This window comes from Cupriavidus sp. UBA2010 (assembly GCF_002335265.1).
GTDB lineage: Bacteria > Pseudomonadota > Gammaproteobacteria > Burkholderiales > Burkholderiaceae > Cupriavidus > Cupriavidus metallidurans.
The window spans coordinates 57,672-139,693 of the sequence record NZ_DDCI01000030.1 but is presented as its reverse complement, the minus strand read 5'-3'; the positions used below and the strand labels follow the sequence as shown (position 1 = coordinate 139,693).

Annotated in this window: 72 protein-coding genes, 1 pseudogene and 1 riboswitch (1 of these 74 only partly in view); of the genes and pseudogenes, 36 read left to right on the top strand and 37 right to left on the bottom strand. The window is 63.2% G+C overall.

Annotated elements, in window-relative coordinates; all coding sequences use genetic code 11:
• Positions 1-382 precede the first annotated feature (382 nt).
• From czcE to czcN, 9 genes are all read right to left on the bottom strand, one after another.
• Positions 383-784, bottom strand: coding sequence for a copper-binding periplasmic protein CzcE (czcE, locus tag B2246_RS22395; protein ID WP_011514820.1), 402 nt, complete (start codon positions 782-784; stop codon positions 383-385).
• Positions 785-892: 108 nt separating this feature from the next.
• Positions 893-2,323: a sensor histidine kinase CzcS gene (gene czcS, locus B2246_RS22390; RefSeq protein WP_011229349.1), complete on the bottom strand. Its 1,431-nt coding sequence runs from the start codon at positions 2,321-2,323 to the stop codon at positions 893-895.
• A gap of 4 nt (positions 2,324-2,327) precedes the next feature.
• Positions 2,328-3,005 (bottom strand): heavy metal homeostasis two-component system response regulator CzcR, encoded by a 678-nt coding sequence (czcR, locus tag B2246_RS22385; RefSeq protein ID WP_008646724.1) that lies wholly within the window; start codon positions 3,003-3,005, stop codon positions 2,328-2,330.
• 1 nt (position 3,006) lies between these two features.
• Positions 3,007-3,957: a cation diffusion facilitator family transporter gene (locus B2246_RS22380; RefSeq protein ID WP_004635344.1), complete on the bottom strand. Its 951-nt coding sequence runs from the start codon at positions 3,955-3,957 to the stop codon at positions 3,007-3,009.
• Between the two features lie 50 nt (positions 3,958-4,007).
• A complete protein-coding gene (gene czcA, locus B2246_RS22375; protein WP_004635342.1) occupies positions 4,008-7,199 on the bottom strand; it encodes a heavy metal efflux RND transporter CzcA in 3,192 nt (1,063 codons plus the stop codon).
• A gap of 16 nt (positions 7,200-7,215) precedes the next feature.
• The gene (gene czcB, locus B2246_RS22370) at positions 7,216-8,778 is read right to left on the bottom strand and encodes a heavy metal efflux RND transporter CzcB (protein WP_004635340.1); all 1,563 of its coding nucleotides are present in this window, start codon (positions 8,776-8,778) and stop codon (positions 7,216-7,218) included.
• A 17-nt stretch (positions 8,779-8,795) separates the two neighbouring features.
• The gene (gene czcC, locus B2246_RS22365; RefSeq protein ID WP_024570390.1) at positions 8,796-10,052 is read right to left on the bottom strand and encodes a heavy metal efflux RND transporter CzcC; all 1,257 of its coding nucleotides are present in this window, start codon (positions 10,050-10,052) and stop codon (positions 8,796-8,798) included.
• A 75-nt stretch (positions 10,053-10,127) separates the two neighbouring features.
• The gene (czcI, locus tag B2246_RS22360; RefSeq protein ID WP_011229345.1) at positions 10,128-10,475 is read right to left on the bottom strand and encodes a CDF family cobalt-zinc-cadmium transporter CzcI; all 348 of its coding nucleotides are present in this window, start codon (positions 10,473-10,475) and stop codon (positions 10,128-10,130) included.
• A gap of 314 nt (positions 10,476-10,789) precedes the next feature.
• The gene (gene czcN, locus B2246_RS22355; protein ID WP_020206397.1) at positions 10,790-11,440 is read right to left on the bottom strand and encodes a heavy metal efflux RND transporter CzcN; all 651 of its coding nucleotides are present in this window, start codon (positions 11,438-11,440) and stop codon (positions 10,790-10,792) included.
• A gap of 249 nt (positions 11,441-11,689) precedes the next feature.
• Here czcN and B2246_RS22350 point away from each other — a divergent pair, with 249 nt between their 5' ends.
• The gene (locus B2246_RS22350) at positions 11,690-12,148 is read left to right on the top strand and encodes an MgtC/SapB family protein (protein ID WP_004635330.1); all 459 of its coding nucleotides are present in this window, start codon (positions 11,690-11,692) and stop codon (positions 12,146-12,148) included.
• 603 nt (positions 12,149-12,751) lie between these two features.
• Here B2246_RS22350 and B2246_RS22345 read toward each other — a convergent pair.
• Positions 12,752-12,928 carry a hypothetical protein gene (locus B2246_RS22345; RefSeq protein WP_004635326.1) on the bottom strand — a complete coding sequence of 59 codons (177 nt, stop codon included), beginning with the start codon at positions 12,926-12,928 and terminating at the stop codon, positions 12,752-12,754.
• Positions 12,929-13,526: 598 nt separating this feature from the next.
• Here B2246_RS22345 and B2246_RS22340 point away from each other — a divergent pair.
• Together B2246_RS22340 and B2246_RS22335 are read left to right on the top strand one after the other, a co-directional pair.
• Positions 13,527-14,465, top strand: a complete 939-nt coding sequence (locus tag B2246_RS22340) for a DNA-binding protein (protein WP_004635320.1) — start codon at positions 13,527-13,529, stop codon at positions 14,463-14,465.
• Positions 14,462-15,232: a site-specific integrase gene (locus B2246_RS22335; RefSeq protein ID WP_020206395.1), complete on the top strand. Its 771-nt coding sequence runs from the start codon at positions 14,462-14,464 to the stop codon at positions 15,230-15,232. The genes B2246_RS22340 and B2246_RS22335 overlap by 4 nt, the downstream gene beginning before the upstream one ends.
• On the opposite strand, the gene B2246_RS22330 is transcribed toward B2246_RS22335, so the two are convergent.
• From B2246_RS22330 to B2246_RS22320, 3 genes are all read right to left on the bottom strand, one after another.
• The gene (locus B2246_RS22330; protein ID WP_223277442.1) at positions 15,223-15,666 is read right to left on the bottom strand and encodes a calcium-binding protein; all 444 of its coding nucleotides are present in this window, start codon (positions 15,664-15,666) and stop codon (positions 15,223-15,225) included. The two genes, B2246_RS22335 and B2246_RS22330, sit on opposite strands and share 10 nt — an antisense overlap.
• Positions 15,667-15,801: 135 nt before the next feature.
• A complete protein-coding gene (locus B2246_RS22325) occupies positions 15,802-19,128 on the bottom strand; it encodes a DEAD/DEAH box helicase (protein ID WP_008646539.1) in 3,327 nt (1,108 codons plus the stop codon).
• Between the two features lie 39 nt (positions 19,129-19,167).
• Positions 19,168-20,343 carry a tyrosine-type recombinase/integrase gene (locus B2246_RS22320; protein WP_008646544.1) on the bottom strand — a complete coding sequence of 392 codons (1,176 nt, stop codon included), beginning with the start codon at positions 20,341-20,343 and terminating at the stop codon, positions 19,168-19,170.
• Positions 20,344-20,518: 175 nt separating this feature from the next.
• Here B2246_RS22320 and B2246_RS22315 point away from each other — a divergent pair.
• The 5 genes and pseudogenes from B2246_RS22315 to B2246_RS22295 all read left to right on the top strand — a co-directional run.
• Positions 20,519-20,848: pseudogene (locus tag B2246_RS22315) on the top strand (DNA-binding protein); the annotation flags it as partial.
• Between the two features lie 47 nt (positions 20,849-20,895).
• Entirely contained in the window at positions 20,896-23,637 is a 2,742-nt protein-coding gene (locus B2246_RS22310; protein ID WP_286881082.1) for a hypothetical protein, read from the top strand.
• A 29-nt stretch (positions 23,638-23,666) separates the two neighbouring features.
• Positions 23,667-28,349 carry a hypothetical protein gene (locus B2246_RS22305; RefSeq protein WP_286881081.1) on the top strand — a complete coding sequence of 1,561 codons (4,683 nt, stop codon included), beginning with the start codon at positions 23,667-23,669 and terminating at the stop codon, positions 28,347-28,349.
• 65 nt (positions 28,350-28,414) lie between these two features.
• Positions 28,415-29,467, top strand: coding sequence for a patatin-like phospholipase family protein (locus tag B2246_RS22300; RefSeq protein ID WP_008649035.1), 1,053 nt, complete (start codon positions 28,415-28,417; stop codon positions 29,465-29,467).
• 3 nt (positions 29,468-29,470) lie between these two features.
• Positions 29,471-30,928, top strand: coding sequence for a GntP family permease (locus B2246_RS22295; RefSeq protein ID WP_008649041.1), 1,458 nt, complete (start codon positions 29,471-29,473; stop codon positions 30,926-30,928).
• 35 nt (positions 30,929-30,963) lie between these two features.
• On the opposite strand, the gene B2246_RS22290 is transcribed toward B2246_RS22295, so the two are convergent.
• The 3 genes from B2246_RS22290 to B2246_RS22280 all read right to left on the bottom strand — a co-directional run bounded on the left by B2246_RS22290 (position 30,964) and on the right by B2246_RS22280 (position 32,746).
• The gene (locus B2246_RS22290; protein WP_008649043.1) at positions 30,964-31,542 is read right to left on the bottom strand and encodes a septation protein IspZ; all 579 of its coding nucleotides are present in this window, start codon (positions 31,540-31,542) and stop codon (positions 30,964-30,966) included.
• Between the two features lie 181 nt (positions 31,543-31,723).
• Positions 31,724-32,170 (bottom strand): hypothetical protein, encoded by a 447-nt coding sequence (locus tag B2246_RS22285; RefSeq protein WP_035883655.1) that lies wholly within the window; start codon positions 32,168-32,170, stop codon positions 31,724-31,726.
• Between the two features lie 60 nt (positions 32,171-32,230).
• Positions 32,231-32,746: a cupin domain-containing protein gene (locus B2246_RS22280; protein WP_008649048.1), complete on the bottom strand. Its 516-nt coding sequence runs from the start codon at positions 32,744-32,746 to the stop codon at positions 32,231-32,233.
• A gap of 267 nt (positions 32,747-33,013) precedes the next feature.
• Here B2246_RS22280 and B2246_RS22275 point away from each other — a divergent pair, with 267 nt between their 5' ends.
• From B2246_RS22275 to B2246_RS22260, 4 genes are all read left to right on the top strand, one after another.
• Entirely contained in the window at positions 33,014-33,922 is a 909-nt protein-coding gene (locus B2246_RS22275; RefSeq protein WP_008649050.1) for a DMT family transporter, read from the top strand.
• The gene (locus B2246_RS22270) at positions 33,906-34,673 is read left to right on the top strand and encodes a helix-turn-helix domain-containing protein (protein WP_008649052.1); all 768 of its coding nucleotides are present in this window, start codon (positions 33,906-33,908) and stop codon (positions 34,671-34,673) included. The genes B2246_RS22275 and B2246_RS22270 overlap by 17 nt, the downstream gene beginning before the upstream one ends.
• Before the next feature lie 81 nt (positions 34,674-34,754).
• On the top strand, positions 34,755-35,855 hold the full coding sequence (locus B2246_RS22265) for an alpha/beta fold hydrolase (protein WP_008649053.1): 1,101 nt from the start codon (positions 34,755-34,757) through the stop codon (positions 35,853-35,855).
• Positions 35,856-36,179: 324 nt separating this feature from the next.
• Positions 36,180-36,605, top strand: coding sequence for a hypothetical protein (locus tag B2246_RS22260; protein WP_008649054.1), 426 nt, complete (start codon positions 36,180-36,182; stop codon positions 36,603-36,605).
• Positions 36,606-36,665: 60 nt separating this feature from the next.
• Here B2246_RS22260 and B2246_RS22255 read toward each other — a convergent pair whose 3' ends face one another.
• The 4 genes from B2246_RS22255 to cls form a co-directional block, all read right to left on the bottom strand.
• Positions 36,666-36,851, bottom strand: coding sequence for a hypothetical protein (locus B2246_RS22255; protein ID WP_286881079.1), 186 nt, complete (start codon positions 36,849-36,851; stop codon positions 36,666-36,668).
• Between the two features lie 35 nt (positions 36,852-36,886).
• Complete coding sequence (locus B2246_RS22250; protein ID WP_080709810.1) at positions 36,887-37,399, bottom strand: hypothetical protein; 513 nt, start codon at positions 37,397-37,399, stop codon at positions 36,887-36,889.
• A 230-nt stretch (positions 37,400-37,629) separates the two neighbouring features.
• A complete protein-coding gene (locus B2246_RS22245) occupies positions 37,630-38,295 on the bottom strand; it encodes a TetR/AcrR family transcriptional regulator (protein ID WP_035883658.1) in 666 nt (221 codons plus the stop codon).
• 109 nt (positions 38,296-38,404) lie between these two features.
• A complete protein-coding gene (gene cls, locus B2246_RS22240) occupies positions 38,405-39,838 on the bottom strand; it encodes a cardiolipin synthase (RefSeq protein WP_035883659.1) in 1,434 nt (477 codons plus the stop codon).
• 323 nt (positions 39,839-40,161) lie between these two features.
• Between cls and B2246_RS22235 the strand changes: the two genes are divergently transcribed.
• Positions 40,162-40,947, top strand: a complete 786-nt coding sequence (locus B2246_RS22235) for a response regulator transcription factor (protein WP_008649059.1) — start codon at positions 40,162-40,164, stop codon at positions 40,945-40,947.
• A gap of 20 nt (positions 40,948-40,967) precedes the next feature.
• Here the strand turns inward: B2246_RS22235 and B2246_RS22230 are convergent, their stop codons facing one another.
• The gene (locus B2246_RS22230) at positions 40,968-42,800 is read right to left on the bottom strand and encodes a phosphodiesterase (RefSeq protein ID WP_051705465.1); all 1,833 of its coding nucleotides are present in this window, start codon (positions 42,798-42,800) and stop codon (positions 40,968-40,970) included.
• Between the two features lie 298 nt (positions 42,801-43,098).
• On the opposite strand from B2246_RS22230, the gene B2246_RS22225 reads away from it, so the two are divergent.
• From B2246_RS22225 to B2246_RS22215, 3 genes are all read left to right on the top strand, one after another.
• The gene (locus B2246_RS22225; RefSeq protein ID WP_286881078.1) at positions 43,099-44,703 is read left to right on the top strand and encodes a methyl-accepting chemotaxis protein; all 1,605 of its coding nucleotides are present in this window, start codon (positions 43,099-43,101) and stop codon (positions 44,701-44,703) included.
• Positions 44,704-44,893: 190 nt separating this feature from the next.
• The gene (locus B2246_RS22220; RefSeq protein WP_008651314.1) at positions 44,894-45,094 is read left to right on the top strand and encodes a hypothetical protein; all 201 of its coding nucleotides are present in this window, start codon (positions 44,894-44,896) and stop codon (positions 45,092-45,094) included.
• A gap of 334 nt (positions 45,095-45,428) precedes the next feature.
• Positions 45,429-46,079, top strand: coding sequence for an HAD domain-containing protein (locus B2246_RS22215; RefSeq protein WP_008651313.1), 651 nt, complete (start codon positions 45,429-45,431; stop codon positions 46,077-46,079).
• A gap of 138 nt (positions 46,080-46,217) precedes the next feature.
• On the opposite strand, the gene B2246_RS22210 is transcribed toward B2246_RS22215, so the two are convergent.
• On the bottom strand, positions 46,218-46,763 hold the full coding sequence (locus B2246_RS22210) for a carboxymuconolactone decarboxylase family protein (protein ID WP_035883663.1): 546 nt from the start codon (positions 46,761-46,763) through the stop codon (positions 46,218-46,220).
• Between the two features lie 140 nt (positions 46,764-46,903).
• On the opposite strand from B2246_RS22210, the gene B2246_RS22205 reads away from it, so the two are divergent.
• From B2246_RS22205 to B2246_RS22195, 3 genes are all read left to right on the top strand, one after another.
• The gene (locus B2246_RS22205; RefSeq protein ID WP_286881075.1) at positions 46,904-47,773 is read left to right on the top strand and encodes an AraC family transcriptional regulator; all 870 of its coding nucleotides are present in this window, start codon (positions 46,904-46,906) and stop codon (positions 47,771-47,773) included.
• Positions 47,774-48,046: 273 nt separating this feature from the next.
• Positions 48,047-48,871 carry an IclR family transcriptional regulator gene (locus tag B2246_RS22200; RefSeq protein ID WP_011519168.1) on the top strand — a complete coding sequence of 275 codons (825 nt, stop codon included), beginning with the start codon at positions 48,047-48,049 and terminating at the stop codon, positions 48,869-48,871.
• 97 nt (positions 48,872-48,968) lie between these two features.
• On the top strand, positions 48,969-49,337 hold the full coding sequence (locus B2246_RS22195) for a 5-carboxymethyl-2-hydroxymuconate Delta-isomerase (RefSeq protein WP_286881073.1): 369 nt from the start codon (positions 48,969-48,971) through the stop codon (positions 49,335-49,337).
• Positions 49,338-49,403: 66 nt separating this feature from the next.
• Here B2246_RS22195 and garD read toward each other — a convergent pair whose 3' ends face one another.
• Both garD and B2246_RS22185 read right to left on the bottom strand, forming a co-directional pair.
• Complete coding sequence (gene garD / locus B2246_RS22190) at positions 49,404-50,996, bottom strand: galactarate dehydratase (protein WP_286881071.1); 1,593 nt, start codon at positions 50,994-50,996, stop codon at positions 49,404-49,406.
• A gap of 16 nt (positions 50,997-51,012) precedes the next feature.
• A complete protein-coding gene (locus B2246_RS22185; protein ID WP_008651304.1) occupies positions 51,013-52,374 on the bottom strand; it encodes an MFS transporter in 1,362 nt (453 codons plus the stop codon).
• Between the two features lie 419 nt (positions 52,375-52,793).
• On the opposite strand from B2246_RS22185, the gene kdgD reads away from it, so the two are divergent.
• Entirely contained in the window at positions 52,794-53,708 is a 915-nt protein-coding gene (kdgD, locus tag B2246_RS22180) for a 5-dehydro-4-deoxyglucarate dehydratase (protein WP_008651303.1), read from the top strand.
• Positions 53,709-53,846: 138 nt separating this feature from the next.
• On the opposite strand, the gene B2246_RS22175 is transcribed toward kdgD, so the two are convergent.
• A complete protein-coding gene (locus B2246_RS22175) occupies positions 53,847-55,427 on the bottom strand; it encodes an isocitrate lyase (protein WP_011519171.1) in 1,581 nt (526 codons plus the stop codon).
• 367 nt (positions 55,428-55,794) lie between these two features.
• Here B2246_RS22175 and B2246_RS22170 point away from each other — a divergent pair, with 367 nt between their 5' ends.
• Entirely contained in the window at positions 55,795-55,917 is a 123-nt protein-coding gene (locus tag B2246_RS22170; RefSeq protein ID WP_017515412.1) for a hypothetical protein, read from the top strand.
• Positions 55,918-55,994: 77 nt separating this feature from the next.
• The gene (locus tag B2246_RS22165) at positions 55,995-56,420 is read left to right on the top strand and encodes a cupin domain-containing protein (RefSeq protein ID WP_186425178.1); all 426 of its coding nucleotides are present in this window, start codon (positions 55,995-55,997) and stop codon (positions 56,418-56,420) included.
• Between the two features lie 49 nt (positions 56,421-56,469).
• Here the strand turns inward: B2246_RS22165 and B2246_RS22160 are convergent, their stop codons facing one another.
• Entirely contained in the window at positions 56,470-57,162 is a 693-nt protein-coding gene (locus B2246_RS22160) for an NnrU family protein (RefSeq protein WP_186425177.1), read from the bottom strand.
• A gap of 87 nt (positions 57,163-57,249) precedes the next feature.
• On the opposite strand from B2246_RS22160, the gene B2246_RS22155 reads away from it, so the two are divergent.
• A complete protein-coding gene (locus B2246_RS22155) occupies positions 57,250-57,756 on the top strand; it encodes a GNAT family N-acetyltransferase (RefSeq protein WP_008651292.1) in 507 nt (168 codons plus the stop codon).
• 239 nt (positions 57,757-57,995) lie between these two features.
• Positions 57,996-58,988 (top strand): isopenicillin N synthase family dioxygenase, encoded by a 993-nt coding sequence (locus tag B2246_RS22150; protein ID WP_008651291.1) that lies wholly within the window; start codon positions 57,996-57,998, stop codon positions 58,986-58,988.
• A gap of 124 nt (positions 58,989-59,112) precedes the next feature.
• On the opposite strand, the gene B2246_RS22145 is transcribed toward B2246_RS22150, so the two are convergent.
• Both B2246_RS22145 and B2246_RS22140 read right to left on the bottom strand, forming a co-directional pair.
• Positions 59,113-59,586 (bottom strand): HU family DNA-binding protein, encoded by a 474-nt coding sequence (locus B2246_RS22145; RefSeq protein ID WP_008651289.1) that lies wholly within the window; start codon positions 59,584-59,586, stop codon positions 59,113-59,115.
• A gap of 256 nt (positions 59,587-59,842) precedes the next feature.
• Positions 59,843-60,340: a DUF962 domain-containing protein gene (locus B2246_RS22140; protein ID WP_008651287.1), complete on the bottom strand. Its 498-nt coding sequence runs from the start codon at positions 60,338-60,340 to the stop codon at positions 59,843-59,845.
• A gap of 143 nt (positions 60,341-60,483) precedes the next feature.
• Here B2246_RS22140 and B2246_RS22135 point away from each other — a divergent pair, with 143 nt between their 5' ends.
• The 3 genes from B2246_RS22135 (at position 60,484) to B2246_RS22125 (ending at position 64,138) form a co-directional block, all read left to right on the top strand.
• Positions 60,484-61,362 carry an arylamine N-acetyltransferase family protein gene (locus B2246_RS22135; protein ID WP_286881070.1) on the top strand — a complete coding sequence of 293 codons (879 nt, stop codon included), beginning with the start codon at positions 60,484-60,486 and terminating at the stop codon, positions 61,360-61,362.
• 189 nt (positions 61,363-61,551) lie between these two features.
• Positions 61,552-62,316 carry an SDR family oxidoreductase gene (locus tag B2246_RS22130; protein WP_008651283.1) on the top strand — a complete coding sequence of 255 codons (765 nt, stop codon included), beginning with the start codon at positions 61,552-61,554 and terminating at the stop codon, positions 62,314-62,316.
• Positions 62,317-62,341: 25 nt separating this feature from the next.
• The gene (locus tag B2246_RS22125) at positions 62,342-64,138 is read left to right on the top strand and encodes a class I adenylate-forming enzyme family protein (protein WP_286881069.1); all 1,797 of its coding nucleotides are present in this window, start codon (positions 62,342-62,344) and stop codon (positions 64,136-64,138) included.
• A 66-nt stretch (positions 64,139-64,204) separates the two neighbouring features.
• Here B2246_RS22125 and B2246_RS22120 read toward each other — a convergent pair whose 3' ends face one another.
• The 3 genes from B2246_RS22120 to B2246_RS22110 form a co-directional block, all read right to left on the bottom strand.
• Positions 64,205-64,681 carry a CreA family protein gene (locus B2246_RS22120; RefSeq protein ID WP_035883672.1) on the bottom strand — a complete coding sequence of 159 codons (477 nt, stop codon included), beginning with the start codon at positions 64,679-64,681 and terminating at the stop codon, positions 64,205-64,207.
• A gap of 7 nt (positions 64,682-64,688) precedes the next feature.
• Entirely contained in the window at positions 64,689-65,174 is a 486-nt protein-coding gene (locus B2246_RS22115) for an acyl-CoA thioesterase (RefSeq protein ID WP_008651273.1), read from the bottom strand.
• A 154-nt stretch (positions 65,175-65,328) separates the two neighbouring features.
• Positions 65,329-65,610 carry an HU family DNA-binding protein gene (locus tag B2246_RS22110; protein ID WP_008651272.1) on the bottom strand — a complete coding sequence of 94 codons (282 nt, stop codon included), beginning with the start codon at positions 65,608-65,610 and terminating at the stop codon, positions 65,329-65,331.
• A 551-nt stretch (positions 65,611-66,161) separates the two neighbouring features.
• On the opposite strand from B2246_RS22110, the gene B2246_RS22105 reads away from it, so the two are divergent.
• Complete coding sequence (locus B2246_RS22105) at positions 66,162-67,364, top strand: ammonium transporter (protein WP_008651266.1); 1,203 nt, start codon at positions 66,162-66,164, stop codon at positions 67,362-67,364.
• 241 nt (positions 67,365-67,605) lie between these two features.
• Positions 67,606-68,472, top strand: a complete 867-nt coding sequence (locus B2246_RS22100; protein WP_008651264.1) for a mechanosensitive ion channel family protein — start codon at positions 67,606-67,608, stop codon at positions 68,470-68,472.
• 30 nt (positions 68,473-68,502) lie between these two features.
• Here the strand turns inward: B2246_RS22100 and B2246_RS22095 are convergent, their stop codons facing one another.
• Positions 68,503-69,729 carry a Bcr/CflA family multidrug efflux MFS transporter gene (locus B2246_RS22095; RefSeq protein ID WP_008651261.1) on the bottom strand — a complete coding sequence of 409 codons (1,227 nt, stop codon included), beginning with the start codon at positions 69,727-69,729 and terminating at the stop codon, positions 68,503-68,505.
• Between the two features lie 260 nt (positions 69,730-69,989).
• Here B2246_RS22095 and B2246_RS22090 point away from each other — a divergent pair, with 260 nt between their 5' ends.
• Positions 69,990-70,568: a hypothetical protein gene (locus B2246_RS22090; RefSeq protein ID WP_008651259.1), complete on the top strand. Its 579-nt coding sequence runs from the start codon at positions 69,990-69,992 to the stop codon at positions 70,566-70,568.
• Between the two features lie 249 nt (positions 70,569-70,817).
• Here the strand turns inward: B2246_RS22090 and mdoH are convergent, their stop codons facing one another.
• Both mdoH and B2246_RS22080 read right to left on the bottom strand, forming a co-directional pair.
• Positions 70,818-73,424 carry a glucans biosynthesis glucosyltransferase MdoH gene (gene mdoH, locus B2246_RS22085; protein ID WP_008651250.1) on the bottom strand — a complete coding sequence of 869 codons (2,607 nt, stop codon included), beginning with the start codon at positions 73,422-73,424 and terminating at the stop codon, positions 70,818-70,820.
• The gene (locus tag B2246_RS22080; protein ID WP_040011278.1) at positions 73,397-74,983 is read right to left on the bottom strand and encodes a glucan biosynthesis protein G; all 1,587 of its coding nucleotides are present in this window, start codon (positions 74,981-74,983) and stop codon (positions 73,397-73,399) included. The genes mdoH and B2246_RS22080 overlap by 28 nt, the downstream gene beginning before the upstream one ends.
• Positions 74,984-75,432: 449 nt before the next feature.
• Between B2246_RS22080 and B2246_RS22075 the strand changes: the two genes are divergently transcribed.
• Entirely contained in the window at positions 75,433-75,834 is a 402-nt protein-coding gene (locus tag B2246_RS22075) for an RT0821/Lpp0805 family surface protein (protein ID WP_008651248.1), read from the top strand.
• Between the two features lie 83 nt (positions 75,835-75,917).
• Here B2246_RS22075 and B2246_RS22070 read toward each other — a convergent pair whose 3' ends face one another.
• From B2246_RS22070 to B2246_RS22060, 3 genes are all read right to left on the bottom strand, one after another.
• Positions 75,918-76,508, bottom strand: a complete 591-nt coding sequence (locus tag B2246_RS22070; protein ID WP_286881064.1) for a surface-adhesin E family protein — start codon at positions 76,506-76,508, stop codon at positions 75,918-75,920.
• A 123-nt stretch (positions 76,509-76,631) separates the two neighbouring features.
• A complete protein-coding gene (gene ribB, locus B2246_RS22065) occupies positions 76,632-77,318 on the bottom strand; it encodes a 3,4-dihydroxy-2-butanone-4-phosphate synthase (RefSeq protein WP_008651243.1) in 687 nt (228 codons plus the stop codon).
• Between the two features lie 124 nt (positions 77,319-77,442).
• Positions 77,443-77,604: riboswitch (FMN riboswitch) on the bottom strand.
• 66 nt (positions 77,605-77,670) lie between these two features.
• Positions 77,671-78,561, bottom strand: a complete 891-nt coding sequence (locus B2246_RS22060) for a helix-turn-helix domain-containing protein (RefSeq protein WP_286881063.1) — start codon at positions 78,559-78,561, stop codon at positions 77,671-77,673.
• A 310-nt stretch (positions 78,562-78,871) separates the two neighbouring features.
• On the opposite strand from B2246_RS22060, the gene B2246_RS22055 reads away from it, so the two are divergent.
• The 5 genes from B2246_RS22055 to B2246_RS22035 all read left to right on the top strand — a co-directional run.
• Entirely contained in the window at positions 78,872-79,090 is a 219-nt protein-coding gene (locus tag B2246_RS22055) for a YdcH family protein (protein ID WP_008651241.1), read from the top strand.
• A 1-nt stretch (position 79,091) separates the two neighbouring features.
• Positions 79,092-80,243 (top strand): polyphosphate kinase 2, encoded by a 1,152-nt coding sequence (gene ppk2, locus B2246_RS22050; protein ID WP_008651240.1) that lies wholly within the window; start codon positions 79,092-79,094, stop codon positions 80,241-80,243.
• 176 nt (positions 80,244-80,419) lie between these two features.
• On the top strand, positions 80,420-80,704 hold the full coding sequence (locus tag B2246_RS22045; protein ID WP_286881061.1) for a type II toxin-antitoxin system RelE/ParE family toxin: 285 nt from the start codon (positions 80,420-80,422) through the stop codon (positions 80,702-80,704).
• A 9-nt stretch (positions 80,705-80,713) separates the two neighbouring features.
• Positions 80,714-81,061, top strand: coding sequence for a HigA family addiction module antitoxin (locus B2246_RS22040; RefSeq protein WP_008651238.1), 348 nt, complete (start codon positions 80,714-80,716; stop codon positions 81,059-81,061).
• A 114-nt stretch (positions 81,062-81,175) separates the two neighbouring features.
• Positions 81,176-82,022 carry the 5' portion of a hemolysin family protein gene (locus B2246_RS22035; RefSeq protein ID WP_286881060.1) on the top strand. The gene runs 467 nt beyond the window's last position, so the window shows 847 of its 1,314 coding nt (coding positions 1-847); the start codon lies at positions 81,176-81,178; its stop codon lies beyond the right edge, outside the window.

The window sequence follows — 82,022 nt, the reverse complement described above, 5'->3', positions numbered from 1 at the left end:
CGTGGAACAGGGGCAAGGTCATTTACCGACGGCTCGCGTATTGGGCCGCGTGATGTGTTCACCGATGGCGCACGCGGAATTTGACGCAAGCCGTCCCTGAAACTCAGACCGACCTCTGTGGGGGAGCCAGGCACCCGTCAGTTGCTTGGCTCTTGGTGCTCTTTCGCTTTATCCCGATGGCGAAAGCTTCCGAAGCTTGCCCTCCCCGGAGGGCAAGCTTTTTTTCCCTCCATCGGCGTCAATCCGGTGCCGTTCATGATGCGGTGGCGCGTGCTACAACTTCCCATCGCCTCGTGTATTGCTAAGCGGCAGAACCGACGCCAATGACGATGAAAAAGGCCCCGCATTGTGCGGGGCCTGTAGTTCACCGGTTCAGCAACGTTCAGCCACCTGTGAAGAGGTCGCTTCTATCAATATAGACGCGCACGCCAGCGCTACCCGGCAGATCCGGCATCAACAAGCCAAGGTCCACACTCGTATCCCTGACCATCTGGGCGAAGGTCCATGCGACGATCTTCTCGCCGGCCCGAAACGCCACCGTCTCGCCAGAGTCCACGTTGACATACCGCATCCCTGGCTTCACGTCGATAATGCGACTGGCCTGAGATTGGCCGGCTGGATCGCCATACAAGGTCGCGTGACGCTTCGCCATCGCCTGCGCCGTCGCCGTCGACGCAGGCACGCCCGGTTTCAACCCGGTCATTTCCAAAGCATACGAAGCCGACATCCCACCCAACAGCAACGCCGCAAACAGCAAGGCGTGTTTCTTCGTTTTCATAGTCATCTCCTTTCTAGAGACTTCGTTGATCTATGAAAACGAGTGTATAAATTGTACGCATGCTGCAGCCTTGCCCGGCGATTACAAATAGGCAATCGGGCTCATTGCACCACTCTACCCAACGACTGGTCGGTCCTGACTCGGCCTACCCACCGAAACCCGCGCTGAGGCTTCAGCACCGTTGAGCGGGAAGCGCAATGTAAAGCGTGTCTTCCCATCCAAGCCGCTCACGGCTGACGCGTCGCCGCCATGGAGCTCCATGATCGACAGGACGATGGCCAGGCCCAGCCCCGTGGACTGTGACGAGTTGGATCTCGCCCTATCCCCACGGAAGAACCGATCAAAGATGAGGGAAAGTTCCCGCTCCGGGATTGGGTCTCCAACGTTCGTGATGTCGATGCAACAATGTGCCGCTTCGCGGCGCACCACCAGATCTATCATCGAATTCGGCCACGCATGACGGACCGCATTTGACAGAACATTGTTGATCGCACGCTGGAACAGAATGGCATCAGCGACCAGGGTGGCATCCCCGCTTACCCTGATTACGACGCTTCGCTCCTCTGCAAGCACCGAAAAGTAGGCGGACAACTTGCGAAGTTCTGCATTCAACTGGAGTTCCGTCAACTCGAGCGCCACATTGGCACTGTCAGCTCGCGCGAGGAACAACATCGCATCGATCATCCTCGCAAGTCGCTGGTATTCGACCAGGCTTTCCTCCACCAAGGCGACATACTCGGGCCCGGTGCGGTCTCGTGACAAGGCGACCTCGGCATGTCCAATGAGGTTGTTAAGCGGCGTGCGCAAATCATGGGCAAGATCGGCGGAGAACCGCGACAGCTTCTGATAACCATCCTCGAGGCGTTGCAGCATCGCATTGAACGCAGAGGCGATATCACGCACTTCGGTGGGCTTGGGTGGCATGTCCACCCGGTAGCTCAGCCGTTCCACACTGATCCGGTTGATCTGCTTGATAAGTACGTGCGCCGGCTCCAGCTCACGGCGCGTAATGGCCGCCCCCACCAGGGCCGTCAATATCACACCGACGGTGGTACCAAGCACGAGCGTCGTCCGGAATCGCGCAGTCACCTGCTTCCTGTCCTCGCCAGACTTCGCCACGAACACCGTCGCCCGCGTACCGTCTCGCCCCAACACCGCATCGGCGGACTGGAACATGAGCGATGACTTTCCCGTGACCGCCGCTTGGTCAGTGCCTTCCAGCAATGCATCGTTGCCCGTGCGAAACAAAAGCCGGCCATCCAGCGCCGTGACGCGAACGATGAGGTCCGAGTAACCTCGCACCAGATCATCGAAGCGATGCTGCGCCGCCGGGACGCCCTGCACCCCGTCCACCTCGCGCAAGAAATGCTCGACCTGTTCGAGTTTTCCCTTTACAACCTCATCGTCTCTGGCCTCGAGTTGCGCGGCGAGCGAGTAGTAAGCAAAGGCGCCCATGCTGGCCAGCGCGATAGACAGTACCAATGCAAAGAAGAGCCCAAGCCGCCTCGTCAGTGACAGCGGGGTTATCGAAGTCCCGGGCCTCATTCCGTCACCGGCCGCGCTCTGGGTCGAGGACATAGCCCATTCCCCGTACGGTATGGATCAGCTTTTGATCGAAGGGATCATCCACCTTGGATCTCAGGCGCCGGATCGCGACGTCAACGACATTGGTATCCGTGTCGAAGTTGACGTCCCAGACCTGGGACGCGATCGTGGTTCGCGACAGCACCTCCCCTCTCCGGCGCATGAGCAGGTGCAACAGCGAGAACTCCTGATTCGTCAATTCAATGCGGGTAGTTCCCCGGAATACCCGCCTTCCAAGCACGTCGATGTCCAGATCGGCAATGCGCAATCGCTCGGACTCCTTCGAGGTGCTTTGGCGCAAGCAACGCCGGATACGGGCAAGGAGCTCGGCAAAGGCGAAGGGCTTGACCAGGTAATCGTCTGCCCCCAACTCGAAGCCTCTGACACGATCCGCCACATCATCCAGCGCCGTCAGAAACAGTACGGGTGTCTCGGACTTGGATCGAATGGACTTGATGACCGTCCACCCGTCCATACCTGGCAGCATGACGTCCAGGATGATGACGTCGTAGTCGGTCTCTTCCGCCATGTGGAGCCCATCGCCACCATTGTTCGCGATGTCGACCACGAAACCCGACTCCGACAATCCCTTCTGCAAATACTCCGCAGTACGCGGTTCGTCTTCTACAACAAGTACCCGCACCTTAGTTTCCTCCTGCAGCAAGCGACTTCGATCCGACCAGTGCTGGCGATGCATTGAAATGCTGAGCTGCATCCGCTTGTTCGCATGGTGCCAGTTCGAACTGAATGGTCACGTGCGTGATATCGAATTTGTCAGCCAGCATCTGCTTCAATTCCGGTAGCACTTCCATTTCCGGGTTGACGGCCGTGTCATTCACGACATGAACCGTCAAGCTCGCCTTGCCGCTGGTAAGTGCCCAGATGTGGAGGTCATGGAAGCTTTTTACCCCGGGCGTCGCCAGAATTTGCTTCTCAACCTCTGCCAGATCCACGTCATCGGGTACGCCTTCGAGCAGCACATTCAGGCTCGACTTCAGCAGGATCCACGTGCGAGGCAGTACCCAGAGGCCGATCAGCACCGCAATGGCGGAGTCGACCCACGCCCAGCCCGTGAAGCGGATGATGATCGCACCGGCGATGACGCCAACCGACCCGAGCAGATCGCTCCAGACTTCCAGATAAGCACCCTTCACGTTCAGGCTGCTGCTTTGCCCGGAGGACAGCATGCGCATGCTGATGAGATTGATGATCAGGCCCAGCACAGCCACGACGAACATGCCGGTTGACTCAATCTGAGGTGGCGATTTCAGCCGCAGGTAGGCTTCGTACAGGATGTAGATAGCCACACCGAACAGCAGCAATGCGTTAAAGGCCGCGGCAAGAATCTCAAAACGGTAGTAGCCAAATGTCCGCTTCTTGTCCGCGGGTCGCTTGGCGATCGCAATAGCAGCCAGTGCGATGGCCAGTGCGACGGTGTCCGTGAGCATGTGCGCGGCGTCGGAGATCAACGCCAGGCTCTTCGTCATGACACCACCGACCACTTCGGCAATCAGGAACGTACCGGTCAGCGCAAGGGCGATCTTGAGCGATCGCTCGTTGCCACCGGGATGGTCGTGTGAGTGACCTGCGCCCATAGAAACTCCTATAAAAATTGGGCGGTACGATGACCGCCCAAGGATTTACGTCATGCAGGCTGGCGGCCTTGATCCGGTTGATGCGTCTGAGTGACTGGCTCGCGAGTATCTTCCGCGTCCTCATCCTTGCGGTGAGCAAGTCGATAGAGCACCGGCAACACCAGTAGGGTCAGCGCCGTGGACGACAAGATGCCACCGATTACCACCGTTGCGAGGGGACGTTGCACCTCAGCGCCCGTACCGGTGGCGATGGCCATCGGCACGAAACCCAGGGATGCCACCAGGGCCGTCATCAGCACCGGACGCAGTCGCGTCAGGGCGCCAACTCGGACCGCGCTGTCGAGGGAATGCCCTTCTTCGCGCAGCGATCGGATAAACGACAGCATCACCAGACCATTGAGCACCGCCACCCCGCACAGCGCGATGAAGCCCACCGCTGCAGTAATGGACATCGGAATGCCGCGTATCCACAGGGCAAGAATCCCGCCAGTCAGCGCAAAGGGAATGCCCGTGAAGACTAGCAAGCCATCCTTGATGTTGTTGAACATCGCAAACAACAGTACGAAGACCAGCAACAGCGCCACCGGCACTACCACCTGCAGGCGGGTGGTGGCGGACTGCAGTTGCTCAAAGGTGCCACCCCATGTCATCCAGTAGCCAGCCGGGATCTTGACCTGGCTTTGGATAGCCGCTTCCGCCTCGGGCACGAATGAACCAATATCACGTCCACGAACGTTGGCACTGATCACGATGCGGCGCTTGCCGTTCTCGCGCGAGATCTGGTTCGGGCCGGGCGCCATTTCCAGCGTCGCCACCTCGCTCAATGGGATAAACGTCGTTCTCGCGTCCACTCCTTTTGGCAACGGAATCGGCAATCGGCGCAGAGCCTCGACCTCGCCGCGCACAGCTTCGGGCAGGCGGACCACGATATCGAAACGACGATCGCCCTGGAAGAAGGTTCCGGAATCACGGCCTCCGACGCCCGTTGCCACCGCGTCTTGCACGTCGCTCATGTTAAGCCCGTATCGCGCCGCCTTCTCCCGATCGATCTTGACCGTCAGCATCGGCAAGCCGGTGGTCTGTTCTACCTTCACCTCCTGCGCGCCGGGGATGCCCTGCAGCACGGCCGATACCTTCTTCGCCGTCTCGCTGAGCACGTTGTTGTCATCGCCGAAGATCTTGACTGCGACGTCCGAGCGGACCCCGGAGATCAGCTCGTTGAACCGCAGCTGGATCGGTTGGGAGAACTCGTAGTTGTTCCCGGGGATCTTGCCGGCTTCCTCCTGGATGGCGGACAGCAGTTCGGCATGTGTTTTCTTCGGCTCTGGCCAATCCTTCTCAGGCTTGAGCATGATGTAGCCATCCGAAATATTCGGCGGCATCGGATCGGATGCAATCTCCGCCGTACCTGTCCGCGCAAACACGCGCTCGATTTCGGGGAATTTTGCCTTGAGGGTCGTCTCGATCGTCTTCTGCATCTCCACGGACTGCGACAGGCTCGTGCCAGGAATGCGCAGCGCCTGGATGGCAATGTCGCCTTCGTTCAGATTGGGGATGAACTCGCTGCCCAGGCGGGCCGCAATGGCCACGCACAGAACAATTGACACCGCGGCAAACGTCAATACAACGGCCGTGTTCGCGAGCGACTTTTCCAGCAGCGGCTCGTAGCGACGCTTCGCCCAGAGCATGAGACGATTTTCTTTCTCGGCCACCCGTTCGCCGATGAACAAGGCGACCGCAGCCGGAACGAACGTCACGGACAGAATCATCGCGCCCAGCAGCGCCAGGACGACCGTGAACGCCATCGGGTGGAACATCTTGCCTTCCACCCCCGTCAGCGCAAAGATCGGCAGGTAGACGATCATAATGATGAGCTGACCGAAGATCAGTGGGCGACGCGCCTCCTTCGCTGCGGCAAACACCTCATGGAACCGCTCGGAGCGCGTCAATGGCCGGCCATGGTGTTCCTGCGCATGCGCCAGTCGCCTCACACAGTTTTCGACAATCACCACCGCGCCATCGATGATGATGCCGAAGTCGAGCGCGCCCAAGCTCATCAGGTTCGCACTGATCTTGTAGTTCACCATCCCCGTGAAGGTGAACAACATCGCCAGCGGAATGATCGTCGCGGTAATCAGCGCCGCGCGGATGTTACCCAGGAAAAGGAACAGAATTACGATGACGAGCACCGCGCCTTCAAGAAGGTTCTTCTTGACGGTCGCAATGGCCTTGTCGACCAGACGTGTCCGGTCGTATACCGTTACGATCTTCACACCTTCCGGCATCGTACGGTTAATGGAAGCGACCTTTTCATCGACCGCTTTTGACACAGCCCGGCTGTTTTCGCCGATGAGCATGAATACCGTGCCCAGCACAACTTCCTTGCCATTCTCGGTTGCCGCACCGGTACGCAGTTCCTTGCCAATCTCCACATCCCCGATGTCGCGAATGCGGATCGGCTGCCCCTGCGCTGTACCGACAATAATGTTGCGGATGTCGTCTTCGGACGCAACCTGACCCGGCGCACGAACCAGATACTGCTCGCCCCTACGCTCGATGTAGCCCGCACCCACGTTGTCGTTGTTCTTGTTCAGCGCATTGACGACGTCGGTCAGCGTCAGCCCGTACGACGCTAGCCGTTCAAGACTCGGCGCGACCAGGTACTGCTTGTTGAAACCACCGATAGTATTGATCTCGGTGACACCGGGCACGTTACGCAGTTGCGGCCGTACCACCCAATCCTGGATTTCGCGCAAATCTGTCGGCGTATAGGCAGTCCCGTCAGCTTTGCGAGCACCCTCTTCGGCTTCAACGGTCCATAGATAGATCTCCCCGAGGCCGGTCGAAATAGGCCCCATCGCCGGCACAACGCCTTCAGGCAGATTGTCCTTGGCTTCCTGGATGCGCTGGTTGACGAGTTGGCGCGCGAAATAGACGTCCGTGCCATCCTTGAAGATGACCGTCACCTGCGACAAGCCATAGCGGGACAGGGAACGCGTCTGTTCGAGTCCCGGCAGGCCGGCCATCACGACCTCGATCGGATACGTAACACGCTGTTCGGTTTCGAGCGGTGAATAGCCTGGTGCCGAGGTATTGACCTGAACCTGAACGTTGGTAATGTCAGGGACCGCGTCGATCGGTAGTCGGTTGTAGCTGAAAATCCCTAACCCGGCCATTCCAAACACGGCGAGCAGGACCAGCCATCGCTGCTGGATGGCGAAACTAATGATACGTTCAAACATTGCTGTTTCCCCCGTATCAATGGCCGTGTTCGGCGCTGGATTTGCCAAGTTCGGCCTTCAGAACAAAACTGTTGGCGGCGGCGTAACGTGCGCCCGGCTTCAGGCCCTCGACAATCTCGATGACCTTGCCGTTTGTCCGGCCGACCTTCACCGGCTGCGGCACGAATCCACCTTGAACCGCGACAAAGACTACGCTCTCGCCATTGACGTCCTGGACGGCCTCGGTCTTCACCGCAACGGGCACCTCGACATCAGCACCGAATACGTCGACCGTGACGAAGAGACCCGGTCGCCAAGCCATCTGTGGATTGGTCAATGTTACGCGGGCCTTCGCCGTCCGCGTCTGCTCGCCCAGCAGCGAACCCACGTATGAAACGGTGCCATCTGCCTTCACATCGGACGATGCCGAATTGATCGACGCCTTTTCGCCGATGCGCACCCGCTCGACATCCTTGGCAGACACCACGAACTCGGCCCAGACGGACGACAGATCCGACAGCGTGAACACGTTGGCGTTGTCCGCCACCGCTTCCCCAAGCGAGATATGCTTTTCAACGATCATGCCGTCGAACGGTGCGCGCAGCTCGTAGCGATTGAGTGCCGTCGAGCTGTTGCTGGCGCCAATGGCGGTCAGCTTCTGCTGCGCGTTCTGGACACTGATCTGCGCTTCCTGCAGCGCGTTGCGGGCGCTCAGATAATCTTGCTCCGCAGAGATCTTCTGTTCCCAGAGCTTCTTCTCGCGGTCATAAGTGACACGCGCCAGATCCAGACGTTTCTGTGCTGCGAGCAGTTCGCTGCGCTGGTCAGAAAGTCCGGTGCTCGCGATGACCGCGAGAACCTGTCCCTTCTTAACCTGTTGCCCAATATTGGCCGGAACGCTCTCTACGACGCCAGCCAGTCGCGGCACCACGTGGGCTGTCTTGTCTTCGTTGAAACGGATTTCGCCGGGGAACTGGACGCCAGCCTGGACCTTTGCCGAGCCCGCGGTTTGAACCACTACCCCTGTCTTGGCCAGCTGGTCCGCTGTCAACTCAATCTTGCCTTCCTCTTTCGAGAGCCGCACGGCGAGTGGCGAAGACGAACCGGGCAAGGTCACATTTGCGGTCACGTCAAAGACATGGGGCTCGGCAACTGGCTGTTGGCTTTCCAGCGCGTCGCCAGACACCACGAACTTGAGCGCTTGAGACTCGCCCGTAGCCCGCACGAGCTGGCCTGTCGCTGCCACGCCATTTGCCACCGCCTTCCCAGACTTGCTAACCCAGAGCCGAATACGGGCCTCGCCCTTGGATTCGGCCGTGCCAATTTCGACGTCATAGCCATCACGCGAAAAGAGCGCGCCACCATTGGGGCCCTTCTTGACCTCGTGATGCTCGCCGTCGCCGTGTGACTTGTCATCCTTGTGGTCGGCTTCCGCCGCCTGCTTGCCATGGTGCTCGGTGTCGCCATGCCCCTTGGATTCCGAGTGCCCACCCTGCTCTTCCGGCGCAGAGCGCCCGCTCAGCAGAACGCCACCAGTCGCGACGCCGCCCACCAGTACGATGGCCGCAATGGCAGCCTTTTGTTTGTTCGAAATAGCCATGTTTTATGAATCCCGTCTTAACGTCCCAGAATGCGATCGATCGTGGTCGCCGCCTGATAGGTTTGTCCAAGCACGCCGAGATAGCGGATGCGTGCCTGGAACAGCGTGCGCTGGGCATCCAGGACGTCCAGATAATTGAACTTGCCGGCCTCGAAGCCAATGGTCGCCGCGTTGAAGGCTTGCTCGGCGCCTGGCAAGACGGTCTGCTTCAGCGTTTGTGCCGAGGCGCGCGATACCGACAGCTGGTTCGATGCCATCAGGAGATTTCGGGTCAGGCTGATGCGATTGGCCAGATATTCATCCTGGGCCTTGTCCGCCTGGCGAATGGCCGAATACAAGTTGCCCTGATTCCGGTCAAAAATCGGCAACGGGATCGCCACACCGATCACCGCCATGTTGCGGTTGGCTTCTGTATCTCGCTTGGCACCCAGACTGACTGTCAGATCCGGATACTGGCGGCTGCGCTCAACGCCCACCAATGCCTGGCGGCGGTCAAGTTCAGCGCGGCTTGCGGCCACCAGCGGTGAGTTTTCCAGCTCCTTCTGAAGGAGTTCAGGCGCCGGCCTGGATGGCAGCGCGTCCAGATTGCCCTGTGCTTCGGCAAACTGCGGCGATGCATTGCCCCACAACGCCGTCAACGCCTGACGGGCGGACTGCAGGCTCGCCGTTGCTTCGGCCAATTCAAGTTCGGCGTTGGCCTGTTCGACACGTGCCTTAGTTTCGTCAACCGGGGAGATCTTGCCGGCCGCGACGCGGCGTGAAGCGGCTTGCGCGCCCCTCGCAGCGATATCCGCGGAGCCAGTTGCCAGCTTGACGCGTTCCTGTGCGATCAAGACGGAAAAAAAGCTCTCGATTACCTGCGCCCGAATGTCACCGCGAACGCCAGCCAGCGTTGCCTGCGCCAGTTCGCGCGTCCTTTCCGCGGCATTGATACGAGCCGAGCGCTTGCCGCCCAGTTCGATGGGGATATTCATCTGGGCGGTGGATGTACGGGTGGATTTCCGCGTGTCCTCGACCAGCGTCTGGAGTTCCGGGTTCGGAATAACCCGGGCCTGCATGATCCCACCTTCTGTGGAATCGAGTTCCTTGGCGGCGGCGGACAGGTTGAAATTGCTTCCTGCCGCCAGCGACAACGCGGCCTCGAGGGTCAACGGTCCCGCCGCTTCCCTTGGGAAGACGGGCACCATGGACGTGCCGGTGTCAGATTGCGCTACGGCAAAGTTTGGGCTGAGAAATGCTACCGCCAGCCCGAGCGGCAGAAATAGTCTTCGCATCGAATTGCACCAAGGTATGTGACCAGGAGAATTCGGCGAGAGACGAAAGGAGAAAAAGAGTCGTCGTCTCGCCGATCAAGCGAGACGCTGCCACTGAGGACGGTCGGGAGCCCTGGCATTCAGAGACGAGAACTCGGACGAATGTTGAGTATCGGTCACTTCTACCCGATTCGCTATCAACACGTCCTGCGTCTGTCCATAGACGAACGGGAGGGAGACCAGATGGCATACCCCGCAGTCTGTATCCACGAATGGCTTTTTCTCGGCATCCGTTTTACCTTCCGGCTGCTGATGACGATGCTCGTGGTGCCCAAGGTGCCAAGTGGCCGTGGCTTTCTCGTGCTGACAATAGCGTGCCGCTGCCGCCCAGGAAAACTGGAACGGCAAAATGAGCAGCACGAAGATCAGAACGAAACGTCGCATTCCTTGGGAGACTGTGCGGGGGGCTTGGGGTTGAAGTACTAACGGCTGGGCCGTCGCCGAAGTTTACATGAATCCTCGATCACCAGCATTAAGAGCAGATTACGATTATCGCTTTCGCCTGCTCGTTTTGGGGTGCCGCTTTCGCCCCTCATCAGTCTTACGCTTGGGGGCGGGCCCATGCTTCCACCGCAAATAGACAGCGAACCCCACATACAGGACGATCAGGCCGACCAGCATCACGAGCATGCTCTCGACAACAGAATCGGAGACGTGAGCGTAGTGCATGGCTGTACGTGTATGCGGAGTTGCCCGCATCAGGCAAGCGTCACGACCGCCCGGAGGACGCCGGCGTCATGGAACAAATCAAACGACTCCACGACCACCGACAGGCCGAGAAACCAGACCGAGTCCGCAATATTGCGTTGAAAGGAAGACACATGGACCGTCCATGTCGACTCCCCCCTATACAGCGACAGACGGGGAAAGAACGCTGGTGTACGGCGTGCGTATTCGGCGAATTCCGGGAAGGCGGAAGCCAGAAAGCGGTCTTCCGTCCGGATGACAGCCGGGTACATCAGCGCAAATGCGAGCGCCAGGACTGCGGTAACCGCCAGCGACTCGGTCATCGCCCCTAGTCCGATAATGCCTAGCAAGTTGCAGACATAGAGCGGATGGCGACACAGTGAATATGGACCCGAGGTCACCAAGGTATTGTTCTTGCGCCCGGAAATGTACAACGCGCACCAGAGCCGCCCGACCGTGGCCAGGCTCACCCCCAACATCCCCAGCGTCAGCAGCAGCGGCGACACCCAGGTACCGTCCCAGCGAGAATGGCCAAAGACCAGACTTGCCAGGACAAACGTTACGACAACACGCCAAACGCCGATGCGGTGGCGTGTCAGGAAATTGTCCAGCGCCCTCGAGAGACCAGCGGGTTGGGACGGGGAGATTGAAGAATCGGTCATGCGGTTCGGGGGCTGGAGGAGAATGTCGCGCACTTCGAGTGGACACACTGGCGCGAAAACGAGCACTAATGGCCGGCATTCTAAGGTTGCCCTTCCGTTGTCAGGCTTTATTGCCGAAATGTAATACGTTGTTAATCTTGCCCCCCGGCCAGCGAATCCGGTTGTGTCATAGCTCGGCAATCTGACAGTCATCTTCTGCGACATAGACTGTCTTGGCCATTTTCAGGACACACCCAGAGACGCTCCGCAATGAACGACATCATCCGCACATTGAGCTCGGAATTCTCCGATCTCGCTAATGCTGCCGAGGCAGTACGTGCCGTCGTTCGAATGACCGTCTCTATCGTTTTGGGGGGCTTGCTGGGGTACGAGCGGGAGAGCTCGGGAAAATCCGCAGGCGTGCGCACTCACATGCTCGTCGCGCTGGGGGCATGCGTTTTTGTCGTGGTTCCCCTCCAGGCGGGCGTGCAGCTTGCCGACATGAGCCGCGTGCTTCAGGGTCTCACGTCAGGCATCGGATTCCTTTGTGCAGGGGCGATCCTGAAGCCGGACAATGAGACACACGTCAGGGGGCTCACAACTGCCGCGAGCATCTGGATTGCTGCCGCGATCGGCGTGGCCGCCGGCATGGGCCATGCGGTGACGGCCATCGTCGCGACTGCCTTCGCACTCATCGTGCTCAGAATCCTTCAAATGTCGAAGAAGTAAGACTCCCACTGCTCCCAAGCCACGTGCAGCGCGAATGCGCCAACTTCAGGTTCGGCCAGCATTTCCCAAACGTATGAGCGCGCTTAACAATACGCAAACTCCATCGCATGAGAATTTACCTGGATTACAACCTGTTTGCGTACCTTCACGAGGGCACGAACCCGGCTCTGCAAGCCAAAGTGAGCGCACTGTCCGATCGACATGAGTTTCCTTGCAGCCCGGCGCACATGGAAGAAATTGCCTCGGCGCTCGCAAGACCTTCGGATACTCCCCCGCTCGATCGGTTAGCGGCCGCTTTCTGCAAAATAGACGATGTTTCTCGAATTAGCCGGAACGTGCAATTGTCTCCGACGACGTTAGGCCCGATGGTTACGAAAGAAGGAACAGCCTCTCGAGTGCTTTCTTCGGGTCATGCGGCACTATCGCAAAGAGCCGGTTGTCGAGAAGAACGACTGGTATACGCGGGACTCCGTAAAGAAGGGGTCACTTCAGAAAACGGAAAATATTGCACGCTAAGGCATGGAAGAGGACCACTGCTGTCCCCAGGGGCATTGGCCAGCCGATGGCAAGCAGGTAGAAACCAAAGTCGGGGGACTCCCGTTCTCAGAGATCGGCTAGCAGCAGGTAGGCGCGGTCGAGTTGCCGATGAGCTTCCTGCCGGCGATCCATCGCTTCTAGGGCGAGCAGGAGGTCCTCGGCCAGCTCGAAATCGCTTTCCTGGCATGCCCTTTCGAACACCGCAAAGACCTCTTCATACAACGTGCGCCCCGGAACGCCCATTTGACTAACCTCCGGCGGAAAATCCGATGCTCTCTGCCGACTTGGTCCTGCCACGCCGCAGGGGCTTCTGTCCCCCATGGTTAATATGGACGTTCCCACGGCAGGGAAGGTCAAGCATTTTTCCGGCCGCGGGCCGACCTATGGTTCGCAAGCCGCCGCGCGAGACGGTTAGTGCTCGCCCCCTACAGTTCGTCCAGCGACTAGTTACCCGCACCCGGGCGCAGCCGCACCACCAGCATCGCCGCCCACTGGATATGCGGCCAGGCCAGCGAATAGACGAATGTCTGGATCAGGGGTCCCCTTGATTTCGCCGCAATTTACCGGGGTAGCCACCCGTAGCAGCCATGCGGGTTCCAGGGTGATGCCCACCCTAAAACCCTAGTCAAATCAGTCACTTGCTGACTGGTCCTTTTCCCCTTGGTTTTGGAACGTTGACCGCCCCCGCCGCGCGGCCAAGCGCGCCCTGTGGCTGGAAGCCATTGTTTCCGCAAGATAACTAGATTTATCCGTCTTTGGTTTTCCCAAGCAACACATAAATGGCTTTTCTAACGTTAGGTATGTGCGTAAGATAGGCTGAAATGCGCCTCCGGAAACTGCCATGCCCCGCCTCGCCGCCACCCCCGACCAGATCCGCGCCACCGTGCTGGCCATGCTCACCGAGGCCGGCGACGCGGCGCCGCCCACGGCCGCACGCTTTCGCCGCGTGGTGTCGGTGCGCAAGCTGCGTGACCGCCTGGGCGGCGGTGACCCTGCAACGCTGTCGCGTACGCTCAACGCGATCGAGGCCGAGGTGGTGCGCTCGGGCCTGGCCGACCTCGCCCTGCCCGAGATTCCGGTCGAGATCGCCGAAGCGATGCGCGCGCTGTGGCAGGCCGCGGTCGCGGTGCAGCTCGACGACGTGGTGCGCCTGAAGCGCGAGGCGCAAGCCACAGCCGACACCGCCGAGGCCGCCCGCGCCGAGGCCGAACTGCGGGTCGAGCTGCTGCGGGCCGAACTGAGCGAGGTGCGCGGCCAGCTCGCCGCGCGCGACACCGCGCTGGCCGTAGCGTGCGCCGCCCAGGCGGCGGCGTGCGCGCGCGCCGATGAGCAAGCCGCACGCCGGGGCGAGCTCGAGGCGGCGCTGGCGACCGCCCAGGAGCGCGCCACGGCGGGCGAGCGCACCCACACCGAGGCGATCGCCACCACCCAGGCGCGCTACGAGGCGCTGTCGAAGCAGCTCCTGCAGGAAACCGCGCACCAGCGCGACGCGGTGCGGGCCGAGCGCGCGCAACTGGCCTCCCAACTCAAATTCGCCGAGCGGCGCATCGCCGCGCTGGAAGACGAGCGCGCACGACTCGACGCCGACCTGGCCAGCGAGCGGGCCGCGCGCCAGACCGCCGCGGGCGAGGCGAGCGCACTCAAGGCCGTCACCGCCAGCCAGCGCGCCCAGCTCGACGAGCTGCTGCGTGCGACCCTGGCCGCGGCGCCACCAGCGGCCAAGACGCGCGTGCCCAGATCGACGGGCAAGGCGGCCGCCAAGCGGACCGCCCAGTCATGAAGCCGGCCGACTGGATCGATACGGGCGCGGTGCCGCCGCGCCCACTGCCGGCCACCGTCGCGGCGGCCCTCGCCTACCTGGCGGAGGCACTCGGGCACCCGGTCTACGCGCACTGGACGCTGGCGCGCGTCAAGCGCCGCTATGGCTCGCTGGCCGACGCCAAGGCCGCGCAGCCGACCGTGCTCAAGCTGCTGCTGGCGCACGATGGGGCAGTCGAATACTGGGAGCGCGGGCGCCTGCGCACGGTGACGGCGGATCTGGCGCCCCGCCCGGAGACGGTCCTCGCGCGGCTGCTGCACACGCACCGGCGCCGCATCCGGTCCACCGCCGCCTTAGCGAGCGAAGCAACGGTGCCGACCGCCGCGGAAGCGAGGGGAGCTGTCGCGGCGAACCCGTGGCTGGCCGCTTACGGCCCTGCTGACCACGCGTGGCTCACGCGCGCCGGCCGCTTCGCCCAGCCGCACGCGGCGGCCAACACGCTCGGCGCCGCCGACGATGCACAGGCGCTGGCGCTCTTCCTGCGCGACCGAACCGGGCGCTCGCCCCACACGTTGCGCGCCTATGGCGCCGAACTGCGCCGCCTGATGCGCTGGTGCGGCGCGCACGAGCTTGGGCCGCTCTCGGACCTCACGCGCCAGCGGTTGCTCGGCTACCGGCACGCGCTGCAGCACGGGGAGACCGGCAGGGAGGACGCCGCGCCGCCCTTGTCAGAAGCGACCCGCACGCGCGCGCTGGCGGTGGTGGCAAGCCTCTACGGCTACTGGTAGGCTATTTCTGCCCATCCCCCGAAAAGTGCAAATCTTCCGCCAGCCCCTGACCAGGCAAGGGCTGGCAGGGTGCGACTTGACCTGATAACGGCCCGAGCGCCCTGTAAGTTGCGCTCGGGGATTATGCCGGGGGATGTCAGATCGTGCGGGGGGCAGAAGCTGCAACCTTGGTCGTGCCAGTAGTGCCAGTCAGAGACGGCAAGGTGCGTGCTCTGGTCGGCGCGGACGGGAACAAGCTGGGCAAGGGGCACGACGAGTTCACGCTGGTTGTAAAGTGCGTGCACGAAGATGGCAACGCGGCACAACTGATCATGCGCGAGTCTGAAGACGGAGACTCTGTCACCTGAGCGCAGCGGGGAGGCCACCATCGCCTGACGTACCCGCGCTTCGAATGGAAAGCTCAGACTGTCCTCGAGATGGCAGTACCACGCCATCGCGCATTCTTCTTCGGTGTACGCGGTCGACCACGATCTCCATCGAGATGCGCTGTTCGTGTTGGTTGTCGCCCGTTTTTGCCATTGGGGTTCGTGCTGGTCAGACCTCGACTATGCGTCGCGGCAAGGCCATTTTTATGTTCCCGTCCTGGTGCGGGATCGGGGCTTCGCCGCCGGTGCCACAACAGGTGGTGCGGCCGGGATCGGCTCAAAGAGCGCCTCGATGTCGTCGGCGGAGAACTTGACGGCGCCGGCGCCATCTTCCGACAGGATCGCGTTGGCAAGCGCCGCCTTCTGCTCCTGCATCGCGACGATTTTCTCCTCAACACTGCCGGCGGTGATCAGCTTGTAAACAAACACAGGCTTGTCCTGCCCGAGACGGTGAGCGCGGTCGGTCGCCTGATTTTCTACGGCGGGATTCCACCAGGGATCGTAGTGAATGACGGTGTCGGCCGCCGTCAGGTTCAGGCCAACGCCACCGGCCTTCAGGCTGATCAGGAAAAGCGGCACCTCACCTTGCTTGAAGCGCTTGACTGGTGTGACGCGATCGGTGGCATCCCCGGTCAGCATGACGTATGGAATCCCAGCTTTTTCCAGCGCCGCCGCAATGAGGTCGAGCATGCTGGTGAACTGCGAGAACAGCAGGATGCGACGGCCTTCCTCGATTAGTTCGGGCAGCATGTCGAGTAGCAGATCAAGCTTGGCCGATTCCTTGATCCGGGCCGCCTGGCTGATTTTGACGAGCCGCGGATCGCAGCAGACCTGGCGCAGCTTGAGCAACGCCTCCAGCACGATGATGTGGCTGCGCGCGAGGCCTTTTGCTGCGACGGCCGCACGGACCTTTTCCTGCATGGCCGCGCGCACCGTCTCGTACAGGTCACGCTGCGCGCCTTCGAGCTCGACCGTGCGCACTATCATCGTCTTCGGGGGCAACTCGGCGGCGACCTCATCCTTGCGCCGACGCAGCATGAACGGTCGGATGCGTCGCGCGAGCAGTTCACGTCGAACAGCATCGCCGCCTTTCTCGATGGGCGTGCGCCAGCGGCGGGTGAAGTCCTGACGGGTACCGAGGAAGCCAGGCAGCAGGAAGTCAAACTGGGCCCACAGTTCGCCGAGATGGTTCTCGAGCGGCGTGCCTGTCAGGCAAAGGCGGTGTCTTGCACGCAGTTCGCGGATGGTTGCGGCGGATTTGGTGGCGGCATTCTTGACGTACTGCGCCTCGTCTAGGATCAGCAGGTGAAAGTCGTGCTTGGCAAGAACTTCCTCGTCACGCCACAGCAAGGCGTAGGTGGTCAGGATGAGATCGTGCTTGCCGATCTGGTCAAAGCGCTCGTGGCGTTGGGGCCCGTGCAGATCCAGGACGCGCAGCTTCGGCGTGAAGCGCTGCGCTTCCTCGCACCAGTTGTGCATGAGGGTCGTTGGCACGACGATCAGCGCAGGCCGGTCCAGCCTGCCACGTTCCTTTTCGGTGAGGATGTGCGCAAGTGCCTGGATGGTCTTGCCGAGGCCCATATCGTCGGCGAGCACGCCGGACAGCCCGTGTTCGCGCAGGAACTGCATCCAGGCAAGACCCTGACGCTGGTAGGTACGGAGTTCGGCCTTCAGGCCACGCGGTACCGGCACGTCTGTCACCCCAGGACCCGCCATCAAGCGCTGCGCGAGCTGCCGGATCGATGCGTCGCCGTCAAACTGCCAGCGCCCGGTCTGATCCAGCGCATGGAGCCGGGCCGCATCCCACTCGGAAATGCGCATGCCGGTGCCGAGCGAGTCGAACAGGTCGATCAGCACGCGCACGACTGGTTTAAGCCGGTCGGCACGCAGGCGAAGCCGCTCGTTGCGGTCGGTTTTCATGTCGATCGCTTCGTCGTCCGCGATGGTATCGAGCCTGCCCGACAGCCAGCGCTCATCGCGACGAAAGAGGTCTGCTAGCAGCGGCTCCAGGCGCACCGTGCGACCATTGACTGTGATGCCCATCTCGACGTCAAACCAGCCGTCGCCGGTCTGACGCAGGCTGCCGTCAATCGCTTCGATTTCGATCACGTTGTGCCGAAACTCGTCGCTCATGACGACGCGCCAGCCGCTTGCCTGTAGTGCGGGTAGCACCAGCTTCATGAGATCCGGCCAGTCGTCGACATCTTCGGGGCCGAGGATGCCATCTGGAAACGGTTTGTAACCATATGCACGGTTGGCCGGAATTTTTCTGAAGCCCGCCTTTTGCAACTCGGTCTGACGTTTCCGCTCGAGATTGGCGTCTCTTTTGATCTGGATGACCTCGCTGCCAGCAGTGCGAACGAGGGTGGTGCTGCTATTTGCAGGGATGCTGTGACCTGCGTAATCAAAACTGACCGTCGCAAAATCCAGTGGCGACACTGACCAGGTCGGCAAGGTGTCGAGAGTCAGTACGGGCGTCGCTACGGTGTCGATCACCTGCACGGACGACGCGTCGGGCGCGGGCGGCATGGGTAGGTCGGGGGCGACTTCACGCAACACATTGCCAACGAGCGCCGCCTCGTCCAGCGTGATGGCCGGCATCGACAGGAAATCCGTGACCTGTTCCGCCGGCCACGGCATGGCGAGTATGCCAGCTTCGCCAGAATGCGCGTCCACATACCAGCAGGGCTGGGTGGTCGTCAGCAACAGGGTGGCGGGTGGCTCGGCCTGCAAGACTGGCCGCACGCGCGTGTCGGGTTGCGCTTGCCAGGTCATCTTTGCGCCGCGCTCTGATCCGCAGTGCACCGGGCAGTGTGATCCGGGGTAGTGGGCGCCTGCGGGAACAAAGGAAGTAAATGCACGCCCGGTGGCGATGAGCTTTTCCAGGATGGCGGCGCCGGTTGCGCCCTGCAGAGCAAAACCACCGGTATAGGCGGCATGCGAGCGGCCCAGCCACAATCCGCGCAGGATCGACAGATCCTCCTCGGAAACAAATTTCGGCGGTTCGACCAGCGCTTTCTCGACGTTCTGCCACCGATCGTCGACCGAGCGAATCGTACCGTCGGCCCCCACGCGGGCCTTGTAGAGGGAAATCTCGCAGCCGCGATACGATTGCCCGATCACATAGGCCAGGGCATGCGTGGCCTTGGCTGGTTTTTTCTTGGCAGCGGGATTGGCTGCCGTGCGTCGAGCGCGAAAATTTTCCAGCCAGGTCACCAGTTCCGCGCGCACGCCGGCGGCCGATGGCTTCGGCTGGTGCGCAAGGCCGGCGATCAACAGCGCTGCCACGTGCTTGCAGTCAACGCCGACCGGACACGTGCATTCTCCCTCCACCCACATGTCTTCGTCGATGTCGTGGAAATACGCACGCACGTCATACGGGCGCGTACGGGTGCCTTGCACCAGTCCCGCCAAGGTATCCTCGTCGATCCAGCGCAACTCCGAGACAGCGCTCGCATAGGAGCGAGCCTTGGACACCGTGTAGGAGTCCAGCCATTCCGCAATTTGGCGGGGATCGTAGGAGACAGACATCGGTTGAGGGATTCAGAGGTTGACAACGCGGGGAGCATTCTACGCGGGGAGGCTCCCGGCCGGTACGGCAGCGGCTTCCGGTTCTGACCCCGCCTGAGTGGTCTGGGCATGCCGGCGGTCATCTTCGGCGTGCAAGTAGATCCCGGTCGTCTCGATCGAGGCGTGGCGAAGGTTCTTCTGGATAAAGCGGATATCAGTGCCGGCGTCGGCCTGATGCGAAGCCGCCGAGTGCCGCAGCCAGTGCGTCGAGGCCCGGCGCAGTGTGGCCGCGCCGATCGGATCGGTTGGCTCGAGGGTGTCGGCGGCCCGGCGGAACACTTCCTTGGCAATCAGGTAGATGGCCGTCGGCGTCAGGTGCCGCTTGGCGTCGCCGGCGATGCTCATGACGGCCGGCGTGCTTTCGGCCGGCAAGGGCATGGGTGCCAGATCATGGAATGCGCGGTAGCGTGCGAAGTCGGCCATGAGGGTGTCGGAGACTGGTACCTCGCCCTCGGCGCCACCCTTGCCGATGACGTGCAGCCACCAGCGGCCGCGACGCTGGAAGAAGTCCGCCGCCTGTGCGTTGGCGGCTTCGCTTGCCCGCAATGCGGTGTGGTACAGCAGCCGGATCAGCCATCGGCTGCGTTCGTAGTGCTGGCGCTCGCGCGCGGAGGCCTGCGGCCAGGTCTCCATCGATTCCAGCACAACCTGCCAAAGCGCGTGATCGAGGTAACGTTCAATGCGGCGGGTCCGTGCCGGCATTGCCGAGGACGAGCGCCGCAGTGCAAGCGGATTGCCGGCAAGGTATCCGGCGGCCACCAGGTAATTGAGCAGCCCGCAAAGGATACCGAGGGCCTGGCGCCGGCTGCGCTCGGAAAGCGGCCCGTCGAACAGCCGCCGCGTGCCCCCGCGCCGTGGCAGGACGGGATCGACCCAGTTTGCGGACGGTGCGGCAAGAAATTGCTCGTAAATCAGGAAATCTTCGCGCGTAAGGCTCGACAGCGGCTTGCCCAGCGTGCGCGTCGCCCAGACGAGCAGCCGCACCACTTCCTTGCGGTAGCTGCGCAGCGTGTGCGGCGAGCTGGCGTACTCGGCAAGCCACAGGCGGACGGCCTCAAGGTCGGTATCGGCCGTGATCTGTCGGTTAGCGCCGCGCGCGCGATTCGTGCCGTCGTGGCCGTCCAGTGCGGCCGGCAGCATGAGGGGGACAACAGGCTCGGTGGCGGGCAGGTTCATGGACTGACGCGATTTTTCGGCAGGGTCTCGCATCGTACACCTGGGATGCTTACGATTATCGGTCTTATCGTAAATTTCTAGAAGACATCGTTATATATATAATGTGATACCATCATATACATGAAGATTTTAGTTCAAAACCCAGCTCCCGGAGCACTTTTCAGGTTTAGTTCCAATGAGCCGCATCAGCAATACCCGCTTTCGCACCCGTGAAGCCGCCGCGCGGCTCGTTGCTGCCGGCCGACGCCCACATGAACTCACCGTCGACCTGATCTACGCGGAAATCCGCCAGGGCAGCCGGACGACGATCAACGACGAACTCAAGCTCTGGAAGGATGAGCAGGCGCGCGTCGACGCCTTGAGCGCCGCACTCCCGCCCGCCGTTGCCAATGCGATGCTGTCCCTCTGGGCGCTCGCCATCGAGCACGGTGAGCAGGTCTTCGCACAGCGGGGCGAAGAGCTGGAGTCCGAAGCGGCGGCCGCCACCGCGCGGTGCTGGTCGAAATCACCGAGCGAAAATTCCAGCATGGCGGCGTGCCCGGCAATGCGGCGGTGCTTCGCAAGCGCACGTTCATCATCGTGCGCGAACGCGAGCGGGCCTTCACGGAGACCGATCTGCGCGGTACCGATGGCCGCACGCAACTGCATCTACAGATGCCCCTGACCAGCGTGCGCATCCTGAGCCTGGTGACGCCGGACCTGAGCCCGGTAACGCCGACGACGGCCCCGATCTGGCCCCTGGTCGGCGGCGTGCCGTTTCCATTCCGCTGCGAAGGCACGGATCTCGACGGGCGTGCTATCCGCTTCGACCTGCCGATGGTGTTCATGTATGAATCCATCGCCATGGACCCGAGCACTGCGAACGGCACGTTCGCCAAAGCGCAGACGCTTTGGGATCAGGGGCTGCCACCCGGCGAGGTCCCCGGCACGGGACGTGGCGCGACGATGGCGCCGCAATCCATGACGCTGGCCCGCAGCGCGCAGCCTGGTGACACGATGCTGGAGGTGCGCGAGCTACGCTTCGGCGCGGAAGCTGGCACCGGCAATCCAACGCTGAAGGCGTACGGCCAGACCCAGCAGCGTCCCGCCTTCTATCCGAAGGTGGTTCGGGCCACGCTGCGCATTCCGGCATTGGCGCAGCTTACCGGCAGCGGCGACGCCAACGTCGTGGAATGGAACAACACCTACCTGGCCAGCGAGTTCGGCGCGGATAACAAGGGGCAGGTGTTCGTCAACATCGTGCCAAACGATCCGAAGAACAAGGCCCGGCTCGATTTCTCCGCACAGGGGGATCGCGCCGGCGGCTTCGTCCAGCCGAACCTCAATCCGAGCGCGGTGTCTCGCCTGACGGGGCCGGTCACCGGCACTGTGGCCGATTTCGTGGGCGGACGCATGACCGGCCCGGATGCCTTCCCCAGCGCCGGGCTGCCCAACCTTCCGTTGCTGTTCGGATGCATTCCACTTGGCGCGGTCATCGAGACAGTGACTTCGTTGGTGGACACGCCTGAGCAGGTGCCGCGCTTTGTCTCGGAGTGCGGCAGCCAGGCCGAACTATTCCTGAACGGTCTGGCGCAGCTTTATGCCGCCTTGACTGGGCTGGCCGGGCAGACTGGCAGCGCCGCCACGGGCGGGGTGAGCGCCATCGGCTCGACGGTGGCAGACCTGAAACAGCAGGCCACCACCTACGCACCGGGGCTCGTTGCCGACGCGCAGGCGCGACTGGACGCCCTGCAAGCCGCGCTGACCGCACTCAGCAACGCTATCGCGCCACTGGTCAACACGTCGATCGACGCCGCACCTGCCCTGCCCAATCTCGCCACGGCGATCACGGCCGTGCAGAACGCCTCGGATCAATTGCGCGCCACCGCGGGTGCGACGGTCGGCGGTGTCTCGCTACCCTCTGGCCTGCGTCAGTCGCTGGTTCAGGCCGCCAACGTCGCCTCGGCGCTTGCCGGCGACCTCGGCACGGTGGCCGCGCTGGTGGCCGAAGGCAAGGCGCTGTTCGCCGCGCTCGATGCGATCCTCGGCGACTCGAAGGCGTTCCAGGCCCTCCTGAGCGATTCTGATGCGCTTTTTGCCCACCTAAAGGCCGTGCAGAACGCGCTGGCGCCCCTGCGGAATACCCTCGCCAACTTCCGGCTGCTCGAAGGCGCGGCGCGCCAGACGCTGTTGAACGTACTCGACGCGATGACGCAGGCGCTCGCAGTGAGCGATGATGTGCTCCGCACGCTTTTGCAGGTGCTGTTCGGCGATGAACTGACCATCCGCTTCAACTGGAACCCGCGCATCGTCAGTTGGCCGGCCTCCGGCCCGATCTTTCACCCCAACGACCCCGCCGGCTTTTCGGTAGCCGTGGAGGCCAAGGTCAAGAAATCAGGCGGCGGGCAGCCGAAGCTGACGGTCGTCAGTTCGCTCAAGCATTTCGACCTGATCCTGATAGGCGCCGCCGGCTTCCTGGAACTGAATTTCGAGAAGATCGAATTCCGCGTCGGCACCGCCGACAAGATGAACGTCGACGTGCTGCTCAATGACATCAAGTTCATCGGCCCACTCTCGTTTGTGGAGACGCTGCGCGACCTGATACCGCTCGATGGCTTCTCCGACCCGCCCTACCTCGACATTTCCACCAAGGGGATCGATGCGGGCTTCAACGTGGCCCTGCCGTCGATCTCGGTGGGCATGTTCAATCTCAGCAACCTTGCGCTGGGCGCCGGGTTCACGGTGCCGTTCATTGGTCAGCCGCTGGCGGTGCGGTTCAACTTCTGCACGCGCGAGCAGCCGTTCAATCTGTCGGTCTGCATGTTCGGCGGCGGCGGGTTCTTCGGCATCACGCTTGATCCGGGCGGCATCCAATTGCTGGAAGCCTCATTCGAGTTTGGCGCCAGCATCTCGGTCAACCTCGGCGTGGCATCTGGTGGTGTCCATGTCATGGCCGGCATCTATTTTCGCATGGAGCAGGACAACTGCGCCCTGACCGGCTATTTCCGCCTTGGCGGCAGCGTCAGCGTGCTGGGGTTGATCACGGCGTCGATCGAACTGTACCTTGCGCTGGCGTACGAATCGCAAAGCGGCAAGTGCGTGGGGCGCGCGCAGTTGACGATCGAAGTCGAGGTATTCCTGTTCTCCACCAGCGTCACGATCAGTTGCGAGCGAAAGTTCGCCGGCGCGAACGGTGACCCGACCTTCCGCGAACTCATGGGGCTGCAGCCGGCCCTGCCGCTGACGGACGAACTGGCGCTGATACACGACGACACCGAGTACGCCTGGCGGCAGTACGCCGAGGCATTTGCCTGACCGGACGTTGGTCAAACAGGGGGCTGCGCATGGCCACGCAAACGATTCTCTGGACGGTCCTGCCCGCCGGGCGTGTGACCGAAGGGGCCTTGAAGGGGCGCCTCAAGGTGTCGGTCGTCGCTTCGCCGCGACTGACACCCGAACGCGCGAACGAGCGAGAACTCCGGGCCTTTCCTGAATGGCTGCTCTGGCCAAGGACCGTGGCCGAGGCAAAGTTCGGGCTACGCATCGGCAACACGTTGCTGCCACTCGAACCACTTGGGCCGCTTGCCGGTCAGGCACAGCCCGACGTCGATCTCTGGAGCCAGCTTTTCGCGCCGGAGACGCCGGTTGATGGCTTCGTCTTCAAGGACATGAGCCGGGTCAACCTGCGCTCCTACGCCGTGCGCAACGTGCTCGGTCTGGCGCGCAAGTACTACGCGCAACTGGCCGTGGGCGCCACCAGCCGGCACCCGACGTTGTTGCCCTGGTCATCGGCCAATCCGGCACTACGCGCCATGCTGATCGACATGGGGGCACCGCGCGAGGTGGGCGCGGAGCGCCAGGGTGGCTTCGCACGCTTCTTCAACGATGGCGATGGCGGCATCGAGCAGGTGCTGCGCAATAGCGTATTCGGCCCGAAGTCGAAATACTCGGGCACCGCGGCCGGCATCGGTGTCGACAGGGGCGGCAACCCGGTCAACGGGGCAAGTTTCCCGGTGCGCGTGCTGCCGCCGGACTGGCAGCCCCCCAACGGCACGCCCGATACCGAGTTGATGGCCAACTGGGCCAGCGCCGCCGAATACACGCTGTACCAGGCCGACCGCTTCTATCGCCGAGAACCCCTCTCGGCGGATGCGCTTGCCATGCGCCGGCCGAGCGGCAAGGACATTCCCCCGCCGCCCGAGAGCCAGACGCTCGACTTCCACAAGCGTCTGGCGTCCTACAGCGACTACCCAGCCCTGCTGCGCAGACTTGGTGTGCTGCTCGACTTCGTCCTGCCCGCCGAAAACCCGATCGATCAGCAGGTCCGCCAGCAAGGCAACGCGCAAGGGACGATGCAACTCGATCTGCGCTGGGCCAATGATCACGATCCCGGCGTGGATGGCTGCCCGGCCACCGCGTGGCAGGCCGATTCGCAACGCTTCACGGCCCGCCCGCGCACCAACGATCACCACATGGGAATGCTGCGGCTGGGCGGCGCCAATGATCGCTGGGACCAGTCGAAGCGCATACCGTTCGACGTCTATCAGGTAGACCCGGACGGCACCGCGCTGAAGACCGTGGATTTCGTGCTGTCGGCGCAGCGGCTGATCGACAAGAGCCGCAAGAGCGGCACCGATGGCGCGGTGACCTACACCACCGGGGACGACCAGCCCGTTGCCGCGTTGCGTGCCGGGGGGATCGGTGTCTCCCGCCATGGGCGCGCCGCCGCGCTGGCCTTCGGGGCCGCCAGCAGCGCCGCCAAGGATGGCGCCGTCCGCAGCGGCGCGGCGGCTTCAGCCGGCATTGCCTTGTTCACGGAAGATGTGCTGCGCGGGTATAGGGTCGACGTGCAGCCGATCATCGGAGGCAAGCCGGGCCGCTGGCAATCGCTGTGTCGGCGGCAAGGCGCGTACCAGATTGCCGCGACGGGCGCGAAGCTCTCGCTGCCTGCCGATGACGAGGGCTATGTCAAGGGCGCATCGACGACGAGTACCGCCAACCCCGCCAGCGGCGCCGACCCAGACGATCACTATCTGCACGAATCGTTGTTCCGCTGGGCTGGATGGAGCCTGGTAGTGCCGCGTCCAGGCCGGACGCTGCGCGCGCAGGATGGCGATTCGGGCGTGCAGGCCGAAGTGCCGACCGATGTGACCGATGCCGTCGCCGCTGCCGATGGGAACGGCATCCTGACCAGCTTCGTGGCCGCGAAAGGCAGTCTGCCCCGGCTGCGCTTCGGCTTTGCCTATCGGTTGCGCGCGCGGCTGGTCGATCTCGCCGGTAACAGCCTCGATGTCGACGATCCCTCGCTCGGTGATGGAGAAAACGAACTGGAGGTCACGCAGCCAGTCACGTACTGGCGCTTCGAGCCGGTGGACCCGCCGGTGCTGGTGCAGCGCGCACGTGCCAGCGAGGGGGAGTCGCTGGAACGCATGGTCATTCGCAGCAACTACGACGCCGATCCGGCCACCTTTTTGACGACCGGCGCGTTTGCCGATGCGATCAAGCTGCCCGCTTCCGCCGATTTCGCCTACACGCCCGCGAACGAGCGGCATGTGGTGCCACCCAAGGCGTCGCAAACGCTGTGCGAGACCCACGGTCTGTTCGATCCGATGTTCGGGTCCGCATCGGGTATCCGTGACGCGTACGCGCTGGCCGCGCGCGAATCGGGCACGCTCTACGATGCTGGCCCGGGCACTGACGTGGCGTTGATCACCCCCACGGCGCTGGCGAACGTTGCCACCACCGTCGCAGTGCCGCCAGCCCTGCCGTCGCTGGATAACCCGACTGGCGACCGGCTCGCGGCTGGCCAGTACGTGATCCATCGCGAGGCACGGGTGCCAACGCCGTGGCTGCCCGATGTCGCCGCCGGGGGCATCGCGCTACGCGCCGCGCCCGGCAGCCGGCTGCCGGGCGTGACCGGGCCGATGTCACTAGGCGCGGGCGCCGAGATCGTCGCCATTCCGGGTAACGAACTCGTCCTGATGGTGGCGTTCGACCAGCGCTGGCCCGATACGCGCGGGCTGCGCATCGTGCTGGCCGAGCGCGTCGGGCTGCTCGCCGATCCGCCCTGTCAGGTCACGTATCCCGACGACGGCACGCCGCGCTGGGACGCCGACGCCCGCACGCTGACGTTCTTTCTGCCCAAGGGCCAGATCGCCAGGCTGACCTATGCCAGCTTTGTCCATCCCGACCTGATCGGCACGTTCGGCCTGCCAGACTGGGTGGACACCGCCGCCGAAAAGGCACTGCTACAGCAGATGGCGCTGACCGGCGCGGCATGGATGCTCACGCCGTACCGGCCGCTGGTACTGGTTCACGCGACGCAGCAACCGGTCTGCACGCCGGAGTTCCTGACCGAACTGGGCAAAGCACGCAGCCCGGGCGATCGCTTTGCCAAACTTGGCGCGCGTGTGCGGGTGCATGGGCCGAGCACGGGCAAGCTGGAGTTGCAGGCGACATGGACCGAATGGATCGATGACCCCGCCGACGCAGCAGGCCCCCGGATCGCGCAATGCGAGGGCACACTGGCAGAGATCGCCCTACCGGAGAATGCACCCAACCTCGACAGCCTGGGCCCGCTTGTCGATGCGATGATCGCCGATCCGACACGACCCCGCGCGCGCGGCGACCAGCACGAATTCGGCGATACGAAATGCCGTCTGGTGTCGTACTGCCTGCGGGCTACGACGCGCTTCCGCGAGTACCTGCCGGCGGCCCTCTATTCGGACCCGAACGCCATCACCCGTACCGGGCAATTCGCGCAGGGGCCACGCATGGTGCGTGGCGCCGACGACGATCCAGGCGCACCGATGCTGCGGGCTGCCGATGGCACCGGCGCCTATACCGTCATACCCGCCAGCGCTCCGCCAGACGCGCCGCGCGTGCGCTACTGCGTGCCGACGTTCCGCTGGAGCGGCACGCCCACCAACACGGACTTCGACACCACCCGGCTCGGCAACGGCGTGCGCGTATGGCTGGATCGCCCGTGGTTCACGTCCGGCGAAGGCGAACTGCTCGGCGTCGTATTGCCGGCCAGCGGGGATTTCGCCAGCATCCCGCTGCCGCTCGAGGGGCTCGTGACCCAGTGGGGTGCCGATCCGCTCTGGGATTCGGTACTGCCGAAAATGTCGATCCACGACACTGACTTCCCGGCGCGGGTGACATCGGCATTGGCCCCACTGCAGGAAGCGGGCAATCCCAAGGTCATGGTGGTCGGGCATCGGGTTCACTGGCACGCCGAACGCAGTTGCTGGTACTGCGATATCGAGCTGGACCCGGGGTTGACCTATATGCCCTTCGTGCGGCTGGCGCTGGTCCGCTACCAGCCAAATGCGATCGACGAGGCGCTGGTGTCGAAAGTCGTACTCTGCGACTTCGCTCAGGTCCTGCCGCGCCGACGCGCCACCTTCGCCCGCACCGGGGCGCAGGTCAACGTCAGCCTGCGCGGTACCGTGCCGGCCCACGGGCCGATGAAGTGGTCGGCCGATGGCGAATATCTCGACATCTCGTTTATCCCGCCATTCGGTACCGAGGGCGAGACCGGACGCAACAAGGTGGAAGTCGTGCTGCAGACGCGGGACCCTGCCATCGACAGCGATCTGGCCTGGCAGGATGTTCGCGTGCTGGCGGACAGCCTGCTGGACCCGAAGGCCCCGCTGAATATCGGCACCGTGGGCCAGCATCTGGTGGGACAGGCCCCGCAGCGCATCGTCCCCGAAGTGCTTGGACTTGGCCGCATCGCGCCCCCCGCTGCCGTCACCGGGGCTATTGGGGCTATTGGGACTATTGGCGCCATTGGAGCAATCGACGTGACCCGGCCATCGCTGGGCGACCTGCTCGATCCGGTGATCTGGTCCGGCACGGTGACGCTGCCCGATGTCGCCGGCAAGCCCGCGCGGCTGGCCATCCGGGAGTTCGAGCGGTATTACACCGACCGCACCGTGCCAGAAGTCCGGGCGGGCAAATCGTTGCGGCGCCGGGTGGTGGAGGAACGTCTGGTCTACACGACATTCTTTCCGCTTGCCTAAGTTGCAGCGCAACACAAATAATAGAGCGGCTTGTACCTCACGTGATTCACCCAACGGAGAGACACATGGCCGACGATGGCAAGACCGCCGCACCGCCGCCAGGGCGGGAGCCGCTGCTGATCGACCTGGCGCTACAGGGCGGCGGCGCGCACGGCGCCTTCACCTGGGGCGTGCTCGATCGGCTGCTCGAAGAGCCGTGGCTGGAGATCGACGGCATTTCCGGCACCTCGGCCGGCGCCATGAACGCCGCGGTGCTCGTGCATGGCCACGCGCTTGGCGGTGCCGAAGGCGCCCGGCAGGCGCTGTCGGACTTCTGGCAGCGCGTCTCCGAGACGGCGCGTTTCAGCCCGTTCCGCCGCAGCCCGCTGGACGTGATCCTGGGCCGCTGGACCCTCGACGATTCCCCGCTGTTCGTCGCCGCCGATCTGGCGGCTCGGATCTGGTCGCCCTATGACCTGAACCGCGCCGGCAGCAATCCACTGGCCGATATCCTGCAGGCCAGCATCGACTTCGAACTGCTGGCGCGCGCGCCCATCCACCTGTTCGTCACCGCCACCAATGTGGAAACCGGCCGCGGCCGCGTGTTCAAGAACGCGGAGGTCACCTCCGAGGTGCTGCTGGCCTCGGCGTGCCTGCCCACGGTATTCCAGGCCGTGGAAATCGACGGCGTGCCGTACTGGGATGGCGGCTACGCCGGCAATCCGACGATCACGCCGCTGGTGCGGGAATGCTGCTCGCACGACACGATCCTTGTGCAGATCAACCCCGTGGCCCGCCCCGGCGCGCCACGCAGCGCCCGGGACATCGTGAACCGCCTCAACGAAATCTCGTTCAACGCCGCGCTGCTCAAGGAGTTGCGGATGATGGCGGTGCTGCAGCGCGTGGCCGATCCTGGTGACGCGGAAGGGGCTCAATGGGCCAATATGCGCATCCACCGCATTGCCAGCGACAAGATCGCGGAGTACGGCACGGCATCGAAGATGAATGCGGAGTGGTCGTTCCTGTGCCTGCTGCGCGACGAAGGGCGTGAAGCGGCTGCGCAATTCCTGGCCGAGCACGGCGATGCGCTCGGCCAGCGTTCTTCGTTCAATCTCGACGAACTACTCGAGGAGATCTGAACCATGGGTCTCCTTGGCATCGTTATCGCCCTGGGGGCGATGATCTGGCTCGCGTTTCGCGGCTGGAGCATCCTGATCATCGCGCCGGCGGCGGCCCTGCTGGCCGCGGCCACGGCGGGCGAACCGCTGCTGGCTCACTGGACCCAGACCTTCATGGGCACGGCGGCGGGGTTCGTCGCCCAGTTCTTCCCGTTGTTCCTGCTCGGCGCCCTGTTCGGCAAGCTGATGGACGACAGCGGCTCCGTCACGGCCATTGCCGAATGGATGACGCGCGTGCTCGGCCCCCAGCGAGCGATGCTGGCCGTGGTGCTCGCGGGCGCGCTGCTGACCTACGGCGGCGTGAGCCTGTTCGTGGCGTTCTTTGTGCTGGCGCCGATGGCGCACGCGCTGTTTCGCGCGGCAGACATCCCGCCACGCCTGATGCCCGCCGCCATCGTACTGGGTACGTCGACGTTCACGATGTCGGCGCTGCCGGGCACGCCGGCGATCCAGAACGCGATTCCCATGCCGTTCTTCAGCACCACGCCGTTCGCCGCGCCCGGCCTCGGTATCGTGGCCAGCGCGATCATGCTGACGTTCGGGCTGTGGTGGCTGTCGCAGCGCGAGAAAGCTGCGCGCCGCAGGGGCGAGGGTTACGCCATTGCCGAGGAGGAGGCTTCGCCCGATGAGGTGGCGGAGCGCCCGCTGATCCGCGAGCTTGCCAGTACCGCACGCGAATTCGACCCGGCCGAGGCGCTGCAAGGCAGTCGCAGCGACGAGCCGCCAGCAGCCTTTATCGCGCTGCTGCCGCTGGCCGTGGTGATCGCGGTGAACCTGCTGATGAGCTTTGTGGTGCTGCCACGGGTGGATGCCGACTACCTCGGCCTGCCCGAATGGGGCGCGACCACGTTGCAGGCAGTCAGCGGCGTGTGGTCCGTTATCGTCGCACTGACCGCCGCCATCCTCTGCCTGATCGCACTGAATTTCCGGCGCCTGCCGGAGTTGCGCGACAGCATGGGCGCTGGCGCCCATGCCGCTGCCCTGCCGGTGCTCAGCGTGGCCAGTCTGGTGGGATTCGGTGCGGTGGTAGCCAGCCTGCCCGGGTTCGGCGTCGTGCGGGACTGGGTGTTGTCGATCGAGGGGGGCCCGCTCGTGTCGCTGGCCGTGGCAACGAACGTGTTGTCGGCGCTGACCGGCTCAGCCTCTGGTGGCCTGACCATCGCGCTCGATGCGCTCGGCGGCACCTACCTGACACGTGCGTTCGACCTGGGCATCGATCCCGCCATCCTGCATCGCGTGGCGGTGATGAGCGCCGGCACACTCGACACGCTGCCGCACAACGGCGCCGTGGTCACGCTACTGGCCGTATGCGGGGCCACGCATCGGGAAAGCTACGGCGGCATCGTGATGGTGGGGATCGTTGGCCCGATGCTGGCGCTGGCGGCCGTGATCGCGCTGGGGAGCTGGGTTGGTTCGTTCTGAAGCGGGATGAAACGAAGCCTGATGCACCGAGGGGGTCAGGTGGCCCCCTCCCCGCCGACCTGGGGCTGCACGATTCCCATCCGGCGCGCGGCCAGTTTCATCTGCGTGAACTGGATCCCGAACAGCGCCAGCTTCGATGCCAGCGGAAACACGCCGATAAAGAGCGGCCACGATGCCGTGAACGCCACTGCCACCACCAGGTTCAGCACGCCGGTGAGCAGCATCAGAGCGGCCCACAGGTAGCCATAACGGGTCAGCAGATCGCCCATGCGCTCCCGCGCGACCGGTGGCACGTAGCGGTGCATCCAGCCACCGCGCAGCATGACCACGCCGACCAGCGCATACAGCACGCTGGGCTTGCCCATCACGAAGCGGGGGTCGTTCGTCAGTAACGTGGCGGCGGCCGATACCAGCACGCTGATCAGGCTGATCCATTGCAGCGCGGCAATGGGCTCGCCCCGAAACCTCGCCCAAAGCACCACGCCGACCGCCACCGCAGTACCCGCCGCAGTGGCCACCAGCGTGTTGACGTTCATGGCGAACAGAACGGCAAAGACAATCACACCAAGGGAGTCAAGCACAACCGGGCGTAGCGCAGAGAGGAATACCTTCATGCAGAGCCTTTCCGAATTTTCAGGGGGCGGCGGCGCGCATCCGATACGTCGCCGGACTGGAAACTAATCACCGCATAGTTCGCGAAAGTGTCGGAGACAAGCTCGGGCGAGTCAAGGAAAAGATGGCCGGGATCAGGGTTGGTCCGGATGTCGCCGCGCGCTTGCGGTGGCGTCCTCGGCACTAACAGCCAAGCTGACCACGCTGATTCACGATGGCCTGACGGTTGGTCTTGAGTTGCGCCATGTTGTCCCAGGCGTTGCCCTGACGCATGGCGAGGTCGTTCTGGCGGAGCTGATTGAACAGCATGGTGCAATTGGACCGGCGGTTGTTCTCAGCGGCGATCGCCATCTGCTGTTCACGGGCGCTGACCTGCTGCAACTGCCTGGCTTCAGCGTCGTGGCGCCGGAGATAGGCTTCCTCCTGCTGCCGGGTGACCGCCGTCTTGCCGATGATCGAGAGCGTGCCGCCCGGCTCGCCGGCATTGCGGTAGCCGCTCGGGCACGTCACGCCATCGTCGAGATAGAGAACTTTGTGGTCTGGGCCATCGCACCGGGTCGCCGCGAAGGCGGTCATCGCATTCGTGGCGCAAAGCAGGACAGCCAGCATGACAGCGTTCCGTGCATCCATGGTGAGTTGGCCTCGTTGATCGGACGGACAGGACAGGTAAGGCAAGCGACGGGCCGTTGCTTATGCCTTGCCCAGCCGGGTAATCAACGCGGCGTGACGTGGATGGGATGACGCCAGCCGCTCCAGTTCGTCGCGGGCCGCCAGTTCGAACTCGCTGAATTCGAATCCCGGCGCCACCGTGCACCCGGCCAGGGCATAGCCGGCCGCGCCCGGCACGCGTTCCGCGGCAAACCAGCAGCCGGCCGGCACTACCGCCTGGAAGACTGTCCCAGGCTGGAACAGCGGATTACCCAACCGGTGCGTGGTGAACGCGCCGTCGGGCGCCAGCACGTGGACATTGAGCACGTCGCCCGCGTAAAAGTGCCAGGCCTCGTCGGACTGGATGCGATGCCACGCCGAAAAGGCGCCATCGCACAGCAGGTAGTAGATGGCCGTGGATGCCGAACGCTCGGCACCATCGGCCACGCGTGTGACGCGCGCGGCGTCCCGGTAGGTCTCGCGGTAGTAGCCGCCTTCTGGATGCGGGACCAGAGACAGTTCATCGATCAGGCGTTGCTGCGGTGAGCGCGTAGGCATGGCTTGTTTCCGGAGCTGCAGAGGCTGCGGGGGCTGATGTGTGGATCGGATGACTGACACGCCACCTTACCCGAAAGCCAGACATGACAAAATGTCGGCCGATGGTGGCATGGCGCCGGCATTGCAGGATTCGCCAAGACGACCCGGCACGTGGCGGGTTAGGCTCCCGGACAATACGGACCATTCCGCGGACCATTCCGCCGACCATTCTCCGGCCCAGGAAAAGCCATCCCGAGGCTCCTCCAAGGCCCTACCCGATTCGAACCAATGTCGCGCCCCTTCCCCGCCTGGCTCCCGGCCATGGCTTTCGTCCTGATCTGGTCCACCGGCTTCATCGTCGGCAAGGCCGTTGTTCCGGTTGCCGACGCCAACCTGTTCCTGCTGGCCCGCTTCACTCTGGCCGCGCTGATGTTTGCGGTGGCGGCGATGGCCAGCGGCGTCACGTGGCCTGCGCTCAAGCAGGTGCCACGCCATCTGCTGGCCGGCGCGCTGATGCAGGGCATCTACCTGTGCGCGGGCTACGGCGCGGTGGCGCATGGCCTGTCCCCTTCGATCATGGCGCTACTTGGCGCCTTGCAGCCGCTTCTGACCGCCCTGCTTGCGATCCCGCTGCTGAAGGAGCAACCTTCGTCCCGTACCTGGCGCGGACTTGGGCTCGGCGCGTTGGGCGTCGGGCTGGTCGTGCTTCCGGCCATGCAGGCCGGCACGCCGCAGACCGTGTCGCCATGGATCATACTGACGGGCGTGCTCGCCATTCTCTCCATCACGATGGGAACCCTCCTCCAGAAAACCTCGATCGCCCGCGCGGATATCCGCGCCAGCTCGGCCTGGCAGAATGCCGGCGCCATGCTCGTGGCTGGGGTGCTGGTCTGCGCCACGGGCGGGGTTGGCGCATTGCGCTGGGAAACCGGCCTGACGCTGTGGGCGTCGCTGGCCTGGGCTGCGTTCGTGCTGTCAGGGATCGGCACCTGGCTGCTGCTCAGCCTGGTGCGCCGAGGACAGGCCGCCAACGCGGCGGCGCTGATGTTCCTGGCGCCACCGCTTGCCGCCGTGCAGGCCGCGCTGTTGTTCGGCGACCGGCTCGCCCCGCTCCAGTGGCTCGGCATGGCCGTGGCCGGTATTGGCGTGTGGCTCTGCCAGACGCAGGGCAACCCCCGACATGCCCAAGCTCGTTGAACACGCCTCGCCGCTGGTCGAGCCGCGCCGTTATTCGCCGCGACCCTTTGGTCATGCGCATGACTACCATCAGTTGCTGTTCGGCGTGGATGGGGCCATCGAACTCGAAATTGACGGCCATGCCTATCGCGTCGATGGCCAGCACGGGCTGGTGGTGCCTGCGGGCGCTCACCATGTCTGCGCGGGCCTGACCGAAAACCTCCAGCTCGTGGCGGACTTTCCCGCCAATTCCGTCGCTCTGCCCGCGCGGCTAATGGAGAACCCGCGTGCCTTCGCCATGGATGCCAGCTTCGCTGCCCGCGTCCGCGCGTTGGCGACGCATCGCCCGTCTGGCGACCTGCCACTCCAGCACGCCTGGCATTGCGCAACGGCGCTCGCGGGCAATCTGGCATCGGCGCTGGGTCTCGATGCGGCCCGCAACGATGCCACGCATTTCCCGGCAATGGCCATCGATGCATGGCTACGCGCCAATCTCGCGTCGCCGTTGCGGGTGGACCAGCTTGCCGCGCGCATGGGCTGGGGCGCGCGTCGGTTTCACACGCTGTTTTGCGAGGCGTTTGGCGATACCCCGCACGGCTACCAGACACGCCTGCGGCTGGACCAGGCCGTGCAATGGTTGATGACTGGCACGATGTCGCTCGCCGATATCGCCTATGGCGTTGGCTATCCCGATCAGACCACCTTCACACGCGCGTTCGCCCGTCGGTTCGGCAAGCCGCCCGGCGCGTGGCGGGCCGCTGCCCTGGCCTGATCTGCAGATTTCCCCCGCCGCGCGTATGATGCGCGCGTGTTCGAGCCAGCGAACCAGCAAACCAGAACGGGGGAGACAACCATGATGACAATGATCACGACGGTCGGGCTCAAGCGCCTCGCCGTTGCCACGCTATTCGCCTCCGGGCTAGTCCATGCGCAATCACCGGTGCCGGTGATGCAACCCACTGAAGGCGATTTCGAAGCGCGCGACTTCCACTTCCAGAGCGGCCAAACGCTGCCGACCGTCAAGCTTCACTACGCGACGCTGGGCACGCCCACGCGCGGCGCCGACGGCAAGGTCAACAACGCCGTGCTTCTGCTCCACGGCACCACTGGCACAGGCCGCGCGTACCTGACGCCGCTGATGCAGAAGGAACTGTTCGCGGCGGGCCAGCCGCTCGACGCCTCGCGCTACTACATCATCATGCCCGACGGCATCGGCCGTGGCGGATCGAGCAAGCCCAGCGACGCGCTGCGCGCGAACTTTCCGCGCTATGGCTACAACGACGTCGTGGAGGGTCATTACCGTCTGCTGACCGAGGGACTCAAGGTCGATCATCTGCGGCTGGTACTGGGCACGTCGATGGGCGGCATGCAGACGTGGGTCTGGGGTGAACGGCATCCGGGCATGATGGATGCGCTCATGCCAATCGCCAGCCAGCCCGTGGCGATGTCAGGCCGCAACTGGTTGTGGCGCCGGATGTTGATCGACGCGATCCGCAACGACCCCGACTGGAACGGTGGCAACTACACGCGGCAGCCCACCCACTGGACCCGCACCACGCCGGTGTTCGCCCTGATGACGCAAAGCGCAGCCACGTTGCAGAAGGCCGCCCCTACGCGCGACCAGGTCAACCAGTACGTCGACAAGACCGTGGCGGACAGCCGCGGCATGGACGCCAATGACTACCTGTACTGGTTTGAATCGTCATGGGACTACAACCCCGAGCCGGATCTGGGCATGATCCGCGCGCCGCTTTACGCGGTGAACTTCGCCGACGACATGATCAACGCAGTGGACCTCGGCGTCATGCAACGCACCGTGCCGAAGGTTCGACAAGGCAAGTACGTGGAGTTGCCCGAGAGCGAGAACACATATGGGCATCAAACGTTGCAACACCCCGAGGTATGGAAGCCGTATCTCGTTGAACTGCTGAAGTCGCTACCCGCGCAAAAGTAGCCACAAGAAAGTAGCCACAAAAGTAGCGCCACGTTCGCCCGCCCCGCCCGTGCGGCCGAGTGCCGCACTGCAATGCGCGAGGCGTGGCGAGCGCCTGCGCAGCAAGCCCGGCACGCTTTGTCGCGGGGCCGCAATACGGGTATTTCGCTAGGCTTCAACGCTAGATCGCGCCTGCCCCGCTGCCTATACTGACTTCGCACCGTACACAGCATCACGCTGTGTGCGCGTGTGCCCGATAACACTAGCGGGCAGGCACTGGCGGCCCCGGGAGGATGCCACGGATGATCATGTCCATTCGGCCTGCCATTGAAGAGGAAAGTGAAGATGGACATGCCCAGCGAACAGTTCCTTGCGATCCAGGAAACCCGCCGCTTGGGGCTCCGGGCATTGCGCGCGGCGCTGCTCCAGGTTCACAAGGAAGTCATCGGTTATGACCGTGGCCAGTACGAGCGGCTGCACGGTCCGATTCCAGCCGGCCAGTTCGTGCAACTCGTGACCGAGGAATCCTTCTTCCGCTGGCTCGATCCACTATCGAGACTGATCATCGAGATCGACGAAGAACTCGATGGTGAAGAACATCACGACGAAACCTGCCGGGCCGTGGCTGCCGCCGCGCAGAAGCTGTTCAGCGAGCGTGGCGACGTGGACTTCCGCAAGCGCTATCAGGAGGCGCTGCAGGATGAAGCCGCGGTCACGGTCGCGCACGGCCGACTGATGTCCGTCATCGGGCAATTGCGCCAGTTGCCCTAAAGTGCGCCAGTTACCCTGGTTGCCTGGCCACTTTCGCTAACGCTCACAGACGCCTTCCAATCATCCTTTTCCGCCCGGCCCCTTGTGGGCCGGTTCGTGCGGCACAGGATGCACCGCGATCGGACCACTGGCCGGAAATGTCTCGCGCAAGGCCTCGTCGAGTTCCTGCTCGACCTTCTGGTCATGCGACTCGCGTGCCTTTCTTGAAGCGGGTGTGAGAGATTTGGTGGAATCCAGTTTGCTCATATCGTCGGCTCCTTGAAAAGTGCTGGTGATGCCTGTCAGCGATGTCCGCCTCCGCGGCCACCACCGCTCCGTCCGCCCCGACCACCGCCACCCCATCCTGGCATTCCACCTGCGCCCTGGTAGCCGGGGTACGCGCGATACCCAGGATAGCCCGGCGACCCTCGATAGCCGTAGTAGCCACCGCGATACCCATACCAGCCGTGCCCGTAGTATCCACGGTACCCACGCCCATACCATCCGTAGCGGTAATAAGAGGTGTGACAGCAGCCATACCAGAAGCTGCCGAAGAACACGCCACCAGTGTACGCCGGCCAGTAAGCGGGCCAGTACGGATAGCCGCCACCATACGCGTACGGGTAACCGTACCAATAGGGATACGCGTAGTCATACTCGTAGCCCGGGTACCCACCGTAGACAGAACCAAGGTCGCCCAGCGGATAGTTGGGGTCATAACCGTACGGACTGTCATAGCCGGGATACGTTGCGCAGCCGCCCAGCATCGTTGCCGCGGTCACTGCCGCCAGGACCCACCCGTGGGCGCCCCTCATCACAGCCTCCTGTCGATATCCGGTCGGAATTGACTTCCGACAGTCACTTAGACAGTAGCCGCATCGAGAAGTCCAAAATTCGGAGTATTCCGATTCTCATATGAGAATCGTCTCCTTACACTGCCTCTCGCCCGTGCAATACGGGCGACCCACCCGGTTTCAGGGTCGACCCTCCCCCTGAAACACAGGCTTCACGATGCCACGCGGTCCCCGTCCCGTGGCATCTTTTTTTACAGACCCTTCTCCACCAGGTCGAGCAGTCGTTGCCCGATCACTCCCGCCAGCTCCCTTGCCCGACCGCGCAGCGGCCCGTCGATGAGCATGATCGACAGACCATGCACGGCCGACCACGCAAGGTACTCCGCACCCGGACGTCGTTCGGCCGGAAGCAGGCCTGCCTCTACCCAGCGATCCAGCGCCGCGCCGAGCAGTTCGAATGGGTTCAGTCCGCTATTACCGGCTTTTGCCGGATCGGAATCTTCCTCCACATCGTCGGGAACCGAGAATGCGGTGCGAAACAGCCCGGTTTCAGCCAAGGCAAAGCGCAGGTAGCCCGTGCCTACCGCCCGCAGGCTGGCCCGCGCGCGCTCGGCAGGCGCGGCATCGGGAGGAATCGTCGCCAACTCCGCTTCCATTGCTATCGCCAGGCTGGAAAGCGCGTGCGCGCGCACTGCCTGCAAAAGATCCTGTCTGTTCGCAAAGTGCCGGTATGCCGCATTCGGCACGACGCCCGCTCGGCGTGTCGCCTCGCGCAGGACAATGGCATCGGGCCCGCCCTGCCGTGCCAGATCGATGCCTGCTTCGAGCAGGGCGCGGCGCAGGTCACCATGGCGATATGTGGTGCGCGTGGGCGGTGTCGGCGGTGCGGGCGGTGTGGGCGCGGCGGTTCGATTCATGCTAGCTCCCATGCGGACAGCGTCCAGGGCAACGAATAACAATAGTAGACAGTGTACACAACCACTTCCAGCACCGCTGGCCCGCGCTGTTCGCGTATTTCCCGCGTCACTAAAGGATGGGAGCGAAGAGCTTGGCCACGTGCATCGCCACACGCAGGATGGCGGGCGCGCCAAGGAAGTCCTCGCGGTCGATCTGACGGGCCTCCGCGAAATCGGCTTCCAGCATCTCCGCCACGCTGGCCGCGAACTCCGGGTGAGCCGTCATGACCATCATCTCGAAGTTGAGCCGGAACGAACGATTGTCCAAATTCGCGGTGCCGACGGCCGCCGCGTCGTCGTCGATCAGGATGACCTTCTGGTGCAGGAAGCCCGGCTGGTACCGGAACACCTTCACGCCGGCGCAGACGGCCTGGTGGGCATAGATAGTCGACGCTCCATAGACCACGTAATGGTCCGGCCGGGCCGGTATCAGGATGCGCACGTCCACACCACGCAGCACTGCCAGTCGCAGCATCGCGGATACGGCTTCGTCGGGCACGAAGTATGGCGACGTAATCCAGATGCGCTTGCGCGCGGCCTGGATCGCCTCGACGAAGAACAGCGAGCACGTCTCCTGCGCATCCGCCGGCCCCGATGGCACGATCTGGCACACCATGTCGCCGAAGCGCCTCGGCGGCGGCAGCAACAGGTAGGGCACCTCGTGCGCGGCCCAGTACCAGTCCTCGGCGAACGTCATCTGCAGCTCGAGCACTACGGCGCCGCGAATCTCGATATGGGTATCCCGCCAGGGCGCGAGTGGTGGCCTGCGACCGAGGTATTCGTTGCCGACGTTGTGGCCTCCGACGAAGGCGCGCTCGCCATCGACGATCACCAGCTTGCGGTGATTGCGGAAGTTGAGCTGGAAGCGATTGACAAAGCCGGGATGCGTGGCGAATGAGCGCACGTTGACGCCGGCTTCCTCCAATGCACGCAGGTAGGCCCGGCCAAGCGCGTGACAGCCGATGCTGTCGTAAAGGAAATAGACCCTGACTCCTGCCTTGGCACGCTCGCACAGGCGGCGTTGCAGTTCGAGTCCAAGTTCATCGTCGTGAACGATGAAGAACTGGACCACCACGACCTGTGTGGCGGCATCGATCGCGGCGAAGATCGCCTGGAAGGTTGCCTCGCCGTTGACCAGCAGCCGCACGTCGTTATTGCCCAGGCATGGCATGCCAGTCAGGCGCGGCAATGCGCGCATGCATTCCTGATCGGGATTCATCACCAGGCAGGCGCTGAGCGAATCCAGTTCCTGGGTGCTCATGTTCTGGCGGATCTCGCGCAGCCGGTGATTGTTGAAGCGCCGCGCATTGACGTATCCCGCGAAGCGGCTTCGTCCGAAGATCAGATAGGGGATCAGCGAGAAGTACGGCATCATGACCAGCGACCCAGCCCAGGCGATGGCCCCGGGCGCAGTGCGTACGGTCATGACGGCGTGCAGCGCCGCGATCACGCCCAGCACGTGAAGAGACACGACGATCGCTGCAATCACACTAGGGGTCAACATAGGCAGCCAGGGCCGGACGGGATGGACGCTATTCTGGCACAGCACATCACTTCAAACATCCCCGAGCCACGCCCCCGAATCCATGCTGCCTAATTTTTAGGCAGACCGATGCGCTCCCATGACCCGGCGCGACTGGCGCAGACGCCGACGCAGTTATCCACACAATCTGTGGATAAGCGACGCCACGCACGCGTCGCCGGGCGGATGTCCGATTTCGTTTCATTCCTACGTCAACGCCATCCATTTAAGGAAACACCGATTGTTCGCCCCACAAACGCTGGATACGCTGCAACGCGTTTACTTCGCTTTCCAGAGAATGTCGCATGAATGCCCGAACGAACATCGCGCTGCTGGCAAACAGCTCGTCGCCCCTGCATCCGCTGCAGGAACTCCTTGCCGTCGCCGGCTACCAATGCAACGTCTTTCACGCCGGGCGTGACCTGATTCAAGGGCTCGGCCATGACAGCTACGAGATGCTCCTGATTGACCGTGAACTGGCCGACATCTCCGCCATCGACGTGATTCGCACCGTCCGGGCCGTGCGCAACCGCGACGTACCAATCGTGATCTTTGCCAGCGAAAACAACGACGACGACCTCGTCGAGGCCCTCGATGCCGGCGCGGACGACTACGTGCTCCGCCCTCTGGCTGCGCGTGTGCTGCTGGCCCGCATCGCCGCATTGCGCCGGCGCATGAGCGGCACGCGCTTGCGCGGAGCCATACCGTTGCGCGCCGGGCCATACGAGCTGAGCAACCCCGGTCGCTACGCCACGCTCAATGGCGACCGGATTCCGATGACGCCCAAGGAGTTCGACCTGGCCATGCTGATGTTCGCCAACGCGGGCCGCATCCTGGCCAGCCGCCGCATCGAACATACGATCTGGGGCCATGACTTGCCGCCCTACTCCCGCGCGCTGGCCGGGCTGGTATCGCGAATGCGCCGTACCCTGAACCTGTGCCCGGAGACCGGCGTCACGGTCAGCGTCGTCTATGCCCAGGGGTATCGGCTGGACATCCTCGATCAAGCGGCGCGCCACGAATTGTCCGCTGCGGCTCGCGTGGCCTCCGCGTCATCGACCCCAGCGCGGATGCTCAAATCGCTTGCGTAGATCCGTCTGAAAATCCAGATCTAGATATCGAGCACGCCGCGCGCAGCCAGTTCGGCGATATCGATCCGCGCAACGCCTGATGGCGCGCGCTTGGCGCTGCGCTTGGCCACCGCCGAGGCCGCACCGATATGCTGGCTGCAGAGCCGCAGCGTCGCCATTGCTTCCGCACTGACACTGACCACGCCAGCGGCCATCGTTACCGGCACGAAGAACGCCGGATTGCCGAACCGGTCCTCGCCGTGAATACCGCCAGCAGCGCGATCCATCGACGAGTACAACATCAGTGCTGCATCGTTGAAGCGTGCAATGGCATCCCGGATACGCACCTCCCAATCGTCCCCCTGATACAACACCAGGAAGTCGTCGCCGCCGACATGCCCGAGGAAGTCGCGCGCGGGATCGCATGCCTGCGCCAGAATCGCGGCCGCGCCCTTCAGCATTTCGTCGCCCTTCCAGTAGCCGTAACGATCGTTGAATGGCTTGAACTGGTTGAGGTCGACATAGCACGCATGAAATGCGCTGCCGGCTGCAATGAGTCGGTCGACATGCTGGTTCAGCAGGATGTTTCCGGGCAGGAACGTTAGCGGATTCGCGTAACGTGCCGCCTCCATGCGTACCTCGGTGGTGGCGCGTAGCAGATCGGCCACGGTGCCAAGACCCACGTATCTGCCTTGATCAGTGATCACGAAACCATCGGCCAGCACATGGGATTGCTCGCCCGCGAAAAGCTCGGCCATATCCTCCAGGCTGGTGCGGCGGTCAAAGCAAACTGGCGCCGGATTGGCCAGCGTGATGCAGGCCTTCCTGCCATAGAGTTCCCGATGAAATGGCGTGGCGTAGCGGTCAATCAGGATTTGCCGGTTCATCATCGCCACCGGCCGCATTGCCTCGTCCACCACTGCCATCGCGTGCAGATCAGGCTGGCTGTGAAACCGCGCCAGGACGTCGTTATTGGAGGTGGTGGGATGGATCGTCGGCGCGGGGCGCAGGAGTTGCCCGGCGGTCATGCCCGACCATCCCGTGCGCAAGGCTTGGGGAAACACCGCGATCTGCCGCGAGGCCAGCACAGCCCGCACCTCCGGCGACGCCTGCGGTTCAGGCAGCGCCACTGGCCTCCCCAAAAAGTAGCCCTGGCCCGCGGAAACACCAAGATCCCGCACCATGGCCAATTCCTCGACCCGCTCGATGCCTTCTGCGATCACGTGACCACCGAATGCCCCCATCATGCGCAGCATCCCGCGCAGTATCTCCAGCCGGCGCGAGCACGTATCTATCCCGCGCACGAGCGACTTGTCCAGCTTGATGAACTGCGGCGACAGATCGGCCAGCATGTCGAGATTGGCATGGCCCGAGCCAAAATCATCCAGAGCGTAATGCACGCCTAGCTCGCCGAGCAGCGCCATGGCCTGGCCAAAGGTCTGGGCATTGCCGATGGCAGTCTGCTCCGTGATCTCGATAACGACCCGGGAAGGTGCGATCGCCGCCGCACCGCCGACAATGCCATCGGCCCCCAGCAACGCGGCCATGGTGTGTCCACGCCCGACCAGAAGATGGCGCAGCGTCAATGGACTGAAGTTCAGGAACAGCTTGCCCGGCAGGTTCAGCGACGACCACGCATCGAGCGCGGTACGGGCCGCCGCCACTTCAAGCTCCACGGTCGTCCCATTTGCCTGCGCGAGTCGGAACAAGGCGTCAGGCATCTCGTGCAACGACGCGGCCGGGCCGCGAATCAACGCCTCATGACCCAGAATGTCCCCATTGCCCAGCGACACGATTGGCTGGAATACCGCCTGCAACGAAGGCAGGCACACAGCCTCTCGGGCCGTGGCCAACGAGGAGGCGACGGTCAGCATGACATGCGGATAAGGGTTGAATGACAGGTTATCGACCGCGCAGCGTGATGCCACGGGGCGGCTTCCGGCGCGGACGATAAATGGAGCGCCCGCCATTTCATGATAACAATGTGTCACCTGTATGACGACGTCACCCATTCAGGGGTGTCACGTTATCGTCACATTCATGCACGACGATCGCGCTGCACTGCAGCACGACCCACGCCCCGCACTCCCCAGGGAATGACCGCGAGGCCGGCGTGCCGCAGCGCATCGGGTCATGGAGTGACGGGGTCGCGGCCCCGAAGGAGTGTTTCTCGTGTTGCAAGCCATCAAGCTGGGTCTGCCTGGACTGGGAGCCAAATCCCTGTGGCAAGGACTGGCGCGCCTGCCGCTGGTCATGCGGCTGTCTGCGGCATTCGTGCTGATCTACGCGTTCGGCGCGGCCGTCGGACTCACCGGCATCATCAATCTGATTCAGCTGAAACAGGATACGGACACGCTCTACCAGCGCGACATGCGCGGCGCTATCTCCGCCGAGCGTGCTCAGGCGGCGCTGGCCACGCTGGGCCGCGCCCAGTTGTCGCTGACGCTGGCCACCAGCACCGCGGAGCGCGACACCGCCGCGTCGGAGGTCGCCCAGGCGTTGCGCCGGCTCGACCAGGCCGTTGACGGCGTGCGCACGGCTGCCCCGCAGCAAGCCGACGCGCTACAGAAAGAGCGCGCGACTGCCGGCGAACTGATGAACAACTTCGTGGCCTTGATCGGCAAGCAGCCACTCGACGCCCTGCAATTCGATTCATCGGTCTCGGTCGACGGACACTTCGTCGGCGAACAGCTGCAGAAGCTCGCCGGCCTGATCGAACAGACACGGTCCACGCTGGATCAACAAGCTGCGGACACGGTTGCCGGCGTGGCCGCAGCGCAAGTCACCGCCCAGACCGTGATGGCGGTACTGCTCGTGGCCAGCTTCCTTGCCGCCGCCGCGCTGGCCTGGATCGCGGCACGTAGCCTGACACGCGAACTCGGTGGCGAACCGCGCGACGCCGCTGCCGTTGCAAATCGCATCGCCAATGGCGACCTGACCGCCCGGATCGCCGTGGGCGCGCACGATCAAGGCAGCCTGCTCTACTTCCTGGCCGGCATGCGCGATCAATTGGCCGGCGTGCTCGCGCGCATCCAGCAATGCGCGCACGAAATCTCCAGCGCCAGCGACGGTATCGCCAACGGCAACCGCGAACTGGCTGCACGCACGGGCACGCAGGCTTCAGCGCTTGCCGAGGCGGCAGGGAACGTAGCGCGCCTGACCGAACTGGTCCAGCAGGCACACGCACAAGCCCGGCAGTCGAGCGACATGGCCAGCCGCGCGCGCGAAGCCACCACCACAGGCATGGCTTCGGTGCGCGACATGAGCGGCGCCATGGCCAACGTTCACGCGCAGTCGCGCAACATCTCCGAAATCGTCACGGTGATCGAAGGGATTGCCTTCCAGACCAATATCCTGGCGCTGAATGCAGCGGTGGAAGCCGCTCGCGCGGGCGCAGCGGGACGTGGTTTCGCCGTTGTCGCGCAGGAGGTCCGCGCGTTGGCCCAGCGTAGCGCCACGGCTGCGCGCGAAATCGGCGGCATTGTCGGCGACGCGGCGAAGGAGATCGCACGCGGCGCGGACCTCAGCACGCGCGTGGTGGCCGCCATGGAAGGCATCGATGTCGCGGTGAATCACAGCCACACCCTTGCCGAAGAACTGCGCCTGCTGGCCGACGAACAGGCAACCGGCATCGGGCACGTCGCCGATGCGCTGACACGGCTCGAGCAGACCAGCGCCCAGAACGGCGCGCTCGTGGAGGCGGTGTCCGGCCAGGCGGCGCAACTCGACCAACAGGCCGCAGCGCTGGAGGCAGACGTCGCGCGCTTCCGCTTCTGAGGATTCACGCACCGCCGCAATACCTTGCCCTGAGAGCCCCCATCGCCGGGGCAAGGCTTCAGTTTTCGCATTTGTCGTCCGTAAATGGCAACACGCCTATTGACCGACGCAAAACGCCCCGCGAGCATGACCCACGGGCCGAAGGCATTGCGTCATTGGCCAAGGAAATGCCCCTCGCGGAGACAAGCGAATGCTACGCAAAGCCGTACAGGACGACAGCAGCTTTCTGGAAGACTTCGAGAACGCCGGGCGCGATTGGGCGCCCCGGCTCAAGCCTTGCGGCACCTGCCATGCCTGCGAGCAGCCGGTCAGGCGAGCCGAATTGTTTTGCGGCATCACGTGCCAGTACTCGTTCGAACATTTCGAAATGCAATTGCTGCGCAAGCGCTGAACGCCCTTCCCCCCGTTTGTAATGCATCAAATGTTTCACCTCCGCGAACATTTCCTTTCAAACTCCTGTCAACCGACCCGCCAAACCACTCGTTGAGGCGTGCATCGGGTCTGTATCCGCGCATCGACATTGTCGAGACAATGCGGACCGCAGCCTGGCAGTGTGTCTGCACGAAACAACTGATATCAAGCGCTAACCGGTATTTACGAGTTGTGTGGCCAAGTTACACGGCTGTTGCACTTGAGCACAATTTGTGTAGCCCATCGCACCCTAAAGCCAGATACGCTTGATTCAACCTAACCGCTTAACTGCGACTGACAAACACAGGAATCCCATGTCTGAACGCCTCATCATGCTGGACGTCCCCGGCGTCCTGTATTCGGACCGCTCCGCTACCCGCCTGGGCGGCACGCCAAACACGGGAACCCTGCGAGACGTCAGGTACTTCGACCCCATCGCCCTCGGCTATCTGCGTCGCCTGTTCGGCATTGCCGGCGCCCGCGTCGTGGTTTCGGACGCCTGGCGCCGTGGCACGCCGGCCGCCATCTTCCAGCAGCTGGATCTGCAGGTCGAAGGCATGACGCCGCCGGTGGCAGGCGGACACGGCGCGGAAATCGACGCCTGGTTCGCGCAGCACCCGGCTCCTGGCGCATGGGTCATCATCTCGACTGTTGCTCCGGAGTCGCTGACCGACGAGCAGCGCGCGCACCTGGTACAAGTGAACCCGGCCGAAGGTCTGACCGTCGACATCTTCCGCAAGGCGCTCGACATCCTCGGTGTGGCCTGCCCTTCCACCATCACGCCGGATTCGCGCGTCGACCCGGATCTCAAGGCCAAGTTGCGCCATCTGCAGCAGCTGGCACGCGAGGCACCGGAGCGCTTTATGCCGGCGCCCGCCGCCGCCGAGGCTCGCGAGCGCGCCATGGCGGTCGCGGTGGCCAGCCTGACTGGCAAGCAGCTCGAATCGGGTGCCATTCACGCTTGATTCAGGGCTGATTCAGCACTGACGCTCAATCGGTCCCGCAGCAAGACACAAAGGGCCGCAAGCAATTGCGGCCCTTTTTTCATTGGCTTTCAGCCTCGCGCGCCATCAGGGCAATCTCGGCGCAACCTCAACGCAACCTCAACGCGCAATCAGCTTCACGCCCGGGAAATCCACCGGCACGTTGAACACCACGTTGACGTAGTTCGTGAACAGGTTCAATGCGACGTGTGCCAGGATCTCGACAATCTCTTCGTCGCTGAAACCGACCTGGCGTAGCGATGCCACGTCGGTGTCGCTAAGCTGGCCGCGCGCTTCCACGACCTTCACCGCGAACCCCAGCGCGGCAGCCGTCTTCGGTTCGTTCGACAACCCAGCCTGGGCGGCTGCCATCTCCTCGGCCGATGCGCCCGCCTTGCGGCCCAGCGCCGTATGCGCGGCCAGACAGTATTCGCAGCGATTGCGGTCGGCAACGGCCACGGCGATCTTCTCGCCCAGTTGCGCCGAGATCGTGCCACCGCCGAGCGCGCCGAAGCTCCCCCACATCGACTGCAGCGCTGCCGGCGAGTTGGCCACGGCGCGGAACATATTGGGTACGACGCCGAACGCGGTCTGGATCTGTTCGATGGCAGCCACGCTTGCGGCCGGAGCGGTGTGTTGGTCTAGGAGGGGAACACGTGCGGTCATGATGAAGCTCCTTTCTGGATGGTAAGTGGAGGGGTACTGGGAACTGGACGGGCTGTACCGTCCATGGGCTCCACTATGCCGCCGGGCGCAAAACGATCGGATACCATACGTCCACGAAACATACCAATTCATCCATCAAAATGTCCCACCCGATCGAACCCACCCCTGACCGCCTCTCCGGCTTGCTGGAACGCTTCCGCGTTCGCGCCCACCTGTTCCATACCGGGGCGCTCTGCGGGATCAGCCGGTTCGACGTGAAGGAGCGCGGCTTCCTGCACGTGCTGCGCGAAGGCCATTTGACGCTCTCGCACTCGGACCGTGGCCTGCCTCGGCGCATGGAAATCCGCGAGCCGTCCCTGCTGTTCTATCCGCGGCACGTCATCCACACCTTCCACAATCCACCGATCGAAGGCTCGCAGTTCACCTGCGCCACGCTCGAGTTCGCCGGAGGTGCGATGAACCCGGTCGCGAGGGCCCTGCCCCCGCTGATCGTGTTGCCGCTGGCGCGGGTCGAGGGGCTGGATGCCGCGCTATCGCTGCTGTTCGCCGAGACCGCGCGCGTCCGCTGCGGCCAGCGGCTGCTGGCAGACCGCTTGTTCGAAGTCGTGCTGATCCAGCTACTGCGCTGGATGCTCGACCATCCGGCCGATGCAGGCATTCAGGCGGGCTTGATCACCGGACTTTCAGATCCGCGACTGGCCCGCGCATTGGTGGCGATGCACGAAGCCCCTGGCGAGACCTGGAACCTGGACCGCATGGCGTCCTGCGCCGGCATGTCGCGCAGCGCCTTCGCCTCCGCCTTTCGCGAAATCGTGGGACAGACGCCTGCCGACTACCTGGCGGGCTGGCGTATCAGCCTGGCACAGGCGCGGCTGCGTGATGGCGTGCCGATCAAGCTGCTGGCCAACGAACTGGGGTATGCCAACCCCTCTGCGCTATCGCGTGTTTTCGCGGCCAAAGTCGGCAAATCGCCACGGGAATGGCTGCAGGCGCAAGCCTCCGAGCACTAGATTCAGCCGTTGAATTCTGCAATGCAGAATAATGATTCCGCGCTGCGGTTGACAATTGCCGAGCATCGGTGGGACGATGCGACTCATCGAATACCGGTGAGTCATCAACACCGGACGCCTTAGCCGGAGACATCATGCGTAGTACCGCAGTACCCGCGAACCGTTCTGGTCTCGCGTCTTTCCCCCTTTTCGCAACACCACGCCTGCTCGCAGGCACCACCATCCAGGCGAAGCTGCACGTGCAACTTGCCACGGGCAAAGAGTGAGCACGCCATGGAAGATGTGATCGAAATGGCGGAGATCGCCGCCGCACCCAAGGAAAGCAAACGCAAGGAAGACCGCCATTTCGTGACCGCGCTGGCGCGTGGCCTGGATGTGCTGGCGTGCTTTCGTGCCTTCGACAGCGAGCTTGGCAATGCCGAACTCGCCAAGCGCTGTGGCCTGCCGAAATCGACGATTTCGCGCCTGACCCACACGTTGACCGAACTTGGCTACCTCCAGGCCCTGACGGACCCCGTGCGTTACCGCCTGGGCAGTTCCGCACTGGCGCTGGCGCCCGCCGCGCAGCAGGGCGCAGAGGTCCTGGCGGTGGCGCGCCCCTACATGCAGGAATTGGCCGATCTGTCGCAAGGCGTCGCCTCGCTGATCGTGCGCGACCGCGGACGTATGCTGGTATTCGAGAACTGCCAGTCCGAGACCTACCTGACTCTGCGCGTCGCCGTGGGAAGCCGCGTATCGGGGCTCAATACGGCAGCAGGCCGTGCCTACCTGGTGGCATTGCCGCCAGCCGAGCAGCGTCAGGCGCTGACGGCATTCCGCACGGACGAGAAGGTCGCCCCTGCCGAAGCCGAAGCCATCCTCGCGAACAGCCGTGACGAGCAACGCCGGCTTGGCTGCACCACGTCGTTTGGCGAATGGCTGCCCGACATCAATTCGATCGCCCACGCGTTCCGGCCGGGTCCCTCATTGCCCCCGATGACGCTGAGCTGCAGTGGTCCCAATGCGATCGTGCCGCCAGCCCATCTGCTGGAGAAAGTGCGTCCGCTGCTGCGTGACCATATCCGCAAGATCGAAGCGGCGTTCGGCGTCACACGGTAACGGAGCGCAACACTGACGGGATGGGAAACGGATGCGGGCACGCCGCACCGGAATGCCGTACGATGCGGGTTTCCCGCCATCAACCGGACCCGGTTCCATGCCCCATCTCGTCATCGAACTCACGGAAAACACCCGTCTGACCTGCTCTCAAGAGGAGCTGCTCGACGAGGCGAACGCCGCGCTGCTGTCCAGCGGCCAATTCCAGGAACCCGATATCAAGTCGCGCTGCGTGACGCTCTCCACCTATCGCCAGGGAACGGAGAACGTGGACCGCGCGTTTGTCCACGCCACGCTGCAGATCCTGGACGGCCGTGATCAGGCTGTGCGCAAGGAACTCGGCCAGCTGGTGTGCAATGCGATCTCGGAAATGGTCCGCCCCGGCGCATCAGCGCAAAGCGTTCAGGTGTCTGTGAACGTCGTGGAAATGGAGCGCGCGACGTACTCCAAGCAGATCGTTGGCGGCTAAGGCTGGCGATCTTTCACCTCTCTCCCGCCTGCGGGAGAGAGGCGACACCCCTCAACAAACCACCACTCAGGTCACTGGCGCCGGATTGAACAGCGCCAGCGCGTTGTGCAGCTTGTGGTGCTCGGCCCAGGTCTGCTTGCGGCCGCTGGCCACGTCGATCATCAGGTGGAACAACTCCCAGCCCACATCCTCGATCGTGGCTTCGCCGGTTGCGATGCTGCCTGCGTTCACGTCCATCAGGTCGTGCCAGCGGCGCGCCAGATCGCTGCGCGTTGCGACCTTGATCACGGGCACCTCGGCCAGTCCGTACGGCGTGCCGCGCCCCGTCGTGAAGATGTGCAGGTTCATGCCGGCAGCCAGTTGCAGCGTGCCACAGATGAAATCGCTGGCCGGAGTTGCCGCGTAGATCAGGCCCTTCTGCTTGACCTTCTCGCCTGGTGACACCACGCCTGAGATCGGCGCGCTGCCCGACTTGACGATCGAACCCATGGCCTTTTCCACGATATTCGACAGGCCACCCTTCTTGTTGCCTGGCGTCGTGTTGGCGCTGCGATCGACGCGACCACGGTCCAGATAGCGGTCGTACCAGTCCATTTCCCGAATCATCGCTTCGGCCACCTCGGGGGTAGCGGCGCGGGCGGTGAGCTGGTCAATACCGTCGCGAACCTCGGTCACTTCCGAGAACATCACGGTCGCGCCGGCGCGCACGAGCAGGTCTGTGGCAAAGCCGACAGCCGGATTGGCCGTCACGCCGGAGAACGCATCGCTACCGCCGCACTGCACGCCCACCACCAGTTCCGATACGGGCACCGTCTCGCGCTTGCGGGCATTGAGGGTCTGCAGATGGGTCTCGGCCATCGCCATGATCGAGTCGATCATCGACGCGAAACCCACGTGCTTGTCGTCCTGCAAGCAAACCACGCCCACCTGCACCTCGCCGGCGCCGGTCTGGATCGGGATTGTGCCCGGCGGCATCAGGCGTTCCGGCTGCAGCTTCTCGCAACCCAGGCTCACCATCATGGCGGTGCCGCCGAAGTTCGGATTCAGCGCGATATTGCGCAGCGTGCGGATTGGCACGATCGCGTCGGGCGCGTCGATCGCCACGCCGCAGCCATAGGTATGCTCGAGGCCGATCACGTCGTCGACGTTCGGATAGCGCGGCAGCAGCTCGGTCTTGATCCGGTGCACCGCGTGCTCCACTACGCCGGACACGCACTGCACCGTGGTCGTGATCGCCAGAATGTTGCGCGTGCCGACCGATCCGTCCGGATTGCGGAAACCCTCGAACGTATAGCCTTCCAGCGGCGGCAGCGGCTCGGGCACGCGTGTGCCGATCGGCAGATCGGTCAGTCCCGGCGCGGTTGGCATTTCGATCACACGCTCGTTGACCCACGCGCCGCGCGGCAGGTCCTGCAAGGCGTAGCCAATGGTCACGTTGTAGCGCGTGACCGCGTCACCTTTCTTCAAGTCCACCAGCGCCACTTTGTGGCCCTGCGGCACACGCTCCACGAGCGTCAGGCCGCACGGGAATACCGAGCCGGCTGGCAGCCCGCCGTCGTTGGCGACGATGGCCACGTTGTCGTTGGCGTGAATGCGGATGTAGAGCGGCGCGCGTTCGGCGGCCTGGCCCTGCGCGTTTTGTACCGACAAGTCCGACATGTTGGGGATTCCTTCCTTATTGGGGGTGCTTCAGCTCGACGCGGCGAATGTCCTTGACGATCACCAGATAGCTCAGCACGGTGACCAGGGCATTGATACCCACGAACACCAGCGCGCCGTTGAACGAGCCTGTCGCGCTCAGGATATAGCCGATCACGATCGGCGTCACAATGCCGGCGATATTGCCGAACGTGTTGAAGATGCTGCCCGCCAGGCCGATCACTTCCTTGGGCGCAGTGTCAGCCACCACGGCCCAGCCCAGCGCGCCGATGCCCTTGCCGAAGAACGCGAGCGCCATGATGCCCACCACCAGCCATTCGGCATCCACGTAGTTGCAGGCGATCATGGACACCGACAGCAACATGCCCGCCACGATCGGCACCTTGCGGGCAATGGTCAGCGAGTAGCCGCGGCGCAGCAAGTGGTCGGAGATCACGCCGCCCAGCACGCCGCCGAGAAAACCGCAGATGGCCGGCAGGGACGCGACGAAACCCGCCTTCAGGATCGACATGCCGCGCGCCTGCACCAGGTACACCGGAAACCACGTGAGGAAGAAGTACGTCAGCACGTTGATGCAGTACTGGCCCAGATAGACCCCGGCCAGCATCCGGTTCGACAGCAACTGCCGGGCATAGAACCAGCCAGCAGGATTGGCGCCCTGCTTTGACTTGCCTGCCCCTTCATTCATGTGAATCAGGCCACCGCCCTGCTCGATGTGCTCAAGTTCCGCGCGATTCACAGCCGGATGCGTAACCGGGCTGCGCATGACCTTGAGCCAGAGCATCGCCAGCAGCATGCCCATGATGCCCATCCACAGGTAGACGTGATGCCAGCCCATGCTGTGAACGATCCACGCCATCAGCGGCGTGAACACCACGGCGGCGAAGTATTGCGCGGCGTTGAAGATGGCCGACGCGGTACCGCGCTCGGCGGTCGGGAACCAGCTTGCCACCACCTTTGCGTTGGCCGGGAATGCCGGGGACTCGGCCAGACCCACGGCGAAACGCAGCATGAAGAGCGCCGTCATCGTCGCTCCCATCGAGGCGAAGATGCCGACCCATCCCTGCAGCAGCGTGAAGAATGACCAGAGGAAGATGCTTACGGCATAGATGCGCCGGGCGCCAAAGCGATCGAGCAGCCAGCCGCCAGGAATCTGCGCCATCACGTACGACCAACTGAAGGCCGAGAAGATATAGCCCATCTGGACGGCCGAGAAACCGAATTCCTCACGCATCGCGGGCCCGGTAATCGACAGCGTGGCACGATCCGCGTAGTTGACCGTAGTCACGATGAAAATCAGCGCGAGAATCCAGTAACGGACATTGGTGCGCCGCGCGGTGGATGCAGCGGCAGCGCCTGTGGTGGGGGTGGCATTCATGAGAGGTCTCCTCACAGCCCTGGTTCCTGGATGCGGGAGTGCTTCTGGACCGGCTTGAGATATGTCGTCATACGACTGGAATTATAAGAACGAGGCTCGGATGAATGCAGTGCGCGTTTACCCCTACTCCGCGCAATCTCCGACTCCGTAGTCCGACACATATCGCCCTCTTTCAGCCTGGTTGCGGGCTCTCAGGGCAATTCGCTCTTCAGGCCGTCACTTTCCATTTGACCGCCGGCACGCTTCCGAAGCAATCAAACCCGGGGTTTTCCCTCGAACTTCCCTGTCGATGCTTGCGCGCTTTTCGCTATAGTTGTACGATGACTTATCTCGAAGCCATCGACCAGATGGAACGAGGCCATAACCCACCTTGTTCCCCACCAACCGCCATCTGCCATGTGGCGATCAGGAAGCGTGACATGACTACACCGCAAGAACTCAAGCAGATCATCTCGGAAGGCCTGCTCTCTTTCCCTATCACCGATTTCGACGCGCAAGGCAACTTCCGCCCCGATACCTATATCGAGCGCCTGGAATGGCTGGCGCCCTACGGTGCGTCGGCGCTGTTCGCCGCCGGCGGCACGGGTGAGTTCTTCTCGCTGACGCAGCAGGACTATTCGAACGTGATCCGCACCGCGGTAGAAACCTGCCGGGGCAAGGTGCCCATTCTTGCCGGTGCCGGTGGCCCGACCCGCGTGGCGATCGAATACGCGAAGGAAGCCGAGCGCCTGGGTGCCCACGGCGTGCTGCTGATGCCGCACTACCTGACCGAAGCCAGCGAAGAAGGCATCGCCAACCACATCGAAGAGGTTTGCAAGGCGCTGAAAATCGGCGTGATCGTCTACAACCGCGCGAACTCCCGCATCGGCGCCGACCTGCTGGAACGCGTGGTCGACCGCTGCCCCAACCTGATCGGCTTCAAGGACGGCGTGGGCGAGATCGAGGCGATGGTGCGTGTTCGCCGCAAGCTTGGTGACCGGCTCGCATACCTGGGCGGCCTGCCCACCGCCGAAGTCTATGCCGCCGCCTACAAGGCGCTGGGCGTGCCCGTCTATTCGTCGGCCGTGTTCAACTTCATCCCGAAGACCGCGATGGAGTTTTACCGCGCGATTGCCGCTGACGACCATGCCACGGTGGGTCGCCTGATCGACGATTTCTTCCTGCCGTACCTGGACATCCGCAATCGCAAACAAGGCTACGCGGTGTCGATCGTCAAGGCTGGCGCCAAGCTGGTTGGCCACGATGCTGGTCCGGTGCGCGCGCCGCTGACCGATCTGACCGAAGACGAAATGGCACGGCTGGATGCGCTGATTCGCAAGCTCGGACCGCAGTAAGTTTCTCAGGTCGTCACGTTGAGAGTTTGGACAGAGCCGATTCGTCGGCTCTTTTTTTTGCGCGTCGCCAAATAAAAAAACGCCAACCCGCGAAGGGTTGGCGTTCTGCCTAAAACTTGCTTAGGAGTACGACCCAGATCAGAACTGGTTCATCGTGTTGTCCTTGCCAGCCGCCTTCAGGGCAGCTTCGCCGCTGAAGTATTCCTTGTGGTCGTCACCGATGTCCGAGCCGGACATGTTCTGGTGCTTGACGCAGGCGATGCCCTGACGGATTTCCTTGCGCTGCACGCCAGCCACGTAGCCCAGCATGCCCTGGTCGCCGAAGTATTCCTTGGCCAGGTTGTCGGTCGACAGCGCAGCGGTGTGGTACGTCGGCAGCGTGATCAGGTGGTGGAAGATACCGGCTTCACGCGATGCATCGGCCTGGAACGTGCGGATCTTCTCGTCAGCGATCTTGGCCAGTTCGCTGTCGTCGTATTCCACGCTCATCAGCTGGGTGCGCTCGTATGCCGACACGTCCTTGCCCGCGGCCTTCATCGCGTCGTAGGCCTGCTGGCGGAAGTTCAGGGTCCAGTTGAACGACGGGCTGTTGTTGTACACCAGCTTGGCGTTCGGGATGACCTTGCGGATTTCGCTGACCATGCCACCGATCTGGGCGATATGCGGCTTTTCAGTTTCGATCCACAGCAGGTCGGCGCCGTTTTGCAGTGCGGTCACGCAATCCAGCACGCAGCGTGCTTCGCCCGTGCCGGCACGGAACTGGAACAGGTTGCTCGGCAGACGCTTCGGACGCAGCAGCTTGCCGTCGCGCTTGATGATGACATCACCGTTGCCCAGTTGGTCGGCCGACAGTTCCTCGCAATCCAGGAACGAGTTGTACTGGTCGCCCAGGTCGCCCGGGGTGGCGGTCACGGCGATCTGCTTGGTCAGGCCTGCGCCCAGCGAATCGGTACGGGCCACGATGACGCCGTCGTCCACGCCCAGTTCGAGGAAGGCGTAGCGGATCGCGCGGATCTTGGCCAGGAAGTCCTCGTGCGGCACGGTGACCTTGCCATCCTGGTGGCCGCACTGCTTCTCGTCGGACACCTGGTTTTCGATCTGGATGCAGCATGCACCGGCTTCGATGAACTGCTTGGCGAGCAGGTACGTCGCTTCGGCATTGCCGAAACCAGCGTCGATGTCGGCGATGATGGGCACCACGTGGGTGACGTGGTTGTCGATCTTTTCCTGGATGGCGGCCTTGGCGGCACCGGTAGCGGCATCCAGTTCGCGGAACAGGCCGCCCAGTTCACGCGCGTCAGCCTGGCGCAGGAACGTGTACAGCTCGCGAATCAGCGCGCTGACCGAGGTCTTTTCGTGCATCGACTGGTCCGGCAGCGGGCCGAACTCCGAGCGCAGCGCAGCGACCATCCAGCCCGACAGGTAGAGGTAGCGACGCTCGGTGCTCTTGAAGTGCTTCTTGATGGAAATCATCTTCTGCTGGCCGATGAAACCGTGCCAGCAACCCAGCGACTGGGTGTACTTGGAAGGATTCGCATCATAGGCGGCCATGTCGGCGCGCATGATCTTGGCGGTGTACTTGGCGATGTCCAGACCCGTCTTGAACTTGTTCTGGGCACGCATCCGAGCGGCATACTCGGGGTTGATGGCATTCCACGCGCTGCCGTGTTGCTCTTTCAAACCAGCAACTGCCTTGATGTCGTCTTGATACTGAGCCATACGAATTTCCTAAGAATGAAGCGTGTTTGAAGAAGTGTTTGCCTGTGCCGCTACGGGTGTCGAAGCAAGCAGCGTGGAAATAATTGTAGGGGGTTTTTGATGCATCGCGACAAGGTCTTATATAAGACATAAGAGTTAATTTATCCTTATATTTCAAAGAGATAAACTCCATTTTTTGCGATGTGGAACGAGTTTTCGGAGAACGAAAAGAACCCGGCGCTGGAATTTTCCCGAGATTTCGCAATATGAAATGTGCTTTCAGTTCCCGGGGAAAGGGTCGCCGCAGATGACTGGCGCACTGATATAGATGCATCTGGGTCCTTCAGACGCAGTTGAAGGACGGCGTCATGCGCCAGCGGAGATGTCGATGCTCCGTGCGAGAATCCTTGTGCTTGCCGATCAGAGCCACATGACGCGGCACTTCTCGAAGACATTCGGACTGACGCCAGGGCGCTGGCTGCAGGTCGCCGGGTACATGCAACGCGGCTGAGCACACCCACGATCGTTCAATACCGTCGCGCGGATCGTGCGTAAGCTCGAATCGTCAACATTTGAGCGGAGAGAACGATGCCCCAGGCCCCCAAACATCCCACCATGCATGCCGATCGTGGCCAGTGCCGGGCCATCGACCTGGTCGACAAGATCACGCTGATCGACGGTCACTGGCAACCGCGCGTCGTCGCTGAAATGAACGACTATCAGTTCAAGGTCGTGAAGGTCGAGGGCGAATTCCAGTGGCACCGCCATGCCGACACCGACGAAACCTTCATCGTCCTGGAAGGAGAACTGCGCATCGACTTCCGGGCGGGACCCACGGGCGACGGGTCGATCGTGCTGCGTGCCGGGCAGATGGCCGTGGTGCCGAAGGGCGTCGAGCACAAGCCCTGCGCGAACGCGGAAGTCAAACTGCTGCTGATCGAGCCGCGAGGCGTGGTGAACACGGGTGACGGTGCGACGGGCGAGCGTACAGTCGAGAACGACCAGTGGATTTGACGCCCCCCGGTCTCTGCCGGGGCGCTACGTTGTCGCAACGACGTCGCGACTACAGCCACCGCCAGATACCCGCCGCAATCCCGGCGAGCGGCAGATGGGCCCAGGTCGCCGCGAGCCAGACGATAAGCCCACCCAGAAGCGCGTGCGAGCCAAATCCGGCCGGCCGGGCCCGGCCGGCGACGATCGCCGCAAATGGCAGATAGCTCGTCTTGGCCTCCCAGTCCGGCCAACGGTCTGGCAGCAGCCGTTCCTTTTTCTGGTCCTGCAATGCGGCACCCACCAGGGCGAGCACGATCATTGCCAGCGCGACCACGATGTTCCTCGTCACCGGATACACAGCGATATGGCACACGCCCCAAAGCGCGAAGGCCCACATCATCGGATGACGCGTTACCGCAAACACGCCGCGCGCAGCCTCCGGGAAGGCGCCCGGGCGGCCAACTGTGGGCAACGCCGGATTTCGGATCAGGGATCCCATCAGCAGGATCGAGGCGATCAGCATGACCACCGTCACCACCGCCCAGATGCCGTCGCCAGCCACCCATAGCGGTGACGAGACCGGCGCTCGCTTGTAGGTCATCACCATCCACCCAAGCGTCAGGAAGGCGACCAGCGAATAGATGCCGAGAAACCCCTTTTCGCCGACCACGCGAACCAGCGGTCCCCGCAACGGATGGGACAGCAGGAAATGACTGCCCACAAAGGCGACTGACGCCACCACCACCGCACCAATGCTTCCCATTGCCCGCCTCCCACGATCTGGATGATTGGTTGACCGTATTGCAGTATGGTTGATGTCCACCGCGAGAGCATCAATGAGGAAAACTGCATGACCATCTCCGTCCGGACCGAGCGTCCCGAGGATGTTGAAACCATCGCCCAACTCACGGAAGCGGCGTTCAGGGACGAGCCCCACTCGAGCCACACCGAAGCCTTCATCATCAACGGCTTGCGTCGTGCCGGATGCCTGACGCTCTCGCTGGTAGCGGAGGATGAAAGCGGGGTCGTCGGCCACGTTGCAGCCTCGCCCGTCACCATTTCCTCCGGCGATTCGGGCTGGCATGGCATTGGGCCAGTCTCGGTATCGCCAGATCGGCAGCGCAGGGGCATTGGCTCGGTGCTGATGCTGGCGGCACTTGATGAATTGCGGCGCCTTGGCGGACGCGGTTGCGTCGTGCTGGGTGATCCGGCCTATTACGGCAGATTCGGCTTCCAGGCCGATTCCCGGCTGGTATTGCCCGGCGTACCGCAGGAGTATTTCCAGACCCTTGCCTTCGGGCCTGACGTGCCGGTGGGCACCGTGCGCTATCACGATGCATTCGACGCCACGGAGTAACCGTCGGCCGCGCCAATCTGGTGAATCGGGCCGCGTGCCGGCTGGCCCGAATCCTGCGTCACCTACGATAGAAGAGTAGAAGCGTTCAACCGCCCCGCCCTTTCCAGGCATCGGGGCGGCAGGAAATTGCTCTTGAGTTCCGTGTCCATCCCGGAAGTCGAGAGCCGCATTGCCGCGATATGCGTGTGTCTTGCTTCCGGGATGGACCGATCGGCCCACATTCCCGAACCAGGACACCCATGACCAACGCCACACTTCCCCTCCACGAGCTTGCCCGCGAATCACGCATGGGCGCCCACGGCTCCGAAACCGACACGCGCGAGATCCGCTGCATCGACCTGTCGGACTTCGACACCCGCAAGCCCGAGATTGCCGATCAGCTCTGGCGTGCCGCCACCGACATCGGCTTCTTCCAACTGCGGCACCACGGTATCGACCTGGCCGCCATACGGCAGGCTTTTGCCATGGCCGAGCAGTTCTTCGCACTGCCGGAGACGGTAAAAGCCCGGTATCCATTGCAGAAAGCCAACAACGCGGGCTGGGAATCGCGCGCGCAGGTAAGGCCATCCACCGGCACGCCGGACCAGAAGGAGTCCTATCAGATCACGCGCCCGCACATGGCGCCACTCTGGCCTTCGGAGGCCGAACTGCCCGGGTTCCGGCAGACGATGCTCGAGTTCGAGGCGCAATGCTGGAATGTGGGAATGAAAGTGCTGTCCTGCTTCGCCGACAGACTCGGCTTCGACACCGACTTCTTCTCGCGCGCGCATGACCCGGTCGCGCCGGATTACCAGAGCACGCTACGGCTGCTGCATTACTACGCGATTCCACCCGAGGCGCAGGACAAGCTCGACCTGTGGCGCGCCGGCGCCCATACCGATTTCGACTGCCTGACGCTGCTATTCCAGCGCGAAGGCCAGGGTGGTCTGCAGGTGTGTCCCGGCAAGGAGATGGATGCCCAGGCCTGGACCCCGATCGCGCCGATCGAGGACGTGGTCACCTGCAACATCGGGGACATGCTGATGCGCTGGAGCGACGACCGCCTGCCATCGAACTTCCATCGCGTCCGGAATCCCGCACCGGGAGAGTACATGGGCCCGCGCCACAGCCTTGCGTTCTTCTGCCAGGCCAACCGCGATACGGTGATCGAAGGGCCGTCGAAGCGGTATCCGGCGATTACGGCAGGTGATTTCCTTCGGCAAAGGGTCGCGGCGAACTTCAAGGCTTACTGATGTATTGATCCCGCCCGATCCCGCCCGCCCAACAAAAAACCCCGGGCCTTTCGGGCACGGGGTTTCAAGTCGCCCGGCGCCGAGCAATCGGCACCGGACTGACGACTACCAAAGATGCGGGCGATCAGGCCGCAGCGTCCTTCAGCTTCTTCAGCGGACGCACCTTGACCTTGACGCTGGCCGGCTTGGCCGGGAACCAACGCTCTTCGCCAGTGAACGGATCCTTGCCGAAGCGCTTCTTCTTGGCCGGCACTTGCTGTGCGGTCACCTTCAGCAGGCCCGGCAGCGTGAATTCGCCAGCACCCTTCTTGTTCAGTGCGCTGACGATGGTGTTTTCGAGGTGTGCCAGCACCGTCTTCACGGCCTTGGCTTCCAGTTGGGTCTGGGCTACCAGGTGAGCGACCAGGCTCGACTTGTTGAAGGTGTCCTTCAGCGGCTTCGGAGTCGGCGCGGCAGCGGCGGGAGCAGCCTTCTTGGCCGGAGCGGCCTTCTTGGCAGCAGCCTTCACAGGTGCCTTCACGGGTGCCTTGGGTGCCGCGGCCTTCTTGGCAGCGGGCTTGGTTGCGGTCTTCGCGGTCGGTTTCGCTTTGGTCGCCATGTCTATATACGAGAGTTGAAGATAGTGTGCCGGCCGATCGCAACGTTTGGCATGTTGCTGAACGTCAGTGCCGGTACGCACTGAATCATAGCGGAAACAGCCAGAAGTAAAGGGGTTTTCGTACATGCCGCAGGGCAAACCAAGTGAAAACCCCGTGTTTTGTAGCTGGTTTGCATCAGCAAACACGCTGCGGAGCGTTACGTCCCCCCACTTTCGCATTCCGCGAGCGTCGCGCGACGGCGCGTTTTCGGGTCATTCAATGCGCGTGCGCCAGCATCGCATCGCGCGTTTCACGCGCCAGGCCAAGCGCGAAAGCCGTCTCCGCGACGAGGAAAAGCGGCCCCACCAGCAGACCAACCAGATCGTCGACGAACGCCGGCTTGCGACCTTCGAAGTAATGCCCGACGAACTGGATGACCCAGCCCGCGACGAACAGACCGATGCCCGATGCCAGCCACCCGGCCGTCGGCAACGCTGCAAGCCATGCGCCGGCCCACACGAAAAACGCCAGAATCACGGCCATTACCACGCCGAAGGCGAACGACAGGCGCAGGTAAAACAGGCACGAAAGCGCGTAGACGATCATCGCCGGCGTCAGGTATCGAGCGCCGTCACCGAGCGGCAGCGCGGGCCGGCCAAGCAGCGCCGTCACGGCCAGGACGATCATCGGGATGCCGATGAAATGCGTCACGACATTGCGGGTATCACGGTGATAGGCAGCGTAGTTCGACAGGTGATCGATCAGGGTTTTCACGGGCGTCTCCGTAGTTTTTTATGCTTTGGCGCAAGGTTCGCATCGCGGCCGTTGCGGCCGTATAGTAGTCACGTCCCGTGCGATTCGGTAGCGTTCCCCCTTCCGTTCGAGCGCCCCCACTAATTTCCGCCAGCCCCCCCACCATGCTTGCCGCCGACGAAATCCCCGCTCTCCACCCCGACCAGTTGGCCGCCTGGCTGCGACGCATCGGCATCGCAGAGGTTCCCGACGCCCCTACGCTACCACTGCTGAACACGCTGATCGCGGCGCAACTCGCGCATATCCCGTTCGAGAATCTTGATGCCTTGCTCGGCCGCCGGGTGTCGATCGATCTGCCCTCGGTATTCGAAAAACTCGTCGTGCAGGGCCGCGGCGGCTACTGCTTCGAACAGAACACCCTGCTCTGCGCCGGCCTCAAGGCACTCGGTTATGCGGTGACGCCGCTTGCCGCGCGCGTGCGCTGGCATGTGCCGGAAGCCACGCCGACGGGGCTGTCGCACATGCTCCTGCGCGTGGAAGTGGCGCACGAAAGCTATATCGCCGATGTGGGCTTCGGCGGGCCGACGCCGGACCGCGCCCTGTCGCTATCGCTGCCGCAGGATGAAAACACGCCCTATCGCCTGCAACCCTCCCCGGCGAACGCGCTGACGGGTACGGGTTTTCACTGCCTGGATCTGATGGTGCCCGACATCAGCGACGACGCTTCGGGTTGGCAACCGATCTACCGTTTCGACCTGACCCCGCAGCCCTGGATCGATTTCATCCCGCGCAACTGGTACGTCTCCACGCATCCAGACAGCCACTTCACTCGTACGCTGATGGCCGCGCGTACCGACGGCGACACCCGGCTCGCGCTCGCCAATGGCAACCTGAGCGAACGCTCGCCCGACGGCAGCGTGCGAAAAACCGTGCTGGCGTCAGCCGACGCCGTGATCGACACGCTGGCTACGCGCTTCCAGATCCGGCTCGATCCCGCCTTGCGCGCCGCGCTGGCGGCACGGCTGCCAGCGGTGCTCGGATAGAGGCCCGGTCGCCATTCCGCGCAGCGGCACACGCCATGCATCGCGTGAATTGCCCGCAGAAAGTTTGCTGATACAGGCATCCTGGCACCGTTTTCGTTATGGACTGAGTCCTGGCGCCTGCCCATAATGTCCCGGCCAATCACCCATCCAGACAGCGGCAATGACCGCTGTCAAACAACAGGAGACGCCATGTCATTGTTCGATCTGTCGGGCAAGGTAGCCATCATTACCGGTTCTTCGCGCGGCATCGGCCGGGCCATCGCCGAGCAGCTTGCCATCCAGGGCGCGAAGGTCGTCGTCTCCTCGCGCAAGATCGAGGCCTGCCAGGAAGTCGTCGACGCCATCAACGCCAAGCACGGCGCGGGTACCGCGCTGGCCGTGGCCGCCAATATCTCGTCGAAGGATGCACTGCAGCATCTGGTGGACGAAACCAATCGCGTCTACGGCAAGGTCGACGTACTGGTCTGCAACGCGGCATCGAACCCCTACTACGGCCCGATGAGTGGCGTGAGCGACGAGCAGTTCCGCAAGGTGCTCGATAACAACGTGATCTCGAACCACTGGCTGATCCAGATGGTGGCGCCGCAGATGATCGAACGCCGCGAGGGCTCGATCATCATCGTGTCGTCGATCGGTGGCCTGCGCGGCTCGCCCACGATCGGTGTCTACAACGTGTCCAAGGCCGCCGATTTCCAGCTGGCCCGCAATCTGGCCGTGGAGTTCGGGCCGCACAATGTCCGCGTAAACTGCATTGCCCCGGGCCTGATCAAGACCGATTTCGCACGTGCCCTCTGGGAAGATCCGGTGCGTTACAAGCAATCCACCGAGAACGCGCCGCTGCGCCGCATCGGCGAACCGGTGGAAATCGCGGGCGCGGCCTGCTATCTGGCTTCTGCCGCCAGCACGTTCATGACGGGCCAGGCACTGGTTGTTGACGGGGGCGTTACCATCTGACGATTGTTTTTGCGGGAGGCCATGCATGTCGCAACAACCGCAGCAACAGCAGCACCAACAGCACACGCAGCAATCCCGGCCGCCGGAGGCCGGAGCCGGCCAATGGCCGGTCATGTCCCTGGCCGAAGCGCACGCCCGGCTGACCGCGCCGGGCGCGCCGTTCGAAACCGAGGCGCGTGTGATCCGGGGCATCCCGACCACGGTCTGGAAGAATGCGCCACCAACGCTGCGCGATCTTTTTTTGATCGCCGCAGCCTGGGGCGACAAGACCTTCGTGGTCTACGAAGAGGAGCGCGTCAGCTATCGCGCGTTCGCGCAGGCGTCCACGACACTGGCCCAGCAACTGGTACGCGACGGTATCCACAAGGGCGACCGCGTGGCCGTGGCCATGCGCAACTTGCCCGAGTGGCCGGTGGCGTTCTACGCGGCGATTCTCGCCGGCGCCATCGTCACCCCGCTCAATGCGTGGTGGACCGGTCCCGAGCTGGAATATGGTCTGGCCGATTCGGGAAGCCGCATTGCCATCGTCGATTACGAACGGCTGGATCGCATCACGGAGCATCTGGCAGCCTGCCCCGATCTCGAACGGATCTACGTCGTGCGCGCGCCAGCCAATGCAACCTTCGACGACCCGCGTATCGTGCCGCTGGCATCGGTGATCGGTGAATCGGATGCATGGCCGGCCCTCCCCTCGCAATCGCTCCCGGTCGTCCCGCTGGATCCTGACGATGACGTGACGATCTTCTATACGTCCGGCACCACGGGTAAGCCGAAAGGCGCCGTCGGCACGCACCGCAATGCCTGCACGGTGGCCGTGTGCGCGCAGTTCAGCCCGCTGCGCAACCTGCTGCGCCGTGGCGAGCCGGTGCCGGAACCGAATCCGGACGCCCCACAGAAAGGGGGATTGCTGGCGGTACCGTTCTTTCACGTCACCGGCTGCATGTCCATCCTGAATGGCACGCTCGCCACCGGCGGGAAGATCGTGCTGCTCTATCGCTGGGACACGCTGCGCGCCATGGAACTGATTCAGGCAGAGCGCTGCACCGGAGCGGGTGGCGTGCCGACCATCGCGTGGCAGATTCTGGAGCACCCTCAGCGCGGCGAGTTCGATCTGTCGTCGCTCGAGAACATGAACTACGGTGGGGCCCCCGCCTCACCAGAACTCGTGCGCCGGATCAAGGAGGTATTCCCACATGCCGCACCGGGCATTGGCTGGGGTATGACGGAAACGTCGGCCACGTTCACGAGCCACAGTGCCGAGGAATACGTCCATCGTCCCGACAGCGCCGGCCCGGCGCTGCCGATCTGCGAGATGAAGATCGACGACGGATTCGGCCGGGCACTACCGCCCGGCGAGGTCGGTGAGTTGCTGGTGCGCGGCGCCAATGTGGTCCACAGCTACTGGAACAAGCCCGAGGCAACCGCGAAGACCTTCGTCGACGGATGGCTGCACACCGGCGACGTGGCGCGTATCGACGAGGACGGATTCCTCTATATCGTCGACCGCATGAAGGACATGCTGATCCGTGGCGGCGAGAACATCTACTGCATCGAGGTGGAAAGCACGCTATACGATCATCCGGCCATCATGGATGCGGCGGTAGTAGGCATTCCGCACCGCACGCTGGGGGAGGAACCCGGCGCGGTGGTCAGCCTGAAGCCTGGCATGAAGGCAACCGAGGCCGAGCTGCAGGAGTTCGTGCGCGCGCGTCTGGCGGCCTTCAAGGTGCCGGTGCGCGTGATCGTGCTGGAGGAGATGCTGCCGCGGAATCCGAACGGGAAAATCCTGAAGTCGAACCTCAGGAAGCTGTTCGCGGCTTGATTGTCTGAGGTTACGCCCCCCCTCCCTCACGCGGGAGAGGGGGGGGAAAACCTCGGTGTCTGAATATCACTTCACCGGAATCGGCGTCCCCGCCGGCACCGGCACGGCAGTGACCGAGTTCTGCGGGCTGCCGGACACGATCCGATCCGAATACGTCAGATAAACCAGCGTATTGCGCTTGCGGTCCACCGCGCGCACCACGTGCAGCGTCTTGAACAGGATCGACATGCGCTCGGAGAACACATCCTCCTGCGCCTTCATCGGACCCTTGAACGTGATCGGCCCCACCTGGCGGCAGGCGATCGACGCCTCTGGCGGATCTTCGGCCATGCCGAACGTGCCCTTGATGCCGCCGGTCCGGGCGCGCGAGACGTAGCAGGTCACCCCGTCGACTTGCGGATCGTCGTAAGCCTCGATAACGACCTTGTCCGATCCCGTCATGCGGAAATTGGTGGAAACACTGCCGATTTCTTCAGCCTGTGCCGCGCAGGCAAGCATACCGAAGGCAAGGCCCGCGGCCATGCCGATACGAAGTCTGGTCATGTCGGGGTCAGGGCGTAGCGCCCTTGATTTCGTCGTGGCGACGTTCCATTTCCTGGCGCAGCGCGCGTCTCTGCTTGGCGGCTTCAAAACGCTGGCGCTCCACTTCGTCACGCGGCTGCAGCGGCGGCACCTCGGCCGGCGCACCATTGTCGTCGACGGCGACCATTGTGAAGTAGCAGCTATTGGTATGGCGCACGACCTTGCTGCGGATATTCTCGGTCACGACCTTGATACCGATCTCCATCGAGCTGCGGCCCGTAAAGTTGACGGCAGCCAGGAACGTCACGAGTTCGCCCACGTGGATCGGCTGGCGGAACATCACCTGGTCCACCGACAGCGTAACCACGTAGCGGCCGGCATAGCGGCTGGCGCAGGCGTAGGCCACCATATCGAGGTATTTCAGGATCGTGCCGCCGTGGACATTGCCGGAGAAATTGGCCATGTCCGGCGTCATCAGCACGGTCATGGAAAGCTGGTGGGACAAATCGTTCATCGCAGGAAATCCAGATTCGGGCATTCAGGCGCCGGCAGTGTAACTCGCCGCGTGCGTGAATGGGAGCCCGGCCCACCCCAGCCATGCAAGAAACTTCCGACAAAAGAAAAGCGGCCCCACAGGCCGCTTTCTTTGCTTCTCAGACGCGATGTGCTTACTTCTTCTTGTTCACAGCGTCCTTGAAACCCTGACCTGCCGAAAACTTCACAGTCTTGGCCGCAGGAATCTTGATCGTTTCGCCGGTGCGCGGATTACGACCGGTGCGGGCAGCACGTTTGCCCGAGCTGAAGCTGCCAAAACCCACCAGAGTGACAGAGTCGCCCTTGGCCACTGCCTTCTTGATACTGTCCAGCGCAGCGTTCAGCGCGCGCTCGGCGGCGGCGTTGCTGAGTTCTGCTTCCGCGGCGATGGCCGATACCAGTTCACCTTTATTCATGGCTGATTTCCCTTGTTGGTCGTCGTCACCGGACTTTTACCGCATGGCAGAAGTCCGATCGGCGCAGTCTAATCTGCCCTTTGTGCCTTGGGCAATCCCCAGTGGCACCAATGCAACGAAAACTGCCGGAAATCGTTCTGTGGCAAGACTTAGCGGGCGTTCTCCCCCTCTATTCCGAGAATCGAAACGTCACTTTTTGCGGCTGTCCGGCATACCGAATATCGCGCGTTGACATTCCCGGAGAAATTGCCGTACCCGTCACTGGAACACGCGCCCCCCATTTACCAGGTACCAATCCCCCGCAGACTCAACAGCGCCCAGTTCAGGTGCAATGCACCGTTTCGGGTCTGCTTTGACAACACAACGTGCGCCATCACGGCGCATTTGCACCTCATTCCCTCTTTTTGGGCGTTGGCATGCCACGACTCAGAGTGGCCCGAAACGCCATCCAAGTGCCACGCGCACTGAGTTTGCGCGGTTTTTCGGCGTTCATGCCCAGATCTGGAACGGCTTTTGCATACCCATGCTCCCATTTTGAGCATGGGGCAACGATGGACAACTTGAAAACCGGTACGGATGCAATGTTCATCCTGCTTGGCGCAATCCTGGTGCTAGCCATGCACGCGGGGTTCGCATTCCTGGAGCTTGGCACCGTCCGCAAGAAAAATCAGGTCAATGCCCTGGTCAAGATCCTGGTCGATTTCGCGGTCTCGACGATTTCATACTTTTTTATCGGTTATACGGTCGCCTACGGCGTGCAATTCATGTCCGGGGCAGATGTACTGGCGCAAAAAAGCGGCTATGAGCTGGTGAAGTTCTTCTTTCTGGCCACATTTGCGGCGGCCATCCCGGCGATTATCTCGGGCGGTATTGCCGAGCGCTCGCGATTTAACCCGCAACTGGCAGCTACATTCGTGCTGGTCGGTTTCGTCTACCCCTTCTTCGAAGGCATCGCGTGGAACAACCGATTCGGCATCCAGGACTGGATCGCCTCCGTGACCGGTGCGCCGTTCCATGATTTCGCCGGCTCGGTGGTGGTCCACGCTGTCGGCGGCTGGATCGCGCTGCCGGCGGTGCTGCTGCTGGGCGCGCGCCGCGGCCGCTATCAGAAGGATGGCCGCATCAGCGCGCACCCGCCCTCGAATATTCCGTTCCTCGCGCTGGGCGCCTGGGTACTGGCGGTGGGCTGGTTCGGCTTCAATGTGATGAGCGCGCAGACCGTCGACAAGATCAGCGGCCTTGTCGCCATCAACTCGCTGATGGCAATGGCGGGTGGCACGCTGGCCGCGTGGTGGGCCGGCCGCAACGATCCCGGCTTTGCGTATAACGGTCCCCTGGCAGGCCTGGTCGCCGTTTGCGCGGGCTCGGACCTGATGCATCCGCTGGGCGCGCTGATTACCGGTGCGGTTGCTGGCGTGCTGTTCGTTCATCTGTTTACGCTGGCGCAGAACAAGTGGCACATCGACGACGTGCTTGGTGTCTGGCCCCTGCACGGCCTGTGCGGCGCCTGGGGCGGCATCGCCGCAGGCATCTTCGGCAGCCACGCGCTTGGCGGCATTGGCGGCGTCTCGATCGTGGCCCAGTTCATCGGCACGACCATGGGGATCGTGATTGCGCTGGTGGGCGGCACCGTGGTCTACGGCACGCTGAAGAAGGTCGTCGGCATTCGCCTGGATGCCGAGGAGGAGTACAACGGCGCCGACCTGACGCTGCACCGCATCTCCGCCACACCGGAGCGTGAAACGAGCTGGTAATCGAAACGCTTGCGGTCTCGAATCGCCCCAAATAAAACGGCCGGAATCATCCGGCCGTTTTACTTTGTGTTCACAAAGATTAACTTGAACTTTGATCTCGACGCGCCCAATAATGCCCTTGGGCTCCCGAAGCAACGCCGACACAGGCGTGTCTTGCAGCCCTGGCACCATCCACACCGATTTGCGCAGATTCTGCAGTGCCTGATTTTCACTTTTCCATAAAGAATTGGAGCGTGCCCCTATGGATACTTCTTCGTTGCAAAGCATCCGCGATGTGATTTATGGCTATGCCACTGTTTTCGGCGTCAAGATCCTTGCCGCCCTCGCCTTCTGGGTGGTCGGCCGCTGGCTGATTCATTTCGTGGTGCGCATGGTCCAGAATTCGCTGGCCAGGCAAAAGGTAGACCCGACGCTGCTGCGCTACGTTGGCTCGATCGTTACCGTGACGCTGAATGTCGTGCTGGTCATCGGCATCCTCGGCTACTTCGGCATCCAGACTACGACGTTCGCGGCACTGATCGCCGCAGCCGGTGTTGCTATCGGTATGGCCTGGTCTGGCCTGATGTCGAACTTCGCGGCCGGCGCGTTCCTGGTGGTCCTGCGTCCGTTCAAGGTCGGAGATTTTGTATCCGTCGGTGGTGTCACCGGCACGGTGCGCGAGATCGGCCTGTTCTCCACCACGCTAGACACGCCTGACAACGTCATGACGGTCGTCGGCAACAACAAGATCTTCAGCGACACGATCCAGAATTTCTCGGCCAATGCGTTCCGCCGGGTCGATTTGAAGGCGCAACTTGCCGGGTCGACTGACGTGGCAGCCGCCACGGCTTTGCTCAAGGAAAAGATCGCGGCCATTCCGAACGTGCTGACCGAACCGCCCGTCGATGTCGAGATCCTGGAATTCACACTGGTTGGCCCGGTCCTGGCCGTCCGCCCCTACTGCCATACCGATCACTACTGGCAGGTCTATTTCGATACCAACCGCACGATTCGCGACAGCTTCGGCCAGGCGGGCTTCCAGGCGCCGATGCCGGCCCAGGTCGTGGTGATGCAGAACGCGCCGGCCGTATCGGTGGCATCGGGCGCGCCGGCAAACCAGGCGGCCTGAGCCTGATTGGGCCAGGCAAGCTCGGCGGGATCAGGTTGCGGATTGGGAGCGCTGCCGCATACCTGCCCGCCCGTAGAGACGCAGCACGACCGCGCCGCTGCCGCAGACCGCCATGACAACGGCCAGCGGCAGCGCGGTGCCATCGTGCCAGAGGCTGACCGCCGCGCCTGCCAGCGTGCCAAAGCCGAACTGCAACGTGCCCATCAGCGCCGAAGCCGTGCCGGCGCGATGACTCTGGTGGGATAGTGCCAAGGCCGAGGCGTTCGGCGTGATGCAGCCAAGGCCCGACAGGAATACGAAGAAGCAGACCAGCAGTACCGGAAGCGTTGTCCAGCCGATCAGGGCTGTGCCGGCCAGGACGAGACCTGCCACGCAAGGCGCGAACAGCGCCACGCGCAACACATCGTCAAGCGCGCGAGCGCGGACCAGGCGGGTATTGACCTGCGACATGCCGATCAGGCCAAACGCATTCGCCCCGAAAACAAAGCCGTAGTGGGAGGGATCGATGCCATGCAGTTCGATCAGCACAAACGGCGACCCCGCAATATAGGCGAACATGCCGCCCTGCACGCATCCCGCCGCCAGCGAATAGCCAAGAAATTCGCGATCGCGCAGCAACTCCCAGTAACTACGCAGCACTGCAACCGGATGCAGTGTCCGGCGGCGCTGCACGTCGAGCGACTCCTCCATGCGCGCGTGGACGAACCACAGCAGCAGCACCGCTGCGCCACAGTGAATCCAGAAGATCGCACGCCAGCCGGAAGCCGCCAGCACCGCGCCACCAATCAGCGGCGCCAGGATCGGCGCCAGGCCCATCACGAGCATCAGCGAGGAGTACGCCCGCGCCGACTCATGGGCTTCCATCCGGTCTCGAATCACCGCGCGCGAGACCACCAGGCCGGTACAGCCACCGAGCGCCTGCAGGAACCGCCAGAGCATCAACGAATCGACGGTCGACGCCATCGCACAGCCTGCGGCCGCCGCGCCATAGATCGTGAGTCCGACGTACAGCGGCGGCTTGCGGCCGAAGCGATCGCTGATCGGGCCGTAAAACGCCTGCCCTATCGCCAGCCCAACCAGAAACGTGCCGAGCGTCAGCTGCACCTGTCCGATGTCGGTATGCAGATCCGCTGCCAACGTCGGAAAGCTCGGCAGGTACATATCGATGGACAGCGGCGCGATGGCGGTCAGCGACGCGCAAATCAGAAGCCAGAGGGGAAAACGGGAGGACGATGGCACGCCCTTGGTCGACGTCATGAAAGGGTTCCGGAAACGCAAGGCGCAATTGTTGCACAGCCTGCAAATGCGCACCGGCCCACGCGTCGGGGAAGCAAGGATGTTGGCATCGATCGGCCGGCAACCCACCACCGGTGCGGAACATTGTTGGACTGGCTTTCACGCGCGCCGGGGTGGAGGGTACAATGCCTGCCTGTCGGCTCGGATGTTGCACCGACCACGCAGTCAGACGCATCGCGGGAGACGGATCACGGGAACCGTCCCCGGCACCGTTATCCTGCATGACCATACGATACAAGCCGTTAATTGCCTCGCTGAGCCTGGTTGCGATCGCAGCCCTGCCGCCGTTGCCCGCATGGGCCGCGCCGGGCAGGCCGACCGCGACGCTGGCTCCGTCTTCCGCGCCCGTGGCGGTGGACGAAGCCGACGCCCTGGCGAGAATGCTCAAGGGTGCCGCCACCGGCCAGAACACGGGCGCCGCCGGCGTGCCGGAGCTACTGCGCAATACCAATCGCCCTGACAGCGTGCTGGCGCGCGCCTGCCGCCAGCTCAACGATGCGCTGCCGATCGAGATCGACGGAGAGACTCGCCTGCGGCGCTGTCAGTCGGTTCCAGGCAAGCACATCCTGTTTCAGCTGGAACTGACCAACTACCGTGGCCCGATGCTCGACCTCGCCAGCTTCGAGGTCAACTACGCGGCACCGCTACAGCGCAACATCTGCGCCAATCGCGACGTCGAGATCCTGACCAAGCTCGGCATCAGCATGATGTTCCGCTACATGACTCGCAACGATCGCGGCGAGCGGCGGGTCGGCGACGTCTATATCAACGCCCCGATCTGCACCGCCGCGTTGCGATAACCCGTTTCAAACAAGTACCACACGCCAACATGCAGGCGGATTCGGCATCGGCCAGAGTTCCATCCTAGAACCGATGCTGCCGTGGTCGCTTCGCGCGAAGATGCCATGGAGTGTCAGGTCGCAGCCCGGGCGAATATGGCGCCACGGCATGGCTGGAAAGAGGCCGGTCTCCCCTTCGCATCCGGATGCTGGACAAACAAAAACGGCAGGCTTCAAAGCCTGCCGTTCTTGTTTCCAGCGATGCGTCCCTCAGGCCGCACGTGGACGCAATGGCAACACGTTCGGGGCCCGGCGCATCAGCACGCGCGTTTCCTTCCAGGCGCTGTCCGCCAGTGGCGAACCCCAAACCAGCTCATGCAGCCTGGCCAGCGCGAACGGATCGCCCAGCAACACATGCTTTTGCGCGGCCGAAAGCGACTTCGGCCCGTTCGTCAGCGCGTGCTGCACGAGCGCCGCGTGTTGCAGCCGTGCCGCCTCCGGCTGGATCTTGCGCGCGGTAGCGGTGGCGCACATCAGCGCGTTGGTCACCGGATCGACCACGGCATCAACGAATCCCGGCACCTCCTGTGCATTCTCCACGTGCTGCTGCGTCTCCACGATTTCGCGCGGCACGACCGTTTCCTCGGGAATCATGAACAGGCCCGCGCGACGCGCGGCTCGACCCAGTGAGACCCGCGACAGCATCACGGACAACGGAATCGACAGCGCGAGCGACCCGACGATTGGCAGCAGCCACCAGATGAAGCCCGGGCTGATCCAGTAGACGCCCGCGCCCCACACCAGCCCCAGCAGCGTATGCCAGCCGTGGCGACGGAATGCCTCGCCCCAGGTGGTTTCGGCGTCCTCGCGCGGTGGCGACTTCCACGAGATCCCCCAGCCGCTATAGGCTGCGATCACGAACTTGGTGTGGAACAGCATGCGCGTCGGTGCCAGCAGGGCCGACATCGTCATCTCCAGCAACATGCTAATGAACAGCCGCATCACACCGCCATACTGCTTGGCGTCCTTGAGCAGCAACAACACGCTGGCCAGCTTGGGCAGGAACAGCAGCGTAGCCGTGGCCGAGAACAGCGCGAGCGCCTTTTCCGGATGCCACTCCGGCCAGGTCGGGAACATCTGGTACGGCTTGGTGAAGTACTCGGGCGGCACCAGCGCGTGCTTGGCCAGCGCGGCCGTGGACAGCAGCAGGAACAGGAACCAGAGTGGCGCCGACACATAGGCCATGATGCCGGTCAGGAACACCGCGCGGTGCACCGCGTGGAAGCCCTGTTTCATCCAGAGCCGGAAGTTCATCAGGTTGCCCTGGCACCAGCGGCGGTCGCGCTTGACCTCGTCGAGCAGGTTCGGCGGCAATTCCTCGAACGAGCCCGGCAGGTCGTATGCGATCCACACGCCCCAACCCGCACGGCGCATGACCGCTGCTTCGACGAAGTCGTGGGACAGAATCTCGCCAGAGAGCGGACCCTTGCCCGGCAGCGGCGCCAGGCCGCAGTGCTCCATGAACGGCTTGATGCGAATGATTGCGTTGTGGCCCCAGTAGTGCGATTCACCAAGTTGCCAGTAATGCAGACCAGCCGTAAATAGCGGGCCGTAAACGCGGGTGGAGAACTGCTGCACTCGCGCGTAAAGCGTGTCACGGCCAACCGCGAGCGGCGCGGTCTGGATGATGCCCGCGCCCGGGTTGGCCTCCATCAGCCGCGTCAGCGTGGCCAGGCAATCGCCACTCATCACGCTGTCAGCGTCGAGCACGATCATGTAGCGATACTTGCTGCCCCAGCGGCGGCAGAAGTCGGCCACGTTGCCGGTCTTGCGCTTCACGCGGTGGCGACGCCAGCGGTAGAAGATGCGGCCGAAGCCGCCTACGGCACGGCACACTTCCATCCACGCGTCATGTTCAGCCGTGCGCAGATCGGGATTGCCGCTATCGGACAGGACAATGAAATCGAAATGTTGCAGCTCGCCGGTGCGCTCGAGAGATTCGTAGGTCGCGCGCAAACCGGCAAAGACGCGCGTCACGTCTTCATTGCAAATCGGCATGATCACGGCCGTGCGGGCTGCGGGATCGATCGGCGCATCGCTCGCGGCACTGCGCGATATCAGATGGCGGTCGCCGCCCTTGGCCAGCACCAGAAAGCCCATCATCGCCGTCCAGAAACCAGCCGACACCCACGAGAACAGCACCGCGAAGAGCACCAGGATCGCCACTTCGAGCGGATCCGCGCCGTGATACGGCAGTACCTTCGCCATGAAATACGTGGCCAGCGCGGTCTGGATGACCACCAGCGCCAGCAGGAACCAGCGGCGATGCGAACCTGCGGGATGCCACTTGCCTTCGGCATCCGGGCCGTCGTGCAGCGTATCCCAAGTTTCGGGGACCGGCGGCCGGCCCAGCATCTTGCGCCAGCTATTGCGAATCCAGCCGGAGATCACATGCGGTGGCCACTGACGCGGAACCATGGACGCGCGCTGCGGCTCCGGGCCGGTGTCCACACGCACGGTGCCATCGTCCCGCCGCTGCAGCAACGGAGCACCATCGACCTGTGGATTGCCGTACGCCATCGCGAAGCGTCGGGGCACCGAGGCATATGCAGCACCACCGGCCGTAGTCCGCGTATTCAGATCCGCGATGTCCTTCTCCTTCGGGTCGCGCCCAGCCAGGCGCAATTGCAACTCCGTCATCGCCGACGGCACTTCAATGCCCTCGGCCGGCAGGCTCGACACGGCCGGAGACAGGGCATCGGCCAGCAGTTCGTTACGTACCTCGGGCGAAGCCGGCAGACGATCGACATAGCGCTCGCATACTGCCGCCGCCTGGGCCGGTAACTGCTTTAGCCTGGGGGTAAGATGTAGCTCCATGTTTCGGATAGGGTCGTATTGCCGTTGCGAAGATAGCCGCGCAACTCAACCGGCTTGTTCTCGTCCTTGCGCCGCATGAACATCGTCATGCGCCAGCCACCCGTGGCCTCATTGCGCTGGACTGTTGTCTTGAGCAGTTCGCCATTAGCGTCCGCCGAAATCACTGCATCCAGTCTCGCGTCTTCAGGCAGTTTCTTGAAGGCCGGGCCTTCGAAATCCACCATTAGCGAGAAGCTGGTGTCGTCCTGCTTGCGCGTAAGGCCCTGCCCGCGGCGCGTTTGCGTGACCCATGACAGCGGCGGCAGGTTCTCGCCATCCTTCTGCCACTTCAGGCGGTACTCGTAATCGAATGCCTGCTTGGGCTTGGGTGGGCTGTCGGGCACCCAGAACGCGACGATGTTGTCGTTGGTCTCGTCGGGCGTTGGAATCTGCACCAGCTCCACGCGGCCAGAACCCCAGTTACCCTTCGGCTCCACCCAGGCACTCGGACGGCGCTCGTACCAGGCTCCGATCTCCTGGTAGTTGTCGAAGCTGCGATCGCGCTGCATCAGGCCATACCCTTGCGGATTGGTGGCGGCGAACGATGTCACCAACAGTCGCTTGGGGTTGACCAGCGGACGCCAGATCCATTCACCGGTACCAAGCTGCACCGACAGGCCATCGGAGTCATGCACCTCGGGCCGGTAGTCGGTGTCTTGAGACGGCTGGTTCTCGCCAAACAGATACATGCTCGTCAGCGGCGCCAGACCCAGCTTGGTCACGTTCTCACGCAGAAAGAGACGTGACTTCACTTCCATCACGGTCTCGTTGCCGGGCTTGATGACGAAGCGGTACGCGCCACTCACTCGACGGGAGTCCATCAGCGCGTAAATGGTCAGCTGCTTGTCGTTGGCCGCCGGTCGCTCGATCCAGTATTCGACGAAGCGCGGAAACTCCTCGCCCGAGTTCAAGGCCGTGTCGACCGCCAAGCCGCGGGCCGACAGGCCATACCACTGGTCTTTGCCCAGCGCGCGGAAGTAACTTGCGCCCAGGAACGACGCCAGCTCATCCTTGCGCTTGCCCTGGTTCAGCGGGTAAAGCAGCTTGAAACCGGCAAACCCAAGGCCCTTGAGCTTGGCCGGATCCACCCGATGAGAGCCATAGTTGAACGCGGAAGGATCGAATCGGAATTCGCGCACGCTATTGCCGACCACCTCGTTGATCTTCACCGGCTGGTCGAACACCATGCCCTCGTGGAAGAACGACACCTCGAACGGCAACCGCTGGCCGCGCCACGCGAAGCGCTCGGGCTTGTACTCGATCTCGCGATAACGCTCGTAGGGAAGGTCCTTCAGTTCGCGCGGCAAGTCGTGTTTCACCGGCTTGTACGGCGACGCCGACAACTGGCGCGCGCGTGCCGCCACGGTCTCGAAGTCGAACGCGTGGGCAGTCACCACCATCGCCGCCAGCAAACCACCACCAATCCACCGCCCAAGACCGGACATCCTCGCCGATAAGCGCCGCGCAGGCGCGGCGTTCGGAATCTGGTCGTGGCGAATCGAAGGTGTAATGGCGGTCATGAAGGCCCGGGAGTGGGTTAACGGAAGCAGCGACCCGATCATGTGGCCGGATCGTGAATCTTCAACATGCGGAAGCAGCAAGAGATGAGCCAGGGTGCTGCGCAACGACACCCGCGTCGGCATATCCGTGCCAGTGCCAGATAGGCCCACCGCAGGACAGGTTTGATGGCTTTGTTGCATTGCGATGCGAAACCTTAACAATTCGAGCCTTAAAAGTCACGTTTCGGTGTCGCAACGTTTGCAACAAAATGTCACACCTGTGGGCTGAAAGCCGCTCCGGACAAGCGTTTGCGGGTTGAAGTCAAGCATAGGTCATGGTTTGACAAGGTGGCCCCAGGCGTTAACGGCCGCATCGACGAATGTGCCGCGGACGCCCTTCCTTTGCACGCAATCCGTCACCACGCGCTTACAATCGGCCCATCGACAATGTCACTTCACAAGGAACCGTCATGTCCTTCCGGCGTCATTTCCGCCTTGCCATTGCAGCCACGGCAGGTTGCGCCCTGCTGCTTGGCGCCAGCCAGCCGGCCCTGGCCTACTTCGACAATTACCTGTCCGGCAGCATCGTGGGCACGTTGAACAAGAAGGAAGTTGCCTCACTCCAGCAAACCGTGCGCAAGGCACTCAACGACACGGAAGACAACCAGGTCGTGGAATGGCATTACCCCGGCGAGGGTCGTCGTCAGGCCGTGGATGGCACGGTCAGCCCGATCGCCACCAAGACGGACAAGGGCCAATCCTGCCGCCGGCTGAAATCGGAACTGAAGCGCGGAAGCGCCACCGAGGCCTGGTCAGGCTGGTTCTGCAAGCAGTCGAATGGCACCTGGAAGGCGCGTCAAGTCCAGGACTGACGCCTGATAGGCCACCGGCCGACGCGGAGTGCCGGTTAGCACTCCCGCGGTCGGCCGGGTAGGCGAATACGCCGTGCGAATGCTCAGTGGCAGAGACGGCCGATTAGTTCACCGGCCAGCGTGCCGGGCGCTGCCGGCTGGGGCATCCCGGCCTGAGGCCCGCGAATCGTATAGAGCGATTCGCCGCGCGCGTAGCGCTTGTTGTAGAGGGTCTGCTCGATCACGGCATACATCGACGTCGCGCAGTTAAGCACCATGCGCTTGAGCGATGAACGGATCGTGTCGCCACTGGCGGTCTTGATGACACCGGCCGGTGCGTTATGCACCAGTACCACGCCCACTTCGGTGCCGCGCCGGCGGATGGCTGTCTGATCGAGATAGGAAACCATGCCACTGGCGCCCATCAGCGGCATCCAGCGTTGCGGGTCTGGTGCGGCCGGATCGGGCGAGGCCACCAATGTGCACCCTTCACGCGGCGAGGCGCGAAACACGGTGCCACCATTCGGGCCCTGGCATTGATACAGAGCGCCGGCTGCTACCGGGCGCACCGCAGGATTGGGCATCGGAGGGGTCATTGGACCCATGCCATCCGATTCCGCATAGGCAATTGGCGTGGCAAGACAAAGGCACGCGCCGGCGAGCAGCGCCGCGCGTGAAATAAAGCGGGAGAACATTGGGAACCCTCGTAAGGACGGGAAAAAGTCCCCCGCATTTTCGCACAGCATTCGCGCGCGACGATGATCTTGATCGATCTGCATCGTTTTGGGACCAGCGCCGCGTCATTTGTTTGCGGTTGGTCAGCCGTTAATTTCCCGCCACGCCACCAGATCGGCGATCGTCAGTACCGGCAGCTGGTACATCTCGGCAAACGCCAGCGCTTCGGGCCGGCGTGCCATCGTGCCATCGGGATTCATCAGCTCGCACAACACCGCGGCCGGCGACAGGCCCGCCATACGCGCGAGCTCGACCGAGCCCTCGGTATGCCCGCGACGCGCCAGCACGCCCCCCTCCACTGCCACCAGCGGAAACACGTGTCCGGGGCTCACCACGGCGTCTATACCTGCCTCATCGGCGATGGCGGCACGAATGGTCGTGATCCGGTCCGCCGCGCTGACGCCGGTGGTCACGCCTTCACGCGCCTCGATCGATACCGTGAACGCAGTGCCGTACTGGCTGCGATTGTTCTCGACCATCGGCCGCAGGCCGAGTTGCCGCACCTTCTCCGGCGTGAGGCACAGGCAGACGATGCCGCTGCATTCGCGGATCATCATGGCCATGTTCGAGTTCGTCAGCCGCTCCGCCGCAAGAATCAGGTCGGCCTCGTTCTCGCGATCGTCATCGTCGAGCAGTACGACCGGACGGCCATCCCGCATCGCATCGAGGGCCTGCACGATGCGCTCGGCCAGTGGACGCGTGTCGGCATCGGATGGCGCCAGCGTGGCGGGGGAATCGGGAAAGCTGGTGGATTTGGTAAGGGTCAGCATTGAAACGCTCCGTGCGTGGATTTCCATGGATGGGCGTTTCAGGGGATGATCAGCGAGAACGGCAAAGACACCCCGACGGCACGCAGTGGACGACATCGCGCGCGCATGGGGTCATGCGAATTCCGCCCATCTTCTTTCATCCGGACTTTAACCGTCGGCCCTGGCCTCTCACCAGATCTGCTGACCCCACGCGGAGAGCGTGGGCGCTCGCGGGCTCGTGACAATGCGCCAATGGCGCCGGCCACATACCGCCGGTGGGGAATTACACCCCGCCCTGAAGACGTAACGATGCCGCCGCGAGAGACCTCGCAGCGGCGCGACGATCTTAGCACGACTGTGCTTTTTTAGCTGTTCAGCGATTCGTCGATGCTGCCAATGGATTTGCCGGCACCTCCGCAAGCGCTTCGAATACCGCCTTTGTGGCGTCGTCAGCGGGATAGAAGCATTCGATCCGCAGTTCCTGCAGGGTGACATCCTGCGGAATACCCAGCGTGGTCAGCGTGGAGAACAGCGATGCACGGAATCGCCCGGCATGAAGCGCCACCGGCAGCACGGGCGGCGGCGTGCCTTCGGCCGGATCGTCCTCGACAAGCAGGACGCCTCCTGGCCCGACCATGTCCGGATGCCATTCGGCGATCCGCCGCAGGATCTCGCGCGCGGTCTGGTCCTGCGCCTGTACCTGCAGTTCCTGCCAGACGCGCCGTAGCAAATAGCGGCCCACCTGCCGCGCGTTCTCGATCACAGGCCAGAGACCGTTGGGATCGAACACCGCCAGCATCAGGTTCAGTCGCCCCCCCGCATCGTCCAGCGTGGCTGGCTTGCGGCCCTGCAGCAGCTTGTCGAGCATGCGCCGGTAGGCTTGATTGGCATCGACCAGGTGCCAGAACCGGTCGAGCACCACGGCGGGATACGGTTCCTGTTTCGCCAGGATCAGCGCGATGGCGTGCCGCACCATCTGCATCGGAGGCGAGGCCAGCGCGTGCTCGCTATAGGCCGGGGCGTAGCCGCTGGCCAGCAGCAGCCGGTTGCGCTGCCGCAAGGGCACGCCCAGGCGTTCTGCGAGCGCCAGCACCATCTCACGACTGGGCCGGGCGCGGCCTGACTCGAGGAAGCTGATATGGCGCTGCGACACACCGGCCGCCAACGACAGGGCAAGCTGGCTATAGCCGCGCTTTCCGCGCCAGTAGCGCAGCAGGCCGGGGAAATCGAGGGCGGCTTCAGAGCCGGGAGTGAGCGTATCCATGGGAGGCATTACAGCACGCCGGCCATACCCGGGCGACTACCTCAAAGGTAATCGTTGTAATTCAGTCATCCGCCATGCAAACGCCGCTATTGCGGCCATGAGCGCGCGGACTATTGACGATCGACAGTGATAGCGAGGCGTTCCGAGGTCAGCCCACCGCGGGCTTCGTTGTCCTCACAAGGAAATGTCTGATTCTTCGTGAGCGCCGCAATAAGCATGACCCACGTCAATTCCAAGCTGCCGCCAACTACACAAAATGTAATCAATCGGCACAGTCTCTCGCCCTCACCCCCGCTTAACAGGACACAACATGTTCCCGGAATACCGCGAAGAAATCTCCCGCCTCAAGACTGAAGACGCCCACTTTTCCCGTCTGTTCAACCTCCACAACGATCTCGATCATCAGATCAAGAACATGGAAAGCGGCATCGTCGTCGGAACCCATGAAGCCATTGAAAACCTGAAGAAAGAGAAGCTGCGCTTGAAGGATCAGTTGTACGTGATTCTTCGCAAGACCGCCGGAAACTAACATGGCCATCGGCAAGAAAAACGCGGCGGCCAACGACGGGCTTCAGGCCGTCGACGCCGCACAACCGCTTGCAGGCTCCATTGCCGACGAGCGTCCGGTCAGCAAGGGGGACGTTCTTCCCACCAACTCGGCGCGTTCGGCCGAACTCCACGCTGTGCGCGATGGCGCAGAAGCCGCCAGGGTGCTCGTGGCCAGTGGCTTGCGTGACATGCTGGCCGATGTCGCCGGCAAGGACCCGGATACTGTCCTTGCCACCGTCCGCACGGTCATGGACGGGCTGTCGCCCGACGAGGCCGCCGAACTGCGCCGCCTGATCCTCGAGGGCGAGCCCTCGACGTGGCCTGCCGGCAAGAAGCGCCATCCTGACGACGAACTGTCAGCCACCTGGCGCCAAGGCACGTATCCGTATCAGAACCTGATGTCGCGCCGCAACTACGAAAAGCAGAAGTACCTCCTGCAGGTGGAGTTGCTGAAGCTTCAGGCGTGGGTGCGCGAAACGGGGCAGCGCGTGGTGATCGTGTTCGAGGGACGCGACGCGGCCGGCAAAGGCGGCGCGATCAAACGGTTCATGGAGCATCTGAACCCACGCGGTGCGCGCGTAGTGGCGCTCGAAAAGCCCACTGACACCGAGCGTTCGCAGTGGTATTTCCAGCGCTATATCCAGCACTTGCCGGCAGCCGGCGAGATCGTGCTGTTCGATCGCTCCTGGTACAACCGCGCAGGCGTCGAGCACGTGATGGGCTTCTGCAGCAATGCCGAGTATCACGACTTCCTGTATCAGGCACCCGAGTTCGAGCGGCACATCGTCCGCAGCGGCATCCATCTGTTCAAATTCTGGTTCTCCGTGAGCCAGAAGGAACAACGGCGCCGTTTCAAGGAGCGTCAGGTCCATCCGCTCAAGCAGTGGAAACTGAGTCCGGTCGACCTTGCTTCGCTCGACAAATGGGAAGACTACACCCAGGCCAAGGAAGCGATGTTCGCCCGTACGGACACCGCTGACGCCCCCTGGACCGTGATCCGTTCGGACTGCAAAAAACGGGCGCGCCTGAACGCGATGCGCGTCGTGCTCCATCGCTTTGCCTATACAAATCGCAGCCCGGAGCATGTCGGCCTGGTCGACCCGCTCGTCGTAGGCCGTGCGCTGGCAGGTTGAGCGAAACGGGATAGCGGCGGCCTCGGAACGCCCACCGGTACCGGTGGGCGTTTTCGCATCCACGATTCAGAACCTCGGGAATCCGGGGTTTCAGATTCATCCCATATTGGTAATGGTGCGCGATTCGTACGATGGCTCCATCCCGGAACCAATGACTGACCGTACCGCCAACCATCATGATCCGCTCGCTCTCCGACAAGACAACGGCCACCATCTATTGCGGCCAGTCCGTTCACACACTGCCCGCTCACATTCAGGCCGACGCGCTGCGCAAGCTCGCGATCCTTGACGCTGCGTCGTCTCTTCCCGATATGGTCGCTCCACCCGCAAACCGGCTGGAACCCGTTCTCGGCAAGCGCCGTGGACACTGGCGCGTGCGCATTCAAGGTCCGTGGCATCTCTGCTTTCGCTTCATCAACGGCGAAGCGTGGGACGTCGGCATCGCCGAATACGAGGAATGAGGAGCGCGCATGACAATCAAGCGCGAAGACTTGCGGCGCTCGGATTTTCGCAGCATTGCCACCGGCCGGCCGATCCCGCCTGCACACCCTGGCGAGGTCCTGGAAACCGAGTTCATGGCGCCAAACGAACTGTCGGCAGAAGCACTGGCGGTGGCCTTGCATATGGCGCCGCAACGAATTCACGATATCGTGCGGCGTCAGCGAGCTATATCGCCAGACACCGCCCTGCGGCTGGCCCGCTATTTCGGCACTAGTGCGGAATTCTGGGCGGGCCTCCAGACCGCGTATGCACTGCGGCTGGCGCGCGCGGCTGCCGGGTCGATCATCGAGCGTGACATCCAGCCGCTGACGGCATGATCTGCCCTTGTGCCGCCACGACAGTGATGCTTACGCCACCGAGGCAGTATCCCGTCACATGCCGATGGTATGCTCTGACTTTTCAATTCCCGCGCGCACAGGGCGCGCACCCTGATGGAAATTGCCATACTTTTGGCGCTCATTCTGGTGAACGGGCTGTTCGCCATGTCCGAAATCGCGCTTGTGACGGCTCGCAAGGCCCGCCTCCAGCGCCATATCGACGAGGGCGACCGGGGCGCCATGGCGGCCGTGAAACTGGGCGAGGACCCTACCCGCTTCCTCTCGACGGTCCAGATCGGCATTACGTCGATCGGCGTGCTGAACGGCGTGGTTGGTGAATCCACGCTGGCGGCGCCACTTGGCGTATGGCTTCAGGGATTTGGTATTTCAGCCACTACGGCTGGATACGTTGCCACGGCGATCGTCGTGGCGGGCCTGACCTATTTCTCCATCGTGCTGGGCGAACTGGTGCCCAAGCGGCTGGGTCAGCTTGCGCCGGAAGCCATTGCCCGGATGGCCGCCCGCCCGATTTCGTTCCTGGCCGTTGCCTCCACGCCTTTCGTCAAGCTGCTGTCGAGCTCCACCCGCCTTGTGCTGCGCCTGCTTGGTGTGAAAGCCAATCGCGGTCCGGCAGTTACCGAGGAGGAAATCCACGCGCTACTGGTAGAAGGCTCGGAGGCCGGCATCATCGAGCAGCAGGAGCACACGATGGTGCGCAACGTGTTCCGCCTCGACGACCGCCAACTCGCTTCGCTGATGGTGCCTCGTGGCGATGTGGTCTATCTGGACGTCGAGGCGAGCGAGGACGAGAACCTGCGCCGCATCGAGGAATCGGACCACGCCCGCTTTCCGGTGGTACGCGGCGGGATGCACGACATTCTCGGTGTAGTCAGCGCCCGGCAAATGCTGGCCAAGCGCCTGCGCGGCGAAAAGGCCGAGCTGACGGCCGTGCTGCAGCCAG

Excerpts from the sequence above, each read along its gene's own strand:
- czcE (WP_011514820.1), bottom strand. The coding sequence starts at position 784 with ATGACTATGAAAACGAAGAAACACGCCTTGCTGTTTGCGGCGTTGCTG.
- czcS (WP_011229349.1), bottom strand. The coding sequence starts at position 2,323 with ATGAGGCCCGGGACTTCGATAACCCCGCTGTCACTGACGAGGCGGCTT.
- B2246_RS22380 (WP_004635344.1), bottom strand. The coding sequence starts at position 3,957 with ATGGGCGCAGGTCACTCACACGACCATCCCGGTGGCAACGAGCGATCG.
- czcA (WP_004635342.1), bottom strand. The coding sequence starts at position 7,199 with ATGTTTGAACGTATCATTAGTTTCGCCATCCAGCAGCGATGGCTGGTC.
- czcB (WP_004635340.1), bottom strand. The coding sequence starts at position 8,778 with ATGGCTATTTCGAACAAACAAAAGGCTGCCATTGCGGCCATCGTACTG.
- czcC (WP_024570390.1), bottom strand. The coding sequence starts at position 10,052 with ATGCGAAGACTATTTCTGCCGCTCGGGCTGGCGGTAGCATTTCTCAGC.
- czcI (WP_011229345.1), bottom strand. The coding sequence starts at position 10,475 with ATGCGACGTTTCGTTCTGATCTTCGTGCTGCTCATTTTGCCGTTCCAG.
- czcN (WP_020206397.1), bottom strand. The coding sequence starts at position 11,440 with ATGACCGATTCTTCAATCTCCCCGTCCCAACCCGCTGGTCTCTCGAGG.
- B2246_RS22350 (WP_004635330.1), top strand. The coding sequence starts at position 11,690 with ATGAACGACATCATCCGCACATTGAGCTCGGAATTCTCCGATCTCGCT.
- B2246_RS22345 (WP_004635326.1), bottom strand. The coding sequence starts at position 12,928 with ATGGGCGTTCCGGGGCGCACGTTGTATGAAGAGGTCTTTGCGGTGTTC.
- B2246_RS22340 (WP_004635320.1), top strand. The coding sequence starts at position 13,527 with ATGCCCCGCCTCGCCGCCACCCCCGACCAGATCCGCGCCACCGTGCTG.
- B2246_RS22335 (WP_020206395.1), top strand. The coding sequence starts at position 14,462 with ATGAAGCCGGCCGACTGGATCGATACGGGCGCGGTGCCGCCGCGCCCA.
- B2246_RS22330 (WP_223277442.1), bottom strand. The coding sequence starts at position 15,666 with ATGGCGTGGTACTGCCATCTCGAGGACAGTCTGAGCTTTCCATTCGAA.
- B2246_RS22325 (WP_008646539.1), bottom strand. The coding sequence starts at position 19,128 with ATGTCTGTCTCCTACGATCCCCGCCAAATTGCGGAATGGCTGGACTCC.
- B2246_RS22320 (WP_008646544.1), bottom strand. The coding sequence starts at position 20,343 with ATGAACCTGCCCGCCACCGAGCCTGTTGTCCCCCTCATGCTGCCGGCC.
- B2246_RS22305 (WP_286881081.1), top strand. The coding sequence starts at position 23,667 with ATGGCCACGCAAACGATTCTCTGGACGGTCCTGCCCGCCGGGCGTGTG.
- B2246_RS22300 (WP_008649035.1), top strand. The coding sequence starts at position 28,415 with ATGGCCGACGATGGCAAGACCGCCGCACCGCCGCCAGGGCGGGAGCCG.
- B2246_RS22295 (WP_008649041.1), top strand. The coding sequence starts at position 29,471 with ATGGGTCTCCTTGGCATCGTTATCGCCCTGGGGGCGATGATCTGGCTC.
- B2246_RS22290 (WP_008649043.1), bottom strand. The coding sequence starts at position 31,542 with ATGAAGGTATTCCTCTCTGCGCTACGCCCGGTTGTGCTTGACTCCCTT.
- B2246_RS22285 (WP_035883655.1), bottom strand. The coding sequence starts at position 32,170 with ATGGATGCACGGAACGCTGTCATGCTGGCTGTCCTGCTTTGCGCCACG.
- B2246_RS22280 (WP_008649048.1), bottom strand. The coding sequence starts at position 32,746 with ATGCCTACGCGCTCACCGCAGCAACGCCTGATCGATGAACTGTCTCTG.
- B2246_RS22275 (WP_008649050.1), top strand. The coding sequence starts at position 33,014 with ATGTCGCGCCCCTTCCCCGCCTGGCTCCCGGCCATGGCTTTCGTCCTG.
- B2246_RS22270 (WP_008649052.1), top strand. The coding sequence starts at position 33,906 with ATGCCCAAGCTCGTTGAACACGCCTCGCCGCTGGTCGAGCCGCGCCGT.
- B2246_RS22265 (WP_008649053.1), top strand. The coding sequence starts at position 34,755 with ATGATGACAATGATCACGACGGTCGGGCTCAAGCGCCTCGCCGTTGCC.
- B2246_RS22260 (WP_008649054.1), top strand. The coding sequence starts at position 36,180 with ATGGACATGCCCAGCGAACAGTTCCTTGCGATCCAGGAAACCCGCCGC.
- B2246_RS22255 (WP_286881079.1), bottom strand. The coding sequence starts at position 36,851 with ATGAGCAAACTGGATTCCACCAAATCTCTCACACCCGCTTCAAGAAAG.
- B2246_RS22250 (WP_080709810.1), bottom strand. The coding sequence starts at position 37,399 with ATGAGGGGCGCCCACGGGTGGGTCCTGGCGGCAGTGACCGCGGCAACG.
- B2246_RS22245 (WP_035883658.1), bottom strand. The coding sequence starts at position 38,295 with ATGAATCGAACCGCCGCGCCCACACCGCCCGCACCGCCGACACCGCCC.
- cls (WP_035883659.1), bottom strand. The coding sequence starts at position 39,838 with ATGTTGACCCCTAGTGTGATTGCAGCGATCGTCGTGTCTCTTCACGTG.
- B2246_RS22235 (WP_008649059.1), top strand. The coding sequence starts at position 40,162 with ATGAATGCCCGAACGAACATCGCGCTGCTGGCAAACAGCTCGTCGCCC.
- B2246_RS22230 (WP_051705465.1), bottom strand. The coding sequence starts at position 42,800 with ATGCTGACCGTCGCCTCCTCGTTGGCCACGGCCCGAGAGGCTGTGTGC.
- B2246_RS22220 (WP_008651314.1), top strand. The coding sequence starts at position 44,894 with ATGCTACGCAAAGCCGTACAGGACGACAGCAGCTTTCTGGAAGACTTC.
- B2246_RS22215 (WP_008651313.1), top strand. The coding sequence starts at position 45,429 with ATGTCTGAACGCCTCATCATGCTGGACGTCCCCGGCGTCCTGTATTCG.
- B2246_RS22210 (WP_035883663.1), bottom strand. The coding sequence starts at position 46,763 with ATGACCGCACGTGTTCCCCTCCTAGACCAACACACCGCTCCGGCCGCA.
- B2246_RS22205 (WP_286881075.1), top strand. The coding sequence starts at position 46,904 with ATGTCCCACCCGATCGAACCCACCCCTGACCGCCTCTCCGGCTTGCTG.
- B2246_RS22200 (WP_011519168.1), top strand. The coding sequence starts at position 48,047 with ATGGAAGATGTGATCGAAATGGCGGAGATCGCCGCCGCACCCAAGGAA.
- B2246_RS22195 (WP_286881073.1), top strand. The coding sequence starts at position 48,969 with ATGCCCCATCTCGTCATCGAACTCACGGAAAACACCCGTCTGACCTGC.
- garD (WP_286881071.1), bottom strand. The coding sequence starts at position 50,996 with ATGTCGGACTTGTCGGTACAAAACGCGCAGGGCCAGGCCGCCGAACGC.
- B2246_RS22185 (WP_008651304.1), bottom strand. The coding sequence starts at position 52,374 with ATGAATGCCACCCCCACCACAGGCGCTGCCGCTGCATCCACCGCGCGG.
- kdgD (WP_008651303.1), top strand. The coding sequence starts at position 52,794 with ATGACTACACCGCAAGAACTCAAGCAGATCATCTCGGAAGGCCTGCTC.
- B2246_RS22175 (WP_011519171.1), bottom strand. The coding sequence starts at position 55,427 with ATGGCTCAGTATCAAGACGACATCAAGGCAGTTGCTGGTTTGAAAGAG.
- B2246_RS22170 (WP_017515412.1), top strand. The coding sequence starts at position 55,795 with ATGCTCCGTGCGAGAATCCTTGTGCTTGCCGATCAGAGCCACATGACG.
- B2246_RS22165 (WP_186425178.1), top strand. The coding sequence starts at position 55,995 with ATGCCCCAGGCCCCCAAACATCCCACCATGCATGCCGATCGTGGCCAG.
- B2246_RS22160 (WP_186425177.1), bottom strand. The coding sequence starts at position 57,162 with ATGGGAAGCATTGGTGCGGTGGTGGTGGCGTCAGTCGCCTTTGTGGGC.
- B2246_RS22155 (WP_008651292.1), top strand. The coding sequence starts at position 57,250 with ATGACCATCTCCGTCCGGACCGAGCGTCCCGAGGATGTTGAAACCATC.
- B2246_RS22150 (WP_008651291.1), top strand. The coding sequence starts at position 57,996 with ATGACCAACGCCACACTTCCCCTCCACGAGCTTGCCCGCGAATCACGC.
- B2246_RS22145 (WP_008651289.1), bottom strand. The coding sequence starts at position 59,586 with ATGGCGACCAAAGCGAAACCGACCGCGAAGACCGCAACCAAGCCCGCT.
- B2246_RS22135 (WP_286881070.1), top strand. The coding sequence starts at position 60,484 with ATGCTTGCCGCCGACGAAATCCCCGCTCTCCACCCCGACCAGTTGGCC.
- B2246_RS22130 (WP_008651283.1), top strand. The coding sequence starts at position 61,552 with ATGTCATTGTTCGATCTGTCGGGCAAGGTAGCCATCATTACCGGTTCT.
- B2246_RS22125 (WP_286881069.1), top strand. The coding sequence starts at position 62,342 with ATGTCGCAACAACCGCAGCAACAGCAGCACCAACAGCACACGCAGCAA.
- B2246_RS22120 (WP_035883672.1), bottom strand. The coding sequence starts at position 64,681 with ATGACCAGACTTCGTATCGGCATGGCCGCGGGCCTTGCCTTCGGTATG.
- B2246_RS22115 (WP_008651273.1), bottom strand. The coding sequence starts at position 65,174 with ATGAACGATTTGTCCCACCAGCTTTCCATGACCGTGCTGATGACGCCG.
- B2246_RS22110 (WP_008651272.1), bottom strand. The coding sequence starts at position 65,610 with ATGAATAAAGGTGAACTGGTATCGGCCATCGCCGCGGAAGCAGAACTC.
- B2246_RS22105 (WP_008651266.1), top strand. The coding sequence starts at position 66,162 with ATGGACAACTTGAAAACCGGTACGGATGCAATGTTCATCCTGCTTGGC.
- B2246_RS22100 (WP_008651264.1), top strand. The coding sequence starts at position 67,606 with ATGGATACTTCTTCGTTGCAAAGCATCCGCGATGTGATTTATGGCTAT.
- B2246_RS22095 (WP_008651261.1), bottom strand. The coding sequence starts at position 69,729 with ATGACGTCGACCAAGGGCGTGCCATCGTCCTCCCGTTTTCCCCTCTGG.
- B2246_RS22090 (WP_008651259.1), top strand. The coding sequence starts at position 69,990 with ATGACCATACGATACAAGCCGTTAATTGCCTCGCTGAGCCTGGTTGCG.
- mdoH (WP_008651250.1), bottom strand. The coding sequence starts at position 73,424 with ATGGAGCTACATCTTACCCCCAGGCTAAAGCAGTTACCGGCCCAGGCG.
- B2246_RS22080 (WP_040011278.1), bottom strand. The coding sequence starts at position 74,983 with ATGACCGCCATTACACCTTCGATTCGCCACGACCAGATTCCGAACGCC.
- B2246_RS22075 (WP_008651248.1), top strand. The coding sequence starts at position 75,433 with ATGTCCTTCCGGCGTCATTTCCGCCTTGCCATTGCAGCCACGGCAGGT.
- B2246_RS22070 (WP_286881064.1), bottom strand. The coding sequence starts at position 76,508 with ATGTTCTCCCGCTTTATTTCACGCGCGGCGCTGCTCGCCGGCGCGTGC.
- ribB (WP_008651243.1), bottom strand. The coding sequence starts at position 77,318 with ATGCTGACCCTTACCAAATCCACCAGCTTTCCCGATTCCCCCGCCACG.
- B2246_RS22060 (WP_286881063.1), bottom strand. The coding sequence starts at position 78,561 with ATGGATACGCTCACTCCCGGCTCTGAAGCCGCCCTCGATTTCCCCGGC.
- B2246_RS22055 (WP_008651241.1), top strand. The coding sequence starts at position 78,872 with ATGTTCCCGGAATACCGCGAAGAAATCTCCCGCCTCAAGACTGAAGAC.
- ppk2 (WP_008651240.1), top strand. The coding sequence starts at position 79,092 with ATGGCCATCGGCAAGAAAAACGCGGCGGCCAACGACGGGCTTCAGGCC.
- B2246_RS22045 (WP_286881061.1), top strand. The coding sequence starts at position 80,420 with ATGATCCGCTCGCTCTCCGACAAGACAACGGCCACCATCTATTGCGGC.
- B2246_RS22040 (WP_008651238.1), top strand. The coding sequence starts at position 80,714 with ATGACAATCAAGCGCGAAGACTTGCGGCGCTCGGATTTTCGCAGCATT.